This is a genomic window from Pectobacterium atrosepticum (assembly GCF_000740965.1).
GTDB lineage: Bacteria > Pseudomonadota > Gammaproteobacteria > Enterobacterales > Enterobacteriaceae > Pectobacterium > Pectobacterium atrosepticum.
In genome coordinates, this window is sequence record NZ_CP009125.1 from 922,134 (window position 1) to 1,037,476 (window position 115,343).

Here is a 115,343-nt window from a genome sequence, read left to right on the forward strand (position 1 = left end):
TTTTTCGATTTGTAAGGGATGATGTTATTATTTGTAAAAATAATATTAAAAAATCTTTAATGTTATGGGTGTCCGTCTTGGCTAATAAATTATTTCCTTATTGATAATAAGTTGACTATATCTACCATTAACGTTATTCCTCATTAATTAAATGTGCATCTAATCACATTTGATTATTTACAAAACCTTATAATTGTTATCATAGGTGATGATACTCGTCATACTTCAAGTTGCATGTGCGTTGGCTGCGCTTAGTCACCCGAATCACTTACTTGAGTAAGCTCATCGGGATTCCTTCACTTGCCGCCTACCTGAAACTCGAATTATTTAGAGTATATAAATGAGGCAGTTGATGCGTAATATAAAACAATGTTTAGCATAAAGCGTGTGATTTATTATCAGGAACTCATCCGGGTCGGGAGTTTCACCAAGGCGGCGAAAGCGCTGAATATCTCTCAGGCTTTTTTGTCACAGGAGATCGCGCGCCTAGAGATTGAAACGGAAAGAAAACTGATTAACAGAACCACTCGGCAGTTTTCTCTGACGCCATTTGGGCAGATCTTTGCTGACAAAATTCAGGGGATGATTAAAGAACATTATGAGCTGGAACAGTTCGTTAGCAGCTATGAGGAAAGCACGGACGGCGCACTGCTGGTTGGGGTGATCCCAATTTTTAATCGTCTGGCCCACTACAATATGTTTAACCTGTTTCAGAAAGCCTATCCCAATATTGATATCTCTTTTATTGACGGTGTGAGTACCGATTTACTGGAAAGGGTGCGCAACGGCGAGATCCACCTGTCTTTCTCGACGCCTTTCGATGAATACCTGAACGATCCTTTGTTTCATCACACTATTTGCCAGATTGATGACATTGTTGCCGTGATGGCGACGTCGCATCCCTTGGCTGACAATAAGACGCTAAGCCTGCCGCAACTGGTAAAAGAAAAGCTGATCGTTCCGCAGAAAGGGACGGGGGAGCATGCCGCCGTTTCTGAATCCTTCACCAGACAGGGCATCAACCCCAGCTACTTTCGTGAATGCAGCAACATGGACATCATTATGGATCTGGTGATGAACCTATCCGGCGTGGTCTTCCTCTGTTCGTCTGTCGCCAAAAGCCTGACTGCTTACGACGTCGCGGTTATTCCGCTGGAAGAGCAGTTAAAAAGGACTTTCGCCATTAGCTATCTGAAGCGCAGCGTGAACATTCCCATGGTGCGTCTGTTTTTGGATTTTCTGCAAGATTACAGCGAGTCTGTTCGGTAGCGCATTTTATCCCCTCCCTCGATTCATTCAGTTTCCGCTTCCCGCTATTCACACGTTTTAGGTAAATGTTGCAAATGTGAATAAATGTGAGGCGATTCAAATTATCGTCATCAATATACTTGTATGGTAGTCAGCATAAACGAATAGCTATATGCACAGAAGGATAAGTAACGTGAAGATTGTCAGCGCTGAAGTGTTTGTCACCTGCCCGGGGCGGAACTTTGTCACCCTGAAGATTACGACAGATAGCGGATTAACCGGCCTTGGTGATGCGACGCTCAACGGGCGTGAGCTGCCGGTCGCCTCTTACCTCAAAGATCATGTGTGTCCGCAGCTTATCGGCCGTGATGCGCACCAGATCGAAGACATTTGGCAGTATTTCTATAAAGGCGCTTACTGGCGTCGTGGCCCGGTAACCATGTCCGCGATTTCCGCTGTCGATACCGCGCTGTGGGACATCAAGGCTAAAGCAGCCAACATGCCGCTCTACCAATTGCTTGGCGGTGCATCGCGCACGGGTGTGATGGTGTATTGCCACACGACGGGTCACTCGATTGATGAAGTGCTGGATGATTACGCGAAACATCGCGACCTAGGCTATAAAGCGATTCGCGTGCAGTGCGGTGTGCCCGGCATGAAAACCACCTACGGCATGGCCAAAGGAAAAGGGCTGGCGTATGAGCCAGCGACGAAAGGCAGCTTGCCGGAAGAGCAACTGTGGTCCACGGAAAAATACCTCGATTTCACGCCGAAGCTGTTTGAAGCCGTGCGCGACAAATTTGGCTTCAACGAACACATGCTGCACGACATGCACCACCGCCTGACGCCGATTGAAGCGGCGCGTTTTGGTAAAAGCATTGAGGACTATCGCCTATTCTGGATGGAAGACCCGACGCCGGCGGAAAATCAGGAATGCTTCCGTCTAATTCGTCAGCACACCGTCACGCCGATTGCGGTGGGAGAAGTTTTCAACAGCATCTGGGATTGTAAGCAGCTAATCGAAGAACAACTCATCGACTACATCCGCACTACGATTACCCACGCGGGCGGGATTACCGGCATGCGCCGCATCGCCGACTTTGCGTCGCTCTATCAGGTACGCACCGGTTCGCACGGCCCGTCGGATCTGTCGCCTGTTTGCATGGCGGCGGCGCTGCATTTTGACCTCTGGGTGCCAAACTTCGGCGTGCAGGAATATATGGGTTACTCGGAGCAAATGCTGGAAGTGTTCCCACATAGTTGGACATTCGATAACGGTTATATGCACCCAGGCGAAAAGCCAGGTTTAGGCATTGAGTTTGATGAAAAGCTGGCAGCCAAATATCCCTATGACCCCGCGTATTTGCCGGTTGCCCGTCTGGAAGATGGCACGTTGTGGAATTGGTAAGAGTGGAACGGGTAATAAGAGGCCAAAACATGAAAAGTATTGTGATACAGCAGCCAAATTCGCTGGTGATTGAGGAGCGCAGTATTCCGCAACCGGCGGCAGGTGAAGTTCGAGTAAAGGTGAAGCTGGCGGGCATCTGTGGTTCTGACAGCCATATCTATCGCGGACATAACCCTTTCGCTAAGTATCCGCGGGTTATCGGGCATGAATTTTTCGGTGTGATTGAGGCGGTTGGTGACGGTGTGGATGCAGCCCGGTTGGGCGAACGCGTCTCGGTTGATCCGGTGGTGAGTTGCGGCCACTGCTACCCGTGTTCAATCGGCAAGCCGAATGTCTGTACCTCGCTAGTGGTGCTGGGTGTGCATCGTGACGGCGGATTCAGCGAGTACGCCGCCGTATCTGCGAAGAATGCACACGTCATTCCCGATGAGATTCCCGATGAATTTGCCGTGATGGTGGAGCCTTTTACGATTTCCGCCAACGTGACCGCGCAGGTGAAACCGACAGAACAGGATATCGCCCTGATTTATGGCGCAGGGCCGATGGGGTTGACCTCGGTTCAGGTACTGAAAGGCGTGTTCAAAGTGAAGGAAGTGATCGTCGTAGATCGTATTCCCGAACGTCTGGAGATGGCATTACGTAGCGGGGCGGACAGGGTTATCAACAACGCGTCGCTGTCATTAAAAGATGAGCTGGAGACGCTGAATATCAAGCCTACGCTGATTATTGATGCAGCCTGCCATCCGTCTATTTTGCAGGAAGCGATTACGATTGCTTCTCCTGCGGCGCGTATCGCCATCATGGGTTTTTCCAGTGAGCCTTGTCAGATCAGCCAGCAGGGAATCACCAGTAAAGAGATCTCCATCTTCTCATCGCGTTTGAATGCCAATAAATTCCCTATCGTGATTGAGTGGCTGAAAGAGAAACGTATCGATCCGGCAAAGCTGATCACACACCGATTTGATTATCAGCAGGTGGTACAGGCGATTGAGGTCTTTGAAAAAGATCAAAAACGCTGCTGCAAAGTCTTACTGACTTTTAATGAAGCATGACGGGTATTAGCAACAAGGTCCATATAAAAGGGAAACACACTATCGATTACAGAAAACTATAATGATTCCTTTGAAGTAATTATTTCTCTCTTAATCACTCCAGACCATAAATAACGGGCTGGAGTGGATTGCGACACCATGATGAACGGTAATTTTATTTACTGTTATTTATACCCTAAATAATTCGAGTTGCATGACAAAACGTTAACGTTTTGAACAACGCTCTGCGTTGATCCTTTAGGGCAAGGCCCATTTATGGCCTTGTAACGCGGCGACGCAGTGAATCCCCAGGAGCTTACATAAGTAAGTGACTGGGGTGAGCGAGGAAACCAACGCACATGCAGCTTGAAGTATGACGGATATACCATAATTACAAAACGTCGAGAGTATATATATGAATAAGCATAAGATAGCATCTGGACAAGATAAGCCTGCAAGAAGTACCTCTGACTTAGTCAAAGCGGCGGTGTCCGGCTGGCTAGGTACGGCATTAGAATTCATGGATTTCCAGCTGTATTCGCTCGGTGCGGCACTGGTCTTTCATGAAATATTCTTTCCTGAACAATCAGCGGCGATGGCGCTGATTCTGGCAATGGGCACCTATGGCGCAGGCTATATTGCTCGTATTGTTGGTGCCTTTATTTTTGGCCGTATGGGTGACTCCATCGGCAGAAAGAAAGTGCTCTTTATTACCATCACCATGATGGGGATCTGTACCACGTTAATCGGCGTACTGCCGACCTATGCACAGATTGGTATTTTCGCGCCGATCTTGCTGGTGACCTTGCGTATCGTGCAGGGGCTGGGGGCGGGCGCGGAGATTTCCGGTGCAGGCACCATGCTGGCTGAATACGCGCCGAAAGGCAAACGCGGGATTATTTCCTCACTGGTTGCCATGGGCACCAACTGCGGCACGCTCAGCGCTACGGCTATCTGGGCCGTGATGTTTTTCACCCTTGAAAGAGAAGAGTTACTGGCATGGGGCTGGCGTGTACCGTTCCTGGCCAGCGTCGTCGTGATGATATTCGCGATCTGGCTGCGTATGAACCTGAAGGAAAGTCCGGTCTTTGAGAAAGTCAGCAATGATGTCTCCGGTACTGAAGATCCGTCATCTGCTCTGGTGGTTGAGCAAAGCGAGCAAAAATCCATCTTGTCGATGTTCAAAAGCAAAGCGTTTTGGCTGGCAGTCGGGTTGCGTTTCGGTCAGGCGGGAAATTCAGGATTAATTCAGACCTTCCTGGCAGGGTATTTGGTTCAAACGCTGTTGTTCGAGAAGTATATTCCGACAGATGCATTGATGATCAGTTCTATTATAGGTTTTATCACCATTCCATTCTTAGGATGGCTCTCGGATAAAGTCGGTCGTCGCATACCTTATATTATTCTTAATATCTCGGCGATATTGTTAGCCTACCCTATGCTCTCTCTCATCGTTGATAAAGAGAATAGCGTGAATGTCATTATCGTCAGCATTATCATTATTCATAACTTTGCGGTACTGGGATTATTTGCGCTGGAGAATATCACTCTGGCAGAAATGTTCGGCGGACGTAGCCGCTTTACGCAAATGGCGATTGCCAAAGAAACCGGTGGTTTAGTTGCCGTTGGTTTTGGTCCGGTATTAGCGGGTATTTTCTGCAATATGACCGGTTCCTGGTGGCCTATTGTTGTGATGCTGATTGTCTATTCCGTAATTGGTTTATTCGCGGCTATCTGCATGCCGGAAGTCAAAGATCGCGATTTAGATGAATTAGAAGACGCAGCATAACGTTCAGATTGTCATTGTTCGAGTTGCAGGGCGTTGACCTTTCTGCAACTCGAATTATTTAGGGCGTAGACGTATTTTTTGAATCACCTATCAGGGATAACGATGAGTATTAATAAGTTTTCTACTCTTAAACCGCAGGTTGTGGTGCCGCGTTACGACCGCAGCCAGCTAAAAACGCGTATTGCGCATATTGGCTTTGGCGCATTCCACCGAGCGCATCAGGCGGTCTGTGCCGATAAACTGGCAGCAGAGCAAGGCAGCGACTGGGGTTATTGCGAAATTAATCTGATTGGCGGCGAGCAGCAGATCGAGGCCATTCGCCAGCAGGATTTACTGTGGTCGGTTTCCGAAATGGCGGATAGCGGCTGGAATAGTCGGGTCATCGGCGTGGCGACGACTGCGCTGCATGCGGAAGTCGAAGGTATTGAGGCGGTGCTGGAAGCGTTAAGCGCACCGGATATCGCCATCGTGTCGATTACCGTAACGGAGAAAGGCTATTGCCATCATCCCGCTACCGGACAGTTGAATATCGAACATCCGCTGATTTGCCACGATCTGGCGTTACCCGCAGAACCACGCTCCCTGCCCGGTGTGATTCTGGCTGCCATCAAACGCAGACGAGAACGCCAGCTACCGGCATTCAGCGTGATGTCCTGCGATAATATGCCGGAAAACGGACACGTTACGCGCAACGTTATCGTGCAACTGGCTGAACAGCAGGATGTCGGACTGGCGCGTTGGATTGAACAGCACGTCACCTTTCCCTCCACCATGGTGGACCGTATTGTCCCCGCCATTACCGACGAAACGCTGGAGACGATCCAAGGGCAACTGGGCGTCGCCGATCCGGCTGGGGTCGCCTGTGAGCCGTTCTTCCAGTGGGTGATTGAAGATAACTTCGTTAACGGTCGCCCCGCGTGGGAAAAGACTGGCGCGGAGCTGGTACAGGATGTGCTGCCGTTTGAGGAAATGAAGCTGCGCATGCTTAACGGTAGCCACTCGTTTCTGGCGTATCTCGGCTATCTTGCTGGCTATCAGCATATCAGCGAGTGCATGCAGGACAGCGCGCTGGTCGCGGCAGCGCACCATTTGATGCTGCGTGAACAGGCACCGACGCTGCGTACGCAGGGTGTCGATCTTGCCGCCTATGCCGGTGCGTTGCTTGATCGCTATCGTAACCGTGCGTTAAAACATCGTACCTGGCAGATTGCGATGGACGGTTCGCAAAAACTGCCGCAGCGGATGCTGGATTCGATCCGCTGGCATTTGGCGAACGGTAGCCGTTTTGATGCGCTGGCGCTTGGCGTGGCGGGATGGATGCGCTATGTCGGCGGTGTAGATGAGCAAGGGCAACCGATTGAAATCAGCGATCCGCTAAAAGAAACGATCGCTGAAACGGTGCAAAACAGTATGGAAGGGGAAAGCCGTGTCGTTGCATTGCTGGCGCTGACGGCAATTTTCGGTGAGGATTTACCGCAGAATCCCGCTTTTGTGGAAGCTGTGACGCAGCACTATTTATCGCTGTTGGTTAACGGTGTGAAAGGAACGTTGCAGGCGGCAGACTGGTAGGATGAAAAGCGCGGCGGGTTCGGTAACACTGACACTCGCTGCGCTAAGCGTGTATCATAAGCGGTAAATTTCTTGGCTAAGCACAGCGGCATGGATACCTCTTTTCAGATCAACAACAGCGAACCAGTCAACCAGCAAATTTATCGCGTACTGCGCAAAGACATTGTGGAATGCAATATTCCGCCGGGTAAACTGCTGTCTGAAAAAGAAATCTCTGTGCGTTTTGATGTTTCTCGCCAGCCGGTCAGAGAGGCCTTTATCAAGCTGGCCGAGGCCGGACTGGTGCAGATCATGCCCCAGCGCGGCACGTTTGTGATGAAGATCTCTGAGCAGCGCGTGGCGGATGCCCGCTTTATCCGTCAGGCACTGGAATGCGCCATTGTGCGCCGTGCAGCCGAAATGGTGACGGATGAGCAACTCTTGACGCTAGAGCACAACTTACGCCGTCAGGAACTGGCCGCGCAGAATGAACAGGTTCGCGAGTTTCTTAGCCTCGATGACAGCTTCCATCAACTTCTGACGCAGATTGCCAACTGTCCGCTGGCGTGGGAAACCATCGAATCGATCAAAGCGACGATGGACCGCGTGCGTTTTCTCAGCCTGAGTCAGGTTTCACCCCCGCCAAGCCTAATCCAACAGCACTACCTGATTTTTAGCGCCCTGAAAGCGCGCGATCCCGATGCGGCGGAAAAAGCGATCCGTGAGCATTTACAGGAAATGATCTATTCGATCACGCCGATTGCACAGCAGAATAGCGACTGGTTCGAGCACGCCTGAGCGGGTATTGCGATATCCCGATCGCTATAGGTCAGCCGATCGGTAATATCGTAAGCGATGGTGCTAAATACGCCATTTGCTGGGGTTGAACGTTGAGGAAGCGCGCTCTCTGCGAGATGTCCCGAGAAAATAATCGACACAGATTTTGAGAGTGTGATGATCATACTGCACTAAGGTTACTGCCAGACGGGGATAGACCCTTGCTCAGAATATCGAGGAATGCACTGATTCTGGGAATGGTCTGTCTGCTTTTTTGCCATGCAAGATTAATCGGTAGCCCCTCAGTGGTTAGTTCTGGCAGAACTTCTACCAGCGTTCCTTTATCGAGTTGCTGTTTAATCAGCCATGAAGGAAGCTGCGCAATTCCAAGTCCTGCCAAAACGGCGGTGACCTGCCCTTCGCCGTCCCCAATCGCAATCCGCGCCGGAAATGCTTTTCTTTCCGTATCATGAGGCTGCCCCCCAGAGAAATGCCAGGGGGTGGTCATGCTATTATTTTCTGCATAAACGATGCAGGCATGTTGCTCCAGATCTTGCCTGTTCTTTGGTTGGCCATTTTTAAGCAAATAGGAAGGAGATGCGCAAAAAATTTGTTGTTGAACACCTAAATATCGATGCCCTAACGTATTTGACCATATATTAGAACCTCCGATTCTAACGATGATATCAATACCCTCAACCACAGGGTCAACAAAACGGTCGGAGAAGGTAATATGCGGGGTCAGCAGGGGATGTTTTTCAATGAAATTAAGGATAACGGGTAGAACATGCAAGCGTCCGAAGGACGCTGGTAAATCGATCCGCACTTTCCCTCGAGGGTCTGTCGTTTCAGACTGCATCGCAAGTTCCGCTTCTTCCAAATCCGCCAGCACGCTGGTGCAGGTGCGATAAAACGCGACACCGGAATCCGACAGTGACAAGCGTCGCGTCGTTCTATCAAATAACCTGACTTGTAGCCGACTTTCCAGTCTGGCTATCCCTTTACTGACTGCTGAACTGGTTAAATTCATTTTTTCTGCTGCCGCGGTAAAGCTCCCTACATCGGCAACGCAGACAAACAAATCAATCCCCTTTAAACGTTCTGAAGAGTACATCATGAACCTTATTGATGAATTAAATTCCCGTCAATTTGTATTTTATAACGCAAATACGAAATAAATTCACAGTAAACTCACTGATATCAACGCGACTTGATCATCCTTTTTGAAAAAATAGAGGCAGCCATGATGAATACGAAAAAAACAACCATCCTTATTACGGGGGCGACGGGTCAGATCGGCGGAGATACTTTACGTAACCTTTTGACCGATGACTCGATTACTGTTGTTGCAGCAGTAAGATCGCCAGCTAAAGCAAAAGCGTTCGAGGAGAAAGGGATCCGTACCGTGATCCTTGATTTCGACAAAGTTGAAACACTGGCTCCAGCTATGGAAGGGATCGATCGCGCTTTTCTGGTTACTGGATATACCGTGGATATGTTACGTCAGAGCAAAGTATTTCTTGATGAAGCAAAAAACATGGGTATTCGCCATATCGTACATTTGGGAGCCTGTGGCCGTGACGATAGCACTGTGGCACATTGGGTTTGGCATCAATACATAGAGCGCTATATTGAATGGTCCGGTTTCTCTTTTACACATTTACGTCCGGAAACGTTTATGCAGAATCTCCTAAGTTACGATGGCACTAAGGCCATTAAAAATGGAGTAATTCAACAATATACAGGCGATGCACCATTCAGTTGGGTAGATGGCGAAGATGTCGCACTGGCTGCCGCACAGGCTCTTTTACATCCAGATAAACACGGTGGGAAGACTTACCGTTTAGGTTATGACGCCAAATCTTATGGTGAAATAGCCGCGATTATGACTGAGATTCTCGGTCAGCCATTCAGCTATGAAGCCCTTGATCCGACACTGTTTCTTGAAAAAATGCGGGAAGCAGGTGCTGAAATGGCTTATATGCATTGTGTTTACGATAATTTCCGTAGGGTTGCTGCCAGAGATATTCCTGGCGTCGATGATACATTCGATAATTTCCCTAGTATTGTCGGTAAAGAACCCGTTCGCTGGAGAGAATTTATCGAAAGGCACAGAGATGCTTTCGCTTACTAAGCGGTATTAAATCATAAGACCATATTTGTTTTCGGAGATAGGGTTTTTTGATAACCCAGCTCTATTCGAGTACGCCTTAGTGGCTGAATTATGGCTTCCACCTTTGGTGCGATCCTCCGGTGGAGGCCATGCTAAAAGCTATTTCAGCGGCTGCGCCAATTTAATTAACCACAGCTCGTTATCGGCTTCTGGTTTCTGCAACGGTTTGATTTCCAACGTCGTATCGACCGACTTTCCGTCTCGCGTGAGTTTTCCATCGGCAGCGACCTGATAGTCGTCCGCTTTGTCTTTTGCTTTCATGGGAGAGTGCAGCACGGATTGCAGACCAAAGTCGTTGTCGTTGATGATGGCCAGCGTTTGTTTATCTACCAGCGCCAGACCTTCCACTTTCTCCTGCTGCCAGCCGAGCTTACGTAGGTCAACCAACTCCTGCTTGTGCGCCAGCGTAATACCGCGTTTCTCCAACTGAGCGAGATCGTCAAATTCCGGCGATTTACCGTCGGCATCAAATGGCGTCAGGTCGCTTGCTTTGCTTAGATCGACCAGATAGATGCGGTTCTGCATCTGTTTGTCTTTATCCGTACCTTGCTCGACCAGCAGAATGCGCTGATTGTCCAGTGCGACGATATCGCCGATCTTGGCATCCTTCGCTTTCTTATAGCTGTCGATGTTGATGGGATAACCCAGCATGCGGCTGGTTTGGGTTTCCGGATTAAACATCACCAGACGCGTAAACTGCGCTTTGTTTTTACTTTTGCCGTCGATATCCAGCGTACTTTGCACGGCCATGACGATGGTGCCGTCCGGCAGGCGAGTCAGCCCTTCAAAGCCCCGATTCGGCTGACGCCACTTGATGATATTCGGTAAGCCGCTGGCAACCGAGTGCTCATTGCCCGCAGGCGTTGGCCCGAATTTTTGCAGGATCTTGCCGCTGGCATCAGCGTGGATCAGGAACGGGCCGTATTCGTCACACAGCCAGAAGCCGCCTTTGCCATCCGGCGTAATCCCTTCGGTGTCGAGTCCACGCTGGCTGGTGCGGAGCGGTTGCAGGGCGTCATTCAGCGCCACTTCATTGGTGGCGCCAATAAAGTCTGCTGGCAGCGGTAAGCCAGTGATGTTGCCCTCTGCATCGTGCAGCGAGCGAGGGTTTATGGCTTCGGCCGCTTTCGCGCTGACCCGAATGTCCATCATCAGCGGCGCGTAGTCGGGGCTGGCGAAGATCTTGGCGTCTTTCTCGCCGACCAGCGGTGCATCGGCATTTGGGCCACGATCGGTGACGGTGGTGAACATCAGGTCATCACCCTGTTTGCCGGTGAAATAGAGGCCAGAGCCAATGCCGACAGGCAGACCGTTGGGAAAGTTTTTGGCAAATTTGCCCTGATACGGAACATGATCCCCAGCCGGGAAGGTGACGACATAGCGCGTCACTTTTTCTCTTTCGGCCTGGGCGCTGAACGGCAGAAATCCGGCAACCAGCAGTGCTAACAACGTGTGTTTCATGCTATTCCCCATCAAATGTCATTCTGGTGGTGGCTACGGCGCGGTGACCGTGCCGCCTGTCGTGGATGAAGCGGTGTTTTCTTGCTCTTTCTCTTTCACGCCGCCCGGATTGGGCTGCGGGTAATCATAATCAATACGCAGAGGATGCGCGTACGCACTGTTCCACAGTTGTGTATAGAGCAGGTCTACCCGCTGCGCCATCGCTGGGTTCTGAATCACCATCTCTAGATTACGCGAGTTATCCAGATAGCCACCGCTCCAGTTGCTGGTGCCGATCCAGGTTTTCGTGCCGTCGATGGTCATGATCTTACTGTGGATCACGCGGGCAAAAGGGATGAAGCCGCTGCTGACTTGCGGTATCGACACCGTTTTTATCTGGATGTTGGGTAGCAATGCCAGACTTTTCAGGTAGGCGATATTCGGCATTTTGGTGCTCCATTCGGACACCATCAGCTCTACCTGTACGCCGCGTGCGGCGGCGGTGCGAATCGCGTTATCGATAACCGCATAGAACGGGCGCGTTTTATCGGGGCCGTAGGAGAGCGGGACATAATCCATCACCTGAATGCGAACCTGCTGCTGGGCTTCCGCCAGCAGACGAGGGAGTTCTTCTTCTGAATCCATCACGCCAGCGGGATTAAACGCTTTGGGGCTGGCAACCAGATAGTTGCCTGAACGGTCAACGGCATCCGTCGATGCGGGTAGCGGTGGAACGGTTTCTCCGTTGCTCAGTCGCGCCTGTGCCTGCCAGTCTTGTTCAAAAATGGTGCTAATTTGATTCACCACGCGTGGGTCGTCGATCAATAACCCCGTTTCGTGAATGTGCTCCAGCGCTCGCCAATCAAGATTCTGGCTACCCATGTAAGCCTGTTTGCCATCAACCAGCAGGTATTTGGCATGCAGAATCCCGCCGCTCAGGCGTTCAAAGGGAATCACGCGCAGTTCCAGATTCGGGATGGTTTTGAGCTGATCCAGCGTGTCCTGTGTGGAAATTTTTAGCCCTTTTTCTTCGAGCAGCAGACGGATTCGCACGCCGCGTTCTCCGGCGGCACGCAGATGCTGTAAAACGCTATCGAGGCGTGTTCCTGCCTGATTAGCGACATAGAATTGGCCCAGTTCAATCGTGTGCTGGGCGTTATCAAACAGCGATATCCACACCGCATCGCTCGGGCGTAAATCGGGGGTGGTCAGCGTGGTTTCCATCGGGGCGTCATAGACGAGCTCATAGCCGGGAATTTTATAGCCGAGAGCGTTGGAGTCGGCATAGGCTGACGCACTTACAATAAGCAATACGCCTCCTGTCAGCAGCGTGTTGATGCAATGCTTCCAGCGTTGCCCCGGATACGTGAAACCACCACGATTAAGCATAGCGTTTCTCCGCCATCGCTTTCTCTGTCATGGAATTATGTGCCACCGCAGGGCCCGCTTTCTGTTGGCGAGTATGCGGCATTCCGGCACGAATCAGCAGGACTTTCAGCATTTCGTTGATGTGTTCCATCCGGCTTTGCAGAAAATTGTTCCCCAGCAGGCAAACCAGTGCGATGGCGATCCCCAGTCCGGTGGCGTACAGCGCGGTTCCCATTCCGGCAGAAACCTGACTCGGGTCGGAAATTCCGGCGGCGGACAGGGCTTTGAAGGTGTCGATGATCCCCATGATGGTGCCGAGCAGCCCTAGTAACGGTGCTGCGGTAACGACGGTTTCGAGAATCCATAGCCCGCGAGACAGCTGTGGCTTACTTTGCAGATATTGTGCGTCGATCAGGTCGTTAAGCGCATCGCGGTTTTCTGCCTGATGTGACTGCGCCAGAACGGGCGTGACTACTGTGATAGGCAGGCTTGGGCGCTGGGTCAGTGCGTCTGGGAGATCGTGAACGTGGCGAATATCCGCCGTTAGCGCGCGGTCCAGACGTTTGGCCTGCCGGCGTGTATAGGAAAAATAGAGACTGCGCTCGATGATGATCATCAGGGCGATCACCAGTGAGGCGTACATGACGTAGAAAATAATCTCGTGCAGCATATCGGCGTTCATGGCCTGATCCTTCTGTTGTCTTGTTGGGCGTGATTTATGATGACGATGTCCGTCGGGCGGGTGTAATGGGTAGATCGTAAAGACGCTGCAAGTACATCCCTGTAAGCTCGAGCCGCGCAGATATGAATCTCATCCCTGAGATTCACCCTTTCAGGGCCGTCGCAAGCGACGTTCAAAAAACGTTCCTGACGTTTTTGTCCCTGGCGCGGACGCTTTACTCTTCTATCCCATTACCCCCGTTTTGCTCTGTGCTTCGGCTATTAACGAATTAGAACGTGGCTTCCAGTGAGGCGCTGAAGGTGCGTTCTTCCCCGACGTTGTAAAACGGTGTGCCTGCCGATACGCCGTTATACGATCTCGAGTTGAAGCTCACTGAGCGTGCTGAGTCGAGATACTCTTTGTCGAACAGATTGCTGACGCCAACGCGTAAGGTGGCGCTTTTCACGATCTTCTTATCCACTGGCAGATAGACGCCGGCGCTGAGATCGAAAACGGTACGTCCGCCGATCTTCTCGTCATTGGTCATATCGCCGTAGAACGAACCGACATAGCGGCTATTCACGCCGGCGTAGTAAAGGCCGTCGTCATAGCCCAGCCCGAGGTTGAGCATATTTTTCGGTGCATTGGCTGCCTGCTTGCCCGTGGTGGGGAGTTGGCTGCCGCTGGTGGCGAGATTATTTTTCTGCTCGGTATCGGTATAGGTATAAGCGGCGAAGTAGTTGAAGTTGTGAGGCAGCTTGCCGCTCCACTCCAGCTCCAGCCCTTTGTTTTCCACTTTTCCAGCGTTGATCATTTCGTAATCACCGTCGGCGTTACGGCTGGAGATCTGGCGGTCGGTAAAGCGGATAAAGAACAGCGAGGCGCTCAGCAGCATGTCCTCATCCTGGAAGCGCCAGCCGAGTTCCTGATTCCAACTCAGCTCAGGTTTGGTGTTGATAGAATCGCCAACGTTGTATAAGACGTAGTTGGGCGGGGTGCGCATGTTGCGCGTGATGTTATAGAACACCTGATTTTCGGTATTGATGCGGTAAGCCGCGTTAAAGCTGGGCAGGAATTCGTGGTACTTCTTGTTCTTTTTCTCTGCGACGTTATACAGGCTGCCGAGGTTAGTTCCGTCACGTTCTACGTGCTGATAGGCCAAACCGCCGGTGAACGTCCATTCTGGTGAGAAGAACCAAGTGTCCTGTACCCAGATTTTATGCGCTGGCGTGACGGTAAACTGGTTACGACCCTGAACCACTTTTCCGTTAGCGTCGGTGATCTGATTGGCATCGCCGGGTTTGCCGGAGACGTTCACCGGGTTGCCGTCGCTCTGGATTGGAATGAATGGCTGCGTTTGGCGCTGGCGGGCACGCTCGAACCAGTAACCGATATCCAGGCTATGTTCATCGTTAAGATCCCATTTCAGCTTGGTGGTGATACCCGGCCGCCAGGTTTCCGTCCATGAAGGGCGGTAGTAGGTGTTCGAGGTCAGATTACGGAGATCGTAGTTACCCGCGCGGTCCGACGTTGCAGATAACACGCTGGCGCTTCCGCTGCCAAAGCTGCCGCCGTTCGTCGAGAAATAGTAAGGCTGTAAGGTCAACGCCAGATTATCGCGTAGCTGCAATTTCTGGGTGAATGTGACATTCAGCGTTTCAAAGTTATTGCGGTTGAGTTTGTAGGATTGAGAAATCTGTCCACGGCTGTTGTAAACCGGCGTCATGGCGTAATCCATCTTGCGCCCGTTTTGCTCGAACTGCCGTTTGCTCAGCGTTGAATAGTTGATGGTATCTTGCTGATTGTATTTCACAATCAGGTTGCTGCTGTGGCCATTTTCATGTTCGTACAGGCCATTCCACTCGACTTTATCAGCGCGGGAATACCCTGCGCCACGCCATTTGTCGGAATCGGTATACGAGTAAGAAAGCCAACTGCTGAAGCCGTTGTGTTTACCGGTTTCCAGACGCGCAAAGGTCTTGCTGAGGTTGTTACTGCCGAACGTTTGCTTAACGAAGCCGCCAAACTCTTTCGCCGGACGGTGGGAAACCAGCCCGATGTTACCGCCGCTGGCACCGATGTGCGGGCCATCCATTTCTGACGAACCTTGGGTAACGAAAATCTGCTCCAGGTTTTCTGGATCGCCCATCCCGTTCGGGTACACGGCGTAGTCGCCGGAGTCATTGACGGGAATGCCGTCCGATGACAGGCCGACCTGATCCGCACTCATGCCGCGCATGGTATAGCTGACGCCGCTCAAGCCGCTGGCGTCATTGCTGCTGACGTTCAGGCCAGCGGTGTATTTCAGTTTATCAATGGCGTTGCCTGCGGCGGGCATCTTGTCCAGCGCGTCTTTCGTCACGGTCGAACGTGATTTGGCGCTGTCTTCTTGAACCATTAGCCCTGCGCCGAGTGGTTGCCCCTGTACGTTGATGGTGCCGACATTTGTCGCCTCCTCCGCCAGCGCGGAGCCTGCCAATAATGCGCCGACGACGGACAAACATACCCCAGAAAGTTTGAACGGTTTCATTTCATAATCCTAGTATTATCAGTAATATACTGTTGATGTTGTTTTGCTGGTTCACTCTCTTGCTCAGGTGCGAAACGCTATTGCGCCTGATAATCAAACGTGGCTAAAAAGCGTTTTGTGCTTTGTCCTGCAAAGGCATCGGCAGGGAAGGCCCGAACCTGTTTGATGCTCTGTAAGCTGGCCTGTGCCGCGCGGTTAAGCAGCATGTTGGGTGCTTTGCTGTTGATCCCAGAATTGATGACTCGCCCTGTGCGATCGACTTCCAGCCAGACTTCAACACGGCCTTCGGGACGTTCAAGCGATGCCTGTCGCCCAGTCGGGTAACGTTTGGTTTGTTCAAGCTGCGCGCGCAGTGCCTGTGCATAGCTATTTTCCAGCGCGGCGACATTCACCGACGGCGCGGATGGTGCAGCATTCGTCGTCGGTGCCGAGCGTTTGATCGGAACTTCCGGGCGTGGCGCAGTCGGTTTGGCCTGAGCAGGCGTTGGTTTCGGTTTAGTTTCTGCCTTGGGCTTAACCTCTGGTTTAGGCTTCGGCTTCACTTCCGGTTTAGGGGGAATAACCGGCGGTGCTTCTATAATCGGGTCTGGCTCATCAACCGGAATCGGCTCGGGTTCTGGTTTCGGCTGTAGCACGGGTTTCGGCTCTGGGAGCGGTTCGGGCTGGGGAATCGGTTCCGGCTCAGCCAGCGTGAGCGCCATGACCGTTTCGTCGTATTGCTGCTGAACTTTCAGCGGTGGCTGTTGACTGGCGAAGAACAGGCAGGTGGCAAAGACCGGTAACGGCAACCAACTGATGGCGTGGCGTGAGCGATAGAGCGGATACATGTCACGATTTCCGGGTGGCGATAGAAATGGACGAGAAGCCCCCCTGACGCAGGGTATCCATGACGGCGACCAGACGCTCAACCTCGACGCTTTTATCGCTGTTGATAATGATGGTGGTTTGCTGGTCTTGCTGCTGTTGCAGCGTATTGATGAGATCGCTCAGCGCCATCGGCTGCCCGTCCAGCTCAAGTTGATCCTGTGCGCCAAGCGTGATGATCGCTTTTTTCTGCGGCTTGAGTTGCTGTGCACTGCCTGCGGCGGGGAGCTGTGTTTTCAGGCCAAGCGCTGGAATAACGTTCATGCTGATCAGGACAAAGAAGACCAACAGGAACATCATCACATCGATCATAGGAACCAAATCGATATGGGCTTTTTGCTTTTTAGGTTCGTTCCAGTTTCTCATTACTCATTTCCCTACAGGCGCGAATGTCTGAATGTCTAAATGTCTGAACAGGGCAATTCGCGTGGCATCGAAACAAAGCAGCCAATATAGGTAGGGTTTGTTTAAGTTTTTTTACATTTATGTGATTAATTTTTCATATTGATACGTTTTGATGGTAATTTTTTGTCAAAAAATAAGTTTTTTTGATGTTTTTACATCATTTTTTAACAGTGGTGGAATAATTCCGAGAGAAAGGAAAAGCACATTAGGCGGGTGAGAACAGCAGAAAATGAATAGCCAGTGAAGCCATTGGCCGAGTCGTTATACTTTGGTTGGAGAGTTATCCTTTGTCAGGATAGCTATCCTTTTCCGCGCGGTTTCTTGAAGGCGAAAAAGAGTTGCAGCGTGTTGCATAGCACCAGAAAAGCGGTCACGACGAACACCCAGCGGAATCCCATCAGGGCAGACACGCCAGAACCCATCAGCGGCCCCAGCACGTTGCCCAGATACATGAATGACTGGTTATAGCCGAAGATGCGGCCTGTCACTTGTTGGCTGCTGTATTTGACTAATAGCGCCTGCACGGTTGGCATCAGTGCGCCATCGGCAAAGCCCAGCATAAAGCGCAGGATGCCGAGCTGTGTGGGGCTTTGTACCAGCGCCATGACGAGGAATAGCAGTACGCTGATTGCCAGCGCCGCGATCAGGACGCGCTGTGCGCCGATTCGGTCGCCTAAACGGCCAAGGCGTGGTGCCGATAGCAGGGCGGACACGCCGGGAATGGCGGCAATCACGCCGCTGATAAAGGCAATGTTGTTCGTGCCGGGAGCCAAATCGCGGATGAACAGCGTCAGAATGGGGCTGATGGAGCCGTTTGCCATCTGGATCATCATCGTCGTAATGAACAGACAGATGATGAGTGCCGGATAAGGTAGAGAAGCAAAGACGGCTTTCCCGCTTAGCCTATTTTCTTTGGTGACTTTAACCACACTCTCTTTGATAGCGAAAAGCGTAATCAGAAAGCTGGTAAACAGTAGGCCGCCGGTGATGAAAAAGACGATGCGTAACCCAATGTAGTCGGCCATAAAGCCGCCGAATAAGGGACCAAGGATGACGCCAGCAATCTGCCCAGTCGATAGCATGCCCAGCGCCCAGCCGCTTTTTTCACGCGGAACCTGTGAGGCAATCAGCGCCATTGCGTTGGGAATGTACCCGGAGGTCAGCCCCATTAGCGAACGCAGGATGAACAACTGCCACACGTTGGTCGCCAATCCCTGCAACGACATCACGATCGCCATGCCGAGTGCGGCACGCAGCAGCATAAGCTTGCGGCCTTTACGGTCAGCGAGGCTTCCCCACAGTGGTGCAACGATGGCAGAGATCAGAAAAGACGAACTGAAGATCAAACCGGACCACAGGCTTAGAGACTCGTGCGAATTAACACCAAGCTGTTCTATGTACAGTGGCAGGAAGGGCAATATCTGGCTCATGGCCAGCCCGGTGAAAAAGCATCCCAGCCAGGCAGAGAAGAGGTTAAGTTTCCAGGTTTCCATGGGGGTCGGAACGGGCCTTCATCAGCGAATAACCAATGGCGAAACCGCGGTGACTGCGCGTGAAAAAGTGTGCTAACCGGCAGTGAATGGCGCTCAATTAATAACGGGCAGTGACTAAAATTTCGTCTTTCATCATGAGCATAGCATAGCCAGCGGCGTATTGGTCACTGAGGGTAATGATTCGCAACAAAAGAAAATCAGCGCGGGTAGGGGATAGCATAGGTGAGTTTTATTGTGTGACTTGTGTCACAAAAAATTAGCTTTTGCTCAACAGAGGTGTACAATTCACCACCATAAGGCAGGTCACTGCCAGTAAGACAAGATCAACTCCATCGCGTCATTCAAAAGTAAAACCAAGGTGAAAAAAGTGCGTAACTTATTTAAAAAAATGCTGGCGGCTTACCTGAATACCTATAAAAACGTGCCGCCTGGCGCACTGTTCTAGAATCTGTGCTATGCATCGCATAAAACAGGCCGCCAATATGGCGGCCTGTTTATTTATGGGGCTAACTTGTTTTGAGAACCAACGTAACGTGATTCTGAGTCCGTTCCCCTTTTCGTAGTGATACTATTTCGTGCTGTAGACCGGAACCGCCGTTACTTCTGGTACAGCGTCAGTCAGGTAAGCGCCGGCTGCACTGCTTTTGACTTCCTCTTCATCAATAAAACCATAGAACACGCCCTGCGACGCGGAAACGCCGCGAATTTCTGCATCTCCACGCATCTGTGCATTGCCTGACAGCACAATGCCGCGTTCATAGGCTCCTGGCCCCATGAAGACCGTATGCAGTCGCGCGTTATCGCGCACGATAGTATTGCCCTGCATTACTGTCAGGCCGCTGACAACGGCGCGTCCTTCCACCGTTCCGCTCAGAATCGTTGCACGATCTTCAATTCTGGCGTTATCCCTCACCGTACCGCCGATCACGCGAGCATAAGGCCCGACGTATGCAGTAGGGGCGACATTGGCAGAGTTAGACACCCAGCCGCCGCCGTTTGCGTGGCGAGAACCGTTAGCGGTTGGATTCGGTGCGCCGGGTTGACTTCCTTCAGGCCAAACGCCAGTGAAATCAGCCATCCACGGGTAGCGATAAAGAGAGTAGTAAGCCTGATCCCACTTGATTTTCTGCATTTGCGACGGTGTACCCATCACCACCATGTAAATACCGCTATCGTCCTGTCGGATGGTGAAGTTTTTCACCGTGGCAGACGCGCCGCGCTGCAATTCGCTGTAGCGTGAAACGCCATCCGAACCGATAGCGACAATACCCCAGCGCCAGTCGGAATTCGGCTGTGGCATCGTTGCCGGATCGTTTTTCAGCCCAGGGAAGCGGGTAATGGCCGATTTGCTCTGCACCATGCCACGGAATTTAACGGTGATTTTCGTCGCACCACTTTCTGGAATCAGTCGGACGATGTTGTAGCCTAACTGCTGCGGAGCCTGATCGAACGGTACGGAGAAGCGTCGTAGGCTAGCATTGGCACCAGCAACCGGCTCAAGCGCGGTGGTTCTCAGCAGGCGGTCGGCGTTATTCTGGTTGGGTTGGACTGCACCATAACTGCCGTAGGTTGAACGATAAAAACGACCACGATCGAAGCCGTCTGGATCAATGTAATCCCAGTTGACGTTGTGCATCGCCCAGTCACCGAAGGTATCGTTGAATTCAGACTGGCTCCAACCCATGTTAGTACGCAGAACGGACAATGGATCGGCGGTAGACTGTCCGCTTTCGCCCCCTTTCGGCGCTTTTGACCACATGTCGTTGATGGCGCTATAGCCAAAGCGGTTCTTCAGATATTCCATAAACTGCCAGTTGCAGTAACGGTTACGTGTTGAACCCAGATAAATATGTGAATAGTTGACCTGCATTTCTGAACAGTGTGCAGACGTACCGCGGAATTCATCCATCTGGTGCGTCATCCAGTTCGCGTGGGATTCCCAAATCCAGCCAACGTAGTCATCCCCGCCCGCACCCTGGAAGCCGCCAGTTTGCCCTTGTAACGCATGGGTAAATTCATGCGCCAGTCCCCAGTTGTCCTTCAGCGATGCTGGGCCGATCCACATTCCCATGCTGCCACCGCCAGCAATACCGCCGCTGAGTCCAAAAGTGGGATCAATGTGAATATTGGCTTTATATTTTACTGTCTGCTTGCAGTAAGGCTCGGGGTATTGAATTTGGTTAATGAACTTATCCCAAATTTGTTCCAGTTTCTGCCCAGCGGCAACCGCATCATTACGGTTAACGTCGTTATTATTCCAGCGGAAGGCAAAGTGCTCAGTCTGGTATTTTACGGAAGGCATATCGGTGATGGAACTATTTACCTGCCAGTTACCCGCGACGCAAGCTTCAGCGGCATTTGCCGTATTGACCATCAATGCGCCACTTAAAACGAGTAGACAGTTTAGCGGCGTGAGAAGTGTTTTTATTTTTGGCATAAATCCTTTTCCTAGCATGAATATTGCTAATCAGCCTTATTATTTCACGAGAGGGGATTCCTCGTTGATATATAAGACCCCATCCTATATGTCCGTCATATTGCAAACTGCCCGTGCGTTACTGCTACATGCAGTTAGAATTATTCAGGAATTATTTTTGCTTAAGTAAAAAATATCGACCTCTGTAGAAAGGGGTCGATTGGATTATAGATTAATTTTATCTTGTTACCTATTTCATTTTAAATTTTGGTTATGTTCTAGTTTCCTAAAATGAATGTGGTTATTGGTATAAATCTTTATTAGCCAATAAAGCAGACTGGCTGCCAGTAACGAATTAAACGCTGGCACGCCCCATTCAAAGGCTAATCCGACGATGGCACCGGCAATGCTGGCAATAATAGCCGGCCAGCCAATCAGCGGCGTTTGTGCGATATCGGGTAGTTGGCCTTCGGCACGGCTGGTGTCCAGCAGCGTTCTGTGAGTGCGCAAAATATAATAATCAACCAGCATCACGCCGATAATGGGTGGAAACAGCACGCCCAATAGCGTCAGAAAATCGATAAAACGGTCTAGAATACCCGCGACGGATAGCGCGGTGCCGATGAGGCCAATCACCAGCGTTATCGAGACATAGCGTAATTTTTTCCCCGTGACGCCCTCTATGGCATTGGCGATTCCCAAAGAGGAGGAATAAAGGTTGATATCGTTCACCCTCAATGTCGAAAATATAACGGCAATTAGCCCGATGCCACCAGCCGCCTGGGACATGATCGTCACGACATCTGCGGTATTGAGTGCGCGGGCAATAATGATGGCGAGGCCATTCACAATAAACTCCCCGACGATAATCGACAGCATCGTCATCCAGAACACGTGTTTTCCCTTTTGGGAATAACGCGTCATATCTGGAGTAATTAAGCTGGCGACGATGCAACCGCCTACTACCATCGTCGCGCCAGCACTAATGGAAATGACCTCGCCGTTAGGCGCTGAGGCGATCAGTTCAGCAATATTGTGGCCTGAGAGTGTCATTATCGAGATATAGCCGATAACGATAATAAACATGGGTACGGCGATTTTGGCCGTGAAACGTAATGCTCTAAAACCAAAGGCAACCAGTAGCGTTAGCGCAATACCGGACAAGGCGGCAGACCAGCCAAAGCCGAGCTTATCCGCCATCGCAAAGTTAAGCGCTTTGGCGAAAACGGCATTTTGGACGCCGAACCAGCCGATAAGGCTAATGGCGATAACCAACCCAATCAGGACTGAACCCATACGGCCAAAGCCGCACCAGCGTGCGAGCAGGCTTCCCGACATGCCTTCTTTCATTCCCGCATAGCCAAGCCCCACAGTCACTACGCCAAAGATGGCACTGCCAATAAATATGGAGAGGAACGCCTGACTTAGCGTCATTGAATGGCCAAGTACCGCACCTAGCATAAACTGGTCTAGCGCGGTTAACATGCCGATATGCACTAATGCCACGTTTAAGAAAGGCAGCCTGACATTTAGCGGAACGCGGCTGACGGGGTAATCATCTATTTTTTCCATGTAGATATGTTCTCTTATATAAATTGAATGCCTTTCTCGATGAGAGAGTTAGGAATATAACCATCGATTCCCAGATGGCGACAAAACTCCTCAAATTGAGGTAATGAGTGCGCCTCTGCCTTTTGATACATGTTATATATTCTGTTTTCGATTGTTTTGGGTGATACGTTCATTTTTCTTGCGATTTCTTTATTTGAAAAACGCTGTAATATCAGAAATATAATATCCAATTCTGATTGGGTGAAAATGCTGGTAGTTAACTCGGTTTGTAATGTGGTTGGCTTCTTTTGGTCTATGTATATAAGTGGAGACCTTGTATCCAAAGGCCTGGCATTCCACATAGTCCCAATACAAAGCTTATTCTCATCAAAAATGGGGATTTTTTCACTGACGAAGGGGGTCAGCGTTTTCTTTCCATACCAATAGTGTGTTTCGATCACGGTTACGCGCTGTTCACTATTTTCTGTCATCCTGTCATGTTCTTTTAAATCGTCGGAAAGCTCCGCCCAACTGGCAGGAAATTCATCATCAAGTCGTCCTTCAATATCAAAACCCATCGGTGTGTTGGTATAAAGGTAAGCGGCTTTATTCATGTAAACATGGCGTGATGATAAATCTTTAATACCCCATGGTTCATTTAAACACTCCATCATAATAATCAGATTGCGAATATAATCAGTCATGTTTGTTTTTGATGATGGCATCCTGCCCTCCTTAATAGGTCGGGATTAATTCAACGAATTAATTTAGCTAAATAATGTCGAGTATGCTTGTGTGCATACCCCGGCAGGTTCCCATACTCGGTGTATCCCAGTTTTTCGTAGAACCCCTTAGCCTGGAATCCGAATGTATCAACGTAAGCCTGATGGCACCCACGTTTTAATGCTTCATTTTCAGCTTTTTGCATAAGTTTACGGCCAAGACCACTTTTACGATACGCCTCACTGACCCAAAGATATTGAACTTCCAATGCTCCCCACCAGGTTCTGGAAATTAACCCTGCGATAATGTTATTTTCATCATCTTTGAAATTTAAGAAGAGCGGGGAAATATCAACAGACTCGTACTGCTCATTGTGTTTCCAAAGGCTTTCTATTACAAATTCTTCTTCATCTGGCTCTGGTGTGTCAGTAACATTCAAATTCATTACAATAAACCTCATTATTAGCACGCTAAACTATACTTCCAATATGAATATTTCTTTACCATGTTAAAAATATTTAGGCAAGGGTGAATTTCACTCGTTCTTACGTCGCTATATTGCTCTATGATAAGAAACATAATCTGATATTTATTGATTATATGTTGATAAAAAAAGAAATTAAGTCCGTATTTGCCTCGCCAGGGAAAATACCAGACTATTTATAATAAAAATGTATGTTGTGTCGAAAAATATGTTTTTTATGAGTGAGTTACTCTTCGATTCTTCCCCTTGACTGGCTTATCACACAGCTCGGTTTGTGCCAGCGAAATGCATTACCATTTCGCTGGCCCTCCCACCCTTTAATTCCCTCCACATAGCGTATGTTGTGCCATTGCAAAAGGCGACATTGTTATTGTTCTCATTGAATTGTTACGGCTTCTCATGACGCTGTTCTGGTTGAACGTTCGATAGCGCGCTATTTTGCGATTGTCCAGTATGGATCTTTTACCCGCGACACTGGCTGCGCTGTGACCACAGAATCGGTAAATGTTTCTTTTTTAACACTGTCTTGTTAACGATATGGTGATTTGTTCTTTTCTATCTGACTGCATTTCAATGACATTGACCATTTTATTGAAATAACAATAATAATGCGTATAGTTATCATTTTCCTTCCTGTGCAAATGTTGACAAGAAACGCATCAGCATCTCGCCAAAATCATCATTCGTTAACCAAGGATATACCATGTCTTTTGGAGTTACTCGCGCCGGGAAAACGCGCGTTTGTGATTCTTCGCTGGCCGGAGCAAAACCATTCGGAGTTTCTCTTCTCGCCCTGTTGATTTCTGCCTCTTTCCTGCCTACTCAGGCTGTTGCCGAAGAAAATCCCGCCTCAGGCGACACACTTGTCGTCAGCGCTAACGCCAATGCGAATGCAGAGGCCAGCGATCCGCAGGATTACAGCGTGAAAGTCACTAGCGCCGGAACGAAGATGACGCTGACGCCGCGTGATATCCCGCAGTCGGTGAGTGTTATCAGCAAGCAGCGTATCGAAGATCAGAACCTGCAAACCATTGGCGAGGTGATGGCGAACACGACGGGTGTGTCCTCTAAAATTATCGACTCCGAACGTGCGACGTATTTCGCTCGTGGTTTTCGTATCACTAACTATCTGTTTGACGATATTCCGACGGTGGTTAACGAAATCTGGGATTTTGGTGATTCAGGCTCAGACACGGCGATCTATGATCGTATTGAAGTGGTACGCGGTGCGACGGGACTAATGACGGGAACGGGTAACCCTGCTGCTGCGGTGAACATGGTGCGCAAGCATGCGGACAGCCGCGAGTTCAAAGGCTCGGTATCTGGCAGCTACGGTTCATGGGATAAACAACGGATGGTGGCCGATCTGTCTGCGCCGTTGACGGAATCCGGTAACGTGCGCGGGCGCGTAATTGCGGGCTATCAGGATAACGACACCTGGCTCGATCGTTACCATAGTCGCAAGAAATTCCTCTACGGCGTGATTGATGCTGATGTCACCGATTCCACCACGTTGTCGCTTGGCTATGATTATCAGGAACACAACACCGATAGCCCAACTTGGGGTGGTTTGCCAACGTGGTTTACCGATGGCAGCCCCACGAATTTTGGACACAAATTTAACTCCGCGCCGAACTGGAGTTATTCCGATAAAACGTCGAGAAAAGTGTTTGCCGATCTAACTCAACGCTTTGATAACGGCTGGCAGGTGCGTATGAACGGGACGCATGGCGAAACCAACTTCGATTCCAAGCTGATGTATGCCAATGGTTTCCTCGATAAAGATACCGGAATGCTTGTTGATCCGTCTGGCTTCAATACTGGAGCCTATGGTGGATGGAATAAGGGAACCCGTAAAGTTGATGCGATTGACACTTACGCCTCTGGACCGTTCGAGCTATTAGGACGCCAGCATGAGCTGGTGGTAGGCGGCAGCTATAATCGCCAACGTAGCCAGTTCTATAATACGCAATCGACGATCAGCCCGGCAGATATGGGCAATTACTATAACTGGAATGGCAATATTGCCGATCCAGCGTGGGGACCTTGGGCAGATTATGAACATTCAACCACGCGTCAAAAATCGCTCTATGCGTCGGCGCGTTTCTCTCTAGCCGATCCGCTGCATTTGATTGCCGGTGCGCGTTATACCGACTGGAGCATCATTGGTTCGACGGGTGATACCAGCAATAATCGCGTGACGCCTTATGTTGGTCTGGTTTATGACATCAACGATACCTGGTCGACGTATGCCAGCTACACCGATATCTTCCAGCCGCAAACGCAAAAAGATATTAATAAAAAGTATCTGTCTCCTACTACGGGTAAAAACTACGAAACGGGTGTTAAGGGAGACTGGTATAACAGCCGCCTGACTGCCTCGGTATCAATTTTCCGCATTGAGCAGGATAACTTGGGACAATCAACGGGAATCGCGATTCCCGGCGGTGGCGGTGAGTTTGCCTACCGTACAGTTGATGGTGTTGTCAGCAAAGGGATCGAGTTTGAAGTTAATGGCGCGGTGACGGATAACCTGCAAATGACGTTTGGCGGTTCGCGCTATGTGGTTGACGATCAAGATGGTAAGTCGGTCAACCCAGAACAGCCGCGCACGTCGTTCAAGTTGTTTACCCGCTACCAGTTACCAACGCTGCCGGAATTAACCGTTGGCGGCGGCGTGAACTGGCAAAATGGCATCTGGCAGGAGGGTTCCGGCCCGCAAAATACCACGCTGCGTGCCGAGCAAGGCAGCTACGCATTGGTTAACCTGTTTAGCCGCTATCAGGTCACTAAACAGCTGGCGGTACAGGCGAATATCAACAACCTGTTTGATAAAGAGTACAGCGACTACCTTGCGCCTTATGCCGTGTATGGCGCGCCGCGCAGTGTCTCTATGACGGTTAACTATGCCTTTTAAAGATTAAATGCATGTTTTTTTTAAAGTTTAAGTGCATGCATTCTACATCGTAACTCAATGATAATCCCCGCCGACAGTCTCGGCGGGGATTTGATCAACGAACCAGTGAGGGTCGTTTGGCGTTAAATGACCAGTTGGGAATTAAGAATTGCATACCAAGCGCGTCATTACGGTTTTTATCCGGTAGTGACTGATAAAGCCTGTGTGCTTCCTCTACTCGTTTCCTATTCAGGGTAATTCCTAATCCCGGTCCTTCAGGCAAATGTAAGTGTCCTTTGTCAATGCGCGGTGCTTCATGGGTGAGCTGCTGTCCATCCTGCCATATCCAGTGCGTATCAAACGGTGTAATGCGTTCGCCCGGCGCGGCGGCACCTAGATGAGCGACCATGGCGAGCGATATATCGAAATGGTTGTTGGAATGACAACCCGTAATCAATCCCCATTCGTGGCACAACTGCGCTACGGTATTGGCATTACGCATGGTCCAGAAGTGCGGATCGGCCAGCGGGATATCGATAGCATTAAGCTGGAGTGCGTGATTAAGCTGACGCCAATCGTTAGCGATCATATTGGTTGCGACAGGAATGTTGGTGGCGCGTCGGAATTCTGCAAGCGTCTCTCGGCCAGAATAGCCATTCTCCGCGCCGCAGGGATCTTCCAGATAAGGAATTTGACCCTGTAGCTCCCTCCCCAGTCGTATCGATTCATCCAGGGACCAGCTTGCGTTGGGATCTACGGTAACCCGCGAACCTGGGAAGTGTCGCAGCAGTGCTTTTACCGTCTCAACCTCTTTTTCACCGTTATGTACACCGCCCTTGAGTTTGAAATCGTTAAAACCGTAGAGATCGCTAGCGGCTTCCGCCAGACGAATCACGCCGTCGCTGTCCATCGCTGCCTGATGGCGTAGATAAAACCAGTCATGCTTTCCGGTTTCACCGGGCAGGTAATTCATATCGGTTTTGGTGCGATCGGCGATATAAAAAAGATATCCCAGGATGGGAATCGAATCGCGCTGTTTACCGCTGGCCAGAAGTTCCGCGACCTGAAGGTTTAAGAACTGCCCGGTCAGATCCAGCAGCGCAGCTTCTGTCGCGGCTATCGCATTATAAAATTTTTCCGGGTTCATCTGCGGAATATGAATCGCGGTGTTGTCGTTCTGCCCGCTGCTCAGATTACGCTTATCGCTTTTAAACAGCGTACTCAACGTGGTGTTCATTTTGAGTAACTGTGTCCCTTCTATCTGCGGGATGACGTCGTTTAGCAGAGTGAGCGTGCTGGAATGGCAGGGGCATTCTCCCACACCGGTATTCCCCGCGCTGTCTGTCAGTGTCACCAGAATCCGGGTGAAGTAGCAGTTGTGCGCGCCGCCAATATTCAAAAGCATACTGTCATAACCGGCGACCGGAATGACCTCCATTTTTTTAATGATAGGGCTGTCAGACATTGCGATGCTCCATAGGTTTGAGTGAGCTGGGTGGCGTGGCGTGTGTGCTACGCAGTAGTAAGAAAAGACCGGTAACGACGGAGACGCAGGTTAGGGAATAGAGGCCGCCTGTTGTACTGCCGGTTTTTAATTCCAGATAGCCAAATACGGTGGGCGCGACGAAGCCCCCAAGGTTGCCAATGGAGTTGATCAGAGCAATACCCGGCGCGACGATGGACGCAGGCAGATTGCCCTGTGGCATGGGCCAGAAGAAGGTCGCGCTGACCTTTGAACCAATGCAGGCAACGATCATGGCGAAGAAGCCGAACCACGGCGATCCGATTGTTGCCATAAAAGTACCGCAGGCTGCAATGAGCATGGCGACCCCCAGCGCTTTGGGTAAATGCTGGCGATGTTTGTCGCTGAATTTGCCAACCAGGTTGATGGCGATAATGGCACACAGCCAGGGAATAGCGGTAAGCAGGCCGATGCCGAAGCTACTGAACCCCTGAATACGTTGGATAATCTGCGGAAGCCAGAACACCAGCGTGTAACCTGTCATCGTCATGGTAAAGAAGATCGCGCAGTAAAACAGCGTTCTGCGGTCTGTGAGTAAATTCAGTTTCCCCGTGTGCGTTTGCTGCGCATCGCGTTCCATCTCTTCCTGCTGTAGCTGTTGCTCCAATGCGAGCTTCTCTTCTACGCTGAGCCAGCGGGCTTTATCGGGGCTGGATACCAGCACAAAGGCCGCCAGAATCCCTACAAGAATCGAACCGATACCTTCCAGAAACATCACCCATTTCCAGCCCACAATGCCGAGGAAATCATGCATCATCAGGATGCCGCCCGTAATCGGGCCAGAGAAGAGAAACGCCCCCGCACTGGCACTGAGTATTAGCGCTGTTGCCCGGCCACGCCAGGCGTTAGGCACCCAGAGCCGGAAGTAATACAACACGCCGGGGAAGAAGCCCGCTTCGGCTACGCCGAGTAAAAAGCGCAGGACATAAAACTGGGTAGGGCTGGTGACAAAGCCCGTGGCGACTACGACGGCTCCCCAGGTAATCATGATGCGAGTCAGCCATACCCGTGCTCCGTATTTCTTCATCATCAGGTTACTGGGTATTTCAAACAGCGCGTAGCCGATAAAGAAAAGCCCTGCGCCAAGACCAAATGCCGCCGCACTGATGCCGGCATCGGTCTGGAGTTCTGCTTTTATAAATCCGATGTTTGACCTATCTATCTGATTAATAATCAGCATAATGGCCAGCATTGGGATAATACGTTTGAAAAATTTGGCGATAGCTGAGGCGAGATGCGCCTCTCTGGTGTGGGTAGATGATAGGCTTGTTGTCGTTGTCACTTTTTACACCTCTCGTATGTAGGTTACGAAAGTGTTATAGAAAATGAGTGAAAGGTATGACTATGTGCAGATGCCTAGCATACGTTGGGCTACTCCACAGTGATGGCGAAAATGAAGGCGGCCAGCCCAATTAGGAAAAGTGAGGAAATATCACGTCTGGGACGGAGGTCACAGCCTGATGGGGGATGAGAGTTCGACATTGGCGCTTTTTATTCGCTTGCTAAGGTAATGGAAAAAACAGGCTATTCACCCGTCATCATTTTTTGGAATATTTTCACAGGGATTAAGAAATGAAGTGTTTAAACTGCGATAACGATGCGCGTCAAGAGTCTGGTTTGTGTTCAGCGTGTGAAGAGAAAGAACAGCAGAAGATTAACGGTATTCTCTACCTTCCGGCGCTGGGGATTATTCTTTCTGTCATTACGACGCCGTTCTCACTGTATGACATTATCAATGCGATGATTATTCACTTTAAGAACACTGGATTCCTCGGCTATTACGCTTTGGCTCTGGTGTTTTTCCTGCTTGCCATGTTCGCACTGGAAATTTTCGCCGCAATGAGCTTCTTCCGACGTAAAAAACGTACGCGGAATGTCATGGTTGCCTACTATCTTGTTAGCGCGGTGCTGGTGGGGTATATGACATTGCTACCGGCTTACTTGTTTGAGGTTAAGCTCGATACTGGCGATATTCGCGCAATTGTCTCTTCGGTCTTCGGCATTGCCGTCTGGATCCCGTATTTCCTGTTCTCGAAAAGAATTCCGCTGGTATTTAGTCGCTAACACATGCGTTTAGCCGCGTGCCGCCAGTGTGTGGGAAAGCACATGGCGGCACAGATCTTAGCCTCGTTATAAATAGCTCAAGGTGAAGTTCGCCGTTGCCACAAAATCACCGGATTGAATCAGGTCGTCGCGTATCTTTTCGATGCGAGCCGAAAAGGGAATGGCGTTGTCCCCGCTTTGCAGCACAACACTACCCGTGCTGTTGTTGATGCCGACCAGTTTGTTTTCATGATAAATGCCAATCGCGATGCCTTTGGCACCGGATGGGGTGTCCAGCGCCAACCGCTTTGGTAATAACGGCTCTTCTTTTCCTGAAAAGCGGATCGTGGCGTTTTGGTAAGTATCCAGATTGCAGTCCGTAAGGTTAATCGTGAAGTCATGCCAGTCACCGTAACTATTGGCTTTTAAATAGCGATCGGAGACTTCGCTCATGTTCACCACAATGGCTTTGCTCTCCGAACTCACATTGCAGGCGGCGTTGACGACTAAAACGTGAAACGTCACTTCATGGTCGTCCATTGATGATATCTGTTGCGCGATGGACGACCCCGAGGGCAGAGTCAGGATGCCGAGTGTGAAAGCGAGCCATGCGCCGCGTGGTCTGGCTTTTATTACCGTGTTGTCATTTTTTATCATCGTTGCGATCTCGCGTATGAAGACAGATTAATGATAATTAAACCGCAGAATAATATTTTTCTCGGTATCGCCTACCACTGCGGGACCGGAGGCGTAGAGCTTGGCTGTATAACGCCGTTCAAGCATGCCGCTTGATGCCGTCAGGCCGTCAACCAGACCGATGAACTGGTTAAACGTCACGTTATTGCCGCTACGCATATCTTCGATTTTTAATGTGGCACCATTTCCCATATTCATGCCGTCTACCCCGACGAGCGAATTTCCCCGCGAAGAGGCATCGAAGTTGATGTCCAGATCGAATCCCTTACCGCAGTCTTCTCCACCATCGGTCGATACATTGATGTGGAACTCCGTTTGCGCCAGCGCATTCGCTTCCGTACCTGACCATGCTCTAACCGTACCAAAATCGACATAACTATCGGGCGAGACGTTGATCTTCGCCGCACACTGCATAATTTCGATGCCGTGTAGCCCTGACAGGCTTAGACCATAGTTGCTGTCGGGCTTATTGTTGATGCCTCCTTCTCCGTCAATCTGGAAGACGCGCAGTGAATCCACTCCTGCCGTGGTATCGGTGATATTCCCCGTTTTTTGGAGATAGAGTTGCACCGTGACATTGAGCATGGTCGGGTTGGACGGCGGTGATGAACCATTGGGGCCCGGCAAGATCCACTGTCCTGTTGATACGCGAGATGCGGAGGTGCCGCCATTAGTAATCACGCCGAGATCCTGTCCGTTATAGATGATGCCAATCCCAACACCTTGACTGATGACACTGCCTTCAGGATTAGGGTAGAAATAGGACAGCTCACCCTGTGGGCGCACGGATTTATACGCCCAGCAGGCCAGGCTGCGGGCATAGGGTTTTGACGTCCAGAGGCGACTGCCAATAGGCAAGGTTGCTGGGATTTTTAGCGTACCTATATCCTCGTGATCGGCAACGGGGCCGGTCACTGTGCCCAACCGGCATTCCAACGCACTGGCGTTAAACGCCGTTAGGCCGAAAAAGAACGCCGCGCAGAGGGCGACATAGCGATGTTGACGAACGGCTAACCAAGACATGGCGGATATCCCTGTAACTTATTTACGGATTACGGGCTGACACTGGTTTTGTGCGCAGGTAAAAGGCAACTCCAGATGGCCGCCGTAGTCATTCACGTAGTACAGATAGAAGCGATCGACCGCACTGTCATTCACCTCAACCGAGAGGGTTGAGCGTGGCGCGACCATAAAGGCATTCCCCTTCAGCAGGCTGGTAGGGTTGGCGCGCGTCGCTTTGGGCTGTTTCAGGATGCTGCTTACCGTGATGTAGTACGGCGTTGGGTTCTCTACCTGAAAGGTGTTTCCCGTTTTTCTGACGATCAGTTTTTCCTGCCATATTTCGTCTTTGGCTGGCTTTACGCTACGGGGGCGGAAGAACACCTTTATTTCAGACTGAATAGCTATCTGTAGTACGTTAGGTTTTTCCGCTTTGGGGGGGATTTCCCGAACGTTAAGGTAAAACAGCGATTCGCGATCGGTAGGTAATTGGGTGATTTTTTCGGTTTTGACCAGACGGATCAGGCTATATCCTTTTGCTTCGATGCGCTGTAACGGCGGTAGCACCATTAGTGGTGTGCTCACCTTATTGTGGTGCTCGTCTGTCAGCCACGACTGCGCCAGAAACGGGTTCTCCGCGTTTTGATTCATCAACATGATTGTCGCGGATTGCTCATCATCGTTAAAAATAACGCGGGTGCGATCGAGGCTCAGGGCGCTGTAGGCCGATGGCATCAAAAACAGGCAACCGATGATGAATCCTGCTACTCGCCGATAAGATGGGTATTTCATAACGTACTCTCCGGGCTTCTCTATATTTTTCGCGCCGCTTATTTACAGGGAAGCAGCAGCGCATCAAGGTGATTTAAGGTGGCGGGCAGGGTGATGGAACACTGGGTTCTCCCCTCCCAGATGACGGACAGCGTTTCGTCAGGTGATACGCCCGTGATATAGGCTTGTCCACCGTTGGTAACCATGGCGATATCGCGGCCTTTCTGGTTCTTGATCTGGGCGGCGAACGGAGGATATTTGCCATCGGCCAGCGCAATGTGTGCCATGACTTTTGCTCCGCTAACTACGTCGAATTTGCGGTAGCCAATCGCGCCTTCGGTCAGCGTGCCCTGAACCACCGTCGTCATGGCTTCAATATTTTGCGGTAATTTCTGCATATCGATGCGGGTCGACACATCGTAGTAGCTACTGCTACCAGCAATCACGGCCAGGCCATAGCGGTTAGTTTCGACCTGACTGCCAGAGAACGGTACGCCCGCTTGTTCCGTATCGACCATGATGCGAGTGCCGCCCTGATTGCCTTTCGGATGTGCCGCGACGCCGTGGCGGGTTGCGGTAATCCCTCCGCGCAGTGAGCCGTTCAGGTAGGTATAGCGGTCTTGCTGCCAGGCGACGCCCACGGTGGCATCCGTCATCGGTGCCAGATGGGTATAGTTGCCACTCAGGTAGATGTTTTCTTTGCTGTCGTGCCGAGTGCTCAGATTCCAGGTACGACGCGGATCGGCGTTATTGGAATAGGTCAGCGCTTGATTGCTGCCGTCGTTATAGCGTCCCATGCTGTAGCTCAGGCGATCTTTTTCTCCGAGTGGAATAGAAAAACTCAGATACAGGCTGTCATCGGTGCGGCGGTTGAATTCGGTGCGGTAGGCCGATAAGTTCGCAGAAATTCCTTTAAATGCGCCGATATCAAGGTACTTGTTGAGCGAAATTCCGTAGCGATCCTGCTCGGCTTCATTCCAGTAGGTTTGGCGCGTATAGGTAACGTAGGTCGATAGCCCGTTCAGCAGCGAGGATGATTCTTGCGTCGCGAAGTTTTTTGAGAGCGTAATGGTGTAGCGCTCTTTTTCATTGCGATAGCGGTTATCAAGATTCAGCGCATAGAGATACTGCGCCATGCTCATGTAGGTCTTCTCTGAAAAGCGATAGCCGGCAAAACTGATCTGGCTATCGATCGAATTGAAATATTTAGACCAGTTAAGCGAAAACGCATGCCCCATTTGCGACGAGGACGTTGTCGGAAGCGTCGCGCGCGACTGTGTGATATCTGCGGACAGTGCGCCCAGCAGGTAGAGGTTTTTCCCTATACCTGCCGACCAAGACTGGTAGCCATTGGACAAAATGCTGCCGCCGTACACCGACCACGCGTTGGATAATCCCCATGAGGCTTCGGCAGCAGAAAAGGCTGGGCCTTGTAGACGATGGTTGGTGTTCGAGGGTTTACCTGCGGCGAGTTTGTACTGCACGTGTCCGGGGCGCGTTAGGTAAGGCAGGTTGGCCGACTCGGTCTGGAACGTCGTTACCGTACCGTCTTCTTCCGTCACACGGACATCCAACGTCCCGCTGACGCCGTTTTTCATATCCTGAATCGCAAAAGGGCCAGCAGGAACGGTGGTTTCATAGATCAGCCTGCCATTTTGCGTAACGGTCACTGTTGCGTTTGATTTGGCGACGCCGCGAACTTCGGGCGCGTAGCCACGCAACGAAGGGGGAAGCATGTTCTCGTTGTTGGCTAATGACGCGCCGGTAAAGCGATAGCTATCAAACAGATTACTGCTGAAATACATTTCACCCAGCTTGAGATCGGCTGACAGGGTGGGAAGCGGACGATAAGCGTAAAACTGATCCCACGAGAAGCTATCGCGATTCGAGTTGCGCGATTTTTGCAGAAAATAGCGGTAATCGGCACGGTAGCGCCAGGCTCCCTGATTAAATCCGGTCGTGCCGTAGCTACTGAGATAGTGTGATGTGCCTCTGCCATTGGTATCACGGCGTACGTTCCCGACGAGGTTATAATCTAGCAGCGCGCCGTTGATGCCGTGATCCCATTGTTCGGGCGGAATCCAGTTGCGATCGCTGTACACCAGCCAGGCTTGAGGAATGGTAATATTTAGCGTTCCCATGCCTATTTGATTCGATATTTTGACGCCAGCAATTGGCGTCAGATCGACACACGTGCCGTTATTCCATAATTCAACTTGGTCGCGTGCTTCTTTTTTCAGTGCCAGTTTATCGACGAGTTCAGTCGAGAGGCAGGCCGTTGGTCGAGGGCGATGATTACCTTCCGGCAGGTAGCTAATCATCTGCTGCTGTATTTCACGTGCGTTTACTTTTATCGATAAAAGATAGGTGCCAGGCGTGACGTATTCGGGGTCGGAAAAATGGCTAAGATCAATGTCACTACGTTCATCGACATCCAGTACATTAATGTTAAATTCCGTTGCACTGAGCGATGTTGTACTCAAAGAAAAAATAAAAATACCATAGTGAAATAATGCGGGTTGTATTTTTTCTTTGAGTGTAATGTTCTTCATTTCCATAGGAATATATGCTTAAGCAGATGCAGCACTGTGGTGTCCATTCATGTCAAACGACATGTGGAATAAAGAAAGGGTATAGGGGGAGGAGACCTCCCCGTTTGGTTACCGATACCCTGTTGCTAGCGCATAAATATTTTATTGATAAGACACAACAAAATTAGCTGTGCTGGAGAAAGCCCCTGTAGTTATTGTTGGTGATTGACCTTCCTGTGGGGTTGGGAGTTTGGCGACATAAGACGTGAAGGAGAAAATATTATCTCCGTTTGCCAGCGGCGTAGCAGGAACGGCTGGTGTTGTTCCGTCGAATTTAATTTTTTCGCCGATACGTTCTACGGCAATACCTGCACCGGTTGCACTGCCGTTTAATGCCAGCAGCTCATTATTGGTGCCTGATGCCGCGCCGCCGGAGAAAACAATTTTGGCGCTGGTTGCGGTATCCAGACTGCAATCTTTTAATGTGATATCAAACGGCTTAATTTCTGAGGTGCCGCCGTTTTCCAGCACGGTTTTGCTGATTTCGCCAAACTCAATAGTTTGATGCAGATCTTGCTGAGAAACTGAGCAGGGCGTATCAATAATTTTTCCTTTAAACGTCACCGATCCATTATGTGAATCTGCGGCATAGGCACCGACAGAAAATATCACGGAGATGAGGGATGCCAAGGTGATTATTGATGGTTTCATATTATGCTCTCTCTGTTGGTTACTCTATTTAAAAGATGATCGCTACGCATGAGTGCTCACCGTATTCATACATAACGGATAAAACCTTCTCTATTGATTGACTGACGGCTTACCACCTTTCATGTGGTGGATATATTTCCCAGCCTGTCCAGTTGATTGCTCTGGAACGAGGTGAATAGTAATGATGGTTGATTTTATGGTCAAATATATTGCTTTAAATATATTTATTTAGTCTATGTGTTTTAAATTTACAATTATTTAGGTTTTTATTCTGTTGTGTGTTTTCTTATTTTTGGTTTTATTCAAGGGTGGAATATCATTTTTAGATATAAATCATGTTAATTCAATACGTTATTTTAGGATCTGTTTTCTGTTCCATGATAGTGTGAAATGGTTGTTTTTTTATAAAAATAATGAAATGTCTTTTTGTTTAGACAGTGACTAAATGAAAGTTAAATAATCTTTGACAATAAATGGGTAAGTTTTTATCCTTGCCGAAGATAGCATCGATAAGACTATGTATATAATCGATTTTACTTTTATAGATAACCTATTTTTGTTTTGTTGCAGCGATTTTTCAGACTATTCCGTAGGTTTTATGATCATAAGAAAGCGTATCTATAATCTTATTGTAACAAATGAATAGTGCCTCTAATCTTGATGGAAAAAGGTCGAATGGTTTATTTGATTAATGATTTAATCATTTTCAACGAGGGAGAGGGGACACTGGCATGGATAGAACGTGAAAATGAAGCAACCTCTGTGAATTTTCCTATTTCACGATTGCTCTGCTTATTAATAGAGAATCAAGGGGTAACGCTAAGCCGTGATTTTTTGTTAACGGAGGCACTGGAAAAGCATGCGCTTTGTCCTTCTCTTAATAATCTCAACAATTACCTCTCTCTACTAAGGAAGGTATTGCGCGAGTTTGACCTTTCAGATTCGATAGTGACTATTCCTAAAATGGGTATTGTCTTTAACGCTGAAAGTATTGTTTTGCATCTTAAGAAGGATATGGGAGAGGAAGAGAAAGAAAAGTTAAATCAGGAGGCTGAAGATGAATTTGGAGAAAATTTCTATGAAGAAAAAAAGCCATTTTCTATAGAACATCATGCTATTCCTGAACCAGTAAGAAAGCAGCAATACATCAAGTTCCTTCTTATCTGGGCAGCGATAGTCGGGGTTTTCCTGCTCGTGCTGGCGAACGTAAACCGTTTCTCGTACCGACACCTTGCCGACGTGAAGATGAAAGGGAAATGCGATCTTTTTTATTTATATGACAGCGTTGGCTATCCTCTCCCTACCGACTATGAAAATCTGTGTTTAGATAACACATTGTTCTTCCTGTCGAAAAAAATCGTTATATCTGAAATGCTGGATAAGAAGTGTGAAATCGTTATTTCCTGCAAAAAAGATGGGAAGAGATGTGTAACTTATGTTAATAATTAAAGTCAGGAAGAAGATTTTTTGCACCATGGTGGTGCTTTTTATTTCATTCTCTCTGGGGATCGTTTTTTATTTAAAAAGCAATTTATACAGAAAACCGCTGATATGTCAGGCGGAGGTGAAGATTAAATCAGAAGAGCCGCGCGTCAGAAAGGAATATGACATCTATTTTTATCTTAATAAACAAAATAGGGCGCTGGTTTTGGTCAACGGCTTTTACATTGGTGAAAATGACGTACCGCTGACGATCCGGCGCACGTTCAGTTTTGATTCTGTTTGGGAGGAGAACCGGCTGGTGGTGAACAATATCGCGATGAATAAGAATGTTAATGATAATTCACCCGATGAGGCGATCCCTATCCTGGCTGAAAATGATGTCATTCAGTTTGAAATGCTGACGAAGCATGTTTATCTGATTAGCACCGTTCAATCAAAGATGGCATGCAACATCCGCGATTAATGTGTGTTGGAATAGCGCGTGTACACATTAATCGTTGTACGCTATGTGCTGCTTATGCACTTCACAACACACGTTGTATAAAATCATCAATATCTTCAATTGCTTGCTGAAAATCGTCAGGCGCTGGGTTAATAATCAGATGGTCAGAATAGCCGTTTAGCAGTGCGTCCAACTGGCGGGAGACTCGCTGGGTATCGGCACTTTTAAAGGCTCCGGACGCAACGCCTGATGCAATAATGTTTTCCAGTAAGGCAGACCACTTCTCTGTCATCACATGGGCGAGCGCTGCGTAAGCAGTATTGTGAATCGCCAATTGCCATAGCGATCCATAAAGATTCCAGATGACGTCAGTGGTATCTGGCAGATAATTTTTCACCAACCCGTGCAGTTTCTCTTTCGGTGCTAGTGTGGCGATTTCTGCCGCGACGTCTTCCAAATCTTTCTGCATAAACACCGTTAACGCCTCAATCGACAGCGTCTGCCAGTCAGGAAAGTAGTGATAAAGATGGCTGCGCGAAATGCCGACGTGCTCTGCCAGTTCGCGCGTTGTCACTTTCTCTATGCCTTTCTCAATAAATAGCTCGATTGCGCCATCAAGGATTTTGTCTTTTAGCGCTTTCGTCGTCTCTTTCATTACTGTCCCCGTGTTGACTTTGAGCAAGTGCTCAAATACAATTTTTGTTCTTGAGCGACCGCTCAAGTATAACTCTGTTAGATAGTATTCTCATGCAAACCCATAATATCAGCGAACCGGTCAAGGTATCGCATAGTGCTGCTGTCACCCTTAAAAAACTGGGAAAGCTGCATGGCAAAAAACTGATTCTCACGCTGCTGTTAGTCGTGGCGGAGAATGTGACTTATCTGCTCTATCCTCTGATGGCGGGCTTCGCCATTAACGCGATTATGAATGCTCAGCCTTGGCATGCGATATTGTATGCATTGATGGTTTTTATTATGTGGGCGATTGGCGCAGCGCGACGGAGTGTGGATACCCGCACGTTCGCCCGTATTTACGCTGCACTGGCGGTGCCGGTTATTCTGGTGCAGAGAAAAGAAAACCACAGCCACTCGACCATTGCGGCGCGAGTGGCGCTGTCACGCGAGTTCGTAGATTTTTTTGAAATCCACCTCCCAGTGCTGATCACGTCGCTGGCGTCGATCATCGGCGCGGCCGTGATGCTGCTGGTGATTGAATCCTGGGCGGGCGTTGCCTGCATCGTCATTCTGCTGTTTTTTGCCCTGTTCTTGCCAAGTTACACGCGGAAAAATGAAGTCCTGTTCGGCAAATTAAATAACCGTCTGGAAAAGGAAGTTGGCTTTGTCAGCAGTGCGACGGCGGCTTCATTGGCCAAACATTATCACGTGCTGGCTGGGCTGCGTATTCGCCTGTCGGATCGTGAGGCACTGGGTTACTTATCTATTGGTGCAGCGGCTGCCGTGCTGTTTTCGCTGACGATCCTATATATGACGCTTAACGGCGGAACGAACGCGGGACATATCTATTCGGTAATGACCTATATGTGGATGTTTGCCATGAGTCTTGACGACATGCCCGGATTGTTAGAAAAATATTCGCAGCTAAAAGATATCGGGAAGCGCGTGGATACGGGCGTGGTATGAGTGTTTCCTACGTGCGGTCTAAGTTCGATAATTCGTCTGTTTTTCCTTTAAATAAGAAACCCAGCGCTGCGGCTGGGTTTCTCAATCCGTGCTCAAAGCTTCTCTCTACACTCGTTCTTTCAATGGCAATGTCGTCATGCAGGTCTGGCTGTCGTCATAGGTTGCAAACGGTGAGCTTGCGATGCGTCCCTGATAAGTAACATTAATCGTGCCTTCAATATTGCGCGGTAACCAGACGCCAACAAAACCGTTCTGGTGACTACTTAGGGTTTTCTGCACGATAACGTTACCAGCTTTATCCGTGATTTTTACGTCAAACGCTGTATTGGCGAGTTCGCCCTGACACCCAGACAAACTGTGGTTAAAGCAGGGATGCGTTTGTTGAATATAAGGGGCGAATGAGAGATAGAATTTATTTCCCAGAGGATAGCTATATTGCTGTTGCCCATCTGATAATTTCAGTTCTTTGCTGGTAATGGCAGCGCTGTAGGGCAGAGGTCTTGCCTGCGGCGATTGATCGATAACATCGACGATCTGCTCGACGGTTTTTCCCGCCAGTCCTTGCTTGGCTAGAAAAGCGTTGGCGTCAGTCGTCGCTGCAAAACCTGAGCCGCTTAATGTCAGACCGAGTAGTACCGCCATCATCTTTATCTTCATCATTACTTCCCCTCAATAGAGTCATTATCTTGGAATCACATGCTATGACGTTACACCTTCCCCCTACGGGAAGGTCAAAAGGTGGGGTGTATAGAAAGGTAAATTAATGTATTTACTGGTTTTTTATTGATTTCGATCAATTTTAAACCATGGTGAACTGCGGTGATATCAGCGTCATTATTGATGCGGGCCATGAGTCAGGGGTTTTCACTAGCGCTGACCCGCGCAAATAAGCATTAATGCTGGAGCGTTTCCCACAGCAGCTTAATGAGTAGCGTCACCGCCAATATGAGAAATAGGCGACGAATCCAGTAATTCCCGCCTTTTAACGCTAGCTGAGTACCTGCAATTGAACCGAAAATGGCTGCGATACCAAGCGGTAGCGCAAGCCCGTAATTAATCAGTCCAGCTGGAATCAGGAAAATGAGCGTGGCGGAGTTGGTGCCGAAATTGACAACCTTGGCGCAGGCTGTTGCCCGTAGAAAATCAAAATGGAAAAAACGAACGAAAAGGAAGAGTAAAAAGCTGCCCGTTCCTGGCCCAATGAAGCCGTCATAAAATCCAATTATAAGCCCAAGAGCGGCACCTTTGATGAGGTCGCTTTGTGTTGGCTCCCTACTGGTATCCTGGCTTCCAAAGCTGGGGCGAAACCATGTGTAAGCTACCATGATCGCCAATACCACAATAATTACCGGGCGCATCCAAGAGGAAGGCATGAAATCCAACATACGGATTCCAATGTAGGCACCGGTGATAGCTGAGAGGACCGTTGGAAGCATGAGTCGCCACGGTAAGCGCAATCGGGCTGCGAACTGCCGTATGGACATTAAGTGCCCCATAACGGAAGAGAACTTATCGATCCCCATAATTTGGGCTGGTGTGAAATGGGGAAGCGTGCTGTAAAACATCGGCATACTGATGAGTCCACCGCCACCAACGGCGGCATTAATGGCACCTGCAATGAATGCGATTGGAATGAGGATAAATAGCTCGGGCGCCATGATAAGTCCTTTGTTGGGAGGTAACCGCTTTGGATGAATTCAGCACAGGCGACGTCAGGCGCGATGAATCATGCGGCTATACATTGCCGAGAAAGGCATAAATGATATTGCTGCCAGTCGCGGCATATGTGTGGTGGTGCAGCGGCTGCCATCTTAATTTGGACTGAAATATGTGTCTAATATATATCTAAGGAGGTATTGATTCACTTGGGGCTATAAATGGAGTTCCGTCACCTTCTTTATAAGCGGGTTTTATCCCTGAAGTGGCATAAAGTCTACTTTACGGCGTGCCACAGTCACGCTGTTATTATGATTTTAGCGCCCAGCGCTGCACCTTTTCACCATAGAAATAATCACATGGAATAGCTCATCCTTAGCCTGTTGTTCCGTAATAATTCCTTTAACCGCGGCATAAGATAATCCTTCCGCGGAGCCGATCATCGCCCGTAGCGCAGCGTCATGAGGTGGTTGGTCTGCACAGAATGGAGCAAAAAGAGCGCGGCATTTCTCTGTGAAAATGGCATCGTACTCTTGCCTGATGTGTTCAAGCTCGGGAGTGCCGGTGAGTGCAGCCATGACGTTGGGCATTTCACGTCCCTGAAGCAGCACGCAATCAATGTATGAGGTGGCAATCACCGCTGCCAGCTTGTCAAGCACAGGTTCTGTTTTACGGATAATGCCATCCATAATCGCCGTCTGGCGAGCATCATATTCCTTGTAAAGTGCAGCTAACAGCCCCGAACGGTTAGTAAAGTGATCATAAACCACTGGTTTCGTTACGCCAGCCTGTTCTGCCAGATGCCCTAGCGTCAGCGCCTCCGTACCTTCCTCCCGAATAATCTGCCAGGCGGCTTGTATCAGTTGTACATGGCGCTCTTCTCTTGATAAACGCTGTCGTGCCTGCGGTTTGGACATTGTCGATATTATCCTGTTGACATTCTTATATACCAAAAGTAACTTACTGATGGTAGGTTACTGTTAGTATATAAGACTATATCTGACGTCGTTTTATGGCAATAGGGAGTACCCAGAATGCATGCATTACTTGTCGTTTCTCATCCTGTTAATACCTCACTCACCCATAGTGTCGCTACCTCCATTGCGGAAGGGATTGTTGGAGTAAACCCGAAAAATACGTTTGAAATCGCAGATCTTACCCAGGAAGGCTTTAATCCGGTGTTTTCTGTGGCAGATATGGCGGCTTTTCAGTGTACAGGTGCAACATCGCCTGATGTTATTGCGCAACAGTCTCGTATTGATAACGCAGATGCGCTGGTACTGGTGTTCCCGATTTATTGGTGGTCCATGCCTGGGCTGTTGAAAGGCTGGATTGACCGCGTTTTTGCAAACGGCTGGGCCTATGAAGAAACGGCTGATGGGCATGTGATAAAGAAACTGGGGCATTTACCGGTGCACCTTGTGGCTCTTGGGGCTGCCAACCAGAGAACATTTGCAAAGCGTGGCTACGCGGATGCCTTTCATGCGCAGATCACACATGGGATTTTTGACTACTGCGGTGCACCAGTCTTGACGTCGGAAATGCTGTTGATGCCGGAGCTGGGAACACCGGAGGCATGTATCGATGCCGCACGTCATATTGGTGAGAAAGTTTTCCGATAATCGCTGTTATTGATCTATCCTCGCTATGAAATTAGATAATAAAGGGAAAGATATAAATTCCGCTGAGAATATAAGAAGAGACGTCGCCAAGATTATTGATGAATGCACTTTTCCAATCCGTTATATGCCAGAATGGCACGCGATACAGGACATTGAAAGATATGGAAGGTATTCTGAGGCTAAGCGGATTTATCGTCGTTGACACAAAGAAAATCTCAACCGGCCATACGGTCGTTGAAATTAGATTAAACGCTACGCGGCAGGGTTGAGTGGCGTAAACGACTCGTTTTCTTACGTTTTCCTTATCGGCATCCTCATGAATACTGTTATTAAAAACATGTTATTAAAAACAGTATTGACACTGTATTTAAAATCCGTAAATTGGTTAGCAACAGCGGTAAAGTTTCAGATTGCTGTTATAGTAAAGATAACGAGTACGTTCTTTAATAAGTATTTTTGCGATAAAGGCCACGAAGTATTTTTGTATGGGTAATCGATGTTGAGAAAATTTAATATTCTCACTTGATGATGCTTAAGGCCACGTAGTCAGTATCTACAATCGCAAAATGGGACGAAAGCGCGATGATGTAAGGCTATGATTTAATCTTTATTGTTTGCGATTGAGCGATAATTGAGTCATTCGTAAAATGTCGCAACGAGAGTAAGGCCACGCATCAAAGAGTATATATCGCGATGGGGGATGTACCTGTACCAGCTATACCTTTGAATGTCTCGTAAGGTTGGTTGGGGGTTTAAACCAGTAAATATATGGGAGGTCTGTTAGTTTTTAGTACCCAATATTGTCTGTTATAAACGTGTACATTTGAAGCAGTACCAATAGTAGTAAGACTATTAAGTCAATTAATGTTAAATATTAAGTCTGTAGTACCTTAAAAGCCCTGACTAACACAGTCAGGGCTTTTATCATTTTTACATCTAATTATCAGAATATCCCTTGTTCGGCAGACTGAACGTTAATCCCCTATACTTTCATCCTGTGAAAGGAGACTGTTGAAACCATTAGCAAATGTTCGACCAACTCACCTGAGGTAACCTCTATAGCAATTTATAAAAGAAGGTTGTGCCATCGAGAGTACCGGCGGAGCTGCGAGCAAACTGTGGGATTTGCCCCGCTTCCTGATAGCCTGATTTACGATACAAAATGGATGCCGTGTCATTGGTGCGGGTATCAAGGACGAGTAGGGTGCGCCGATTGGCCTGTGCCTGGCGTTCTACTTCTGCCATTAACTGCTGAGCAATGCCGCGCTGACGAAATGCCGTATGCACCATTAGTTTTTCTACTTCAGCACGGTGGTTGCCATTTTTCTTTGGACAATAGCTGATCTGCACTGCGCCCGTGATGCGCTCCGCTTCACGCGCTACCAATAACGTACGATCGCCTTCAGCCAGATCGGCAGCGACCGCCTGCCAATAACGTTTTGCTTCACCGGCTTCCAGTGGCGCAAGAAAACCGATGGACGCCCCACTTTCCACACAATCATTCAGTAAGACAACTAACTCATCAAGGCTTTCTGACAGAGTACTCAATTGCTCAATTTTCATTATATTCTTGTCTCTCAAGGTACAACTCTGGGATTAAGAAACCAGCCTCTACCCTGACATTTTCATCTCGGCTCTTGCCAAAATAAACTCTGGTGCCACGCTGGACCCAGTAACTCAGACGGTGTGAGGTATCCATTCTGTTTTAAAGCTTCGGAAGAAGTGTTCCATTGGGCTGTTATCCCAGCAGTTATTTATCTTCACTCATCTTTTGCAAAACTGCCGTTTAGTCTTTTCAGCACCTCGCTGATTCCTCTGCTGACAATCCGATCCTCCCGCATTACCGTCGCGAGGGTCCGGTACAGAAAGGGCACCATGGAATACACGCTGAGCCCCTGTCTTTCTCCCATGCTTCTAACGGACATGCGGGGAACGATGCTGTAGCCCAAACCGGCACGAACCATCCTTTTAATGGCTTCAATACTGCCAAGCTCCATCACAGGACTGGCAACATGCCCGGCATAACGGAACCACTCATCAATCAGGGCGCGGGTCCCGCTTCCGGGTTCAAAGATAATCAGCGGCAGTGACAAAAGGTCGTCCGGAGACAGCGGCTTAGTACTCTGCCCTAAGGTATCTTTTTCCATGATGATGACAAACTCATCCGTACCCAGAGGGTTAACGCTCAGGCATTTACCTGCTGCCGGCAGTGTTACCAGACCAATATCTATACGATTTTCTTCCACGCCTCGCACAATATCTGAAGTATTGCCAGTGCGTACGTCCACTTTCAACAGAGGATGCGTCTGTCGTAACTGCTGCAGTAAGGGTGGCAGAAGATGAATGCAGGCCGTTGCGCCGGTACCGACAGTGACGGTGCCGGTTATATCGTCTGAATGCAGGGACACTGATTCAACCGCCGCACTTACCACTGCATCAATTTTCATACAGTGCTCAGATAGAGTCATTCCAGCAGGCGTTGGCCTTATTCCCCGGCTGGTTCTCTCAATAAGACGGGCCTGAAATACCTGCTCCAACTGTCTTATCTGCAGGCTGACGGCTGGCTGTGACAGTCCGAGAGCTTCTGCTGCCCCGGAGAAACTGCCCCGGCTGATGACCATCCTGAAGGTAGTAAGGTGAGCAAGGTTCAGGGTTGCCATATCAAAGTTTTCCTTATACCGCAGATAAGCCCCGTGGCCTGTCTGAAAATATTAATTCGAGTTAGTCTCTGTTTATGAAAGTAAAAGGAACTGTACCAATGGAAATAACTGAAGCAGATGAACGACATATTCCTGCTATCCAGCAGATTTATGCTTATCACGTATTACATGGCACCGCCACTTTTGAAACCGAACCGCCGGATGCGGTTGAAATGGCAATTCGCTTGAAAAAAGTGCTTGCAGCAGGGTTGCCCTGGTTTGTCGTGGTTGATGAAGGACAGGTCCGGGGATACTGCTACCTGTCTTTTTACCGGGAACGGTTTGCCTACCGCTTCACCCTGGAAGACTCTATATATATTGACCCCACGTTTCAAGGGCGGGGTATCGGCAAACGGCTGTTGTCCCGTGCAGTAATGTGGGCTGAAGCCCGTGGCTTTCGTCAGCTCGTAGCCGTGGTGGGTAACAGTGAGAATACAGCCTCCCTTGCCCTGCATCGTGCCGCGGGCTTCAGCATCACTGGCACACTCACGTCCGTAGGGTTCAAACACGGGCGCTGGCTCGATACGGTCATCCTGCAGCGTACGCTCGGACAGGGTGATACCACGCTTCCAGAGTACAACGATTGACAGGCGGACATCTGACTGGCCGCACCGTTTTCTGCACTGGGATGACGCAGCTTATCAACTGGGGGATCACGTTCTACATGCCGGGTGTCTTCGGAACCGCCATCATGGCTGAAACGGGCTGGTCTCCTGTTGTAATATTTTCCGGCCTGACTGTTGCCATGCTGGTTATGGGACTGGTTTCACCGCTAACTGGGCCCGTTATGGCACGTACCGGCGGACGAGCATTGATGATGGCGGGTACTCTCGCCATTGCCGTCGGGTGTTTTCTGATGGCTTTTATCCATTCAACAGCCGCGTGGATTACGATCTGGATCCTGATGGGAGCTGGTATGCGGCTTGCCCTGTACGACGCCGCGTTTGCCCTGCTTGTGGAAACCGCAGGTGCAGATGCACGTCGGGCAGTCTCTCTGGTCACTCTGTTGGGGGGCCTCGCTTCAGCTGTGTTCTGGCCTGCAGGCGCTGCCCTGTTGCACGTCACTGACTGGCGGCATGCCGTTATCGTTTACGGCTGTGCAGGGCTGGTGAGTTTGCTTTTTCTGACTGCCGTTCCGGCAGGCCATCGGGTAAAACCTCCCGCTGCTGGCCGGTCTGGTTTTCCGGCATCGGGGACAGCAGAGAATCGAAAAGCATTTATTAGCGGCCTGTGGTATGCTGCCTTGATTGCGCTGCTCAGCTTTGTCTCCACCGGCGTATCCACGCATTTACCCCAGATACTGGCCGCTTATGGCATGCCCGCCCTGGCTGGCATGCTCTGGGGCGTGGGACAGGTGGGTGCCCGCCTGCTGGACGTGATTTCTGGCGCACGAATCTCCGCGCTACGTCTTAATCTTATTATCGGCATCCTGCTGCCGATCTGCTTTCTGGTCGGTCTTGCGGGCAATATTACCCCAGTCGCTACAGTCTTCTTTGTTCTGGCTTACGGGGCCGTGAACGGGCTTTGTACTGTCGTAAAGGCCCTACTTCCTCTTATGCTATTTGATCCGCAGCGGTACGCCCGCAAAACAGGCTTACTGCTGTCACCGGGTTTTTTCCTCGCGGCGCTGGCCCCGTCTGCGTATGCCATGCTGTTGGAGCAGTACGGTGTACACGGCACGCTGCTTGTTTCCACCATCTTGACCTTGTTCATTACGGCAATTTCTGTGGTGCTCTGGAGACGCCATTCCGGCTCTGCTGCACAGAACTAGATGGATAAATTCTACGATGTCTAACCTTCTTTCTCCGTTCTCAACTTTAGCGATAAACGATTGAGAGCGATCCAGCGCTAGGTTTCCTCTCGTGATCCCTCTGGCAATGCGTGCTTCACGTAATGCCTTGATAACGATCTGATATTCATCAGAGTAAACAGAAGCCATCGATTCAATCCCATAGCTAATTTTTTTAACAAGACATTCGCCGAAAGGTGAAAGGCTAATTGCCTATGCATTGGGAAAGCAGCCGGAGGAGATCTGGCCGTCGCGCTATCAGGGCATAAACCCAGATCATGGGGAAGGGGAGGCGGCATAGCCCTCTCGTAGAGAATCGCACGAGGTTCGATAGAAAGTCCGGTTCCCCGAGCTGTTGTCAAAACCCGTGGGTTGACCCATATTTTTATAGATGGATCAGAATGATGTGGCTCATACGATAAAGAAATGTCCAGTTCGTGTCTTTGGTTCGGTTCCCTATGGTACTAATATCCAGAGAGTATGACGGAGGATAACATCATGCCAGCAACGAACAGCGTTTCAGTTAAACGCGAAACACTAAATTTACGTATCAAGCCTGCTGAACGCGATCTTATTGATCGAGCTGCGAAGGCCAAAGGGAAAAATCGCACTGATTTTGTCCTCGAAGCTGCTCGCGCGGCCGCAGAGGAAGCGTTGATCGATCAGCGCATTATCATGGCAGATCCTGATGCCTATCAGGAATTCCTTGTTCGCTTGGATCAAGCTCCTTCGCCGAATGCCGCACTGCGTAAAACCATGCAAACACCTGCACCGTGGGAGCAGAAAAAATGATTTCCACGCCCTGAACCACTCCACACCGAACATGCACTTTCCTCGTTCTGTTGTGGTGTAGTTATCTATGGACAACTGGCTGAAACAACGGGCGATGAAAAATCAGATATCTGGCGCATCAAGGACTTTCGTTAGTTGCGATGGCCCAAAAGTGTTGGCGTATTACTCGCTTGCTTCCAGTGCCGTGGCAACGAATGCCGCCCCCGGACGCTTTCGCCGCAATATGCCCGATCCGATACCGGCGGTGGTGCTGGGTCGTCTGGCGGTAGATAAATCATTACATGGTCAGGGTGTTGGCCGTGCTTTGGTACGTGATGCTGGGCTAAGAGTGATTCAGGTCGCTGATACTATCGGCATTCGCGGGATGTTGGTTCATGCGCTGTCTGATGAAGCGCGGGAATTTTACCTGCGGGTGGAGTTTGAGCCTTCGCCAATTGATCCGATGATGTTGATGGTGACGTTGGGGGATTTAGTCAGTAGTATTTAATTTCAGGATGTTATTATATTGCTCTCAGTCTATACCGCATTAGTTTTAAGTCGAACTTATTACTACACAAGTATTAAAATACTAAGAAAAATCATGCTTAAGGCCAATCTTTACCTTTAAAAGACCTTCTTTATAAACTTCATTAGCTAGATATTATTGTAGTTACGATATTTTTAGCTGCCATTTTTTGAAAAGTCAATGTTATCTACGAAACTACATTGTCCACTTGTTTTTTATCATAATGATTGATAGAAATTAAACTGAGTGTTTCCATCCAAACTTCGAAAAGTTCAGATTGATAAAAAGTAAACGTTCTTGATGTAAATTTAAATTACACGTGAAAAGGAGATATCATGTCTGATAGTGAAATAATAACATCGATAAACTCATTTGATAGTTGGTTATTAGAACGGCCTAAATGGCTTCAAACTGCAGCTAGTAAAATAATTCATAAGAAAGCTAAGTTGGATGATGCTGAAATAAACGAAATGGTGGAGCTCTGCATTGCTGAAGTGTTGAATTCTAAAAATGATAAATTGCAACAATATACCCCAGGATTACTTTCTCAGGCCACAGTTAACGCCGCATTACGGTTAGTGAAACTAACCAACGTACAAGGTGTTAACGCGTTAAGTTCTCCCGGAGCTCTCGATTTTGGAAATAATCAACTGACAGTGGTTTATGGTTCGAATGGTGCAGGTAAATCAGGTTATGCTCGCCTAATTAAAAATATTTGCGGATCAAGAAATCGTGAGCATGTCTTGAGTAATGTTTTTTCCGAAACTAACATAGACATGAAAGCTTCTGCTCATTACAGTATTGATGGTGGAAATGTTATTGAAATTCAATGGACGCCGGCTTCAGGGCCTTGTAGGCCGTTAAAAAACATTCAAATTTTCGATTCCAGCACTGCATCTTCATATATATCGAATAAAAACCCTGCAACATATGAACCCGGGAAAATTAGATTTATACGTACATTGATAGAACTGTGCGATGATGTTACTCAACGGATAAATAATCAAAAGAATAAATTAACTGATCAAAGGCCTAGAATTCCAGATTTACTTAAAAATACGACTACTGCATATTGGAATAATAAAATATCGGCAAGAACTACTCAGAAAGAGATTGATGAACGCTGCATTTATAGTGATGAGATGGACCGCGAAAGAGTTACAGGAGAAGCAAATCTTTTACAGGCTAATATTCCTGATAGAATCAAAGCTATACAGCTAACAAGACAATCTTTGAAGCAAATCACGACATTTATTTACAGTATAAAGAGCTCTTATAGTGATGATGCCTTATCCTCAATAATTTCTTGTAATCTTGATTCTTCTAAAAAAAGAAAAGCAGCAAATGAAGCTTCTCAAAAACTTTTCAGCAATGCACCACTCGAAGGTGTTGGTCAGGAAACTTGGCTAGCTCTATGGCAACATGCCAGAAATTATTCAAACAATGTTGCATATAGAAATTTTCAGTTTCCCCATACAGAAAGTAATTCCCGGTGTGTCCTTTGTCAGCAAGAATTGAACAGTGAGGCTAAGGTTCGCTTAAACTCATTTGAGTCATATATAAAAGATAGTTTAGAAAAAAGTGCAAAACAGGCTGAGGCATTACTTATAAATTTATATGGTAAGCTTATTTCTCTACCTGATGATAATGATTGGAATTCTAGGTTACACACATTAAAATTACCTGAGGATAGTAGTGTTAACATAATCAGCGTAATTAGAGAGAGAAAGAGGTTGTTACTAGAGGTTGACTCGGTTGAAAAATTACCTCACGTCAATTGGGATTTGATTGATAAAGCTCTCACTGAAATTGATGCTGCACTAAATCTTGAAGAGAAAGCATTGCAGCAACTACAGACAGATCATGGAAGGCAAGCATTAATCACAAGGATTGATGAGCTAAAGTCAATTCAATGGCTGAGTCAAAATAAAAAACATATAGTTGATGAGGTTGAAAGACTAAAAAAAGTAGCCATTTTGACCAAAGCATTAGGACTGGCACGAACTAATCAGTTGTCATCCAAAAGTAATAGTCTTTCTCAAATGTTAATCAGCGAAGGTTATAAAGAAAGATTTTCGGAGGAATTAATTAAATTAGGTGGGAAAAGATTAAAGGTCAGGCCTAGAGAAAATAAAAAAGGAAAAGGTGAGACTACTTTTGATATAGAAATAATTGATGCAGTGCATTCAGTTTCTCCATCACTAATTCTAAGTGAAGGGGAGTCCAGAATAGTCGCATTAGCAGCTTTCTTGGCGGATATGACTGGTGAGCAATACGTTACTCCTTTTGTTTTTGATGATCCAATATCTTCACTTGATCAAGACTATGAAGAACGAGTTATAAAAAGGCTCATTGAGCTTTCTGAAGAACGTCAAGTCATTATTTTTACTCATCGATTATCGCTTGTTGCTTTAGTTGAAGATGAAATTAAAAAACGAAAAATCGGTAATTTAGGAAAACCTATAGTGCATGAAGTTCTTACGTTACAGAGCTTTGCTGGGCGTATAGGAATGCATGTTCCTGGTAATATAAGAAATCAACAGCCTAAAAAAGCATTAAACATGCTGTTAAATGATGCTTTACCTAAAGTGAAAAGGGCTTATGATAAAGGTGAAGTAGATGCTTTTGATATTGAAATAAAAAGTTTATGTAGTAATTTTAGGATAATAGTTGAGCGTTGTGTTGAAATTATACTTCTTTCTGAAGTTGTGGTTAGGTTTAGAAGGAGTGTAATGACGGGAAATAAATTAATGTCATTAACTAATATTAGTGATTCAGACTGTCAGTATCTTGAAAATCTGATGTCACGATACTCCGTCTTTGAGCATTCTCAACCAGATGAGCTTCCAGATACCTTACCAGAGGTTGATATTCTTGAAAATGATCTAAATGGTTTGATTAAATGGATTGATGAGTTCGAGTCCCGTAAGAAAAATCAATAGTAATACCTAGAGAGATGAAATAAATCCCATCTCTCTTTTTTATTCTTAATTAAATTATTTGTGTGTTATCTAAGCTGAAAATACTCTTTTTATTGCTGATAAATTTGCTTTCTTTGAATTGTAAGCACCCAGGCAATCAGGGTAAAATTATCAGTATACTCATGGTGCCATGGTGCTGGCTCAACATAAATGCATTGAATTCCCGCTCAAATCCCCAAAACATAAGATTGATAGTATCCTTAATCTCATCCGCATAGTCGCCAAGATCCGCGATAGCCTCACAAATCATCTCAACAGGAACCGCTCGACAACTCAGTCGTCATCAATCGATAATCTTCGCCGTCGATGCGGATCAGAGGGAGCAATGTTTTATTCACTTTCTCAGGCAGGTGATGAGACTCGATAGACTGAATCGTTTGTATTGATAAGCAATGAATTACACGATCACCAGTTCCTGTTTTCATCAGCAAAAGAACCATTCTGGGTAATAAATCTGGCGACGTCTTCCATCCCTTCACGGTTTTCCTTCTTCCACACCTCAGTTTTGATGCGGTGGTCTTCTTTGTCTATGACGTCATTCGTCAGACCAGAAATAGGTATCCAAGTAGCATTGGGGGTCTGCTTATCGTCTTTGTTCACGGCAATACTAATCCAGCGTTTCATTGCCGTGTTCCTCTTTAACTAAGTGCTTTATATTTTGCAGGGATCTTAGCAATAATGCTGGCGGGGTCCAGAGAAAGTAAACGGGCGATATGGATAAATTCTACGATGTCTAACCTTCTTTCCCCGTTCTCAACCTTGGCGATAAACGACTGAGGACGATCCAGCGCTAGCGCCAGGTTTACCTGCGTGATCCCTTTGGCAATGCGCGCTTCACGTAATGCCTTGATAACGATTTGATATTCATCAGAGTAAACAGAAGCCATCGATTCAATCCCATAAAATTTGGGATCAAATATCAGTCGCCTACTGTTTTATCCCAAAATGGGATAAATAAAAATTTGTGTTGCTTACTTAATGCTATTTGTCTGTATTTTATGCACTATTCTTTCTAAAACAGTGGAAGCGTCTACAGATAGCAGGTGAGCGATGTGGACAAATTCAACAACATCCAGCCTACGTTCCCCATTCTCGATTTTGGCGACAAAAGACTGAGGTCGACCTAAAGCGTTCGCCAAATTTTCTTGGGTCATGCCTTTTTCGATTCTGGCCTCTCGCAGTATTTTTATAACTGATTGATATTCATTTGAATAAATCGATGCCATTTTGGTGACCTTGATAGATATCCCAAAATCGAATATCAATCATTTTCTTTTTTATCCCAAAATGGGATAATTGGAGCAATTCATCATAGGGAGCGGTAGATAAATGGATAAGTACGATTGGCATCCGGCAGACATTATTGCTGGCTTAAGAAAGAAAGGAACAACGTTGGCGGCGGTATCAAGAGCATCAGGATTAGCGTCTTCAACACTCGCTAACGCATTAACAAGACATTGGCCCAAAGGCGAAAGGTTAATTGCCTGCGCATTGGGAAAGCAGCCGGAGGAGATCTGGCCGTCACGCTATCAAGGCATGAACCCGGATCATGGGGAAGGGGAGGCGGGATAGCACTCTCGTAGAAGAATCGAACGTCGTTCGATGGATAGTCCACACGCCAGAAACGAAAAACCCCCGCCAAAGGCGAGGGTTAAGAATAAGTGGTGCCCGGACTCGGAATCGAACCAAGGACACGAGGATTTTCAATCACCGTGTTGAGATATCTGCACATTCTACCGAGTGTGCAAAATGAAAATTTTACCCGTAATTTCGACAAAGGGCGGCGAAGGTAAGTCTACTCAAGCTGCTAATCTTGCTGGTTTTTTTGCTGATGCAGGGTTAAAGACTTTGCTTATCGATGGCGACTATTCGCAACCTACAGCCAGCAGTATTTATGCGCTGGAGCATGAGGCTCCGTTTGGATTGTTTGAACTGTTAATGCAGACAACAGATTTAAACCAGCCAGAGAGCATAATTTCTCGAACAGCCATACCCAATCTTGATCTCATCATTTCCAACGATCCTGATGATCGCCTTCCCACAGCAATGCTTCATGCCCCTGATGGACGCATGCGTCTCAAGAACATCCTTCAGCATCAAAGTTTCCAGAGTTACGACGTCATCATGATTGACTCGAAAGGGGCTGCCGGTGTGATGGTTGAACTCGTTGTTCTGGCTGCAACAGAAAATGTTGTTGGCGTGATTAAACCCATACTTCCTGATGTTCGGGAATTCATGCGCGGAACGGTGCGTCTAATGTCCCGCTTACTTGCGTTGCAGGCATACGGAATTCAGATCCCTGATATCAAAATTTTGGCCAACTGTGTTGAGAACACATCATTGGATCGTAAGACCTTGGAAGAGTTGGGCAATATCGTTTCTGAGAAGAAATACCTTCAATCCGAAAGCATCAATATTTCCATACTTGAAACAAAAATTGACCAGCTCGAAGTCTATAAGCGTGGTCATGCCTTTGGTCAACCAGTCCACCGTCTTGAGTATGTAACCGATCGCAAAAGCGCTGCGGCTGCAGTAACCATGCATAGTCTCGCTTGCGAGCTATTCCCGCATTGGAAAGATAAGTTTGATTCCGTGTTACGGAATCAAACTGGTGCAGGGGAGGTAGCCAGTGTTTAATCTTCAGTCACTACTATGCCGGAATGGCATCAGTCAGCGTGCTTTTCGACCAAGCATCCATTCCAGTGAACGGATCATCCAATCGGTCGAGCTGCTTTTCGATATCCCATTGCTTGGCACTCCAGTCAGGATCGGCTGCAAAAGCAGTCCAATAGTCGGTCAGCGCCAGCGACATATCTTTATCGGACATGCTTTGAATAATTTCCGGCGTCCACTGATGCTGCTTAATCAGCGCATATTTCAATGCTTCTCGCGGGGAACTGGGGCTGAATTGCTGATGCCAGCTATGCGTCAGACGAAGCCATTCGCCCAGCCACAACAAGCGGTAGGACATCTGAATCAGTTCTGCGCCGGGATATTCCGAATACTTTTCTGCTGCCTGACGGTAAAAAAATTTACAGCGTTTTTCAAAAGCATCAATGTCGGACTGTGTTTGTTTATTTGTATTCATGTTTTTTCCTTTCATGTTTCCGTGAATATGACATCGCTGGCATGTGCTTCTGATCGCGGTCGTCAAACTTATCGATCAGAAAACGTGCATCCAGTGAAAGGGAGTATATCCCTGGCAATTGTCAGTCCGACGCCCTTTTCAGAAGTTTACATAACCTCATTAAAAACAATGTTATTACATTACTTTAATGTAGTTTTAGCTCGTGGCTATGCTGTGGAGGGAAAGCAATGAAGACTCTCCATCGAGCATTCTGCTCCTGCAATCATTGGCGCTATAAAGACGTTGATGAACAGACCGTTTTTTTTGAAACATTTCACACTGAACATGCCGGAGAGCGTTTACGGTCGCTCTTGGCGAACACGTGGGGCGTTCCTGAGTCCTCAGTCATTGTTTACAACGTTTTTCCTGAACGGGAACTGTCTCTCCTCTCATTGGATGACTCATCCTCTGATGACAAGATGCTGTTTGAAACTGGTTGGGATCGAGATGCCAAACGTCCCTGCTATTTGGATGATTTTCCGTTAATGCTGGTTTCTCCCAGAACATATAAGCGTCTGGTGAAAGCATTCATGAGCATTAGCCAGATTGGCTGTGGCGGAAAGGAGGCTGCGCATGGCTAACTCTCAGATGCAATTTCTTCCTTCTTCTTTGGAGGCAGAGCAATCAGTCATCGGGGCATTAATGCTTGAGAACAACCGCTGGGACGATGTGGTTGAACGGATTGTTGTTGGCGATTTTTATAACAGGGCACATCAGCAGATATTTAAGGCTATGCAACGGTTGGTCGAGAGCGGTCAACCTATCGACCTCATAACGCTGTCTGAATCAATCGAAAAAGCCCCTGATAACCTGTTTGAGTCAATTGGCGGATTTGCTTACCTCGCCGAGTTGGCTAAAAACACGCCGAGTGCAGCGAATACGAATGCCTATGCTGAAATTGTCAGAGACAGGAGCCAGGCTCGTCAGTTGGTGGCATTGGGTAAGAAAATCAGCGCTGATGCCATGTCCACGGCACATGGACGAATAAAAATTTCAGATATCGCGGAACAGGCTGAACAGACACTTTTCGACATATCGGAACAGCGCGAAGCCAAAAGTGAAATACCACTCCAACAGGGATTGACGCTGGTTGTCAATCGGCTAGAACGCAACTATGCCGTACCCGACGGAATAACGGGAACGCCTACGGGATATATCGAACTGGATAAAGAAACGTGCGGTCTTCAGGAAGCGGACCTGATTATTCTTGCTGCGCGTCCTTCCATGGGTAAAACATCGTTAGGGCTAAATTTCGCTGAAAATGCGTTTGGGCGTGTATCTGATAAACCCGTATTCATATTTAGTCTGGAGATGCCAGCAGACCAGTTACTCATGCGTATGGCCGCATCTATTGCACATGTGAGTGTCCAGGCCATGCGCAGCGGCCAATTGAATGATGAAGATTGGGCGCGAATATCAGATGCATTGGGCGTCATGAAATCCTGGGGCGATCGTCTGGTAATTGATGATAACAGTGATTTAACCCCATCTTTATTACGTTCTCGTCTACGCCGTTTTATTCGTAAATACGGTCAACCTTGTTTAGTCATGGTTGATTACTTACAGCTAATGAGCTCTCCAGGTTCTGAAAACCGCACTCAGGAAATATCGGTAATCTCTCGTTCTCTAAAGGCCATTGCCAAGCATTTTAATGTTCCTTTGCTTGCGTTATCTCAGCTAAATCGTGCGTCACAAACTCGGGCCGATAAGCGACCAACACTCTCTGATCTTAGAGATGGTGGTTCTCTGGAACAGGATGCGGACATGATCATGTTTATCCACCGTGAAGAAGTTTATGACTCGAATACTCCGGATAAAGGGTTGGCAGAAATCATCATTGGTAAACAACGTCAGGGGCCTGTGGGTACGGTAAAACTTGCCTTTGATGCGCAATATACGCGTTTTAGAGAATGGAATTTAGGCTATGGAGAGAAATACTAATGAATAAAAAAATAGCCTCGTTGCAGCTCGGGAACGCGATGCTGCAAGGAAGTCGGGAACCAGCAACAGCTCAAATTTCCGCGTTGCCAGTTAATGAAATGCCAATGGTACTGACGTTGGATCAGATGGGTCCTCATCCAGATAACCCGCGTACCAAGCGTAATCCCAAATATAATGAGATTAAAGAATCCATCCGTCACCGGGGCTTAGACACCGTACTCAAAGTAACGCGTGATCCGAACGTACCTGATATTTATGTCTTCAGTGATGGTGGTAATACACGCTATGAAATCCTGAGCGAACTGTGGGAAGAAACGCAGGAAGAACGCTTCTTTCGTCATACCGTTATTTTCAAACCGTGGCCCGGCCGTCTCCAGTGTGTCATTGGCCATCTTGCTGAGAATGAGGTCCGTGGCGAATTGACCTTTATAGAAAAAGCTTTCGGTATCCAGAAAGCCCGCGGCATTTACGAGGAACAACTCGGCAAATCCGTATCATTGCGTGAGTTGGCAACGTTGCTGACGGAAGCTGGGTTACCTATAGATAATTCGAGTATTAGCCGGATGGACAACACAATTGCCTTTCTGTATCCATATATACCTAACTTATTGGAGTCAGGATTAGGAAGGTCTCAAATACAAAGTCTTTTATCTTTAAGGCATGATGCGGAAAAAATTTGGTCAGAATATGTTTTAACAGTTTCAACTGAATTGTCTTTTGAAGATGTTTTTGGCGGATGCTGCAAAAAATTTGATTCTCCGGATGACTGGTCACTAGAAATGTTCCGGGACGAGTTTATCGGTGACTTGGTCAGTGCTTTACCGCACCCGTCTCTTAACTACGATCGCTGGGTGATGGAATTAGATCCGAAGGTGCGTAATCAGCGCAAGCTTTTTGGTGAAACCGAGCCATTACCCGCGTTCGTCCATGAACCCTCTCTTGAAGCCATAAATAAAGACAAAGGCGATGATGCTGATGGTTCAAAATCCACAACACCATCGTCCTTAAAGGCTGGAAATAATGATGATAAACAACATTTTTCAGCACCAGCTTCAACATCTGCTGCTCCCCCGTTAAACAATCAAAGTGATGAACATCGTCAGCATATTGATGAAGACGATGAGCATCATGATGATGAGAATGCAGAGGACTGGGAATTTCAGGGCAATGACAATACCTTCTCCCATAACGACAACCAAGGCAATCTTTCTGGGTTGGCAAATCGCCAGAGTGAAGACTCAGATAGTCAGACGACATTTTCTTCACCTTCGGGTGGGCATTCTACCCAACAACTGGCCTCTTCTTCTGTACTTTCTTTTGCTAACGGAGGTCTGGAGCCAGTCTCTGATATCTGGCAGATCTCTGCGTTCCAGGATGACATCGAACATTTACAGGATAGCGCGTATCGACTGGCATTTGAGCTGGCTGAGGCTATGGGCTATCCCAATGAGATCGTGGAAGCGAAAGAGCCTTTTGAGGCTGGTTATATTGCATCAAGATCCAAAGCGCCATTCATTCTCTTTCTCAATGGACTAACTGGCCAGCAAAGCGATGAACCATTCAACATGTTCAGCTTTTGCCTAAATGTTATTGGCTCTGCAAACAAAGGGGACTCACCCGTTCTCGACGATGCCTACACCGTAAAAATGTTACGCCTGATTAGAGTATTGCGTCGTTTACGTGAACATCAGCGACAGATCGCCATGGAACAAGCTGAGCAGTAAAGGATGGGGAAATTACGTTTAGAAAGCGGCACCTATTATGAGGTACTGCTTAATGCACTATCCAGTGCCATAAAAGAGAAAGAGCGTCAGATACAGGATGCATATACGGATGATGTCAGAATATTAGATCGGCGCGGTGAAATACTCAGCCAGCATGATGAATGTGACATTTTCTTAAAAACTGCGAATGAATGCACGCCGTTAATAGATGATTTTCGGCGTATTCATATGTATTTGTCGTGTAAGTATTTAGATAACGAAAAAAGAAATAAATAATATTTTACACATGGAGCAAAACTTATGAGTGAAAATTCACTACAAATAGCAAATGCATCTCAGTCAGCAAATAATCTTTTGACTCAATTAGTGATGGACTTAAAGAGTGGTTACATACGCCGCTGTGAGTCTCTCGGATTAAAGCAAGAGGAAATGCAACTACTGCAAAGTCTGACGATTGAAGACTTGCACTATATTTCCAATAGTTCTGTTTCTGTATTGCAGTTCAACATTCACCACGAGAATTTTTACCGCTTAGTTCAGCATGCCCGCCGTGAACAAATGCGTACACAACGTATTGATCGTGCGTTATCGCTGGGGGGGTCTATTGAACTTATGCAACACATGTTTGGGTTATCCAGTCTTGAAGTCGCCAATCGGCGGCGCATTGCTGGCATTGACGTGCGCCCAGGACGAGGTGTTGTCTTGAGTGAAGAAGAAAGTACAACACTTTGGCAGCGTTGGCAGCTCGCTACTGTAGAGAATGTCGACAGTGGCGAGGGGTTGGATGTCATGATGTTAGCCGCAGAACAGATGGATGTGTCGTTGACTGCTGTTTGGCACGCCGTTCGGTCGTGGAGTCAAACGCATCGCATGAATATTTCCGCTGAATCAGCAAAAAAAACGATATCACGGTGAGGATAATAATGCGTTCTCGTTTATGCGAAATCATGCCTGGATTATATGCTCCGGCAACAATTCCAAAATCACATTATCACAAAGCTAAAAGTCAAATTCGACGCTTTCGAGATGGAGAGAGAAATTATACTCGGCTGACTGAAAAAAATACTAAGTATCTAAAAATTGACATCGGTCCATTTTGGCGATTATTGAGCCGAAATCACGGTGATTCGTGGGAATTAATGAATCACGAACGATATAACAAAGAAATTCGCAAATAATATAGGTGATTCATGGCTAAATCGGAATGTTAAAAATGAGTCAATAAATGATGACTAATCAGTGTCTTTATACTGCATCTAACTATTTGGATGCAGAAACAAGTGCATTGATGTTTTTCATCGCGAGCCAGCAGACGGATAAGAAACCGTCAGCGATAAGGATAATAATGATATGAATCTGCCGGCAGACAGCCTGATAGCTTACTCCGTTGAGAAGATGAACCTCCGGTTAGCTGAGCGAATACCCGGTGATGACGCGGGACAGCTGCGTAGCGGGCTGCTTTATATGGGGAACGTACATGATGCATACCCCAGACGCTTACTGTTAGACACTCAGCTATCTCCTCTTGATAAGATGGCCTGGATGATGATCCGTTTGTATGCCCAGCAAAATGAGGGCGCAATTTTTCCCACCTATGATGAATTACAACTTCAACTGGCTTCCCCACATAAAGGCGGAGCATCCCGGGAAACCATTAGCCGCGTACTGCTGATGCTGAGGATCACTGGTTGGTTAAGTTTGTGCAAACGCGTTCGCGATGAAAAGGGACGTGTCCGCGGGAACATTTATGCTCAGCATGATGAACCCCTTTCATTTCGTGATGCGGAGATTCTCGATCCGGGCTGGCTGGACACGGTTGCTGAAGCGTGCAGGAATAAAAACAAAACTATCAGCCAGACAGCATGGGAAGTTCTGAACGAGATCAAAAATGATACAACGATGCGACATCGTCATAGTCGTATTGCGCTTATTGAAAGTCGCCTTGGTTCCGTCCAAACACCACAACAAATGGCAGCCAGACAGAGTGTTCGTCACCTCAGTTCGGAATCCGAACTAAGACAAAAGTCACACAGTTCGGATACAAATCCACTGAGTTCGGTATCCGAATTCAGTCATCCAGAAGGGGATGAATCACCTAGTTCGGAATCCGAACTCAGTGGTATTTCAAGGGGTTGTCACTCAGTTCGGAATCCGAACCGTTACGTACGTAGTAATACACACTGTGTAAAAAGAAATACGTACGTACTGCCAGGCGCCTTTGAGCAATTGCTGTCACTTGATGACCGTAGCATGGCGACAGAACAACTTCAGGCACTGACCAGTGAACAAGCCGAACAGGTGCTGCAATCCCTGAAAAGAGCACTTTCTGACGGAGGGCTAAATAATCCAATTGGCTGGCTACTGGCCGTATTAAAACGGGCCCGTGACGGAAAACTCTTTACCCAAAGAGCGTCTAAACCGCCTGTTCAGGCCCAAACTTCTACGGCGGTAAGTGATGCTATGTCTAAGCCAGCTGTGAAAATTTCTGATAAAGCGCATGTTCAGAGTGTACTGGCTGAGATACGACGGAAGTGTGCGGCTGGATGATTGTTGAGTTGGTTAAAAAATAGGCGCTGCTGCGCCGCGCAGCAGCGATTAAAAAATAACCAATCAGTGAGTTCAGGTACAAAATGGCGTGATTTTGGATGATGACGTTTAGTCGGTTAAAAAACAGTCACTGTTGCCCCGGGCAACAGTGACTGAAAAGTGACCACTTTGTGGATTCAGGCACTGGAATGGCGTGATTTTGGGTGGTGAACGTTGTTTGGTTAAAAAATAACCACACCATCCTGTTTGTTTCATTTGTGGATATTTATAGATCTGTAAAACTGGTTTGGAATTGAGCTGGTTACTCCTTTGCCCTGAATATTTCTAACCCATATCAGAAATACTTTAGGTCAGCACAAGGAGTTAGCGATGTCAGAGTTAGATCATGGTGTGAATAATGACACACATCAGGAACCCGCTTCATCAGAGCCAGTCACTTCATCTTCTGCCACTCAACCTGTCCGTGAGAGAGAATCCCGTTCCGGCGCATTGAAATCATCTTTGACCCTTGAACTCCATACCCATTACGCGATTCGATTATGGGATGGTCGCAGAAAGGAAGATGCAGGCGAGGATTTGGCAAAAAAACAAAAAGAGCGCCCCCGATTTTTTACGATCTTTAGTATGCCTCAGGTTATTGCTGTTGCTGGCGTGGCAAACAATGATTCGTCAGTTGACAACCCGTATGCGGATGCATTGTTAGTTAAGTTGGAAAATGCTCTGGGTGTATCGAGCCAAAAAATACAGTCTGATGTTGACGAACTATCCGGGATTTTAAAAGCGATCCCTCAAACGCTTTCATTAACCGATGTGCGCTCTGTTTCTCCGTTAAATATTGGCGTGTATAGCCGTTCGCCTCTTGGCTACCGTTGTGTATGGTTATTGGTTGGATATGACCAGCTTGCAATGAGGGTGTTTCAGGCCTTTCACTACGGATTAATTTCCAGGGCGCAGAGGGATAAATACCTCGACAATAATGGTTATGCAGTAAGACGAATTTATCATTTGGTGCAGGGTTATAGATCATTCAATGTTACTCGAAGCGACATTTTATCTAAAACACCCGTTGGTATTAAAGCGATAGAGCGTTTCGGCGAACCAGATCCCGATATTATGTCTGGCCACGTTCGCTCATCATTCTCATCACCGTTGCGTGGGGGAGAATGATGCGACTTTTTCTTTGTGAAAAGCCGAGCCAGGGGCGAGATATCGCCCGTTTTATCGGTGCAACTCAACGAGGGAAAGGTTTTTTATCAGGCACCGGAACTGTCGTAACTTGGGCGTTTGGGCATCTTCTGGAAGTCGCCTCACCTGAAGAATACGGTGCTCAGTTCGGCAAACCCTGGCGTATGGATGTTCTACCTATTCTGCCAACAGAGTGGAAAATGGTTGTTAAGCAAAGTTCTGCTGATCAATTCGCTGTAATTAGTCGATTACTGAAACAGGCAGATGAAGTTGTTATTGCGACAGATGCCGATAGAGAAGGAGAAGTACTGGCGAGAGAGCTATTGGATTATTGTCATTTTACTGGGAATGTAAAACGTCTGTGGCTTAGTGCTCTTGACGATGCCAGCATCCGAAAGGGATTAGATAACCTTCTCCCAGGCGAGAAAACAGTTCGTCTTTATTATGCTGGCATGGGGCGTAGCAAGGCTGACTGGCTGATTGGTATGAATTTAACTCGAATATATACCCTTAAAGCTTCAGAACAAGGTATCGATGAGCTGTTGTCTATAGGACGAGTTCAAACCCCAACACTGGCGCTTGTTGTCCAGAGAGATAGCGATATTGAGAATTTCTCTCCTAAGCCCTACTGGCAGGTGTTTGCTGATATTGAAAAAGCCGGAATGACCTTTAGAGCTCAATGGGTACCAGCTGCTGGATATTGCGATGATGAAAAGCGCTGTATTCAGCATAATGCAGCCCTTGCAGTGGAGCAGCTCTGCAAGCAAACAGCAACAACATCTGTCGTTGATGTGTTACTTAAGAGAGAAAAAACGCCAGCGCCGTTATGCTTTAGCTTGAGCGTGTTGCAGAAAGCCTGTTCTGATAAATGGGGAATGATCGCCCAGAAGGTATTAGAAATCGCTCAGTCACTTTATGAGGTTCACAAAGCGACGACTTATCCCAGAACTGATTGTGGATACTTGCCTGAGTCCATGAAAGGGGAGGTGAGCGATGTGCTTTCCGCTATTTTACAGTCAGATCCTGCCGCCACATCACTTATTAAAGATGCTGATCGTTCTTTTGTTTCCCGTATCTGGAATGACAAAAAAATTTCTGCTCACCATGCAATTATTCCTACGAAACAACCCTTCGATATAAGCAAATTATCAGATGATGAGTTGAATGTTTATCAACTCATTCGTCTGCATTATTTTGCTCAGTTTTTTCCTCTCCATGAGTCCGATGTTACAGATGTTACATTTAATTTAGGTGGGCAACTATTTAAAACTCGAGGTAGGGTGAGTGTCGTTATTGGATGGAAGAAACTCTTTTTCAATGATAAAGAGCCCGATATTCAATCTGATGAAAATGGAAGTCAAGGGAGCCTTCCTGTTTTACATAACGGTGATATTTGTAATGTATTGGATTGTGAAGTTAAAGCCCAACAGACTAAACCGCCATCTCGATTTACTGATGGCACATTGATTGATGCAATGAAGAATTCAGCTAGTTTTATTAGTGATCCGACATTAAAGAAAATTTTACGTGATAATGCGGGGCTGGGTACCGAGGCTACTCGTGCAAATATATTAGATGTACTATTTAAGCGTAATTACCTAAAACGGCGTGAAAAGTTCATTTATTCAACGCAGCTGGCCAGAGAGCTAATCTCTCAATTACCAGAGGCTCTAACTAATCCAGGCATGACAGCGCTTTGGGAACAGGCATTGGATGATGTTGCTGAAGGACGCATGTCGTTGGATGCATTTTTACAAAAGCAAAAAGAATGGACATTAAGATTAGTAGATAGGGGGCGTCAACAAGCGATTAAGTTGACGGCACCAGTCTCTCCATTGTGTCCCCAGTGTGGTGGGATAATGAGAAAAAGAAACAGTGATAATGGTGTGTTTTGGGGGTGTGTGAAGTACCCGCTCTGTAAAGGGATCATTAGCGAAGGGACAAAAGGTAAGAGGGGTAAGAAAAATCTGAAAACTAAGAATAAACCAGCTACCTGACATTTGACATATTTGATAATGTAATGTCGCTTTGATGCACTTTGTACCTCGAAGGCTACGAGGTAGTGTGATGTTCTTACGGGGAACTGATCGCTACCAGCCCAACAGATGGCTACCGCACACTCAGTCGATCTGTAAGACGCATACCCTCCGTGAAAAGCGCGTCGGGAAATTTCCCCGGAGCTACGTTGAAGACCTCAGGGATATGGTACACCCTGTTAGACGGTGTCGGATAAAACCGACACCGTTTTAATTTTCGCAGAGTAGTAAATGGTTTTTCCGTTAATTTTCATTCAATAACGACTACTCTGCATTGGCTTTTTGGCCATGGCGAGAACAGTCCGAGCCAGACGTACCCAGCGTCGAACAGGGGCGAATAGGCATTCGATTGCCGCTGAACCAGTAGCATTGGTCAGGCGTTCTTACAAACTGTTGTTGTTCCTCCACGGCATCCATTTCGGGTGCCGTTTTTATTTTCACTGACGCGTAAACAATTTAGGTTTGACGATATTGCTCAGTGATTTAAAAATGACCGTGCTTACTCGTCATCTCTGATGACCACCAATGATCTATCAGTCTGTGAAGATCGCCTTCGGGTGACTGAATCACTTTTCCAAAGCCTGCAAGGAAAAGGGCGTGATTAAGAAACGCGGCAAATTTGCCATCCTTTGAGAGCAAATGTCATCAGGTAATTTAAACGCCTCTACGAGCGTGGTGATGAAGGTTCCGCTTAACTAACCAGACAAGTCAGGATAACAGCTGATCCTGACCCTTGACGGGAAATACAATTCCCTCAAGGGGAATGTATTTTTCGTCGAATAAATTAACATTCCATGGAGAAATACATTATGTCTGCAAATAACAACAACCAAGCTCAAAACAATTCTCAAACTGGTAAATCAGAATATTTTAATCTTCTGATTAATGGATTGGGATATGTCAGTAATATTCGTCACGTTACTGGCACATCAGGACAATTCCTGAGTTGTGTCATTAATGCTTTAAGTGGTCCGGCAGATAAAGCGAACTATGTTCGTTTTGATGTCACTGTGGCTGGTAAAGAGGCGACTGACCTGATCGCACGCTGCCAAAAGGCGTCAGATGAGGATCAGAAAGTTCTTATCGGATTCACACTGAGCAATCTCTCTGCTGAGATTTTTACATTAAAATCCGGTGACCATGCCGGTGAACAGCGTGTTAGCCAGAAGGCCCGATTGATTAAGGTTGACTGGATTAAGATAGGCCAAGAACAGGTCTATAAAGCTGAAAAATCTGACTCCGTGCCTCCTCAGAATAATGGTACCGCTGCGGCTAAATCCTATGCGAATAATTCATTCTGATAACTGGTACTCATTATAAACACCTCGCTTGCGGGGTGTTTTTCAATGTAAAAGGAGACAAATTATGGCTTCACGCGGTGTTAACAAAGTTATCTTAGTTGGCCATCTCGGTCAGGATCCTGAAATTCGCTATATGCCGAATGGTGGTGCAGTTGCCAACATGACATTAGCGACCTCTGAAACCTGGCGGGATAAGCAAAGTGGTGAACAGAAAGAGAAGACCGAATGGCACCGTGTGGTGATTTTCGGGAAACTCGCTGAAGTCGCTGGCGAATATCTTCGCAAAGGCTCTCAGGTTTACATTGAAGGTTCATTACAAACGCGTAAATGGGCTGATCAGGCTGGGGTAGAACGCTATACGACTGAAGTTGTCGTTAACGTTGGCGGCACATTGCAGATGCTAGGCTCTCGTCCTAACGCTGGAAGTAACAACCAAAGTGCAGCCAGTACTGCATGGGGAAAACCTCAGCAGCCAGTTGCACCGGCGCAGAGTGGTCCCCCTCAGTCTCAACGTTCAGCAGGCAATGAACCGCCGATGGATTTTGACGATGATATCCCGTTCCTTGGGTTTGGTTATGGCGTATGTCGCAAGGCAATCTACGCCGTTTCGTAAACACTAGCACCAGTCTTTGACTGGTGCTTTTTTACATGACAGACTTAGTAAAACACTTACTTTGTCTGTGATCCTTCGGGGGTAAAATGACTACTCATATTCGATACGAGACTGATGTCGTCGCCTGGGCTAATGAACAGGCGGAACTTTTACGCTCCGGTAAGTTTTCAGAGATCGACTGCGAGAATATCGCGGAGGAGATTGCAGACGTGGGTAAGAGCGAACAACGGGAGCTGGCAAGCCGCATGGCTGTCTTGATTGCTCACCTGCTGAAATGGAAATATCAACCGGAACGTCGTGGTTCGAGCTGGGAAAAGACGGTCAAAGCGCAGCGTAAAGATGTTGCGTATGCGTTGAAAGAGTCTCCCAGTTTGAAAACCAAGCTGAATGACCCTGATTGGTATGATGTTATCTGGTCTAAAGCAGTTGCCATCGCTACGGATGAAACACAGCTTGAAAACTTGCCGGATGAACAAATCTGGACAGTAGAAGAGGTGTTGTACGCCGAGTTCTGGCCAAATTAACCATCCCATGTGGCAATGGGCAGCTAACGCTGGCTTCGGTCAGCGTTTTTCTTTTCTGGGCTCGTTTTTAGTTTAGCGTTGTCCTGTTTGGGCTTGTCGGCAGAATAACCACCTGATTGAGATTACTCTTAAACGGTGGAGACTGATGACAAGACCTTTGCGGCACCCTCGAAATACGCCAACGCTGGCATGCCTTTCTGCTGCAGCAATGTTGGTAGCTGGATGTGCTCAACAGACAACAACGTCTTCAGTTTCCCGTCAGAATGTGTCTCCCAGAGTGAACGACATTTATCAAAATCGTTCACCTGAGGTTGTGCGCTATGATCGCTATACTCTGGTCAGCACCCGCCCTGCGGATTCACAACGCGATCCACTCAATCAAATGATCGACATCACGATGCCCCCGCAACTGGTGCGTAGCGTCGGGGATGGATTTCGGTATTTGTTGTTAGAGTCTGGTTATTCGCTATGCCCTTCGTCTTCATCAATGTTTTCTGAACTACTTGGGCGTCCGCTGCCAGGCGTACAACGCAATATTGGCCCGGTTCGTCTCAGTGAAGCGTTGCAGATAGTTGCCGGTCCTGCATGGCGACTGCGTGTCGATGATGTGAATCGGGAGATCTGTTTTGTGCTTCGCGATGAATACCGTTCATTTGCGCCAGCCGCCTCCGTTGCATTGTCTACCGCACCTGTTAAATCGGCCATTTCAACGACGCCGAAGACTTCCGGAACTCCCTTTACGGGCTCAGGGGCGCAGACGACAACGCGCATGTTAAAACCGGGCAGTCAACCCTTGCCTGTTCCTACGTTGATGACACCGTCGCCAGTTGCGACAGGCAGTAAGCCTTTAGTCGCGGGTGCAACGACCCCTGTATCTGCGAACACGTCGGTATCTTCTGCTGTTATACCGATGCCTTCTGTTGCTGCCCAAATGCTCCCGTTGTCTGGGCAACCATCACCGGTCAAATCTTCAGTTATTCCAGCTCCGGCTGCAAAATCCACCTTGGCACCGACTACAGCCTTACTACCGGCTCCTGTTGCGCAGTCGCCGAAAAAAGAGGAAACGACAAAGCTGCTTTCGACGCCGTCTAAAACGATCCCTGCAACCGTTTCTCCGGTGGTATCAACGCCAGTAGTTTCTCCGTCTTTGGCTTCGGAACCTAAGCCCATCCCTGTCATTATCCCGGTCTGGAAAGCAGAACCGGGTATTACATTACGTGAGTTTTTGACACGTCAGGCATCCACTGTTGAGTGTCCATACGGCGGAAAATGGACTGTTGTTTGGCCCGTTAATGTTGACTACCCCATTTCTGCTCGCTTAGTCATCCATGGCAGTTTTGATGCACTACTAGAGCGCATTTTCTTTTTGTATGGCCCAGGAAAGGTTGATACGCCGCTCTACGGTCGTGCTAATCGCAGCCAATGCGTTGTTGCTGTCTCTGATAAACCTGGAGAGAAGTAATGCAGGGCATGTTGGTGTTAATGGCGTTTTTAGTCCTGATCGGCGGGTATCAAGGGGCTCGCTCTGCCGGTGACGCGTTGAGTGATTCGGTCATCGAAACCTCCACTGCGCGCCACATGCTGCAGACGGCCAACACGCTTGGCAGGTTGAAGGCTCAGGGGATAAACGTTTTGTCTTTATGTCCCGGGAACCGCCCCTCAAATCTACTTTCGATTCCTGGATTGGAAGATAACCCAGACATTTACTGTACCGAACATAACGGACGGGTTGTTGTGTGGGCAAAAGAAAAACCGGTTATGGCCAAGGTGTTACGTGAATTATCCCGTGACTCGCGGCTTCTGGCTCGTATCAGCGACGGCCGAGTGAATACTCTGGTTGACCCTGCCCCTTGGTCAGTTCCATTGCCTGCCAGTGTCACGGAAGGCTCGTTGGTATACATCAACTAAGAGAAGACGGACGATGTCACAATTTACTCCTCATTTTACTTACCGGAACGTTGCGTTGGCATTGCTCGTCTCTACGGTCCTGAATGGTTGTGCTACCAAAGGATTTCGTGATGCGGATGATCAAGCTGAGCGGGATATCCGGACAGCTGAGCAGTTGCATGGATTATCTCTCAAGCAGCCTTCCTCACCTTCACTGGTCTGGGTCGATGAGCCCTGGGTTAATCCCCGTCCTATTCGTGTCAGCGCTCGCGCGCAACAGGTTAAGTTGCCGCCATGCAGCCTGACATTGATTATTGATGGCAGCTTGTCTTTGTATGAAGTAGGGCAGCGTATTACCCGCAGTTGTGGGTTCCCTGTCGTGATAACGCCTGATGCCATGAGCGCGCTGTCCGGTCCAGCATCACAGGGAGGCGTAGGGGCGACTCGCGCTATCCAGGGGGCGCTTCCTCGTCCAGATGAAGGTGGGCGTCCCGCACTTGGTAGTATTGGCGGCGTAACGTCTACTCAATCATTTTCACCGAATATCGGTGCAGGGCTGATTACGGATATTAGTTGGGAAGGGGAGCCGCTAGGCGGGGCGTTGGATCAGATTACCTCTCGCTTGGGACTTAACTGGAAATTCGAAAACAGTCAGGTGGTGCTGTATTACCTGGATACGCGAACTTACCGTCTCAAGGTTCTCAATGCCGAAACGGCGATGAACTCTAACTTAACGGGAACCAGCAGTTCGACAGCCGGTGGTGATAGCAGCTCGGTCAGTGGCAGCCAAAATTCCGGACAAAGCACGAGCGTCAAGCTGGAAAGCAAAATTCATAATGATATCGGTCAGTCCATCAAATCGATGGTCAGCTCATCCGGAAGCTGGCATCTGTCTGGTTCAACGGGCGAACTGGTTGTGACAGATGTTCCCCAGGTATTGGATAGAGTCGAGAGTTATATCGACAGCCTGAATGTGCGTATGAATCGGATGGTCAAGTTGATGGTGAGCGTCTATTCGGTTCAGCGTAAGGGCTCCAGCCAGACATCACTGGACTGGTCTGTCGTGGGTAAGCGTCTCGATCGCTTTGGCTTAACGTTGGCGGGTACGCCAACGGCAACTACCGCTGTTTCATCTGCGGGTATCAATGTTGTTGATGGGAAATTTGCAGGAACAACGGCGTTATTCCGAGCGCTAGAGACGCAAGGCAAGGTGTCTGTTGTGATGGCGCATGAGGCGACGACCACCAATCTGGTCCCCGCACCGTTTCAGATCGCAGGACAAATGGTTTACCTGAGAAACCAGAAGACAACGGTATCTGAGAACTATGCCACAACCGATATGGAGCCAGGAAGTATCACTACAGGGACGCAAATGACGCTGTTACCGGATATTCGCGATGAAGGGGATATTCAACTGCAATTTAACTTCAGCCACTCCGATCCGGCACAATTACGCCGTGAATCGTCTGAAGACGGCAGAACTAAAATGGAGATGCCGTATACCACCGTACGTAGCTTAAGTGAGCGGGTTAACCTGAAACCAGGTCAGACCTTGATCGTCAGTGGCTATAACTCCCGTAATCTGACTGCCTCTCGCGAAGGGGCATTTGATCCTGACGTCACTGTCGCCGGCGGTGGTAAATCCAGTGAGACGGATGACGTTACGCTGATTATCGCTGTTACGCCCGTGCTGATGTGAGGACGATAACGTGATTACTGTACCTCATGAAAATGGTGGGTTAATTGCGGGATTACGCTGGGAACCGATGTCTGAAAAGGCTTCCCGGCGATTTGGACGCGATGTGTTATCTCTGAAGCTAAACCCCATGCGCGGGCTCAATAAAGGGGCCGATATTCATTCTGGTGCGCCAGCGGTCACGGGCGCTTGCCCATGGAGGCCTGGGCGGTTGTGGTCACTTGCCGCACTGGCGACGAGTTGGACAGGGGAGAATGGGTATGGTGTTGTCCAGCTCGGTGACGACGAATTCGTTTTTTTAGCGACCATCAGTGGCATTCCGGCACTTAACGGCGACATCTGCGGTACGCGCGACGATATGCTCGCTATCACCAGTGAATTTATTGCGCTCACTCCAATACCAGATACGGGATGGAATGTCGCCTCCACACCTGAGGCACCGGCGGTACCTGCTGATATCCTGCCGTCGCGACGTCGCGACTGGCCTGCGCGTTATCGACTGACGTGTCCTGCCAGAATGCGGCGGACCTTATTGATTAGCGTGCCGGTGCTGCTTGTGGTCGGCATTGCGGGGATGTGGGGTGTGCAGTACTGGCAGAACTGGTCTGCCCGTCAGGCCGAGGCGGCAAAAGCAAAGCTGGCCGCTATGGCAGTAGGGGATAGCGAGTTTTCTCAAAAAGAAAAACGTGTTTTGCCCCATCCGTGGGCGATGCAGCCATCGGCTCAGGCGTTGCTAACGGTCTGCGAACGTAAGTTGGACGCACTTCCCCTGAAATTGGGTTTTTGGCCGTTGTCCTCTGCCGACTGCCGGGCAGATGGTGTCATGACGACATGGGTACGGGAAAAAGACAGCCGATTGGCGACGGTCAACCGTCTGATCCAGGCTGTGCAGTATCTTCCTGGCTCTCCGGCTGTTTTTATCGATGAGAGCGGGGATACCGCGCAGATTGCATTTTCCTATCCCGCGCTTCCGGGCGGTGGTGACGATCGCGTGATTGACAGCGAACCACTGCGTCGGCGGTTGCTGAGCTTCTTTCAGTCTCGGGGTATCCAACCCTCACTTCAGAGTGTTCCTCCAACATCAACCCCGCTGGATGATCAGGTTGTATGGATCCAGGACTGGAGCACATTTGCTTTTTCTCATACCTCTCGTTTAGCCCCCTCATTCCAGCTTGCAGGATTATCTGCCGTGGGACTCCGTTTGACGCGCATCGGATTGAAGGTTGAGGGGCGGGAGCGGTCACTGACCTGGTCATGGGATGGTACGGCATACAGTCGTGCTCAGGCCCAGGGCAGCGTTGCATCAGAAGGAAATGCACCATGATGAAAGTTTTTTCCCTATTTCCGTTGCTGTTTACGGCATCGGTATTGGCTTCTGATGTGACTGAAATCAGTCCCGTTCCTTCTGGAGGCGTCCTTGTTTCTGATGAGCCAACCGTCGAGACGCTAAGAGCCGTTGAGCTGGAAATTGATTTGATAAAAACACAGCAGGCGAAACAGGATGCGCAGAACGCCCTGGCGGAAAGCCGGCTGAAAGGACAAACGCTGAAGAATCGGCCCGATATTTCAGCCATATCTGGTGTTGGGCTGGGTACAGCGAACAAAGGCGCTGGGGTAAGCCTGGCTATTACGGCCGCGCGTTTGAAAGAGATATGGAGTGAAAACAGGAAACTCCGCGCGGCTGCTGAGTTTAACGGTCGCCGTATCGTACTTCAGCCAGGAGATACCTGGCCTGGTAGTGAACATCGCGTGAAAAGCATTACGTCACGTGGTGTTGAACTTAGCAACGGACAGGTAATCCAGACGGGGGTAGCACAATAATGAAGATGGATGTTCACCAGTCAGCCGATGCAGATTTAGCCTGTCGCGTGCCTGGGCAGTACCGCGAGGATATTGCACTCACGCGTCTTGATAACGAGTCTGTGAGTGTACGTGTTAACCGAGAAATTCGTGAAGAACCGACGTTCGTCAGCTGGTTTGCCGGGCTGCGTCGTGCCGGATTGAAGCCATTACCGCCTGAGTTTGTGATGAAAAGCGAACTCGGTCAGGGGGGGCTGGCGAATACGCATGACGTGGAAGTGGGGATCAGTGGGGCACAGCGCGATGTGCGTCGGATGTTTCGCGACGTCATATCGATGAGCGCCTCTGATATCCATGTACACCTTGACCGTCGCCAGGGAAGCAGGATCCGTACCCGGATCAATGGGCTGTTGTACACCATCCGTGAACCGGATTTTGAAGAAGGCGGGACATTGTTGTCGACCATGATGGAAAGCATGTGCGACACCAAATCTCAGGGATATAACCCGCGGGTTGCTCAGGATGGGCGCGTCAAACCGGAGTTTCTGGCAGACATGAACCTGTATGCTGCGCGCTACAGCCATCGCCCAACCGATGACGGTGGCGTTTTTGCGGTGATGCGCCTAATTGAAGACGATCGCGGACGTATCAGAACGCTGCAAAGCTTAGGCTATCAGCCGGAGCATGAAGCGGCGCTGGAAGAAATTGAATTGACATCACAGGGGTTGATTGGCCTGTGCGGGACTACTGGCTCCGGTAAATCGACAACGCAGAGGGTCCTCGCTGGTCGATGGCTGGCCAGAAATAACGGGCAGGTCAGCCTCCAGACCCAGGAAGCGCCGATAGAGGGACTGATTTTTGGCGCAGTGCAGTGTGCTGTAAACACTGACAACCTCAGTCTGCATCAGGCGGGGGAAGCCTGGGCGGGTAGTGTTGTGATGTCCCTGCGTCTTGATCCGGATGGAATTTATACTGGAGAGGCTCGTGATTATGCGTCAGCGTACGCCGCTCTGGAAACGTCTATCAGCGGTCATCCCGGCTGGTTTGGGCTCCACTGTACCTATCCGCTGGATGCATTGACCCGTATGCGTAACTGGGGGATTGATGCACGTGAGCTGGCGAATCCGACCTATTTTCGGGGGTTGATTGCCCAGACGCTGGTGAATACGATTTGTCCGTCCTGCTCATTACCGTGGTCTGAAGCTCTTGAACTACAGATGATCCCTCTCCCGCATCAGACGCTGGCCAGGCGCATGTTTAATGCGGATGAGCTTAGTCAGTTACGGTTTCGTAATCCCGACGGCTGTGAACATTGTACGAAGCAATTGCTGGGAACCGCGATTAACCAGGGGATCGGTGGGCGAACCCTGGTTGCAGAAATCGTACGCCCCGATCGTCACATCATGAAAAGCTGGCTGGATGAGGGGAGTTTTGTGGCTCGTCGGCGCTGGATTCAGGCAGGCGGATTTAGCCGTGGACAGCATTTACGGCGGCTGCTGCTGGCTGGCCAAACTGATCTGGTGATGGCCACAGAGCACCTAGATCCGGATGAAGATCGCGACTTTATGGAGTGCGCTTAGCCATGGTGACATTGCTGATAGCTATCTTCTGTTTGTTGCTGGTTTTAGCGGTTTTGCTGTTTTTATCCGTGACCTGGGCACCAATGATGCGCCGGACGTTTTGGCTGACAGAACGAATTAAGTTTTGGCAGATGGTGCGTACATTCTGGCGTATGGGTATGCCGCAGGCAGAAGTTTTCGACATCATGCGGGATATTTACAGTGATAACGGGAAGCGGCGTAATCGCGGCAGCCTGCTTTGCCAGCAACTGAGTGATGCGGTCAGCAAACGTACGTTTGCTGAGATGAACTTACCTGGCCCACGTGATCAGATAGCCACACCAGAAGACGTTCTGGCGGCATGGTGTTCACCACTGGAGGCGGTGCTTTTTCGGGTGGGGAATGCCTCGGGCAATATGTCTGAATCGTTGGCCCAATCCATTAGTTTGCTGAAATATATTCAGCAAATACGCAGTGCCATGGTTCCAGCATTAGGCCAAATGGGATTGGTCATGTGCTCTATACCAGGGATCCTCTACGGCGTATCGCAACATCTGTTGCCCGCAATGTCCAAGCTGATCCCCGAGGAGCGCTGGACGTTACATATCATCATATTGAATAGCGTCAGTCGTGGGATGCAGGAGCACGGGGCCGTTCTATGTTTTGTCATCGGCATTATCACTTTCAGCATTATTCGCAATCTTCCGAAGCGTGGGGGGGTTATCCGTCGCCATTTTTTCGAATTCATTCCGCCCTGGTCAATCTACGCCACACTGCAAGGCGCGCTATTTATGCTCAGCGCCGGCTCATTGCTGAAAGCGGGCATGCTCTCACTGGAAGTCCTGAATACGCTTAGCAAGCATGCTTCACCGTGGCTGGTCGCACGCCTCGATGCGGCAGCTTTTCGTGTGCGCAGCGGTCGCAATTTGGGGTCGGCACTCTATGAGAGTGGCTATAACTTTCCGTCCAGAGAAAGTGCCATTTTTCTCAGTCGTGCAGGTGCCAGTCGCGATATTGCCGATGTACTCAATGACTGGGGGCAGGAGCAGATGCCCGTTGCACTAGAGCGGATCCGGTCACTGAGTAACTGGCTGACCTTTGGTCTGGGCGGCATCATTGGTGCTTTTCTGATTTACGTCATGTTTGCCGTAGTGGGGCTGACGATGACATTAAGTTCTCAGGGGTTCTGACCTGTATTACGACATCCCGTTTTTTTAATACTAATTATTCTCAAGAGGTTATTGAATGGAAACGTCTCTGGCTACAACTCGCCGCAAACGCGGCATTGCACCGTGGCTCATCGCCCACTATCGCCCTGCACGGGGCGGCAATTTGAAAGATGCCATTATCGCGTTAGTGGTCGCTGCTGCTGTCGTTATTCTTGTCTTTCAACTGGGTTCTTATTTATGGGGGTTGTATCAGAATAGTGCGACCCAAACGGAAGTGACCACAATGCTGGAGCAGTCTCGCAAGCTGAAGAGCAGGGCGGGGTATACCGGGGCGTCAATGGCAACGTTACGTGCAGTTAATGGTATTCCTACATCGGTCGATCGCACGGGTGATATTTATTACAACCGCTACGGCGGAACGTATTCTCTGGCTCCTGCCAGGACAAACGGCTCGGCATTTAATAACTCGGTTTCGCTGACATTAACGGGTGTGTCTGAAGGAGGGTGTGGCGATCTATCGCAGATGTTCCTGAACGCCGGGGAGTCTATCTATTCTGTCACTATTGGCAGCACAGCGATGGTGACGGCCAATGTCACCACAGGCACATCAACGGCAGCGACGATGATCGGTACGCAATGCGATGGTGGCGATAAAACCGTCATTATTACCACGTCTCGTTAATTAATCATGGCCAATATGTTGCTGCTTATCACGGCTATCTTGCTGGCTTATTTCCCGGGCAACAGCGTTGCTCAGGGAAAATCCCCGGCAAAATATACGGTGCAACCCTGGGTGGCCTGCATTAATGCTGCGAGTGTGAAATATTTCATCGACACATTGCTGATTGAAGCGGTGATGGAACAGGAAAGTAGCTTTAATCCGCACGCTGTTAATCGGAGTAACTCGGATGGCAGTGCGGATTACGGTCTGATGATGGTGAACTCAGGCAATATCCCGAAGCTGATTCGAGAAGGCATTATCTCGACAGAGCAGGATCTTCTGGATAAGCCGTGCCTGAATATTCAGATTGGTACCCGATTGTTGGCATCCCATTTTCAGGTCTGCGGCATAACCTGGAACTGTTTAGGGAGCTATAACGCCGGGTTCGGTGATAAGCGTCATCGACTTCGTGAAAATTATGCTGACATCATCTGGAAACGCTACGAACGGCTGTTGCGTGAACGTCGGGGTATTGTACTGAAATGACGCTGACGCTATTTCTTTCTTTGGCCCCTTTGCTCTTTGTTGGATTAGCCATAGTCGCTTGGCTGGCATGTCAGCATGTGCGCTGGTTTGCTCGTTTTTTGGCACTACCGCCCGCGCCGGTACTGAATGGGATGACTCTGTTGTTTATCGTTATCCCATTCTGGTTGGTCAGTCTGGCATCACTCTATGTTCATGGTGCCAATCCCTTTCCTCTACTGATGCTGGCTGGGCTGCTTGCGTGTGCAGTAGCTGACGTGGAACGAGAATGGTTACCGGACAGCTATACCGTGCCGCTGTTTTTTTTCTCTCTGTATTATTCACCGTTGCCGGCCTACATCATTCAACCGGTGATGTTGATGTCTGCCATGGTCGTGGTAGCAACGCTCATCACTGTTGTTATTCGACCGTCGCTGGCCCCCCTTCTACCCGGACGGGGAGACATCATGCTGTGGCTGGTTTTGAGTGCCTGGGCAGGGGTCGCTGGAAGCGTGATCCTGTTTATGTCCCTGACTGCCGGTGCGCTGACGATGCAACTGACTGCGCGTGATCATACGCCGCTTGGCCCCTGGATTGCCGGATGTGGTGCTCTAATTATTCCCTTCACGACGGATATCCAGCGATTAATGGATCGCTTTATGTTTACGCTCTGGCACTGATAGAGGTGGCCTTATGTTTTCGATAATCACGTCATTACAGGGGCAATTGCGACGCGGCATATTGCGTCAGCCTGCTCGCGGTAGCTTAATCAAAGATTCAATCATCGGTGTGATGGTTTTTATTGCGTTGATTGGCCTGGTCACGCAGGTGATCAGCAATTATGTGACAGAGTTGCATTACCAGACCGTTGCCCGTCATGCCAGTAAAGTATCCCAGGCTGCTGGGAAGTATGTGTCTGATAAACATGATGCCTATTTATGTCAGTTGGCCCCTGCCACCTGTACGGCGGGGATATCCACACCATTACCGCAGCCGTTCACTGCTCAGACATTGATTGATGCGGGATACCTTGATGAAGGTATGGGCACAACAACGATGGACAGGCAGACCTATCGTTTCGGGGTGAGAGCGCGGATGGTGAATGGTTCAACAAAACCGGCACTGGAAGCGTTGATGGTCACCGCGGGTGGCGAAGCGTTGGACGAAGGTGGTATTCGTCGAGTTGCTCAGCTCATCGATGGGATGGGCGGTTTTATCAGCGATCCAAGCCTGACTGAGTTGGGTGGACAGGCGAGTACGGCGTATGGCGCCGAATTATCCTGGTCCCTTCCCGTCACCCCGTTTGGGTTAACTGCAGAACCTGGACATATTGCAGTGGCCATCAATGGCGGCCTGGTTGGTGGTTTGGATAAAGAAAGCGATCGCCTTTATCGCTTCAGTAGTGATGCTCATCCGGAATATAACCAGATGAACACCGCTATCGATATGAATAGTAATAACATCAATAATGCTGAACAGGTAAATGCGAATGAGGTGAATGCTGCGAGATTTGTGGCATTGGAGAGTAATGGTTTTTTTGGCTGGCGTAATGGGAACGATATTCAAGCCTGGCTGAAATGGAATAACGATAAACAGAAAGTCGAGCTGAAGAACGCTGGCTTGAATGTCGAAGGAGACATTACTTCAGAAAAAAGCGTTAGTGCTGCCGATGATGTCAGTGCTGGTAAGTTGGTTGTCGCTGACCAATTTTTGTACCAAAAGACCGTTGTTGTTTCCGGCGATTCCTGTGATGCGGTGACGCTGGGACTGGCATCTATCAGCGATACAACTGGCCTGATAGGCCATGATAGTACTGGCGCGATACTTACTTGGCAAACTGATTATTCACACATTACAACTGACTGAAAACAGTTATTGTCGCCATTAGAGTTCGTCACCCATTGTGTTGTATTTAAAGGATAGGAGCTATCTGGAGAGTTCTTCCCCTGACCATACCAACCTAATATCCATCCTCCGGCACCGACTGTTTTTCCCGTTGGACAAGTGGCAACTGACCTGGTAGTCGAAGAACAAGTTGTGTTTCCGACCACGATTGTTTTGTCCGTTATTTTTATGCCAGTCCACGCACCGGATTGGCAATTAGGCAAACTGCGGTATTGTCTTTCCCTTTAAATTTAGGGACGGACATTTCTGATGAAAAAACGTATAAAAAAGATACTGCTAAGTAAGGCGCTGGATAAGTATTTTTCTGCCGTGTCGCGGCATAAAAGAGGTCAGTTACAGGAGTTTTATCGAATAAATGTTATCAAAAGGTCATCGCTTGCTGACAGGTACATGGATGAGGTCTCATCAGTCGATATTGCTAGCTACAGGGATGATAGGCTGGCCCAGATTAATCCTCGAACAAAAAAAGCTATCAGCGGCAATACCGTTCGTCTTGAAATGGCGTTGCTCTCGGCATTGTATAATTTGGCTAAAGTTGAATGGGGAACATGTACAACTAATCCCGTTGAGAATGTAAGAAAACCAACGGTTTCTTCGGGGAGGACGCGCAGGTTAGCTTCTCAGGAAGAACGGAAAATAATGCGTTATTTTAAAGGTAAAAACCCTGAATTATTGGCAATATTTCGTTTGGCTGTTGAGACTGCAATGAGGCAGGGCGAGATATTGTCATTACGTTGGGAGCATATAGACCTTCGACTCGGTATTGCTCACCTGCCATTAACGAAAAACGGCTCTGCACGTGATGTACCATTGTCTTCGAAAGCACGCGAGGTACTGAAAGATATTAGTGAGCTTGTTCGGCACGAATGCGGGAGTGTTTTTTCCTATACTTCAAGCGGTTTTAAAAGCGCGTGGCGTATTGCATTGCAGTCCATGTCTATTGAAAATCTCCATTTTCACGATCTTAGGCATGAAGCTATCAGTCGCTTGTTCGAGTTGGACACGTTGAACGTTATGGAAATCGCAGCAATATCAGGGCATAAATCCATGAATATGCTAAAACGGTATACTCATCTCAGGGCGACTCATCTTGTCGGTAAACTCGATGCACGTAAGAAACAGGCACAGAAACTAATTTCGATTTTCATACCGTACCCAGCGGATATCGAAGTTCATGATAGTGGGAGGGTAACAATGACATTTTCTGATTTTGATGATTTGGCGGTAACCGCCCCAACATATGATGATGCGTTAAGAGTAGCATCTGTTGAATTACTCAGATTTCAAGCGATAGCTGCAAAGAATGGCGAAAGGCTCCCTCCTCCTGGTCATATATCTGTCAATATGAGTGAACGCATACTGATCAACCCACTCTAAATCTGAAGAGGCGATATTGAGTTAAATATCGCCATTTCTTTAAGCAGTTTGCATGCTTTGGGTACTTATTCCCCCATGTGGCCACTTATGATTTTTGTATTTTTGTTTGTCGTATTTATTGTTCTGTACTGCCCCATTTACTTTTTTATATGTCTGCTTGTGCCATTCAAAGGATTTTCTGTCTCATATATGAAGCATAGGAGAAGACGGTATGCAGTGGTTCATGTTTCATTGTTTTCTAGAATTGGGCACCTCAACAAAAATCAGTTGAAAAAATTTAATACTGCATTCGTCTCTACATTAGACGCGGCTCTTCAAAACAAAAGAGAATCAGTCATTTTTCGCTCTCATTTGATGAGAACCTCTCAGGTGCAGTTAGCTGAGAATGTCTTATCTAAGTGTGGTCGCCGTTACCGAGTATCGACTGTGGCGTTATCAAGAGTGGAGCGGGTAGGGATTATATGCCAGACATTTTTACAAGAATGGCGACTGGTAACGATCCCTCATAGAGGGGTAATGATTGTAGTTATGGCGCGATAACTTTTAGTTGGGATGGTTAATTTACCGTGGATTGAATAAGTACATTACTTTAATGTGATCGATACATTAGATCGAACCGATCGATTTATTTTGTTGTACACGATTAATTATGTTGTTTAATCTCGTTTGTACATTAAAGCGAATTACTCAATTACATTGAAATGATTTTTACGTGGAGTCGTAGTGAATGAATCCTACATATACTGCGTTAATTGCACTGTTGCGTTCAGGTGAGAAGGCATTCCCTGAAGATGATGGTAAATATGATGGTAGTAATAGCCAGTTTTCGGTAAGAATCAAGCCTGAAAGCAGAGCGTTTCTTGATATGCATGCTGAACGTATGGGGGTCTCTAAGTCAACACTCTACGGCATTATTCTCGAGGGGGTGCTTTCTGAAGCCCGAACATCAACGGCTGATAAAATGATGGGAGTTTATGAGCGTTTTTGTTTGTTAATGGATGCATTCGGGTTAAGTGCTCTGCAGCAAGCTCAACTATTAGCACCATTTGGTATTAGCCAGGGGGCATTATCCAGTGCTGAGCGAACACTGGATTTGTTGAATCCCCAGGTGCTACATCAGTTGGCTTTATGGTTTGAAATCGATGTGCAATGGCTGCTTTGTGAAAAAAACTATCCGATGTCGAATAACTACTTTTTTGACAATGACTTTTTGAATCATGATGTTTTGAGTGATGACATTGAGGTGGCCTATTTTCGTGCGGTGGGTAACTATGAAGTAACTTTAGCTTTTACAAAAGAATGGAAAGATATTCAGGGCATCATTAGGATCCCAATCATTAAGGTTTATCGTGTCTTGAAAGAATGGGAGGTTGATTGTCGGCCCGGAGAAAAAACAAAAAGTACTAGGTATCTAACTTATTCGCAGAGACAAGTGGAATCCTTGACTTTTGGTTCCGTATTTCCAGTTATGATTGTTGATAAATATCAAGTTGAATATCAAAAGCATCAAGATTGGCGAGTGGGTTAGTTTATAAAATATTTTAATAATTAATGATGTGCCAGCATCAGGGAACCTTTTGTTAAAAAATAATAAGTGAATGTTGTGCCAGCGCCAGGGAATATTAAAAAACATAATCATAAATACTTTTATTTAATATATAGGAAATAACGAATGAAACCTTCATTAATCACACGCAGTTTTATTATTGCGGGGATCAGTGCAGTTGCTGCTTCAGCTAACGCTGCAGGAACATGGACTGAAGCTCGTAACGACGCGATGGGTGGAACGGGAGTTGCGTCTTCACACTACAGTGCAGCGGCGTTGGTTAACCCTGCATTGCTGACAAAATTCGATAAATCTGATGATTTCAGCCTGATTTTACCTGCCGTGGGTGCTCAGGTCTCCGATCCGGATAATCTGCAGGATGGTGTCGATCGTATCGACAACGACTGGAAATCGTTTGAACGTGCTGTCAACGCAGGGGGGGATACCAGCCTGTCGGCTGCCAAATTACGCGCATCACTGCAAGACTTGTCTGGTAGTCATGCGAAAGCGCATGCCGGCGCGTCAACGGTCGCGGCAGTTCCTAACAGCGTTCTGCCATTTGCAGTTGTTGCAAAGGGATGGGGAACAGCTACAGTCAAGACCAATGTGACAGATAGCGACCTCCAATGGCTTGATGGGGTGTCAAACGGTACAGCCAACGGCTCTGACCTGAGTTCATTAACGTCATCTGCTAATGGCCGTGCAGCTGTCGTTGCAGACGTAGGCGTTGCGATGGCACGTGAATTCAACGTCGGTGGGTTCGCATTCTCAGCAGGCATTACACCGAAAGTGCAGCGCGTCTATACATTCAATTACAACGTTGCGATCAATAACTACGACAGTTCGGATTTCCGTAGTAGCGATTATCGTAACGATAAAACGGGCGCCAACGTAGATGTGGGTTTTGCAACCAACCTGAGTGATAACTGGATTGTTGGTCTTGTCGGTCAGAACCTGGTTGCTCGCAGTATCGAGACGAAAGAAGTCAACGGCGTCAAAGATACGTTCAAAATTAAGCCTCAGGCAACGCTGGGAACCGCATACAGCAACGGTTTCTTTACTACAGCTCTCGATGTCGATCTGACTCCTGCTAGCCGTTTTAACTCCGACAAAGATAGCCAATTCGTTAGTGTAGGTGGCGAGTTGAATGCCTGGAAATGGGCGCAACTGCGGGCAGGCTATCGTACTGATATTCATGACAGCGATAACTCTTATTTCACTGCTGGCATTGGCTTGTCCCCGTTTGATGTTGTGCATCTTGATATCACCGGCATGGCAGGAACAGACAGAACGTATGGTGCAGTCGCGCAACTGACGTTTACATTCTGATGCTGAATAAGGGGCTATTTGCAAATAGCCCCTTATCTATCGATAACAGATTGGGGAGAGTAATTGATGAGCGACATCGCTGAAATGACAAAAGAACACGTTCTGGCTCGCATTATTATACTTAACAGTTTTCAACGAATGATTAGGCCTTCCAGTAAATTGGAACAAGGCCAATTCGTTGTGACCGGTCCTAATTTTCAGGGGGATGATATGCATGTCGGATATTGTGTCCAGGTGCGTAAGGGCGTTGGTCAATTTGGCTCTGACATAGTTTTTCTGCGCCATTCCAGTGGTTCTTTAGTTGCCCATGAGAATCAGTGTTACCGCGCTATGAATGCCGAACAAGAGGGGCTTGCACGCTCAGTATTTGAGGTTTTGCCAGAGGATGAGGAGTATGAACTCGGCTATAGCGATTGTGATAAAGTCCACGAAATCGGTTTTGTTATAGAACATTCAAATTCTCTCGGCACACCTGATGTACCGTTTGTCGTTGCAATTAAAAAACACAATGATTGAATGAACTCCATATGTATCTGTATGGGAACAGCATTAAAAATCACAGAGAGTACAGGAACGAAGTGAATGATAGGCATCATACTACTTAGTATTATTACTGCTGCTATTTATTTCTGGATCGAAAACGGTGGGGGTCGGCGTTTCCATATCAGATTAGGGAGATTTTTTGAGCAAAATGCATTTTATCTTGGCATGGTGATTATTGCATTTTATTTTGTTATATCTTTGTTTTTTAATCATTCCGAGAATGATTTTTATTTAATAAAAGGTTTGGATTCTATTGTTGAAATTCTTATTAACTGCTTGTTCTGGCTTGGTGTGCTGGCCATTACTATCGGTTTTTTGATGCGAAAAAAACCCAATTAAAATTAGTTATCACTATAACTAGTGTTGAGTAATAAAAATGAATAGCGAAGAAGATAAATACATAGAGAAAATTCAAAAACTCCTCCATTTAGCAAAACGTAGTACGAATGAGCATGAAGCGGCTAATGCTATTAGCCAGGCTCAAAACCTAATGCATAAATTTGGCCTGAGCGAGTTGGACATCGATCTGAAGTCGATTAAGGAATTTCAGAGTGAGTATTGCCCGTCTGATGCGAACAAACTCCCTGAATACGTGGTCAGTTTGGCCAATATGCTGTGTTATGCATTTGGTGTGTATTGTTATTACACCTGGACGCGGAACCATCGACGTTCTGTTGCATTCTACGGTCCGACAGAACGACCGCAGATTGCTGCATATGGGTTCGATGTATTGAGTGTCCAGTTAGTTAAAGCCCGTAGTGAGTTTATTGCCTCACAAAACAAACGCATCAAACGCAGTACTAAAACCAATCGCGCAGATCAATTTTGTGCAGGTTGGGTAAGTGGCGCCTGGAATACTATCAGCCGGTTTGCTGTTGAACCAGAAGAGCGACAGCTAATGTCTCTGTATTACAAGCAAATTTCCGAGGGGTTTGGCAAATTGGAAAACCGGGAAGCGAAAAGTTGTCGTGGTGATGATGATGCATATCACGCCGGCTATCACTCAGGTAAAGATGCTCGGCTGCACCAGGCAGTAAATGGGACATCAGTAGAGAAAATTGGAAGGTAACTCAATAGTCTTAAATCTGGGTAAATTGGCACTAAAAAGCTTCAGCTTCATGCGTTACAATTTGTCGATATTTTCAGTGTAGATAAGGATAGCCTGGATGCTCAAAACACCTCTTGTGATCGGCTCGATTTTACTGACTTCCCAATTTCCAGCCAACGCTGATGTAAACTGGCACGTCGGTGATTTTGTTCGTCAGACACAACGCTGGGATGAAGGCTCAAACCAATTTTTGTCTGGAGCCGCTGAAGGTGAAGGAGAGGGTTGCTGGCAAATTACCGCCACAACACCAGAACGTATCGCTCTGAAGCTGATCAGCGGGCATTTTAAGCCATGGTGGTCTGATAAACCCATAGCGATAGGTGAGTCAGATGAGTGGTTTGATAGCGGAATATATAAAGAAGCCAATCCCAATATGCCCCCGTTGTCTGAGATAAAAGCGACATTCTCAACGGTCGCCTCCTGCAAGCCTTAGTTTAAATTTCCCAATCTCAATATTCAGTTGTTTGTCGTCTCTTGTGCCCGGTTTTTGCAAAGTAATGGTGAAAACCGTTAACCAAAGGCAAGGATTTGAGGCATGACAACTGAGTCCTCCGTTACAGACACCGTACTTCCCCCTTTATCTGAAGCTCAAGAAGCCGATCCATTCGCTGAAGAGGTCGATGCACATTACGCAAAGACTTCCTCCGCTGATGTTGCTGCACGACGTATGGGGCTCTTCGAACGAGGGGAGTCTACCGATAAAGGTAACCAATCTTCGCGGCTGTCATGGCTCTTTAAAAGCCTGCTTGTTGTTTTATTTTTTGTTCCGTTAGCCGTTTCTGTCGTGCTGTTTCTAATCGTCCAACAGCAGAGTGTCCAGTTGGACTCGCTGGATGCCGCATTTCGGCATGGTCAGCTTCAGCAACTGCCGACAGAGATACAAGAATTGAAAATTAAAGTTGGCGAGCTTCGAAGTGAATTTATCACTGTGCAGGAGTTCGATACGTTCCGCCAGTCTCAGCAGAGTCTGGCTCGCACACTGGATGAAAAGCTGAATCAGTACATTAAAAACGCGGAAGGGCAATCAGCTATACCTGAACGCCTGGTACTCCTTGAACAGCGAATTAATGGTCTCCAGGGAACAGCAGATGCGCATGATAAACGTATTTCCTCTTTAGCCTCTGACTGGCAAAACAGATTTGAAAAGTTAGCGCCTCAGAAGGCTACCCCTGCAAAAAAGTCTCAACGGGTGACTAAACCCGTACCTGCCCCTTTTGCATTAACCAGTATTGAACATCGGGGAGGGCAGCAATATGCCGTCATTATCCCCCATTCAGCAGGTAATCGCTGGTCAGATCTACGAATGCTAACGCCTGGTGAGTCTGTTAATGGCTGGACGTTAGCCAGTATTGACGGAAATCAGGCGCGTTTTTTGGTTAATGGGAAATCTCAAATTCTCACATTGCAGTAAGGAACCGTTATGAGATTGAAAGCAATGGCGATGGTGCTTGCTTTGGCAGGAACGGCACACGCCTCAGTTAATACCAGTATTCATGTTACACCTGAAGCGAACTCACAAACCCGAGCTGTTGATCAGGGATTATCCCGCCTTCAGTCAACGCAATGGGGTCTTACTGATGACGAGTGGGCGCGATATCAGGACATGATTCGAGGGAAAACCGGTATTCAATCCCCCGGGTTGGATCCGTTAACCACGCTAGGTATTGAAGCTCGCAGTGATGCAGAACGGCGGCAGCTAGCAGAGAAGTGGGTTAAAGAAGAATACCAGCGAACTGAAAAGATCCTGAAGTTTCAACGTGAGGTTGACGCTGCTTGGGAACGTATTTATCCGAATGCATTGCCCGTCAATATGGGTAACGCGGGTGGTATTGCGCATGATAATGGCGGCAGATTGGCACTATTTATGAAGGCTAACGATTGCGGAAATTGCAATACGCGCCTTGCTGCTGTTCTTGCTGATAATCGCCCAGTTGATATCTACCTAGTTGATAGTGGCGGGGATGATAACAAACTGCGTGAATGGGCCAGAGAGCGCAATATCCCTGCCGAGCGGGTACGGAGCCGTCAGATCACATTGAACCATGATGGTGGTCGCTGGATTCGGTTTGGCAATGGCTTGATGCCAGTATTGTTGCAACAGGGAGAAGATGGATGGCGCGTTGCGGCATTCTGATGCTGATTATATTCAGTATTTTCTCTGCCAGTGTTAGTGCGTCACGACAGTCAGTGCCTGACGGGTATCAGCGTGTTGCGTATTTACATCAGGTTCCGCCTGAGCTGTTCTATGCACAATCATTACAGGAGTCTAGCCGCAAGCTGCCTCATGGCGTTCGTCCCTGGCCCTGGAGCATTAATGTCCAGGGGAGGAGCTATCAATATGACAGCCGACTGGAAGCCTGGCAGGCACTACAACGTTTTTTGAAGACGGTTCCACATAAAAATATTGATGTCGGATTAGGGCAGGTTAACTGGGGTTGGAACGGTCGTCGTTTTGCAAACTCCTGGGAGGCGTTTGAACCCTATACCAATCTGAATGTTTCGGCTCAAATCCTACGTGAATGCTACGAGAGAAAGCCGGACAGTTGGTTGCGTGCGGTTGGTTGTTACCACCATCCGGCCGGTGGTGCCCCAGCGGCAAGATACATTTCTGCGGTACAGCACAAGCTAGCCATGATTGAATCTTCGACAGCAGCTTCCCCCCTTCCTGAGATTGCTCATGCTACTCAACTTGTCTGGATCGAACCCCGGAGCGTCAAATAAATGAAAATTATTTCTGTATCTGCGCTGTGTGTGCTGGCAATCCCATTCTTTGTTCATGCGGAGCTGAATGTTGTCGCTGATCTGGGGGGGAAAGATGCCGCGCCTTTCTTTGAGAGTATTAATCGCCAGGGCAACGTCGGTAGCAATAATACTGAAAGCAGTACCTGGCAAGGCCAGCCGGGAGAAGGCGCTATGCTGCCGATTGTGACATCAGAACTGACCATTGGTATTGAAACGCCCAGATCTCTTAATTTGCCCGGCATTGGTGCGTTATTTCTCATTGGAGACGATCCGGCGTCGCGTTCCTGGCTACAGATGAATGCTGCAAAACTGAGTCAAATGCATGCAGTTGGCTTAATCGTCAATGTAACGGATATTGCTGCGGTTCAGTCCCTGCGCTCACTGGTTCCTGATGTGCAGATGGCTCCTGCGTCAGGCAGTGAGTTAGCTCGTCGATTACAATTGCGGCATTATCCCGTGCTGATCACGGAGACCTCTGTATCTTCAGAGGTACAACCATGATCCCACAGCGTCCATATCTGACTGAGATCGCAGAACCTGCCTTGAGTGTTGTGCCTATTCTTTTTTTCATTCTTACTGTTGCCGTTATAAGCATGTTATTCCGCTGGCGTGGCAAAGCCAGCGAGCGTCGCCACCGTCGTTATCGTAAAACTGCCGAACGCTTGTTAAAAAGACTCCCCACTTTGGCAGGCGATGCGCAGCGTTTTTCTTATCTCCGCCGTGTTAATCCGTATGTGTTTGAAGAACTACTTTTGCTGGCAATGGAGCGTCAGGGGCTAAAGGTGATTCGCAATGCATCATATAGCGGCGACGGTGGATTGGACGGGCAAGTCTTTATTAAAGGGCTGCGTTGGCTAATCCAGGCAAAACGTTACAGCAGAGCGATAGACCCCGCGCATGTCGAGGAATTCTCGGCATTACTGATACAACATCGGTGTTGCGGACTATTTATTCATACCGGACGAACCGGAGCTAAAAGCAAGCAGCACGCAAGTTCAAGTCATAACAATACGTTTCCCCTTTATATCATCAGCGGTCAACAATTACTTGCTTTGTTGGCTGGTAATCCAAATTGGATAAACTTAAAAGGTAGTGAATATGAAAGTATCTATTAATTATGGATATATCATGTCGTTTGCAAAAGACCTCAGCACCATGCTTTATCGAATGCTAATTATGTGGCCGAGCCTTATTGTCGGATCATTATTGTTTTTATTTTTTTTTATAGGAGCATTGAAAGGGGATGTTGAGCGTATTTATCTGAATGTTTTATCGTCTCAGGCACAGGCCTATCAAACAGCCCCATCTGGATATATGAATATACGAGACTGTGTCGAATTACCTATTGAGCTGGAGGGGGGGTATTTCGGTCAGTGTGTTAATAAATCAGTGGCATTATCAGAAATCGCTCATCGGGATCTTAAAAACGTTAATAGCTTTTATTGTTTTCTCGTTCTTATCTCAATGTGTATTGAGGGAGTTTATCGTTTCTGGCTATCCCATAAGATGAGTAAAGGAGTATATGGATATGGTCACGGAGGAGCTGTTTCAGCAAAGCAGCGCTGGGATGAGTGATATATGAGCGATCGTTATGTCATTGAGGCATTGCTGCGGCCCGCTGTTGAACTGAACACTGCCGTAGTTTCGGCTACAGCAGCATTTGTCTGTGTGCAGGCACCATGGGCGATTGCGTTGGCCCCTTCAGTCAGTTATGTGACGGCCGGTGGGTTCGCTGTTCTGGCCATGGTACGAACCCGCCAGGGAATGAAGGTACTGCGTTACCGTCGTAATTTACGACGCCTACCACGTTACGTGATGAGTAGTAAGCAGATCCCTGTAAGTAAACGGCGGTTGTTTATCGGTAAGGGATTTATGTGGACGCAGAAACACACCCAACGGCTGCGTGACACGTTACGTCCGGAGGTCGAGCGTTATATTCAGCCGCCAACCCTGTATCAGGCCGCCCGTAAACTAGAGAATGCAGCAGAGCATAACTTGCCCTGGCTCACGAAACTACTGAGCGTAGATTCTCCTCTGAACCCAGTGCGCCCATTACCGCCCGTCGGTGGAAAGCCGGTACTACATGGTATTGAGCCTGATGAGGTTGATGTCACTATGCCACTGGCCGATCGCCCCGGTCATACCATCGTATTGGGTACGACTCGTGTTGGAAAAACACGGTTGGCCGAACTGTTTATTACCCAGGATATCCGCCGTGGTGATGTGACGATTGTCTTCGATCCAAAGGGTGACCCTGATTTATTACGTCGAGTCTGGGCTGAAGCGCACCGTGCCGGGCGAGGTGATTCGCTCTACATCTTCCATCTGGGTTGGCCCGAAATATCAGCTCGTTATAACGCCGTTGGACGGTTTGGGCGTGTCTCTGAAGTGGCGTCGCGTATCTCTGGGCAATTGGCGGGGGAAGGGAACAGTGCTGCATTTAAAGAGTTTGCGTGGCGTTTCGTAAATATTGTAGCCAGAGCACTGGTTGCATTGGGTGAGCGGCCTGACTACACGCTAATTATGCGTTACGTCAATAATATTGCGGACCTGTATCTACGCTATGCTGAGAAAATCATTGAAGAGGAACTACCCGAGCTACAACTGCAGATACGCAATAACTTAGGGGTATTCACTGATGAAGATGTTCCCCGAAATATGCAGGGCCAGCCTAATAGCGTTGGCATTTGGGCAATAGAGGTTGCGTTAAGCTCAGAGGCCGGTAAGAAACTCTATGATCCGATTTTGGATGGCTTGCGCTCTGCGGTTCGCTATGACAGAACTTATTTCGACAAAATTGTTGCCTCTTTATTACCATTATTGGAGAAACTGACGACGGGTAAAACGGCGTCCCTGTTGTCGCCGGACTATCTGGATATGGATGACTCACGCCCCATTTTTGATTGGGAACAAATTGTTCGCAAACGAGGTGTTGTGTATATCGGTCTGGACGCCCTTACAGACAGTGAAGTTGCTACGGCAGTGGGGAACAGCATGTTTGCCGATCTGGTTAGCGTGGCTGGCCATATTTATAAACATGGTATTAATGCTGGACTGCCACAGCAGAAAGAAGAAAAAGCCGTCATTAACCTGCATTGCGATGAGTTCAATGAGCTAATGGGTGATGAATTCATTCCGTTGATCAACAAAGGCGGTGGTGCTGGCGTTCAAGTGACCGCCTATACGCAAACTTCATCAGATATCGAGGCGCGTATCGGGAATGCTGCGAAAACGGCTCAGGTCATTGGTAACTTCAATACACTGATCATGCTGCGTGTCCGGGACAACAAAACTGCAGAATTGCTCACGACACAGCTGCCGCAGGTTGAGATCTACAGTAAAACGTTGGTTTCTGGTCACTCGGATACGGCTAATGTTGAGACTGGACAGGATTTTACATCCAGTACTCAGGATCGTGTTGGTACGATAAAAACCCCGTTGATTGAGCCGTCTGATGTCGTCAGCCTGCCTAAAGGCCAGGCGTTCGCCCTGCTTGAAGGTGGTCAGTTGTGGAAAATCAGGATGCCGCTGCCGACCAATGATATTGATGATGCGATGATGCCAGCAAACTTGCAGGCTGTGGCGACAGAAATGCGCCGTAACTATCATTCCAGTGAGGGATGGTGGAGCGGGCGTTCACTTACTGCTGCAGATCGGCAAGTGGGAGGTGAGTAGTATGGCTGAACCTGCACGTAATCCTCCCCCACAAAAACCAGAGCGACCACATGGATTGCTTTATCACGTGTTGTGGGGCTGGCCATGGAAGTTGATTGGCATTGTTCTCGGCTCGTTATTGCTGAGCCTGCTGATTGAGTACGTGGGCATTGCATTCTTCTGGCCTACAGAAGGGGCGGCACACAGTCAGCAGGTGATGAACACTGAACTGGGCTATTTATCGTCAGAATTCAAGCGTAGTCTGTTGTTTTCCGAGCCCTCTGTCACCGTAATCCATTGGATCAACACCGGCTATCACTGGGCGTTTATCAACAGTGGCTTTATGGATTGGGTTAGTAACCAATATCAGATGCAGGCAAAAAGTCATAGTGAGCTAGGGCGTAGCTTAAACGCCTGGAGTGGTTGGCTGGCACAATCATTGCGGGAATATTTGCTGGCTACTGTATATGTCACGGTAGTTACCTTGGTTAGGGTCACCATCCTGTTTCTCTCGATACCCTTGTTTGCGATGGTGGTAATTGTGGCCATTGTCGAAGGGCTGGGGCGGCGTGACCTGCGGCGCTTTGGTGCAGGCTATGAATCCAGTTTTCTCTATCACCATGCCAAACGCTTGGTTAAACCTGCGTTTTATGTACCCGCTATGCTGTATTTGTCCTGGCCTATGGCGGTCTACCCTAACTTATTATTATTGCCGGCAGCGTTGCTATTTGGTACTGCGATTACAGTAACAACGGCCACATTTAAAAAATATCTTTGATTTTATAGGGGGATAGACGGTAATGAGTGATGAATCCTGTGATGCGACTGTCGCAGCTATTCAGTTTGCGTTGGAGCTGGATGCGGACGAATGCAAGATGTTCCTGCGATACTGGAATGAAGGTGAATTCGATATTCTGCGGGAAGAATGGGTAGGTATTCCTGATGAGGTATTTATTGGCGCAGATCCTCTTTTTCAGAAGATGAGTGTCTCTTAATTGAGCTGGACGAAGGCATACAAAACTTGCTTTTGTGTGCCTTCGTCAGCAGGCAAGCCGCTTGCGGCGCGTCAGTGCCTATAGAATGTGCAGAGAATCCCTATGAATATTACATCGAGAATCAAGGTCGAGTGTACGGCTCTATTTTATGAACCCATAAAACAAACCTATCAATCCTATTAAAAGACTGACTATTGAGATTCTTTGCTCACGTTTTGCTTTTCGTTGATTTGATAAATATATCTCATTCAACGACTTAGATAATTGTAGAATACCAGCATGATCAGTGTCTGTCTTTTTTTGCAAATGTAATAGCTGCAATTTAATGTTTTCAGGAAGATCAGCGAAAGGATCATTCTCTTGATGCCAAACGATAAGGTTTCTGATTTTTTCTAACGGCTCATCAGGACAATCTTTTTCGTTAAGATAGTCACTGAGAATAAGATTAAGCACGCTAGATATTTTTTCCCGTTTTACAACCCATCGTTCAGCTAAAAGATAAATATCTTCATTTTTCATTATCCCTGCATTGATTGCCTTCTTGATAGTCTCCTTACACTTGCGTCTTTTGATGGATTGAAATATGTCGTTTAGCATAAATGATAGTAAGGCTATATATGCTACAGATAAAAGTGGAATGGCTAATGATGCATAAAATGCCGAATTGTTAATAGAATCCATGTAAGTTCCTGTTGCATGAGTGTGTAGGTATATTTTCCATCATAAATTTTAGACATCGCAAATAGAGTTTATCGCTGACCAACCCTCCCTGATTCCTCATCCTATGCACACTGTCAACTTACTGTGAGGTGTGCATGTTTTCTCCCTCAGTTTGGCTTGCTTGTTTTTTGGGTGCTTCATTGCTGTTTACTCATGCGGCAAATGCATCAGAGAAAGACGAACTGGCCAGCTCGCAACGCCTACTCGATCAGGTCCAGGCCTCGCTGGAACGTGCTCGCGTTGTTGCTGCGCAATCTGACCCCGCCGATCGTGCCCGATACCATTTTGACTATCAACGTATTACTGCGGATTTGAATGCCATTAGAGCAGGTATTGATACCTATCTGGCGCCATCCCGGGCGCAGCCGCGTGAAGCCAGTTCCATTGCGGGAAACTACCGGCGGGAGCAGCCCTGATATGTCTATGACTGCTGCACAATCCTCAGCCTTTAAATCTGCATCTGGTTTGGATCCCCAAATACTCAGCCTCATCTGTATCGGCTTTCTGCTGGCCTCGCTGTTTCTGTGGGCTGCCTGGGCATTGGGTGATGTCTGGAATGGATGGGCTAACGAGAAAGTCAGAGATGCAGCGATGGGCAGATTTGCATTAAGGACAGCGATCTTGTTGGTCATCAGCATTTGGATGTTTGCCAGCTAATTTTTTCTACACAGAGGAGTTTCTCCATGTTTCTGTTTCGCCGTTTTATCTCGTTCTTATTTTACATTGGCGTGTTATGCCAATCCGCATTTGCTGCTTTGCCTGGCGTTGAGGCTCCACAATCCAGTGGAGGTTCAGGAATCATGGGGCAGTTCAAGGGGTATCTGCAGGATGGCATTGTTCTGGGAGGACTGCTGGTCGCGGCCATTATGTTTATTAATGTTGCGATTGCTGCCGGACATACATTTGCTGAAGTTCGTAATGAACGTGCAACCTGGACAAAATTTGGCGCTATCGTCGTCGTAGGAGCAATCCTGCTTGTCATCATCATCTGGTTGCTGGGCAAATCTGCCAACATCATTTTGTAAGGTGACGGCATGCGGACCATTCCTTTTTTACCCGATCGCCTGAATGCCGAACCCGTGGTGTTTCGAGGGTTTACCACGCCAGAGTTGGGGCTTGCTGCGTTGTTTGGGACTCTTGCCGGCCTCCTGTGGTCCATATTTCTTATTCCTCTTGCTGGATGGGTCATTATCCCTACAGGGATGCTATTGACCCCTTTATTGGTGGTTGGCTTCGGTGGCAACTGGATAGCACGAATTAAACGCGGTAAGCCTGAGAACTACATCTGGCAAAAGTTGGGAGAAAAGAAACGGCGATTTGGGTTGGGGGAGGGGACGTTGATTATTCACTCTCAGGGATGGTCATTACGCCGTAGCCAATCTAAGGGACGATCATGAGCATTTATCGTAACGCGGTGAGAAATCGCGACCAGCATATTCTGACATTACGCATTGCCTGTGGCGTTCTGGTTGTCCTGCTACTGGTCACGATACTCGGCTGGATGCGGGCACCTAGCAATTTGACGGTTCACAATCCTCCAGATCTCCGGGCTGGTAGTACCAAGCCCTGGTGGGAAGTGCCGGCACCGACAGTCTATAGCTTTGCGTTTTACATTTTCCAGCAACTGAACGCCTGGCCAAAAAATGGTGAACAGGACTATCCCAGCAAAATTTTTAGCCTATCCCCGTACCTGACGCCATCTTGCCTGGATTTTCTGAATGCAGACGCGAAAAAACGCTCATTGGGTAATGAGTTACTGGACCGCGTTCGTGTGGTTTACGAGATACCCGGGCGTGGGTACAGCGCGGAGAGTGTAGATGTTATCAGCCGTGATAACTGGGTTGTCCGTCTGGATCTGGTGACTGATGAGTATTATCACACCGAACCTGTCAAACGCGTACTGGTGCGTTACCCGCTAAAAGTCGTTCGCTGGGCTGGGGATGCTGAACGTAACCCGTTTGGCCTGGCACTGGATTGTTATGACGCTATGCCACAGCGTTTGGAAATTTCACATCAGCCTCAGCCAGAGAAAAAGGGGATTATGCAGTGAAAGTGAAACCTTCCACAGCACGATGGTTTTTTCATCGCGGGTTACTGGTATTTCTCATGACCGTATCGTGGCATGCCGCTGCTGACGAATTAATTAAATGGGAGCGGATCCCGCTGCAAATTCCACTAAAAATTGGGCAAGAACGCGTTATTTTTGCTGATAAAAATGTTCGTGTTGGCTTCCCGCCGGCACTGAATGACAAGTTACGCGTACAATCGACCGGTGGCGCAGTTTATCTCAAAGCGGACAGTGCATTTCCTCAAACGCGGTTGCAGTTACAGGATTTGGAAAGCGGCGAGATTATTCTGCTCGACGTGACTGCGTCATTGAATGGCCCGACGGAGCCTATCCGCCTGGTGTACAGCGGTGATGTGACCTCGGTTGATAATAGCGACCGTCCAGCCAAATCATCTGAGCGTAGTAGCTCATCCTCTGCTTCGGAAACGAAGCCAGACGCGAAAGCGCCTAAGACTCCCCGCTATAACGCACCCTTGCCCGTCGTTCTGACCCGTTTTGCCGCACAAACACTCTACGGTCCTTTACGTGCGGTAGAGCCAGTGAGTGGTATTCATCCCGTTAATCCTCGGCTATCTGGGAAGATCACGACGTTATACCCCTCTGAACCGTTTGATATTACCACGCTGTCAGCCTGGGGCGTTGGGGCGCGCTCCGTTGTAGCCCTGCGTATTCGCAATACATCAAGTCGAAAGGTCGTTCTCGATCCCCGGATTCTTCAGGGGCAGTTTGTTTCTGCCACGTTCCAGCATCGTTGGGTCGGGCCAATAGGCACACCAGAAGACACGACAACATTGTATCTGGTAACCGATAGCCGTCCGGAACTGGCATTTTTCGCAGAGCCGGTCGCCAAAATGAGTTCGGCATCAGGTAAGGCCAGTAAGAAGGAGCGTGCTCATGCAAATTAAGTCCAATACGCTGGTCAAAGTGATTGTGCCATCGGTACTGGCCATCGGTGCATTGATTGGCGTAAAGAGTTGCCAGAGTCCGGATCAGGCGCAGAGTACTGCTGATACCGCTAAGACGACGCTGGGATTATCTCAGGATGAACTTAAAGCGTTAGGCGTCGCCGGCGATACGCCAGAGGATACGTTACGTACGGTTGTTGGCTCGTTGAACCAGGTACGCAGTGATTTGGGCAAGCTCAGCCAACAAAATGAGGACCTGAAAAAACAAAATGATGTGTTGACCCGACGTAGTACCGATGTATCCGGACAAGTGAATGAGGCCGTTTCAGGTGTGCAACAGTCCTACGACACGCAACAAAAGCGCTTACAGGATGAGCAGTTACGGATACAGAATAAAATCCAGGAACTGACCGATAAACTGGCTAATACGATGAGTAATCCCGGTGGCCATATTAGCGGAGGGAGTAACTACCTGGGATCCTCAGGGCACGGTGATATCCCTCTGGGGTTAGGGTTGGACGGCATGGGAAGTGGTACCACTGGCACCCAGTCACAAGGTGCAGATGGCCTGATATGGGTACAACCAAAAGACCAGAAGCCAACGGATCCTAATAAGACTTCCAGTGCTGGCATGCCAGCGCTCCCTCAGTTTCCTACCTCCTTTCTTAACGACAATGAGCTAACGCGCCAGAAAGCGGCGTATGAGCAACAGGTGAAAGGGTACTCGAACGAAAAAAATGAGGTTACAGCAGAGCCCGTTTACACCTTACCAGAAAATTCCACGCTGATCGGCAGCCGGGCAATGACGGCGCTGTTGGGGCGCGTTCCGATTAACGGCACGGTGACTGACCCCTATCCCTTCAAGGTACTCATTGGTAAAGACAACCTGACCGCAAATGGCGTTGACTTACCTGATGTTGAAGGTGCGATCGTATCAGGTACTGCCAGTGGTGACTGGACGTTGTCGTGCGTTCGTGGCCAGGTCAATAGTATTACGTTTGTGTTTTCCGATGGTACCGTTCGCACATTGCCGCGTGCCAACGCCAACAGCAATGGCAGTAGTAGCGGCAATGATCAAGGTGCAAGTGGCGCTAATGGTGGTATTGGCTGGATTTCTGATGAAGCGGGGATCCCGTGCATCAGTGGCGAGCGAAAATCTAACGCATCTACCTATCTGCCCACCATTTTTGCCCTCTCTGCTGGATCTGGGGCAGCCAGCGCGTTGAGCCAGAATCAGCAAACGACGCAAGCAAATGGTTACGGTGGGATGACGTCCTCACTCACGGGAGACGCAGGGCAGGCCGTCCTTGGCAAAGCGCTGGCCGGTGGCCTGAATGAGACGACTGACTGGGTGAAACAGCGCTACGGGCAGACATTTGATGCGATTTATGTCCCGCCTGGCATGCGATTAGCCGTGCATATTACGAAGCAACTGGCGATTGATTACGAAGATAAAGGTCGCAAGGTTCGGTATGACTTCTCGTTGCCGGCTGATGGTGGCAGTCAACGTGGTTTAGATTAAGGAGGCGAAATGGAAGACGTTCACGCCTGCTGGGAAAATATCTGGATCTTTAGCACGGCGTCCGCAACCGACAGGCTCCGGATTGATATTCATTATTGTCAATCCGATTCTGAATTATTGGCCAAAAGCCTGGCTGAATCAGCACAAGCCTCGCTTTACTGGGTTAACAATGCTTTGTTTCTTGATGTCGGTAGCCATTGTATTCCGGTGCTGGAAGGCTGTTTTCTTGTCAGACAACTACCGCCCGCATCACTCAAACGCTTTGAACTGGCCTGTTTTCTGGAAAAACAGACCGATCCTTTCCTGATGGCTATCGAACAGGGTCATCTTAATGACTGGCACACCGTACGGATGACGGTTGCCGAATTATCCCGTCACCCGATGTGTCGGTCATTTTCACTCATTGCCGGTCATTTTCACTTATTCCGACGTTCTGGAGAACAACATGCCTAAATACCAGATTATGGCCACGCTGCTGGTCATCGCGCTCTTGAGCGGATGCTCGACCTCAAAAGAAGAAATGCTGCCGGCTGGAGAACACTCCATGTTGGAGTTATGGAATGGCGCAGATGGAGAAGGAACTACTCGACGTTCTGCTCAGGCCCGAGAGGCATTACGCCGACCGCTGAGTACCGGGGAGAACCAGGCGTCTTTACATGACGATCGGAGCTACAGTCGCACTCAGGAGAGTGAAATCAGCCAACAGTTCCCCCGTCTGCCGAATCCAGACATGGTGATATACATTTTCCCTCATTTGACGGAGGGCAGTACACCCGTTCCCGGGTACAGCACGGTCTTTCCGTTCTATAGCCAGACTCAGTATGCGATGCCGGGTGAACGCGTGGAGGCGCTGTAATGTTCTCACTATTTAATAAAAAGCGCCTATCCCGCTCTCGGGAAATTCGTGTACCTGATGACGCAATCGGCAGTCTTGCTGAAGGTATTTCAATTCAGGTTGCCGGACGAGCATCACTGCAACGTCCCGGGAAGATGACGATCCAGGATGAGGTAAAGCTCAATCATGCTAATCCCTCAATCATCGATTACCTGCCGTGGGCAGAGTTCTTAGACAGTGATAAATGCCTGTTGTTGGATGATGGCATTTCTGTCGGAGCGGTATATGAAGTCTCTCCCGTTGCGACAGAAGGACGTACGGAAGCGCGCCTGGAACAAATCCGCGATACGGTCGAGGATGCGATACAGGACAGCTTTGAAGAACTGGATGAAAACCCCTGGGTTGTGCAGTTCTTTTGTCAGGATGAGAACAATGTCGATACTTATGTCGATCGCCTGAGGGGCTATGTCAAACCCCATGCGCAGGGCACACCGTTCTCGGAAGCCTGGCTGAAAGAGACCGAGCGACATTTACGGGGGATTGCCCGTTCTGAAGGACTGTTTACTGACACCAAAATTACTGGCCAGCCCTGGCGCGGTCAGCAGCGTCGTACGCGCATGGTGATATACCGCTGGATTGGTAAAAACAACCGAGACCCGATGCCGCCGATCGCTATGCTCAACCAGGTATGTGAACGTGTGACCAGTGCATTGTCTGGTGCTGGGGTAATGTGTGTGCGACAGAATGGCCATCAGGTACATGGCTGGTTGCTGCGTCATTTTAATCCGTCGCCGGAATGGGTGGATAAAGACACGTTATATCGTCAGGCAGCCTATTTTGACCGACGCGATACACCTGATGGCACCATGCCGGTACTCAATGATTTTACGGAAACGCTATGGTTCAACCCGCCACGTTCGGACGTGGAGAACGGCGTATGGTGGTTTGATAATCAGGCGCATTGTGCGTTGCCGGTCGAGAAATTACGGCGCCCGCCAAAACCCGGAGCGATTACAGGGGAAATGCTCCGGGGGGAGAAGATCAATGCGTTAATGGACCTCTTTCCGGAGGGCAGCACCCTGTGTATGACCATTGTGGTACAGCCACAAGATAAGCTGGAAGCCGATTTTACCCGACTAGCGAAGAATGCCGTAGGGGAGAACACCGAGTCTGGCCGTGTTCGCCAGGATGTCAAAACCGTCAAAGAGTATCTGGGTAACCGGCATAAGCTGTACCGTGCTGGGCTGACGTTTTTGCTGCGCGCTGATGATGTGGAAACGCTCAATCATAAATGCGTAGAGCTGACGACGGTGTTGCTAGGTGCTGGCTTGCAGCCAGTGCGGCCGGAGTATGACGTTGCACCACTGAACACCTATTTGCGGGCATTACCTATGTGTTTTAACCCGGAGACGGATAAGAAACACTGGTATACACGGCTAACGTGGGTACAGCATCTGGCAGGGTTATTGCCTGTAACGGGCCGAGAAACCGGTACGGGTAATCCCGGGATCAGCTTTTTCAATCGCGGGGGCGACGTATTTTCATTCGATCCGTTGAATAAAGGCGATCGCAGCCAAAATGCACATAAGCTGATATTTGGACCGACCGGTGCCGGGAAGTCGGCAACGATGTGCGCGATGTTATCGCAGGTGATGGCTATCCACAGACCCCGACTGTTTATTGCTGAAGCCGGCAACTCATTTGGGTTATTGGCCGATTACTTTGAAAGTCTGGGGCTGACGGTGAATAAGGTCAGTATCAAACCGGATAGTGGATTGAGTCTTCCGTTGTTTGGTGATGCTTATCAGTTATTGAACAGTGATGTTCCTCTAGCCATTGATGCCGATGCATTGCCTGAGTTGGATGCGGACAGCGAAGATCCAGACGACGAGAAAGAAGATAATAAAGAAAAACAAAAACGAGATATTTTGGGGGAAATGGAGATTTCAGCCCGCATGATGATTACTGGCGGGGATACGAAAGAAGAGGCTGAGCTGAAGCGCGCCGATAGGGCGATGATCCGTGAAGCCTTAATTATGGCGGCTAAAGCTGCCTATGCGGCTTCAGAACAAATGCTACCTTCTCATTTGCAACGTGCATTACTCAATATTTCCATGGATACCGAACGTAATGAACAGCGTCGGACTAAAGCCGCAGAGATGGCCGAATCGTTAAGCATGTTCACACAAGAGGGGAGTTTTGAAGCGGAACTATTTAACCGTGAGGGGCAGCTCTGGCCAGAAGCTGATGTGACGCTGATTGACCTGGGCTATTTTGCGCGTGAAGGGTATGAAGCGCAGATGGCGCTGACGATGGTGTCACTGACTAACACCGTTAACAATATTGCTGAACGCGACCAGTACAAGAAGCGAGACATCGTATTTGCCATCGATGAGGCACACATTGCAACCGTGAATCCGCTTCTGGCGCCATATATGACCAAGATCGTCAAAATGTGGCGAAAACTGGGTGCCTGGCTCTGGCTGGCAACGCAGAACCTGGAGGATTTCCCTGACGCTGCCGGCAAAATGCTTAACATGGCTGAATGGTGGCTATGTTTGGTTATGCCGAAGAAAGAGGTCGATGATATCAGCCGCTTCAAGTCCCTGACCGATGAACAGAAATCGGTGTTGATGTCGGCCAGCAAGCTGGATAAATGCTACACCGAGGGCGTCGTATTATCGAAGAACGTCCAGGCATTGTTCCGTGCCGTTCCCCCCAGTTTGTATTTGGCGCTCGGTATGACAGAAAAAGAAGAAAAAGTGGAACGACGTCGTTTGATGAATGAATTCCATTGTTCGGAGCTGGAAGCGGCAATGCGGGTCGCCACAGCATTAGATAACGCCCGTGGTTTGGTTGAGCAGGAGAAAGCTGCAGTATGATGACATTGAAATACCCTACGCCGACTATCCAAACGGAGAGTGGCCATTTTCCCATGCTTTTTAGTCTGAAACCGCAAGGCGAGGCAGGGATCTCCCTGAAAAACGATAGCGAACTGCAACAATTGCGTGATGCTATTCGTCAGCGTTTACCCATGCAATGCAATGTAACATGCCACCCTCACCGGGTTGGCACCCGAGGCGCTGTAGCGCTGCATTTTGATGGTGGGCATGGTATCGGTCCCTGCGTTGATATCCTGATTTCTGTTGCCGGCATAACGAGTTGGCCAGAACCGGATGATTACGATCATCCCCGCTGGTACATTTCTGTTCCAGATGCTGTTGATGTGGTTTATTTGGTTCTGTATCTGAAAGAGATAGCTGCAGGCAGTATCGACGCTATCAGCGCTGATGTTTTACGTTCGTATGATGAGTCAAATCAATAGCAAAATTACATAGTGGATTGACAAAGATTAGGGGCAACACCGCAGAGGTTAATAACAAGCAAACTAGGGTGCCAGCAATGTGCTGGCACTATAGATTTCAGTTACGTTTTGCTTTGTTCATTCATTGCGAGTAAGAAAAATGCGACAACAAAGCTGGTGTAATACCAAATTGTTTTTAGTGGAACAATCGATTCAAGCGTCCCGTTAGAAAAAACACCAACAAAACCAAAAGTCAGAAATGCTAGCACTGCCAATGGTATTACAGAATTGTGTATATACACCTGAGCATATATTAATCCCAGATATAGAATCATACTGAAGAATGAGGCGGCTAAAATTTTACCAAAAAAAATAAAGAAAAACTTTATGTACTTTAATTTATCCGAGTCTTCAAGGGAAATGCTCAATACATAGACATCAAGATCCAGTGAAAAGTTTGTTTGATAAATATAACAAGCACATATTAATGGTAATACGATTATTTTACATAAATCTTTTAGGTTATTAATATCAGATATTTTTGGTAATACGTCCATTTTCCCCTCTAGTTAGCCTGCAAATAGGCATAATGACAATTTTATTTTCTTTTTCCCAAAAAGAGTTTATCGCTGTTTATCTGACCATGCTACTGCATGCTGATGGTTGTTGATCAACCCACAGACAAGGAGTATGGCTATGTGCAGCAAAATAGCCGTTTTTCTTTTTTTACTCTCACCTGCGCCATTACTGGCCAATCCCGTTGTTTATACCGACCAGCAACATCCTCCTACCAATCTTACCCCCGAGACTCAGATAGTCTGGCTGGATGCTCCGGAACGGTTGCAGCGTTCCGTGTTTGGCGAGTTTCCCGCATCGATGGAACAAGCGACAGTACAAGCTCAGGTTGTTATGCGCTCCCCGAAGTGGCAACAGCATGAGAATGACCTGCAAACGGCCTATCGTGGTGTGGTGCATGCATGGGAAATTGGCGTGCGCAAATATCCTGCTGTTGTTTTTGACGATCGCGACGTGGTGTACGGTACTGCTGATGTTGCCATGGCTATCGCATATAAAATGCAAGAAGGGGGTAGCCATGAGTAAATGGCGAACCCGACTCCGTCCACTTGCTGTTGGCATTATGCTTACGACGGCATGTGAGCCTGCCGCTATTGCTGCCGTTAATACCGCGCAGATTGTTGCCAGCGCTATTTCGCCTGGATGTATCAGTTGGCGTGTCAGTGGCATTTGTTACTGGCTGTTCTGCACGAATTTCGGTTGCACCATACGAACGTCCGTCAAGGTGTCCCACTTTATTCCCGATGCGGTCGTGTCCACATATATGGCTCCAGGAGGTAACCCCTGGTCAGAAATGTCTCCAGTAAGCCAAGGTGCGGGAGGGTTGGAAAGTACGATTACCAGTGGATTAACTGGAGTTACTGCCGGTGGTGGTAACGCAGCAGACATTAAGGATCCTGGACGAAGAAAATCCAACATCAAATTTAAGTATGCGGATGCGATAGGTCACCCAGCCTCGACACTTATCGGTGGACAAATTCCCGGTTATTCCTGCGACAGTGTCGCCACACCGCTCATGCCGTATTTTCTGAGCACGCTAGATTCTCTCGCCTGGCGAACGGGAATTCCTGAATCACTGTATCCAGAGGCACTCATTCCCGGCCAGCGTGAAGTCGGTAGCATGGCATCAGGAAATATGTGGGGGAATGTTTATCCCCGCTCTGGATTTATCCAGCATACCGATGACGATAAAGCGTCAGCCGTAGTCGCCCAGCGCGTGGCGGACATTATTACGCGTTCTGGCCAACTGCACGTCTATCAGCCCCTGACAGGCTCCCGCCGTGATGGGTACTGGCCCCCCGAACCTGTCGTGGAAAACACCAACAATCACAAGTGGCAGCGTTTGTCTCCACAGCTAACGTCCTCATGCGCCGTATTCCCTGATGGTGACCACATGTCAGCTGAAAATGGCAATGCAGCCTATGCCCTTTGGCAGCCCTACAGTTGCTGCCAACGTCGTGGTCAGCGGTTGTTATCTGCCACTAATTTTTAAGGAATAACGATGAACATGAAATTTTGCGTGTTGGCTATTGGTCTGCAATGGGTTACGCCGTGCGTTCTGGCCGATCAGTTCAACGTCAATTTACCCCAGGCGAACAGCGGAGCGCTGGGGTATGGGGCTGATGTCAGTGGTGCTGTGTCAGATAAACTCTTTTATACGCTCGGTGGCGGTTCTGTGATTTCGCAGCCGGCAACGCGTATCAGTATGCAGAAGCTGGGTGTTGATCTCGGTTGGAGTTCTGATTTGCAGTGTGGCAATTTTGACCTGAAAACGACGGTCGGCAATCAGTTGAATGGCGTGACATCCGGATACAAAAACCTGATGGGGGAAGTCATTCAGGGGGCGACCGGTGCGGTCTCCAGTTTACCTGGTGCCATTATTCAACGAGCGAGCCCGGGACTCTATGACATGCTGACTAACGGTGTTCTCCAGGCAAATGTCGCATTTGATAAGGCCATGTTTAACTGCCAAAACATGACTAAACGGATGATGGATTTTTCGGATTCCAGCAAATGGACGCAATCCGCACAGGCAGATGAATACAAGCAACTGGTTAATAGCGGAAAAGCGGACGCCATTCAAACGGATAACGACTCCCAAAAACTGACTGGCAATAACGGCCAAAATTGGATTGGTGGTCAGCGACGTGGCGGTAAAGGGCAGCCAGCTATTCGCCCAACACACGATTTGGCCGCAGCCGGTTATAACATGATGAATAGCCAGCCGGCGTTGAGTACATCTTCCGTCAGTACCAGCAATTGCACTGGCTCAGTCTGTCAGAAATTCCCTAACTCGGAGGAAGCCGCAAAAGCTGTCGTCCAGGTGCTTGGCGATCGCTCGATGCGGACGTGTAAGGTTGCCACTGACTGCACCAGTGGGGATGAAGGCCAACAACCCGGAACTACTCAGGCGGGAACCGGGTTTGCCCCCATGTTGGAAGAGGCAACGAAAGCCAATCTTGAACAACTGGTGAAAATGGTTAATGGGGCAGAGAAACCTACCGCGGCGAACCTGGGCAAATTGAAAGCTGGGAGCCTGACTATCACCAGTGGTGTTATCCGGGCATTACAACGTGATCCAGATAACGCTGCATTGACTGGTCGGTTGGCCAGCGAACTGGCGATGGCGGATACGGTCGAGACGGCCTTACTGATGCGACGCATGCTGATGACCGGAATGTCTGAGCCAAATGCTGCCGCTCAGGAGGCTGCGGTTGATGAGGGAACTCGTCGTATTGAATCGCTCGATCGGGAAATTAATGCGCTAAAGAATGAGATGGAACTCAAACGCGAGCTGGCACGTAACTCGGTACTGACCATCATTGAGCGGGAAAATAGCCGCGTAGAAACCAATCCGCAGAAGCAAATCCAGGACAACACGGATATGCGCGTCAATCAGATGACTACCCCTGTTCAGGGTAAATAATTATGCCTGAATCTAAAAAGATACAGTCTCAGCCTGTTTTTAAACGGCTACGACAGGCAACCAGAGTGTTGCTACTCCTGTTGCCACTTGGCGTTGGATCTATGCTTATTGCGTTTCTGATAGCGAATATCGGTGTGTCATATCCAGATGAATTCTTAGCCCTTCGTAGTTGGATGCAGCGAACGAGCATTGGCTGGTTGGTCTGGCGGTTGATGCTGTATAGCGTACTGGGATGGGGGTTCTGGAAAATCTGGCATGCCCCTAGATGTAAGCCGGAATATAAAGCCCCGCTGAGACGGATGGCCATCGTGAGTGTGATGTTTTTACTGGCGTGTGAATACGCTATGTATATCGACACAGGAATGACGCGATGACCACAAACAGCTATTTCGAGTATTTTCTGACGCTACTGGGTTGGGTCATTAATAATGGCCTGTGGAACATCCTGATTGGTACCGGACTATTTGCTGCACCTTTGGCCTTTAAAATAGTTGGTATTTGGATGAAGGTCCGAGAAGAAGGAGAGGACGAAGGAAACAAAGGAATGCTATCGCTACCCCGCATCGAAAACGCACTGTACGGTGGGTTCTTTGTGATGTTGGCCTGCTGCGTTCCGTTGATTAATTTGAGCCTGAGTACCATGCAGTACGATACGTCTCGAGCGAAAACGTGTGGAACCTGGACACCATTGTCTCCGGATGAAAGTGGGTATTCGAGCGTAGTGTCCAGCCTTAATGATCAGACTGCTGCGGTACCCTTTTGGTGGGCCGTTGTACACCGCCTGTCAAAAGGGGTAACACAGGCTGCCGTCGCGACCATTCCTTGTCGCCCGGATTTGCGCCAGGTTCGTTTTGAGGTGCAGAGAACCAATATCAGCAATCCGGCGTTGGCTGAAGAGCTTCAGGACTTTACCAACGACTGTTATGCGCTCGCGTTATATACGTGGAAACAGCAAGATCAGGGAGCCACAACGGATAAGGATGTGCTGAAGGACATTGAATGGTTAGGCAGTTCAACGTTTCGTTCCCGTTATTATGGTGAACTGAACTCAAAAATGCCGCGGTCAAATTTTCCCTGGAGCGATGCCAGGGACAGTGGGCGGCCGAATACGGGGCGGGGGGGGTATCCTACATGTAATGAATGGTGGTCCACAGCGGATACCGGTTTGCAGGATAGGGTAGTCAATCAAGCTGACCCAGGCATGTGGCTGCGTCTTTCTGCCGCACTGAAAATGATGGGGAAAAGCACGGCTGACTACAAAGAAGCAGTGATCAGGCGACTGGTGAGTCCTCAGAGCCTAAATATCTCTCAGGGAGGGCAGGTTTATGCGGGCTACGGAGGTAATGCGGACTTCACCACGATGAATACCGTCAATCGGTTTGGTGCTATTGCCGGCGGCGCGTTGGGAAGCCTGGGAGCATTTCCGGCATTTGATGCGATGCGCCAGGCGCTACCAATGGTTCAGGCTATTTTATTGATGGCTATCTACGTCATGTTGCCGCTGATCCTTGCGTTTGGTGTCTATGAATTCAAGGTCGTGATTACCCTAACGTTCGTGATATTCGCGCTGAATTTCCTGACGTTCTGGTGGGAACTGGCTCGGTGGCTCGACAGTTGGCTACTTGAAGCACTGTACAGCTCGGATACCCACAGCAGATTTAATCTGGCAGGGTTTCAAAACACCTCTGACGACCTGGTCATGACTTTTGTGATGGGAACAATGTTCATTGTTCTGCCGGCAGTATGGGTAGGATCATTATCGTGGGCAGGGCGGGATATCGGGGCTGCGTTATCCAACGCAATAGGTAGTGGAGTAAAAGATGCTAGAGTTTCAGCAAGTAGTGCTGGTGATGCTGCTAGTGGGGCAATAAAACAAGCGGCTACAAATAGGTTATCAAAATAAGTATTGCAGATTAAATAGCCTTAACAGGCTATTTAATCATCGCTGTCTCTGTAGTATTTGTTTGGATTCTCTTTATAGCTACCGCATTCGTGCGAGTCGTAAGAGTCATAGCTGCCTGATTGATAATTGGTGACGTAAACTGGTGTTCCGTCTCCTAACCCTTTTTTAGGGCTAATCAAGAAAACAGCCCAAAGTAAAAGGAACATACCACCAAGAATAAATCCACCAAACAGAATAGCGGCAATGGATAAGGTTAAAAATGCAGTAACAGGAATATGACCAAGCCACTTCGGCATATTATGACGACCAGCGGCAGCTACACACGTTGCATCCCACTGTTTCAGTCTGTTCTTTGTGCTTTTCCAGATACCTGCCGCCTTGATTCCACGCTGATAGGCTTGGTTCTTTGCTGTGCTTTGCATCTGAATATCCTTCTCAATGGAACATCTCATGGTTACATTTTAGTCTAGTAAAGGGCGCAAATCCATCAAATTAAAAGGGATTACACACCGTTTCGCTAGAGAAATCTGCCGCTACAAGACCGAATTTAAATGAATCTATTTTTCATATGCCCAATATGTTCGCCAGTGTGATTTCGACATCAGCCATGACCTGAGGTGACACCGTATCAATATATTTCGCGCTTCTTGCCTGAAAATCAAGAGAGTTCAGTTGGTGGCAAAGAATCACTCCAGTCACTTTGCCTTTCTCTGTATCACCACCGCCGATATAAACGACGATGTTTTTTTCGCGCAAGGACCCTGCGCCTGATGTTATCGCGGCACAGGCTGTAACGCCGGTTTCTTTGTTCACGGTATCAACCGATATTACGAGGAAGTAATGCGGCCCAGCAATCTCTCTACCAGCAATTGGATCTGGATTGACTAACCAAATTTCACCTCTTTTTGGCATCCGAGCCATCAAAAAATCTCCTGTCCTGCAGGCTTCAGTTGCTGAAATGGCTGTGTTGCTTCCCTTAAGATCCTGATATCCCGAGTACTTAAATCAGACACCAGTTCTTCAGGAGACATCCTGCGTTTGCGTGGCTTTACTGTCTGCGGCATGATTTTCAGTGCACCATTATCCTGGACAAGAACTACGTCTTCGCCTTCTTTCCAGTTCATCGCGAGGGCGATTTCTTTAGGAATAGTTACGATGATGGCCCTGCCCTGCTTACGCAGACGGGCGCTTTTGCCTATCGATTTTTCAACTGTAATATTCATTACACTCTCCATTGGTGCAACCGTGATAACACCAATATAGCGCAGAAAATGCTCTACCGAAAGCCCGAATAGAGAGTCAGGTGGATATCTTACATCTGTAGAAGATGGGCATGTAGGTTACATATCACACTGATAATCCGGTGTGTTTTAGTGATGGTTGTACATAACACATGGATCTTACTGACCATTCATTCGATCGCAAAACTTAATTTAGCACGATAGATAGAGGTAGCCTGCTGATTCTGCCTGATGCCACACCGGATTATCAGTATGGCAAATGAGCGAGTAACGGAAGGGTTGGTACGAGATACGTTAAGGGGGCTTGGTTACTATGGAGCAGACAACGGGATCAGCATTGAAGAGCAAAAGTCTGAAATATCCAGAGTTAAAACTTTGTTATCTAAAGCAAGTAAAAATGCAAAAGGGAACGCAGGATACCCTGAATTTATTATTTCTAACCTGAAAGATACGGCATTTCTCATTGTCTTCGAGTGTAAACATGATGTGAGAAAGCACGAAAGCCAGACTGGAAATAAACCTGTTGAATTCGCTGTAGATGGTGTCTTGCACTATGCCAAACATCTGGCAAAGGACTACACCGTTGTTGCTGTCGCCGTCAGTGGTGAAACAGCCAGCTCGATGAAAATCTCCAGCTTCTTGGTTCCTGCAGGAACGACAGAAACGAAAATTCTTACCAATGAATCAGGTGCTCCAGTGATGGAGCTGCTTCCGTTTGATGATTATTACCGATTGGCTTCTTTTGACCCCGATGTTGCGAAAAAACGCCATGCTGATCTGCTTGCCTTCTCCCGTGAGCTTCATGAACTCATATGGGCTAAAGCTAAAGTTTCCGAAGAAGATAAGCCTTTGTTGGTCAGTGGAACGTTAATCGCACTAATGAATGTCACGTTCATGAAGACATTTGACAGCCTGCCTGCAGGGGAGTTGCAAGATGCCTGGTTGGGGGCGATTAAAAAAGAACTGGATAAGGCAGAGATCCCCCAGGCGAAAAAAGACACGATGTTGCAGCCGTACACCTCTATAGCAGTACACCCCAATCTGGGTCGTCCTGACAGTAGAACGGCAAAAGAGCATCCTGGAGGCGTGTTTAAAGAGATTATTCGGAGAATTTGTGAAAATGTCTGGCCGTATATCAACATTTATCATGATTTTGATGTTGTTGGCCAGTTTTATGGCGAGTTCTTAAAGTACACCGCTGGTGATAAAAAAGCACTCGGTATCGTACTGACACCTGGGCATATCTCAGAATTGTTCTCTTTGCTGGCAAATGTCGGGCCTGAGTCGCGGGTCCTGGATATATGTGCCGGCACGGGCGGTTTTCTGATTTCAGCCATGCAACACATGCTTAAAAAGGCGGTGACAGAAGCGCAACGCCAGGATATTCGTCGTAATAGACTGATAGGAATAGAAAACAGTCCAAAAATGTTTGCTCTGGCTGCTTCCAATATGATCCTCCGTGGTGATGGCAAAGCCAACCTGCACCAGGCCAGTTGTTTTGATGATGCGATAATTCGCTCAGTAAAAGGCATGAAGCCTAATGTTGGAATGCTAAACCCACCTTATGCGCAATCGAAAAGTGATGCGGAACTCCATGAGCTGTATTTTGTGAAGCAGATGCTGAATTGCCTTCAGCCTGGCTCTATCGGTATTGCTATTGTTCCAATGTCTTGTGCCATTTCTCCTAATCCGGTAAGAGAAGAATTACTGAAACATCATACCCTCGATGCCGTAATGTCGATGCCGCCAGAATTGTTTAATTCAGTGGGAGTTGTTACTTGCATTATGGTGTGGATTGCAGGCCAGCCTCATGAATATTCAGATCGGAAAACCTGGTTTGGCTATTGGCGAGATGATGGCTTTGTTAAAACCAAACATAAAGGGCGAATTGATATTAATCATCGTTGGCCTGATATTCGTGACCGTTGGGTTGCAATGTATCGTAATCGTGAAATACACCCTGGCGAAAGTGCAACATATAAAGTGTCATCAACTGATGAATGGTGTGCTGAAGCTTATATCGAAACAGATTATACCCTTTTGACTAAAGAAATATTTGAGCAAGATATTAAAAGATTTTTGCTTTTTAATTTAATGCTTGATGTGCAAGGTAGTCCTGAGATTGGTCGGGGAGACGATGATGAAGCTTGATGAATTATTTCATGTCCGTAACGGTATTGTTAGCTCTGGGCTAAATATACAGTCAGGGCCTTTCTTTGGATCAATACCCTATTTGCGCCCTGCCAATACCCAGCAACGCACAATCTCCGGATGGATATCAAAATCGGATGTTGAAGGAAAAAATATTTATCCTGAGGGGAGTTTGTTTGTTTCAACTAATGGTGAGGGGAGTCATACATATTCTTATGTATCTTCATTCGAGTTTGCATGTAATAGTGATGTTTCAATACTTATACCTAAAATAGATATGGGTCTTAGAGATAAAATATTCTATGCACGATGCATAACAATGAATCGCTACCTGTTTTCATATGGAAGGAAGCCTAAAGGAAAACGGTTGAAAGAAATTGAAATTCCTAATGCAGTACCAGATTGGGTGAAAGATATAAATACGAATGAAACCTTAAGTGTTTTAGATGATTTTAAAAATAACACTGAGTTTCCCTTTAATGAAAAGTCAGAGAGAAAATTGGATTTTGTTCCTGTTAATAGTTTATTTGATGTGCGTTATGGACATTCTCTTGAGTTAAATAGACTTGATTTATTGAGTCGACGTGATGGTGGTATTCCATTTGTATCGAGGAAGATGGGGGGGAATGGTATATCCTCTTACGTGGCACCAATTGACTCTATACCGCCTGCACCTGCAGGAGAATTAACATGCGCTTTAAGTGGTAATGGTGTGTTATCTACCTTTTATCAGGAAACCCCATTTTATACGGGTTTTCATGTGGCTTGTCTTCGGCCGCTATTTGAAATGTCTCGCGAGGAGTTATTATATTATTGTTCATGTATATGGCAAAATCGCAATAAATTTAGTTATGGACGGCAGGCTAACCGAACACTTAAAGATCTATTAGTGCCATCACGGGACTCAGTTCCTCACTGGGTTTACGGGGCATTATCTCGGATAACTGAACAGGTTATAAGTAGTTCAGCTCGTTAAATTGTATTAAGAGCATTATTAATATGTTATCCACATATCCACGGACAAATAAGCCAGTGAGTCAGCGCCCACCAAAGGCGCTGGCGAACGGGAGCGGTCGGCGAGTGTCGAGCCGACTTTGTCAGTGGATATGTGGGTAACTATTTGACGATCCCGAATTGCGTTGTTAATATCGATTTCGCTGTACCATCGTCCACTCGGACGATCACCAATGATCTTTCAGTCTGTGAGGATCGCCTTCGGGTGACTGAATCACTTTTCCAGAGCCTGTAAGGAAAAGGGCGTGATTAAGAAGCGCGGTAAATCTGCCATCCTTTGAGAGCAGATGTCACCAGGTAGTTTAAACGCCGCTACGAGCGTGGTGATGAAGGTTCCGCTTATACACTCAAATACTGGCTCGTCTTATCGAGAGCAGATCGATAGCTTCAGCAACAATTTGATGTTGTTCGGAGTTTTCTGTTTTACGCACAATTCAAGATACGAATACGTCTAGAGCGACGTCCGACCTTTGCACGCACGTATAAGGCCATTTGGTACATTTGGCCGCTTACGGGAGTCGCAATGAAAGGCCGAAGCTGCGCGGCGTCACTTGTGTATGAGCAACGCGAATACCAAGTGACGCGCGCAGCGCGTATACGGTCAGAGCTTACGCACTGCCCGATAGACGATTCTTCTACCATCTGACCAACACGTAGTAACGGTTTTAATACGTATAAAGACGTTTTACTAGCCGTTTAATGGTCGTTCATTTAACAAACAGTCCGAATGTATGAAAGACATCATCATGAAGACATTTCTATTAGATAGAGGAGGTAATCAGCACGACATCGATGGCGACGTCAGCAACAACTGGCGTGTGGAGGTAGACTGACGAAAGTCAGCCCGGCGTAAGCCGCGAATGGGTAACACCCAGGGTGCCTTGCAACAATTCAACATTTCGCCCCCGATGCACAGATGTCTGCTGAGACGCAGGATGCGCAAAATTAAACCGTGTCGTCGGGGATGAAGTGCCTATTTTAGCTCTCTTTCAAAAGGGAGTCGGTGAGTTATGTATTCCGTTCACACGGACGGAATACATAACTCACTTCATTGGATCTGGAGGACTCATATGGCTAAGTTAAATAAGAATCTTGTGACGTTAGCGCGGGACGGTAGTGGCAGTTTTAAAACACTCAATGACCGTATGAAAATAGCCGATCGTTTTGCGGAAAGGTTAAAACGCTTGAATGTGCAGATTAGGGATGCAAAGAATATTAAGCCTCGTCATATTGAAATGTATATCAGAAGCCGTCAGGAAGAGAAAATTTCAATCAGGACATTGCAAAATGAAATGTCAGCAATACGATCCATTTTGCGTGCAGCGGGTAAGACCATTATGGCCAAACCAGAGCATGAGAGTTTGAGTAATAGAGCGTTAGGAATCTTTGGTGCAAGTCGTGACGGTTCAAAGGTTGCTATTCCAGACAGTATATATCAAAGCATTTTAGAAAAAGTAAGTGCGGCCGATAAAGGCGCAGGTGCAGCAATGGAATTATCCCGTCTTCTTGGTTTACGGACTGAGGAAACCATTCAGTCAGTTAAATCCCTTAAAACATGGCAGAAGGCGTTGCAAAATGGTGATGAGAAAGTTCGCATTGTTTTTGGTACTAAAGGAGGGCGGCCAAGAGATACCACCATTATTGAAAGGGACAGGTTAATCAGTGCAGTGAATAATGCAATACATGTTGCGAGCGAAAATAACGGTCGATTGATTAATCGTCCTGCTTTGCATTTAGCAATTGAACAGTATCGTAATATCGTTAGGGATGCAGGGCTTGTCGGAAAATATGCACCTCATAGCCTTAGGTATGCCTATACCCAAGATGCAACAAAGCTACATCTTAAAAATGGATTTAGTAAAGAAGAGGCTGACGCATTAGTCTCTATGGATTTAGGTCACGGTGATGGGCGAGGCCGTTATGTTGCTCGTGTTTATAATAAAGTTGATCCCTCGCAGTGATAAAGGATCAAGATGGTTGTTTGACCATTTCATTGTAAATCGCTGAAGCAACCAATCTTCCTTGTTCTGTTAACGCATATGACAATTTCAATCCTTCATCTCTGTATTGTTCAAAAAAACCATTTTTATGTAGAGTATGGCAGGACGTTCTTAAGTGATTTGAGTATAATGATGTACTGCGGCTTTTATTTATCATTGAGAATAGCGCAGTCACGGTTACAAAATGTTGATGACCTTTTTTTTGTTCAATTGCATACAGTAGAAATAAGACATCACGTTGGTTTTTTGAAATACGCATACTACCTCCCTCTTGTTCGTATCGGATACGATTAAATATTCTTCTTGCAAACGGTTCAATGTTTTATTCGTATCTGATACGAATAATTTAATGATGCAGAGATAGCTGAGAATATATTGAATTTAATTCCATCTTTGAGTATGTTGAAAAGGCTAACTTGTCGTCTCTGACGACCACCAATGATCTTTCAGTCTGTGAGGATCGCCTTCGGGTGACTGAATCACTTTTCCAAAGCCTGCAAGGAAAAGGGCGTGATTAAGAAGCGCGGTAAATCTGCCATCCTTTGAGAGCAGATGTCACCAGGTAGTTTGAACGCCGCTACGAGCGTGGTGATGAAGGTTCCGCTTAACTACCAATCAATCCCTCCGGGAAGCTACTTCCCGATGGCAGGGATGTGGTTTTCCAAATATTTTATTTTGGAGCAACCACTATGAACTCTTCTACTGCATATCGTGACGGATACTGGGCAGGTCAATTGTTGCTTTCACTGAAGAAAAAAGTGAAGACACGGCAGCATGTTTACAAGACCTACAGCTCCCTTCAGCTTTTACTCATCTGGACTAGTGTTGTCGCCGTTTGCTGCTTTTTGTATCTGAGCCGACTTGGTGGTTTCCAACATAAGCCTCAGCAAGATGAACCGATGGGTACCATCGTCGAACCTGTTACGGTTTCGACAGAACAGGTGTATCCGAAAGACTCTTTCTAAAACTTTAAGCAGGCAACCCAACGGGAAAATATCTTCCCGCCTGGGTGAGATGTTCTCCCGTTTCTATCAGGAGAACATCATGCAAATGGTCTTACGTCGTACGATTAATTTCACTGAACGTCTGTCTGTGTTGCTGAAGAAAAACACTCAGCAGTGCAATGACGGATTTATCGGCGAATGGATACCGAATCGCTCCGGGCATATGAACTTCCGGGCGCGAGTTTCTCGAAGTAATTCCGGATGGAGTTATCAGGTAGAAAGTCGTACCGGTTGGTTAGGCTCAAAATCTTACCGATTTGACGCTCATACTTGTCCCGATAATTCGTTTCCACAACGTCGCCAGGCAATCAAGGCTGCACAATTGTTAGCAAAACAGTTAGCAACGCTGCGTTATCGCTTCCAGTGACGTAACTCATACCCACACGGGGATTTATCCCCATGTGGAGATAAATCCCTTTTCGTTTTGAACCGAAAAAAGGATTTATCGATGCATGATTTCAATACGAAACCTTTCGTCTCGCGCTTGGCTAGTCTTCGGAGGGACGACGAATTTCTACAGCGTTCCACAACAGACCTAATCAGGATTGTCTCTGACATTGAATCTGTACTGATGGAAGCGACTGCGCTCATGCGTCTTGGTATCGATACGATTGACTGGGATGATTTGGCGCTGATGACACTTAACCAAAAAAAGATAGCGTGGGTTGCACGGCAGGTCGGTGAAATTATTGGCCTGAATCTGTTGCCTCCGGTGTTTATCGAAAAATACCTCACAGAGGTTCTCAATCCCAGTCTTTCTGTTGATGCCATTTTCTGGCAGCGCTATTTCAATAAGGGGCTGAAAGATGCAGCGAAAGTGCATGAGAGCCCGAACGCCAGTATCTGGCTGATTGATTACTACCTTTACGCGCTCAGTTTAGATATTGAACGCAACTGGTATGACGGCCGGACGTTCTACTGACTGGCCGCCATATCGTTACTCAAACTATGCGGGATTTATCCCGTTGGGGATAAATCCTTTTTCAAATTGAAGAGAGGATTTATCCGTTATGAATACTTTACTTAATCGTCTTGCTCGTAATCGTCATTCTGTCGTTGACCTGCTGTGTGTGATTTCTGACATAGAGGGAAAATTGATGGAGATTGATGCATTCGAGACACTTCGAATCAACTGCTCACCTGATGATGATGGTTTTACAGACAATGATTATCAGATTTTCGAAATCGCGCACTGTCTTGGCGAAACCTTTGGACTGAATTTTATCCCTGAGAATTACAGTCATTATTTTAATGATGTGATCTTATTAGGGAAAAAAATTGGTCAGGGATTTTGGGACAAACCCTTTCAGAATGGTGTTCTGGAAGGTAAGCATTCCTGCCGGGAATTCTCTTCTTGCCCGGAGGAATGCGGCGATTTTGATAGCTACATTAAGTGGCTCAGTCGAGTCCATTGAAATTGAATGCAACTGATGCATTTAAGGTTTGATGCATTGATAGCCTGTTTTACGTCAATTATCGACCTACGATAATTTTATCTTTCCCCCAGTGGCAATGCTTTCCGCCACCAGGGGGAAAGCATTCGCCCGTAAAAGGTCTTTTATGAGCGAATTAACCCCCCCCCTCACGCGAGCGTTTATACCGAGCGTGAAGCACGAGTCATCAATATGGCATTGGCGCTTCTTGAACGTAAGGTCAGAAAACGGGAAGCCATGACGTCTCCTGAGGACGTTAAAGCGTACTTGCGTTTCAAGCTGGAGCATATTGAACGAGAAGTTTTTGTCGCGATGTTCCTGAATAATCAAAATCGATTAATTGCCTGTGAATTCCTTTTCGCCGGAACAATTAACAGTGTTGAGGTTCATCCACATGAGGTTGTCCGACGTGCCGTTCTATTGAATGCGGCTGCGGTCATTTTTGCCCATAACCATCCGTCGGGGAATGCTGAACCCAGCAATGCCGATCGACAAATCACCGAGAAACTGACTAACGCACTCTCTTTGATTGAAGTGCGGGTACTGGATCACATCATTGTTGGCCACGGCGAAATCGTATCATTTGCCGAACGTGGCTGGTT

The 115,343-nt window shown here is 47.9% G+C and carries 118 protein-coding genes and 3 pseudogenes (1 of these 121 only partly in view); 85 read left to right on the top strand and 36 right to left on the bottom strand.

Going from position 1 to position 115,343, the window contains the following annotated elements:
* The first annotated feature begins 369 nt into the window (after positions 1-369).
* The 6 genes from GZ59_RS04115 (at position 370) to GZ59_RS04140 (ending at position 7,822) form a co-directional block, all read left to right on the top strand.
* A complete protein-coding gene (locus GZ59_RS04115) occupies positions 370-1,269 on the top strand; it encodes a LysR family transcriptional regulator (RefSeq protein WP_011092518.1) in 900 nt (299 codons plus the stop codon).
* A gap of 172 nt (positions 1,270-1,441) precedes the next feature.
* Positions 1,442-2,656 carry a D-mannonate dehydratase ManD gene (gene manD / locus GZ59_RS04120; protein WP_039290354.1) on the top strand — a complete coding sequence of 405 codons (1,215 nt, stop codon included), beginning with the start codon at positions 1,442-1,444 and terminating at the stop codon, positions 2,654-2,656.
* Between the two features lie 29 nt (positions 2,657-2,685).
* Positions 2,686-3,708 (top strand): Zn-dependent oxidoreductase, encoded by a 1,023-nt coding sequence (locus GZ59_RS04125; RefSeq protein WP_011092520.1) that lies wholly within the window; start codon positions 2,686-2,688, stop codon positions 3,706-3,708.
* Between the two features lie 394 nt (positions 3,709-4,102).
* Entirely contained in the window at positions 4,103-5,476 is a 1,374-nt protein-coding gene (locus GZ59_RS04130; protein WP_011092521.1) for an MFS transporter, read from the top strand.
* A 102-nt stretch (positions 5,477-5,578) separates the two neighbouring features.
* Positions 5,579-7,045 carry a mannitol dehydrogenase family protein gene (locus GZ59_RS04135; protein ID WP_011092522.1) on the top strand — a complete coding sequence of 489 codons (1,467 nt, stop codon included), beginning with the start codon at positions 5,579-5,581 and terminating at the stop codon, positions 7,043-7,045.
* A 90-nt stretch (positions 7,046-7,135) separates the two neighbouring features.
* Entirely contained in the window at positions 7,136-7,822 is a 687-nt protein-coding gene (locus tag GZ59_RS04140; RefSeq protein ID WP_011092523.1) for a GntR family transcriptional regulator, read from the top strand.
* A gap of 160 nt (positions 7,823-7,982) precedes the next feature.
* Here the strand turns inward: GZ59_RS04140 and GZ59_RS04145 are convergent, their stop codons facing one another.
* Positions 7,983-8,918, bottom strand: a complete 936-nt coding sequence (locus tag GZ59_RS04145; RefSeq protein ID WP_226302335.1) for a LysR family transcriptional regulator — start codon at positions 8,916-8,918, stop codon at positions 7,983-7,985.
* A gap of 126 nt (positions 8,919-9,044) precedes the next feature.
* On the opposite strand from GZ59_RS04145, the gene GZ59_RS04150 reads away from it, so the two are divergent.
* Positions 9,045-9,935, top strand: coding sequence for an SDR family oxidoreductase (locus tag GZ59_RS04150; protein ID WP_011092525.1), 891 nt, complete (start codon positions 9,045-9,047; stop codon positions 9,933-9,935).
* Positions 9,936-10,073: 138 nt separating this feature from the next.
* On the opposite strand, the gene GZ59_RS04155 is transcribed toward GZ59_RS04150, so the two are convergent.
* From GZ59_RS04155 to GZ59_RS04185, 7 genes are all read right to left on the bottom strand, one after another.
* Positions 10,074-11,435 (bottom strand): esterase-like activity of phytase family protein, encoded by a 1,362-nt coding sequence (locus tag GZ59_RS04155; protein WP_011092526.1) that lies wholly within the window; start codon positions 11,433-11,435, stop codon positions 10,074-10,076.
* A gap of 33 nt (positions 11,436-11,468) precedes the next feature.
* Entirely contained in the window at positions 11,469-12,803 is a 1,335-nt protein-coding gene (locus GZ59_RS04160) for a phospholipase D-like domain-containing protein (protein WP_011092527.1), read from the bottom strand.
* On the bottom strand, positions 12,796-13,464 hold the full coding sequence (locus GZ59_RS04165; protein ID WP_011092528.1) for a MotA/TolQ/ExbB proton channel family protein: 669 nt from the start codon (positions 13,462-13,464) through the stop codon (positions 12,796-12,798). The genes GZ59_RS04160 and GZ59_RS04165 overlap by 8 nt, the downstream gene beginning before the upstream one ends.
* A gap of 268 nt (positions 13,465-13,732) precedes the next feature.
* On the bottom strand, positions 13,733-15,973 hold the full coding sequence (locus GZ59_RS04170) for a TonB-dependent receptor family protein (RefSeq protein WP_011092529.1): 2,241 nt from the start codon (positions 15,971-15,973) through the stop codon (positions 13,733-13,735).
* Positions 15,974-16,050: 77 nt separating this feature from the next.
* The gene (locus GZ59_RS04175) at positions 16,051-16,800 is read right to left on the bottom strand and encodes an energy transducer TonB (protein WP_011092530.1); all 750 of its coding nucleotides are present in this window, start codon (positions 16,798-16,800) and stop codon (positions 16,051-16,053) included.
* Between the two features lies 1 nt (position 16,801).
* Positions 16,802-17,203 (bottom strand): ExbD/TolR family protein, encoded by a 402-nt coding sequence (locus GZ59_RS04180; RefSeq protein ID WP_011092531.1) that lies wholly within the window; start codon positions 17,201-17,203, stop codon positions 16,802-16,804.
* 338 nt (positions 17,204-17,541) lie between these two features.
* A complete protein-coding gene (locus GZ59_RS04185; RefSeq protein ID WP_011092532.1) occupies positions 17,542-18,735 on the bottom strand; it encodes a multidrug efflux MFS transporter in 1,194 nt (397 codons plus the stop codon).
* A 367-nt stretch (positions 18,736-19,102) separates the two neighbouring features.
* Here GZ59_RS04185 and azuC point away from each other — a divergent pair, with 367 nt between their 5' ends.
* The gene (azuC, locus tag GZ59_RS24035; RefSeq protein WP_223254637.1) at positions 19,103-19,180 is read left to right on the top strand and encodes a stress response protein AzuC; all 78 of its coding nucleotides are present in this window, start codon (positions 19,103-19,105) and stop codon (positions 19,178-19,180) included.
* Positions 19,181-19,303: 123 nt separating this feature from the next.
* On the opposite strand, the gene GZ59_RS04190 is transcribed toward azuC, so the two are convergent.
* From GZ59_RS04190 to GZ59_RS04205, 4 genes are all read right to left on the bottom strand, one after another.
* Positions 19,304-21,172, bottom strand: coding sequence for an Svx/AvrXca family virulence/avirulence protein (locus GZ59_RS04190; RefSeq protein ID WP_011092533.1), 1,869 nt, complete (start codon positions 21,170-21,172; stop codon positions 19,304-19,306).
* A gap of 234 nt (positions 21,173-21,406) precedes the next feature.
* The gene (locus GZ59_RS04195) at positions 21,407-22,723 is read right to left on the bottom strand and encodes a cytosine permease (RefSeq protein ID WP_011092534.1); all 1,317 of its coding nucleotides are present in this window, start codon (positions 22,721-22,723) and stop codon (positions 21,407-21,409) included.
* A gap of 14 nt (positions 22,724-22,737) precedes the next feature.
* The gene (locus tag GZ59_RS04200; RefSeq protein WP_011092535.1) at positions 22,738-23,427 is read right to left on the bottom strand and encodes a helix-turn-helix transcriptional regulator; all 690 of its coding nucleotides are present in this window, start codon (positions 23,425-23,427) and stop codon (positions 22,738-22,740) included.
* A 29-nt stretch (positions 23,428-23,456) separates the two neighbouring features.
* Positions 23,457-23,870, bottom strand: coding sequence for a GNAT family N-acetyltransferase (locus GZ59_RS04205; RefSeq protein ID WP_011092536.1), 414 nt, complete (start codon positions 23,868-23,870; stop codon positions 23,457-23,459).
* A gap of 742 nt (positions 23,871-24,612) precedes the next feature.
* On the opposite strand from GZ59_RS04205, the gene fhuE reads away from it, so the two are divergent.
* The gene (gene fhuE / locus GZ59_RS04210; protein ID WP_039290367.1) at positions 24,613-26,826 is read left to right on the top strand and encodes a ferric-rhodotorulic acid/ferric-coprogen receptor FhuE; all 2,214 of its coding nucleotides are present in this window, start codon (positions 24,613-24,615) and stop codon (positions 26,824-26,826) included.
* Positions 26,827-26,920: 94 nt separating this feature from the next.
* On the opposite strand, the gene GZ59_RS04215 is transcribed toward fhuE, so the two are convergent.
* Together GZ59_RS04215 and GZ59_RS04220 are read right to left on the bottom strand one after the other, a co-directional pair.
* Positions 26,921-28,270 carry a glucarate dehydratase family protein gene (locus tag GZ59_RS04215; RefSeq protein WP_039290370.1) on the bottom strand — a complete coding sequence of 450 codons (1,350 nt, stop codon included), beginning with the start codon at positions 28,268-28,270 and terminating at the stop codon, positions 26,921-26,923.
* Entirely contained in the window at positions 28,263-29,609 is a 1,347-nt protein-coding gene (locus tag GZ59_RS04220) for an MFS transporter (protein WP_011092539.1), read from the bottom strand. The genes GZ59_RS04215 and GZ59_RS04220 overlap by 8 nt, the downstream gene beginning before the upstream one ends.
* A gap of 290 nt (positions 29,610-29,899) precedes the next feature.
* Here GZ59_RS04220 and GZ59_RS04225 point away from each other — a divergent pair, with 290 nt between their 5' ends.
* Positions 29,900-30,391: a DUF2569 domain-containing protein gene (locus tag GZ59_RS04225; RefSeq protein WP_011092540.1), complete on the top strand. Its 492-nt coding sequence runs from the start codon at positions 29,900-29,902 to the stop codon at positions 30,389-30,391.
* Between the two features lie 66 nt (positions 30,392-30,457).
* Here GZ59_RS04225 and GZ59_RS04230 read toward each other — a convergent pair whose 3' ends face one another.
* The 5 genes from GZ59_RS04230 to GZ59_RS04250 form a co-directional block, all read right to left on the bottom strand.
* Positions 30,458-31,027, bottom strand: a complete 570-nt coding sequence (locus GZ59_RS04230) for a fimbrial protein (RefSeq protein WP_011092541.1) — start codon at positions 31,025-31,027, stop codon at positions 30,458-30,460.
* A 27-nt stretch (positions 31,028-31,054) separates the two neighbouring features.
* On the bottom strand, positions 31,055-32,089 hold the full coding sequence (locus GZ59_RS04235; protein ID WP_039290374.1) for a hypothetical protein: 1,035 nt from the start codon (positions 32,087-32,089) through the stop codon (positions 31,055-31,057).
* Between the two features lie 18 nt (positions 32,090-32,107).
* Positions 32,108-32,857, bottom strand: coding sequence for a fimbrial biogenesis chaperone (locus tag GZ59_RS04240; RefSeq protein WP_011092543.1), 750 nt, complete (start codon positions 32,855-32,857; stop codon positions 32,108-32,110).
* Positions 32,858-32,895: 38 nt separating this feature from the next.
* Positions 32,896-35,394 (bottom strand): fimbria/pilus outer membrane usher protein, encoded by a 2,499-nt coding sequence (locus tag GZ59_RS04245; RefSeq protein WP_039290377.1) that lies wholly within the window; start codon positions 35,392-35,394, stop codon positions 32,896-32,898.
* 135 nt (positions 35,395-35,529) lie between these two features.
* Positions 35,530-36,078: a fimbrial protein gene (locus tag GZ59_RS04250; RefSeq protein WP_011092545.1), complete on the bottom strand. Its 549-nt coding sequence runs from the start codon at positions 36,076-36,078 to the stop codon at positions 35,530-35,532.
* Between the two features lie 675 nt (positions 36,079-36,753).
* On the opposite strand from GZ59_RS04250, the gene GZ59_RS04255 reads away from it, so the two are divergent.
* Positions 36,754-37,527, top strand: coding sequence for a winged helix-turn-helix domain-containing protein (locus GZ59_RS04255; RefSeq protein ID WP_039290380.1), 774 nt, complete (start codon positions 36,754-36,756; stop codon positions 37,525-37,527).
* Positions 37,528-37,642: 115 nt separating this feature from the next.
* Positions 37,643-37,984 carry a FidL gene (locus GZ59_RS04260; RefSeq protein ID WP_226302337.1) on the top strand — a complete coding sequence of 114 codons (342 nt, stop codon included), beginning with the start codon at positions 37,643-37,645 and terminating at the stop codon, positions 37,982-37,984.
* 61 nt (positions 37,985-38,045) lie between these two features.
* On the opposite strand, the gene GZ59_RS04265 is transcribed toward GZ59_RS04260, so the two are convergent.
* Entirely contained in the window at positions 38,046-38,618 is a 573-nt protein-coding gene (locus GZ59_RS04265; protein WP_011092548.1) for a TetR/AcrR family transcriptional regulator, read from the bottom strand.
* Positions 38,619-38,710: 92 nt separating this feature from the next.
* Between GZ59_RS04265 and GZ59_RS04270 the strand changes: the two genes are divergently transcribed.
* Positions 38,711-39,604: an ABC transporter six-transmembrane domain-containing protein gene (locus GZ59_RS04270; protein WP_011092549.1), complete on the top strand. Its 894-nt coding sequence runs from the start codon at positions 38,711-38,713 to the stop codon at positions 39,602-39,604.
* Positions 39,605-39,709: 105 nt separating this feature from the next.
* On the opposite strand, the gene cueP is transcribed toward GZ59_RS04270, so the two are convergent.
* From cueP to GZ59_RS04285, 3 genes are all read right to left on the bottom strand, one after another.
* Positions 39,710-40,246 (bottom strand): copper-binding periplasmic metallochaperone CueP, encoded by a 537-nt coding sequence (gene cueP, locus GZ59_RS04275; protein ID WP_373365831.1) that lies wholly within the window; start codon positions 40,244-40,246, stop codon positions 39,710-39,712.
* A gap of 251 nt (positions 40,247-40,497) precedes the next feature.
* Positions 40,498-41,262 carry a sulfite exporter TauE/SafE family protein gene (locus tag GZ59_RS04280; protein ID WP_011092551.1) on the bottom strand — a complete coding sequence of 255 codons (765 nt, stop codon included), beginning with the start codon at positions 41,260-41,262 and terminating at the stop codon, positions 40,498-40,500.
* Between the two features lie 315 nt (positions 41,263-41,577).
* On the bottom strand, positions 41,578-42,177 hold the full coding sequence (locus GZ59_RS04285) for a TetR/AcrR family transcriptional regulator (protein ID WP_011092552.1): 600 nt from the start codon (positions 42,175-42,177) through the stop codon (positions 41,578-41,580).
* Between the two features lie 117 nt (positions 42,178-42,294).
* Here GZ59_RS04285 and GZ59_RS04290 point away from each other — a divergent pair, with 117 nt between their 5' ends.
* The gene (locus GZ59_RS04290) at positions 42,295-42,882 is read left to right on the top strand and encodes an NAD(P)H-dependent oxidoreductase (protein ID WP_011092553.1); all 588 of its coding nucleotides are present in this window, start codon (positions 42,295-42,297) and stop codon (positions 42,880-42,882) included.
* A gap of 1,056 nt (positions 42,883-43,938) precedes the next feature.
* Here the strand turns inward: GZ59_RS04290 and GZ59_RS04295 are convergent.
* Complete coding sequence (locus GZ59_RS04295) at positions 43,939-44,445, bottom strand: GNAT family N-acetyltransferase (protein ID WP_011092556.1); 507 nt, start codon at positions 44,443-44,445, stop codon at positions 43,939-43,941.
* A 197-nt stretch (positions 44,446-44,642) separates the two neighbouring features.
* Positions 44,643-45,542: a LysR family transcriptional regulator gene (locus GZ59_RS04300; RefSeq protein ID WP_011092557.1), complete on the bottom strand. Its 900-nt coding sequence runs from the start codon at positions 45,540-45,542 to the stop codon at positions 44,643-44,645.
* Between the two features lie 98 nt (positions 45,543-45,640).
* Here GZ59_RS04300 and GZ59_RS04305 point away from each other — a divergent pair, with 98 nt between their 5' ends.
* Positions 45,641-46,168, top strand: a complete 528-nt coding sequence (locus GZ59_RS04305) for a GNAT family N-acetyltransferase (RefSeq protein WP_011092558.1) — start codon at positions 45,641-45,643, stop codon at positions 46,166-46,168.
* A complete protein-coding gene (locus tag GZ59_RS04310; protein ID WP_011092559.1) occupies positions 46,165-47,352 on the top strand; it encodes an MFS transporter in 1,188 nt (395 codons plus the stop codon). Before GZ59_RS04305 ends, GZ59_RS04310 begins: the two co-directional genes overlap by 4 nt.
* Here GZ59_RS04310 and GZ59_RS23810 read toward each other — a convergent pair.
* Positions 47,350-47,520 (bottom strand): annotated as a pseudogene (locus GZ59_RS23810) (helix-turn-helix domain-containing protein); the annotation flags it as partial. The gene GZ59_RS04310 and the pseudogene GZ59_RS23810 overlap by 3 nt on opposite strands.
* Before the next feature lie 25 nt (positions 47,521-47,545).
* On the opposite strand from GZ59_RS23810, the pseudogene GZ59_RS22615 reads away from it, so the two are divergent.
* The 4 genes and pseudogenes from GZ59_RS22615 to GZ59_RS04325 all read left to right on the top strand — a co-directional run.
* Positions 47,546-47,671 (top strand): annotated as a pseudogene (locus GZ59_RS22615) (helix-turn-helix domain-containing protein); the annotation flags it as partial.
* 197 nt (positions 47,672-47,868) lie between these two features.
* Positions 47,869-48,162: a type II toxin-antitoxin system TacA family antitoxin gene (locus GZ59_RS04315; RefSeq protein ID WP_011092560.1), complete on the top strand. Its 294-nt coding sequence runs from the start codon at positions 47,869-47,871 to the stop codon at positions 48,160-48,162.
* Positions 48,159-48,649 (top strand): annotated as a pseudogene (locus GZ59_RS04320) (GNAT family N-acetyltransferase). The gene GZ59_RS04315 and the pseudogene GZ59_RS04320 overlap by 4 nt, the downstream one beginning before the upstream one ends.
* A 353-nt stretch (positions 48,650-49,002) precedes the next feature.
* A complete protein-coding gene (locus GZ59_RS04325) occupies positions 49,003-51,609 on the top strand; it encodes an AAA family ATPase (RefSeq protein WP_011092562.1) in 2,607 nt (868 codons plus the stop codon).
* Between the two features lie 444 nt (positions 51,610-52,053).
* On the opposite strand, the gene ccdA is transcribed toward GZ59_RS04325, so the two are convergent.
* From ccdA to GZ59_RS04345, 3 genes are all read right to left on the bottom strand, one after another.
* Complete coding sequence (gene ccdA / locus GZ59_RS04335) at positions 52,054-52,272, bottom strand: type II toxin-antitoxin system antitoxin CcdA (protein ID WP_011092563.1); 219 nt, start codon at positions 52,270-52,272, stop codon at positions 52,054-52,056.
* A gap of 14 nt (positions 52,273-52,286) precedes the next feature.
* Positions 52,287-52,535 (bottom strand): helix-turn-helix domain-containing protein, encoded by a 249-nt coding sequence (locus GZ59_RS04340; RefSeq protein ID WP_011092564.1) that lies wholly within the window; start codon positions 52,533-52,535, stop codon positions 52,287-52,289.
* Positions 52,536-52,619: 84 nt separating this feature from the next.
* The gene (locus GZ59_RS04345) at positions 52,620-52,874 is read right to left on the bottom strand and encodes a helix-turn-helix domain-containing protein (protein ID WP_011092565.1); all 255 of its coding nucleotides are present in this window, start codon (positions 52,872-52,874) and stop codon (positions 52,620-52,622) included.
* Between the two features lie 103 nt (positions 52,875-52,977).
* Between GZ59_RS04345 and GZ59_RS22620 the strand changes: the two genes are divergently transcribed.
* Positions 52,978-53,220: a helix-turn-helix domain-containing protein gene (locus GZ59_RS22620; RefSeq protein ID WP_011092566.1), complete on the top strand. Its 243-nt coding sequence runs from the start codon at positions 52,978-52,980 to the stop codon at positions 53,218-53,220.
* A gap of 177 nt (positions 53,221-53,397) precedes the next feature.
* A complete protein-coding gene (locus GZ59_RS04350; protein WP_011092136.1) occupies positions 53,398-54,285 on the top strand; it encodes a ParA family protein in 888 nt (295 codons plus the stop codon).
* Positions 54,286-54,298: 13 nt separating this feature from the next.
* On the opposite strand, the gene GZ59_RS22405 is transcribed toward GZ59_RS04350, so the two are convergent.
* The gene (locus GZ59_RS22405) at positions 54,299-54,736 is read right to left on the bottom strand and encodes a hypothetical protein (RefSeq protein WP_051122321.1); all 438 of its coding nucleotides are present in this window, start codon (positions 54,734-54,736) and stop codon (positions 54,299-54,301) included.
* A gap of 227 nt (positions 54,737-54,963) precedes the next feature.
* On the opposite strand from GZ59_RS22405, the gene GZ59_RS04360 reads away from it, so the two are divergent.
* The 39 genes from GZ59_RS04360 (at position 54,964) to GZ59_RS04545 (ending at position 91,139) form a co-directional block, all read left to right on the top strand.
* Entirely contained in the window at positions 54,964-55,356 is a 393-nt protein-coding gene (locus tag GZ59_RS04360; RefSeq protein ID WP_011092138.1) for a hypothetical protein, read from the top strand.
* On the top strand, positions 55,349-56,716 hold the full coding sequence (dnaB-PI, locus tag GZ59_RS04365) for an SPI-7-type island replicative DNA helicase (protein ID WP_048018345.1): 1,368 nt from the start codon (positions 55,349-55,351) through the stop codon (positions 56,714-56,716). The genes GZ59_RS04360 and dnaB-PI overlap by 8 nt, the downstream gene beginning before the upstream one ends.
* Entirely contained in the window at positions 56,716-58,440 is a 1,725-nt protein-coding gene (locus GZ59_RS04370; RefSeq protein ID WP_039290390.1) for a ParB family protein, read from the top strand. The genes dnaB-PI and GZ59_RS04370 overlap by 1 nt, the downstream gene beginning before the upstream one ends.
* Before the next feature lie 3 nt (positions 58,441-58,443).
* Positions 58,444-58,716, top strand: coding sequence for a hypothetical protein (locus GZ59_RS04375; protein ID WP_011092141.1), 273 nt, complete (start codon positions 58,444-58,446; stop codon positions 58,714-58,716).
* Positions 58,717-58,740: 24 nt separating this feature from the next.
* Positions 58,741-59,355, top strand: coding sequence for a DUF2857 domain-containing protein (locus GZ59_RS04380; protein ID WP_011092142.1), 615 nt, complete (start codon positions 58,741-58,743; stop codon positions 59,353-59,355).
* An 8-nt stretch (positions 59,356-59,363) separates the two neighbouring features.
* A complete protein-coding gene (locus GZ59_RS23815) occupies positions 59,364-59,618 on the top strand; it encodes a ParE family toxin-like protein (RefSeq protein WP_011092143.1) in 255 nt (84 codons plus the stop codon).
* A 172-nt stretch (positions 59,619-59,790) separates the two neighbouring features.
* A complete protein-coding gene (locus tag GZ59_RS04385) occupies positions 59,791-60,987 on the top strand; it encodes an STY4528 family pathogenicity island replication protein (RefSeq protein WP_011092144.1) in 1,197 nt (398 codons plus the stop codon).
* A 369-nt stretch (positions 60,988-61,356) separates the two neighbouring features.
* A complete protein-coding gene (locus tag GZ59_RS04390; protein WP_039290394.1) occupies positions 61,357-62,154 on the top strand; it encodes a PFL_4669 family integrating conjugative element protein in 798 nt (265 codons plus the stop codon).
* Complete coding sequence (locus GZ59_RS04395; RefSeq protein ID WP_039290396.1) at positions 62,154-64,169, top strand: DNA topoisomerase III; 2,016 nt, start codon at positions 62,154-62,156, stop codon at positions 64,167-64,169. Before GZ59_RS04390 ends, GZ59_RS04395 begins: the two co-directional genes overlap by 1 nt.
* Before the next feature lie 848 nt (positions 64,170-65,017).
* Positions 65,018-65,509, top strand: a complete 492-nt coding sequence (locus GZ59_RS04400) for an STY4534 family ICE replication protein (protein ID WP_011092149.1) — start codon at positions 65,018-65,020, stop codon at positions 65,507-65,509.
* A 64-nt stretch (positions 65,510-65,573) separates the two neighbouring features.
* Positions 65,574-66,122 carry a single-stranded DNA-binding protein gene (locus tag GZ59_RS04405; protein WP_039290400.1) on the top strand — a complete coding sequence of 183 codons (549 nt, stop codon included), beginning with the start codon at positions 65,574-65,576 and terminating at the stop codon, positions 66,120-66,122.
* Between the two features lie 86 nt (positions 66,123-66,208).
* Complete coding sequence (locus GZ59_RS04410) at positions 66,209-66,646, top strand: DUF29 domain-containing protein (protein WP_011092150.1); 438 nt, start codon at positions 66,209-66,211, stop codon at positions 66,644-66,646.
* 145 nt (positions 66,647-66,791) lie between these two features.
* Entirely contained in the window at positions 66,792-68,108 is a 1,317-nt protein-coding gene (gene pilL2 / locus GZ59_RS04415) for a PFGI-1 class ICE element type IV pilus protein PilL2 (RefSeq protein ID WP_011092151.1), read from the top strand.
* Positions 68,108-68,554, top strand: coding sequence for a type IV pilus biogenesis protein PilM (locus GZ59_RS04420; protein ID WP_039290403.1), 447 nt, complete (start codon positions 68,108-68,110; stop codon positions 68,552-68,554). The genes pilL2 and GZ59_RS04420 overlap by 1 nt, the downstream gene beginning before the upstream one ends.
* Positions 68,555-68,567: 13 nt before the next feature.
* On the top strand, positions 68,568-70,232 hold the full coding sequence (gene pilN, locus GZ59_RS04425; RefSeq protein ID WP_039290406.1) for a PilN family type IVB pilus formation outer membrane protein: 1,665 nt from the start codon (positions 68,568-68,570) through the stop codon (positions 70,230-70,232).
* Between the two features lie 10 nt (positions 70,233-70,242).
* On the top strand, positions 70,243-71,553 hold the full coding sequence (pilO2, locus tag GZ59_RS04430) for a type 4b pilus protein PilO2 (RefSeq protein ID WP_039290410.1): 1,311 nt from the start codon (positions 70,243-70,245) through the stop codon (positions 71,551-71,553).
* Entirely contained in the window at positions 71,550-72,050 is a 501-nt protein-coding gene (gene pilP, locus GZ59_RS04435; protein ID WP_103791577.1) for a type IV pilus biogenesis protein PilP, read from the top strand. The genes pilO2 and pilP overlap by 4 nt, the downstream gene beginning before the upstream one ends.
* On the top strand, positions 72,050-73,609 hold the full coding sequence (locus GZ59_RS04440) for an ATPase, T2SS/T4P/T4SS family (RefSeq protein ID WP_039290412.1): 1,560 nt from the start codon (positions 72,050-72,052) through the stop codon (positions 73,607-73,609). The genes pilP and GZ59_RS04440 overlap by 1 nt, the downstream gene beginning before the upstream one ends.
* Positions 73,610-73,611: 2 nt before the next feature.
* A complete protein-coding gene (locus GZ59_RS04445; protein ID WP_223250549.1) occupies positions 73,612-74,778 on the top strand; it encodes a type II secretion system F family protein in 1,167 nt (388 codons plus the stop codon).
* Positions 74,779-74,833: 55 nt separating this feature from the next.
* A complete protein-coding gene (locus tag GZ59_RS04450) occupies positions 74,834-75,439 on the top strand; it encodes a type 4 pilus major pilin (RefSeq protein ID WP_011092158.1) in 606 nt (201 codons plus the stop codon).
* A gap of 6 nt (positions 75,440-75,445) precedes the next feature.
* On the top strand, positions 75,446-75,964 hold the full coding sequence (locus GZ59_RS04455; protein ID WP_011092159.1) for a lytic transglycosylase domain-containing protein: 519 nt from the start codon (positions 75,446-75,448) through the stop codon (positions 75,962-75,964).
* The gene (locus GZ59_RS04460) at positions 75,961-76,620 is read left to right on the top strand and encodes a prepilin peptidase (protein WP_011092160.1); all 660 of its coding nucleotides are present in this window, start codon (positions 75,961-75,963) and stop codon (positions 76,618-76,620) included. The genes GZ59_RS04455 and GZ59_RS04460 overlap by 4 nt, the downstream gene beginning before the upstream one ends.
* Positions 76,621-76,633: 13 nt before the next feature.
* Positions 76,634-77,806, top strand: coding sequence for a shufflon system plasmid conjugative transfer pilus tip adhesin PilV (gene pilV / locus GZ59_RS04465; RefSeq protein WP_230491465.1), 1,173 nt, complete (start codon positions 76,634-76,636; stop codon positions 77,804-77,806).
* A 288-nt stretch (positions 77,807-78,094) separates the two neighbouring features.
* The gene (locus GZ59_RS04470; protein ID WP_011092164.1) at positions 78,095-79,222 is read left to right on the top strand and encodes a site-specific integrase; all 1,128 of its coding nucleotides are present in this window, start codon (positions 78,095-78,097) and stop codon (positions 79,220-79,222) included.
* 727 nt (positions 79,223-79,949) lie between these two features.
* Positions 79,950-80,750 (top strand): hypothetical protein, encoded by an 801-nt coding sequence (locus tag GZ59_RS04475; protein ID WP_039290416.1) that lies wholly within the window; start codon positions 79,950-79,952, stop codon positions 80,748-80,750.
* Between the two features lie 144 nt (positions 80,751-80,894).
* The gene (locus GZ59_RS04480) at positions 80,895-82,097 is read left to right on the top strand and encodes a conjugal transfer protein TraF (RefSeq protein ID WP_039290419.1); all 1,203 of its coding nucleotides are present in this window, start codon (positions 80,895-80,897) and stop codon (positions 82,095-82,097) included.
* Positions 82,098-82,163: 66 nt separating this feature from the next.
* A complete protein-coding gene (locus tag GZ59_RS04485; protein WP_011092168.1) occupies positions 82,164-82,613 on the top strand; it encodes a hypothetical protein in 450 nt (149 codons plus the stop codon).
* A gap of 66 nt (positions 82,614-82,679) precedes the next feature.
* Complete coding sequence (locus GZ59_RS04490; RefSeq protein WP_011092169.1) at positions 82,680-82,979, top strand: hypothetical protein; 300 nt, start codon at positions 82,680-82,682, stop codon at positions 82,977-82,979.
* A gap of 37 nt (positions 82,980-83,016) precedes the next feature.
* Positions 83,017-83,709, top strand: a complete 693-nt coding sequence (locus GZ59_RS04495) for a DUF2786 domain-containing protein (RefSeq protein WP_011092170.1) — start codon at positions 83,017-83,019, stop codon at positions 83,707-83,709.
* 97 nt (positions 83,710-83,806) lie between these two features.
* A complete protein-coding gene (locus GZ59_RS04500; protein ID WP_011092171.1) occupies positions 83,807-84,181 on the top strand; it encodes a hypothetical protein in 375 nt (124 codons plus the stop codon).
* A 102-nt stretch (positions 84,182-84,283) separates the two neighbouring features.
* Positions 84,284-85,159: a hypothetical protein gene (locus GZ59_RS22410; protein ID WP_011092172.1), complete on the top strand. Its 876-nt coding sequence runs from the start codon at positions 84,284-84,286 to the stop codon at positions 85,157-85,159.
* 9 nt (positions 85,160-85,168) lie between these two features.
* Entirely contained in the window at positions 85,169-85,882 is a 714-nt protein-coding gene (locus tag GZ59_RS04510; protein ID WP_011092173.1) for a TIGR03759 family integrating conjugative element protein, read from the top strand.
* A complete protein-coding gene (locus GZ59_RS04515) occupies positions 85,882-86,469 on the top strand; it encodes a lysozyme family protein (RefSeq protein ID WP_011092174.1) in 588 nt (195 codons plus the stop codon). Before GZ59_RS04510 ends, GZ59_RS04515 begins: the two co-directional genes overlap by 1 nt.
* Complete coding sequence (locus tag GZ59_RS04520; protein ID WP_011092175.1) at positions 86,470-86,991, top strand: integrating conjugative element protein; 522 nt, start codon at positions 86,470-86,472, stop codon at positions 86,989-86,991. It begins immediately after the preceding gene.
* The gene (locus tag GZ59_RS04525) at positions 86,988-87,605 is read left to right on the top strand and encodes a restriction endonuclease (RefSeq protein ID WP_011092176.1); all 618 of its coding nucleotides are present in this window, start codon (positions 86,988-86,990) and stop codon (positions 87,603-87,605) included. The genes GZ59_RS04520 and GZ59_RS04525 overlap by 4 nt, the downstream gene beginning before the upstream one ends.
* Positions 87,589-88,065 (top strand): hypothetical protein, encoded by a 477-nt coding sequence (locus GZ59_RS04530; protein ID WP_039290425.1) that lies wholly within the window; start codon positions 87,589-87,591, stop codon positions 88,063-88,065. Before GZ59_RS04525 ends, GZ59_RS04530 begins: the two co-directional genes overlap by 17 nt.
* 3 nt (positions 88,066-88,068) lie before the next feature.
* On the top strand, positions 88,069-90,165 hold the full coding sequence (gene traD / locus GZ59_RS04535; protein WP_011092178.1) for a type IV conjugative transfer system coupling protein TraD: 2,097 nt from the start codon (positions 88,069-88,071) through the stop codon (positions 90,163-90,165).
* A 1-nt stretch (position 90,166) separates the two neighbouring features.
* Positions 90,167-90,922, top strand: coding sequence for a TIGR03747 family integrating conjugative element membrane protein (locus GZ59_RS04540; RefSeq protein WP_011092179.1), 756 nt, complete (start codon positions 90,167-90,169; stop codon positions 90,920-90,922).
* Positions 90,923-90,944: 22 nt separating this feature from the next.
* Complete coding sequence (locus GZ59_RS04545; RefSeq protein WP_011092180.1) at positions 90,945-91,139, top strand: hypothetical protein; 195 nt, start codon at positions 90,945-90,947, stop codon at positions 91,137-91,139.
* A gap of 141 nt (positions 91,140-91,280) precedes the next feature.
* Here GZ59_RS04545 and GZ59_RS04550 read toward each other — a convergent pair whose 3' ends face one another.
* Positions 91,281-91,820, bottom strand: coding sequence for a hypothetical protein (locus tag GZ59_RS04550; RefSeq protein ID WP_011092181.1), 540 nt, complete (start codon positions 91,818-91,820; stop codon positions 91,281-91,283).
* Positions 91,821-91,954: 134 nt separating this feature from the next.
* Here GZ59_RS04550 and GZ59_RS04555 point away from each other — a divergent pair, with 134 nt between their 5' ends.
* The 11 genes from GZ59_RS04555 to GZ59_RS04605 are packed head-to-tail and all read left to right on the top strand — an operon-like array spanning position 91,955 to position 100,514.
* Positions 91,955-92,275 carry an integrative conjugative element protein, RAQPRD family gene (locus GZ59_RS04555; RefSeq protein WP_039290430.1) on the top strand — a complete coding sequence of 107 codons (321 nt, stop codon included), beginning with the start codon at positions 91,955-91,957 and terminating at the stop codon, positions 92,273-92,275.
* A 1-nt stretch (position 92,276) separates the two neighbouring features.
* Positions 92,277-92,516, top strand: a complete 240-nt coding sequence (locus GZ59_RS04560; RefSeq protein WP_011092183.1) for a TIGR03758 family integrating conjugative element protein — start codon at positions 92,277-92,279, stop codon at positions 92,514-92,516.
* Between the two features lie 26 nt (positions 92,517-92,542).
* Entirely contained in the window at positions 92,543-92,884 is a 342-nt protein-coding gene (locus GZ59_RS04565) for a TIGR03745 family integrating conjugative element membrane protein (RefSeq protein WP_011092184.1), read from the top strand.
* Between the two features lie 9 nt (positions 92,885-92,893).
* Positions 92,894-93,256 carry a TIGR03750 family conjugal transfer protein gene (locus GZ59_RS04570; protein ID WP_039290433.1) on the top strand — a complete coding sequence of 121 codons (363 nt, stop codon included), beginning with the start codon at positions 92,894-92,896 and terminating at the stop codon, positions 93,254-93,256.
* On the top strand, positions 93,253-93,909 hold the full coding sequence (locus tag GZ59_RS04575; RefSeq protein WP_039290437.1) for a PFL_4703 family integrating conjugative element protein: 657 nt from the start codon (positions 93,253-93,255) through the stop codon (positions 93,907-93,909). The genes GZ59_RS04570 and GZ59_RS04575 overlap by 4 nt, the downstream gene beginning before the upstream one ends.
* 56 nt (positions 93,910-93,965) lie before the next feature.
* Positions 93,966-94,832, top strand: a complete 867-nt coding sequence (locus tag GZ59_RS04580; protein WP_235213963.1) for a TIGR03749 family integrating conjugative element protein — start codon at positions 93,966-93,968, stop codon at positions 94,830-94,832.
* Entirely contained in the window at positions 94,822-96,354 is a 1,533-nt protein-coding gene (locus tag GZ59_RS04585) for a TIGR03752 family integrating conjugative element protein (RefSeq protein ID WP_011092188.1), read from the top strand. The genes GZ59_RS04580 and GZ59_RS04585 overlap by 11 nt, the downstream gene beginning before the upstream one ends.
* A 9-nt stretch (positions 96,355-96,363) precedes the next feature.
* Complete coding sequence (locus GZ59_RS04590; RefSeq protein WP_039290443.1) at positions 96,364-96,807, top strand: hypothetical protein; 444 nt, start codon at positions 96,364-96,366, stop codon at positions 96,805-96,807.
* Complete coding sequence (locus GZ59_RS04595) at positions 96,800-97,210, top strand: TIGR03751 family conjugal transfer lipoprotein (protein ID WP_011092190.1); 411 nt, start codon at positions 96,800-96,802, stop codon at positions 97,208-97,210. Before GZ59_RS04590 ends, GZ59_RS04595 begins: the two co-directional genes overlap by 8 nt.
* Entirely contained in the window at positions 97,210-100,071 is a 2,862-nt protein-coding gene (locus GZ59_RS04600) for a conjugative transfer ATPase (protein WP_011092191.1), read from the top strand. The genes GZ59_RS04595 and GZ59_RS04600 overlap by 1 nt, the downstream gene beginning before the upstream one ends.
* Positions 100,068-100,514 carry a hypothetical protein gene (locus tag GZ59_RS04605; RefSeq protein ID WP_011092192.1) on the top strand — a complete coding sequence of 149 codons (447 nt, stop codon included), beginning with the start codon at positions 100,068-100,070 and terminating at the stop codon, positions 100,512-100,514. Before GZ59_RS04600 ends, GZ59_RS04605 begins: the two co-directional genes overlap by 4 nt.
* 101 nt (positions 100,515-100,615) lie before the next feature.
* On the opposite strand, the gene GZ59_RS04610 is transcribed toward GZ59_RS04605, so the two are convergent.
* Positions 100,616-101,050 carry a hypothetical protein gene (locus tag GZ59_RS04610; protein WP_011092193.1) on the bottom strand — a complete coding sequence of 145 codons (435 nt, stop codon included), beginning with the start codon at positions 101,048-101,050 and terminating at the stop codon, positions 100,616-100,618.
* A gap of 139 nt (positions 101,051-101,189) precedes the next feature.
* Between GZ59_RS04610 and GZ59_RS04615 the strand changes: the two genes are divergently transcribed.
* Genes GZ59_RS04615 through GZ59_RS04635 form a run of 5 tightly spaced genes read left to right on the top strand, consistent with a single transcriptional unit; the run spans position 101,190 to position 105,898 of the window.
* Entirely contained in the window at positions 101,190-101,594 is a 405-nt protein-coding gene (locus tag GZ59_RS04615) for a TIGR03757 family integrating conjugative element protein (RefSeq protein ID WP_011092194.1), read from the top strand.
* Entirely contained in the window at positions 101,587-102,561 is a 975-nt protein-coding gene (locus GZ59_RS04620) for a TIGR03756 family integrating conjugative element protein (protein ID WP_011092195.1), read from the top strand. Before GZ59_RS04615 ends, GZ59_RS04620 begins: the two co-directional genes overlap by 8 nt.
* Before the next feature lie 9 nt (positions 102,562-102,570).
* The gene (locus tag GZ59_RS04625; protein WP_011092196.1) at positions 102,571-103,995 is read left to right on the top strand and encodes an integrating conjugative element protein; all 1,425 of its coding nucleotides are present in this window, start codon (positions 102,571-102,573) and stop codon (positions 103,993-103,995) included.
* A 2-nt stretch (positions 103,996-103,997) separates the two neighbouring features.
* On the top strand, positions 103,998-104,369 hold the full coding sequence (locus GZ59_RS04630; RefSeq protein WP_011092197.1) for a hypothetical protein: 372 nt from the start codon (positions 103,998-104,000) through the stop codon (positions 104,367-104,369).
* Positions 104,366-105,898: a conjugal transfer protein TraG N-terminal domain-containing protein gene (locus tag GZ59_RS04635; protein ID WP_011092198.1), complete on the top strand. Its 1,533-nt coding sequence runs from the start codon at positions 104,366-104,368 to the stop codon at positions 105,896-105,898. The genes GZ59_RS04630 and GZ59_RS04635 overlap by 4 nt, the downstream gene beginning before the upstream one ends.
* Positions 105,899-105,930: 32 nt before the next feature.
* On the opposite strand, the gene GZ59_RS22415 is transcribed toward GZ59_RS04635, so the two are convergent.
* From GZ59_RS22415 to GZ59_RS04650, 3 genes are all read right to left on the bottom strand, one after another.
* On the bottom strand, positions 105,931-106,320 hold the full coding sequence (locus GZ59_RS22415) for a hypothetical protein (RefSeq protein ID WP_011092199.1): 390 nt from the start codon (positions 106,318-106,320) through the stop codon (positions 105,931-105,933).
* 142 nt (positions 106,321-106,462) lie between these two features.
* The gene (locus GZ59_RS04645; protein ID WP_100675184.1) at positions 106,463-106,819 is read right to left on the bottom strand and encodes a type II toxin-antitoxin system PemK/MazF family toxin; all 357 of its coding nucleotides are present in this window, start codon (positions 106,817-106,819) and stop codon (positions 106,463-106,465) included.
* Positions 106,819-107,121: an AbrB/MazE/SpoVT family DNA-binding domain-containing protein gene (locus tag GZ59_RS04650; RefSeq protein ID WP_011092201.1), complete on the bottom strand. Its 303-nt coding sequence runs from the start codon at positions 107,119-107,121 to the stop codon at positions 106,819-106,821. The genes GZ59_RS04645 and GZ59_RS04650 overlap by 1 nt, the downstream gene beginning before the upstream one ends.
* Positions 107,122-107,391: 270 nt before the next feature.
* Between GZ59_RS04650 and GZ59_RS04655 the strand changes: the two genes are divergently transcribed.
* The 3 genes from GZ59_RS04655 (at position 107,392) to GZ59_RS04660 (ending at position 112,265) form a co-directional block, all read left to right on the top strand.
* A complete protein-coding gene (locus GZ59_RS04655) occupies positions 107,392-109,290 on the top strand; it encodes an HsdM family class I SAM-dependent methyltransferase (protein ID WP_039290449.1) in 1,899 nt (632 codons plus the stop codon).
* Positions 109,277-110,266: a restriction endonuclease subunit S gene (locus GZ59_RS22635; protein ID WP_071598520.1), complete on the top strand. Its 990-nt coding sequence runs from the start codon at positions 109,277-109,279 to the stop codon at positions 110,264-110,266. Before GZ59_RS04655 ends, GZ59_RS22635 begins: the two co-directional genes overlap by 14 nt.
* A gap of 1,108 nt (positions 110,267-111,374) precedes the next feature.
* Positions 111,375-112,265: an integrase domain-containing protein gene (locus GZ59_RS04660; RefSeq protein WP_011092206.1), complete on the top strand. Its 891-nt coding sequence runs from the start codon at positions 111,375-111,377 to the stop codon at positions 112,263-112,265.
* A gap of 7 nt (positions 112,266-112,272) precedes the next feature.
* On the opposite strand, the gene GZ59_RS23410 is transcribed toward GZ59_RS04660, so the two are convergent.
* Complete coding sequence (locus GZ59_RS23410; protein ID WP_011092207.1) at positions 112,273-112,563, bottom strand: hypothetical protein; 291 nt, start codon at positions 112,561-112,563, stop codon at positions 112,273-112,275.
* 430 nt (positions 112,564-112,993) lie between these two features.
* Here GZ59_RS23410 and GZ59_RS04665 point away from each other — a divergent pair, with 430 nt between their 5' ends.
* The 5 genes from GZ59_RS04665 to radC all read left to right on the top strand — a co-directional run.
* Positions 112,994-113,269 carry a hypothetical protein gene (locus GZ59_RS04665; protein ID WP_039290452.1) on the top strand — a complete coding sequence of 92 codons (276 nt, stop codon included), beginning with the start codon at positions 112,994-112,996 and terminating at the stop codon, positions 113,267-113,269.
* A gap of 79 nt (positions 113,270-113,348) precedes the next feature.
* Positions 113,349-113,675 carry a hypothetical protein gene (locus GZ59_RS04670; protein ID WP_039290454.1) on the top strand — a complete coding sequence of 109 codons (327 nt, stop codon included), beginning with the start codon at positions 113,349-113,351 and terminating at the stop codon, positions 113,673-113,675.
* Between the two features lie 204 nt (positions 113,676-113,879).
* Entirely contained in the window at positions 113,880-114,230 is a 351-nt protein-coding gene (locus GZ59_RS04675) for a hypothetical protein (protein WP_230587091.1), read from the top strand.
* An 88-nt stretch (positions 114,231-114,318) separates the two neighbouring features.
* Positions 114,319-114,723 carry a hypothetical protein gene (locus GZ59_RS04680; RefSeq protein WP_011092211.1) on the top strand — a complete coding sequence of 135 codons (405 nt, stop codon included), beginning with the start codon at positions 114,319-114,321 and terminating at the stop codon, positions 114,721-114,723.
* 210 nt (positions 114,724-114,933) lie between these two features.
* On the top strand, positions 114,934-115,343 hold the 5' portion of the coding sequence (gene radC / locus GZ59_RS04685; RefSeq protein WP_011092212.1) for a RadC family protein. Its footprint extends 4 nt past the window's final position; only the first 410 of its 414 coding nucleotides appear in the window; its start codon is at positions 114,934-114,936; its stop codon lies beyond the right edge, outside the window.

Coding starts and splice junctions, on each gene's coding strand:
- GZ59_RS04490 (WP_011092169.1), top strand. CDS start 82,680: ATGATAGGCATCATACTACTTAGTATTATTACTGCTGCTATTTATTTC.
- pilN (WP_039290406.1), top strand. CDS start 68,568: ATGTCACAATTTACTCCTCATTTTACTTACCGGAACGTTGCGTTGGCA.
- GZ59_RS04675 (WP_230587091.1), top strand. CDS start 113,880: ATGGAAGCGACTGCGCTCATGCGTCTTGGTATCGATACGATTGACTGG.
- GZ59_RS04165 (WP_011092528.1), bottom strand. CDS start 13,464: ATGAACGCCGATATGCTGCACGAGATTATTTTCTACGTCATGTACGCC.
- GZ59_RS04455 (WP_011092159.1), top strand. CDS start 75,446: ATGGCCAATATGTTGCTGCTTATCACGGCTATCTTGCTGGCTTATTTC.
- GZ59_RS04450 (WP_011092158.1), top strand. CDS start 74,834: ATGGAAACGTCTCTGGCTACAACTCGCCGCAAACGCGGCATTGCACCG.
- GZ59_RS22620 (WP_011092566.1), top strand. CDS start 52,978: ATGGATAAGTACGATTGGCATCCGGCAGACATTATTGCTGGCTTAAGA.
- GZ59_RS04235 (WP_039290374.1), bottom strand. CDS start 32,089: ATGTCTTGGTTAGCCGTTCGTCAACATCGCTATGTCGCCCTCTGCGCG.
- GZ59_RS04280 (WP_011092551.1), bottom strand. CDS start 41,262: ATGGCGCCCGAGCTATTTATCCTCATTCCAATCGCATTCATTGCAGGT.
- GZ59_RS04290 (WP_011092553.1), top strand. CDS start 42,295: ATGCATGCATTACTTGTCGTTTCTCATCCTGTTAATACCTCACTCACC.
- GZ59_RS04230 (WP_011092541.1), bottom strand. CDS start 31,027: ATGATAAAAAATGACAACACGGTAATAAAAGCCAGACCACGCGGCGCA.
- GZ59_RS04125 (WP_011092520.1), top strand. CDS start 2,686: ATGAAAAGTATTGTGATACAGCAGCCAAATTCGCTGGTGATTGAGGAG.
- GZ59_RS04255 (WP_039290380.1), top strand. CDS start 36,754: ATGGTTTATTTGATTAATGATTTAATCATTTTCAACGAGGGAGAGGGG.
- GZ59_RS04145 (WP_226302335.1), bottom strand. CDS start 8,918: ATGATGTACTCTTCAGAACGTTTAAAGGGGATTGATTTGTTTGTCTGC.
- GZ59_RS04180 (WP_011092531.1), bottom strand. CDS start 17,203: ATGAGAAACTGGAACGAACCTAAAAAGCAAAAAGCCCATATCGATTTG.
- GZ59_RS04560 (WP_011092183.1), top strand. CDS start 92,277: ATGTCTATGACTGCTGCACAATCCTCAGCCTTTAAATCTGCATCTGGT.
- GZ59_RS04185 (WP_011092532.1), bottom strand. CDS start 18,735: ATGGAAACCTGGAAACTTAACCTCTTCTCTGCCTGGCTGGGATGCTTT.
- GZ59_RS04530 (WP_039290425.1), top strand. CDS start 87,589: ATGAAAGTATCTATTAATTATGGATATATCATGTCGTTTGCAAAAGAC.
- GZ59_RS04395 (WP_039290396.1), top strand. CDS start 62,154: ATGCGACTTTTTCTTTGTGAAAAGCCGAGCCAGGGGCGAGATATCGCC.
- traD (WP_011092178.1), top strand. CDS start 88,069: ATGAGCGATCGTTATGTCATTGAGGCATTGCTGCGGCCCGCTGTTGAA.
- GZ59_RS04390 (WP_039290394.1), top strand. CDS start 61,357: ATGTCAGAGTTAGATCATGGTGTGAATAATGACACACATCAGGAACCC.
- GZ59_RS04565 (WP_011092184.1), top strand. CDS start 92,543: ATGTTTCTGTTTCGCCGTTTTATCTCGTTCTTATTTTACATTGGCGTG.
- GZ59_RS04295 (WP_011092556.1), bottom strand. CDS start 44,445: ATGAAAATTGAGCAATTGAGTACTCTGTCAGAAAGCCTTGATGAGTTA.
- pilL2 (WP_011092151.1), top strand. CDS start 66,792: ATGACAAGACCTTTGCGGCACCCTCGAAATACGCCAACGCTGGCATGC.
- GZ59_RS04315 (WP_011092560.1), top strand. CDS start 47,869: ATGCCAGCAACGAACAGCGTTTCAGTTAAACGCGAAACACTAAATTTA.
- GZ59_RS04405 (WP_039290400.1), top strand. CDS start 65,574: ATGGCTTCACGCGGTGTTAACAAAGTTATCTTAGTTGGCCATCTCGGT.
- GZ59_RS04205 (WP_011092536.1), bottom strand. CDS start 23,870: ATGAATTTGAATGTTACTGACACACCAGAGCCAGATGAAGAAGAATTT.
- GZ59_RS04350 (WP_011092136.1), top strand. CDS start 53,398: ATGAAAATTTTACCCGTAATTTCGACAAAGGGCGGCGAAGGTAAGTCT.
- GZ59_RS04625 (WP_011092196.1), top strand. CDS start 102,571: ATGAACATGAAATTTTGCGTGTTGGCTATTGGTCTGCAATGGGTTACG.
- GZ59_RS04540 (WP_011092179.1), top strand. CDS start 90,167: ATGGCTGAACCTGCACGTAATCCTCCCCCACAAAAACCAGAGCGACCA.
- GZ59_RS04595 (WP_011092190.1), top strand. CDS start 96,800: ATGCCTAAATACCAGATTATGGCCACGCTGCTGGTCATCGCGCTCTTG.
- GZ59_RS04480 (WP_039290419.1), top strand. CDS start 80,895: ATGAAACCTTCATTAATCACACGCAGTTTTATTATTGCGGGGATCAGT.
- pilP (WP_103791577.1), top strand. CDS start 71,550: ATGATGAAAGTTTTTTCCCTATTTCCGTTGCTGTTTACGGCATCGGTA.
- GZ59_RS04130 (WP_011092521.1), top strand. CDS start 4,103: ATGAATAAGCATAAGATAGCATCTGGACAAGATAAGCCTGCAAGAAGT.
- GZ59_RS04680 (WP_011092211.1), top strand. CDS start 114,319: ATGAATACTTTACTTAATCGTCTTGCTCGTAATCGTCATTCTGTCGTT.
- GZ59_RS04340 (WP_011092564.1), bottom strand. CDS start 52,535: ATGGCTTCTGTTTACTCTGATGAATATCAAATCGTTATCAAGGCATTA.
- GZ59_RS04630 (WP_011092197.1), top strand. CDS start 103,998: ATGCCTGAATCTAAAAAGATACAGTCTCAGCCTGTTTTTAAACGGCTA.
- GZ59_RS04215 (WP_039290370.1), bottom strand. CDS start 28,270: ATGTCTGACAGCCCTATCATTAAAAAAATGGAGGTCATTCCGGTCGCC.
- GZ59_RS04500 (WP_011092171.1), top strand. CDS start 83,807: ATGCTCAAAACACCTCTTGTGATCGGCTCGATTTTACTGACTTCCCAA.
- GZ59_RS04475 (WP_039290416.1), top strand. CDS start 79,950: ATGAATCCTACATATACTGCGTTAATTGCACTGTTGCGTTCAGGTGAG.
- GZ59_RS04370 (WP_039290390.1), top strand. CDS start 56,716: ATGAATAAAAAAATAGCCTCGTTGCAGCTCGGGAACGCGATGCTGCAA.
- GZ59_RS04550 (WP_011092181.1), bottom strand. CDS start 91,820: ATGGATTCTATTAACAATTCGGCATTTTATGCATCATTAGCCATTCCA.
- GZ59_RS04325 (WP_011092562.1), top strand. CDS start 49,003: ATGTCTGATAGTGAAATAATAACATCGATAAACTCATTTGATAGTTGG.
- GZ59_RS04115 (WP_011092518.1), top strand. CDS start 370: ATGTTTAGCATAAAGCGTGTGATTTATTATCAGGAACTCATCCGGGTC.
- GZ59_RS04520 (WP_011092175.1), top strand. CDS start 86,470: ATGAAAATTATTTCTGTATCTGCGCTGTGTGTGCTGGCAATCCCATTC.
- GZ59_RS04150 (WP_011092525.1), top strand. CDS start 9,045: ATGATGAATACGAAAAAAACAACCATCCTTATTACGGGGGCGACGGGT.
- GZ59_RS04575 (WP_039290437.1), top strand. CDS start 93,253: ATGAGCATTTATCGTAACGCGGTGAGAAATCGCGACCAGCATATTCTG.
- GZ59_RS04660 (WP_011092206.1), top strand. CDS start 111,375: ATGGCTAAGTTAAATAAGAATCTTGTGACGTTAGCGCGGGACGGTAGT.
- GZ59_RS04250 (WP_011092545.1), bottom strand. CDS start 36,078: ATGAAACCATCAATAATCACCTTGGCATCCCTCATCTCCGTGATATTT.
- GZ59_RS04635 (WP_011092198.1), top strand. CDS start 104,366: ATGACCACAAACAGCTATTTCGAGTATTTTCTGACGCTACTGGGTTGG.
- GZ59_RS04515 (WP_011092174.1), top strand. CDS start 85,882: ATGCTGATTATATTCAGTATTTTCTCTGCCAGTGTTAGTGCGTCACGA.
- GZ59_RS04270 (WP_011092549.1), top strand. CDS start 38,711: ATGCAAACCCATAATATCAGCGAACCGGTCAAGGTATCGCATAGTGCT.
- GZ59_RS04300 (WP_011092557.1), bottom strand. CDS start 45,542: ATGGCAACCCTGAACCTTGCTCACCTTACTACCTTCAGGATGGTCATC.
- GZ59_RS22405 (WP_051122321.1), bottom strand. CDS start 54,736: ATGAATACAAATAAACAAACACAGTCCGACATTGATGCTTTTGAAAAA.
- GZ59_RS04510 (WP_011092173.1), top strand. CDS start 85,169: ATGAGATTGAAAGCAATGGCGATGGTGCTTGCTTTGGCAGGAACGGCA.
- GZ59_RS04580 (WP_235213963.1), top strand. CDS start 93,966: ATGACCGTATCGTGGCATGCCGCTGCTGACGAATTAATTAAATGGGAG.
- GZ59_RS04620 (WP_011092195.1), top strand. CDS start 101,587: ATGAGTAAATGGCGAACCCGACTCCGTCCACTTGCTGTTGGCATTATG.
- GZ59_RS04420 (WP_039290403.1), top strand. CDS start 68,108: ATGCAGGGCATGTTGGTGTTAATGGCGTTTTTAGTCCTGATCGGCGGG.
- GZ59_RS04525 (WP_011092176.1), top strand. CDS start 86,988: ATGATCCCACAGCGTCCATATCTGACTGAGATCGCAGAACCTGCCTTG.
- GZ59_RS04225 (WP_011092540.1), top strand. CDS start 29,900: ATGAAGTGTTTAAACTGCGATAACGATGCGCGTCAAGAGTCTGGTTTG.
- GZ59_RS04400 (WP_011092149.1), top strand. CDS start 65,018: ATGTCTGCAAATAACAACAACCAAGCTCAAAACAATTCTCAAACTGGT.
- GZ59_RS04305 (WP_011092558.1), top strand. CDS start 45,641: ATGGAAATAACTGAAGCAGATGAACGACATATTCCTGCTATCCAGCAG.
- GZ59_RS04590 (WP_039290443.1), top strand. CDS start 96,364: ATGGAAGACGTTCACGCCTGCTGGGAAAATATCTGGATCTTTAGCACG.
- GZ59_RS23815 (WP_011092143.1), top strand. CDS start 59,364: ATGCGTTCTCGTTTATGCGAAATCATGCCTGGATTATATGCTCCGGCA.
- GZ59_RS04655 (WP_039290449.1), top strand. CDS start 107,392: ATGGCAAATGAGCGAGTAACGGAAGGGTTGGTACGAGATACGTTAAGG.
- GZ59_RS04385 (WP_011092144.1), top strand. CDS start 59,791: ATGAATCTGCCGGCAGACAGCCTGATAGCTTACTCCGTTGAGAAGATG.
- GZ59_RS22415 (WP_011092199.1), bottom strand. CDS start 106,320: ATGCAAAGCACAGCAAAGAACCAAGCCTATCAGCGTGGAATCAAGGCG.
- GZ59_RS04440 (WP_039290412.1), top strand. CDS start 72,050: ATGAAGATGGATGTTCACCAGTCAGCCGATGCAGATTTAGCCTGTCGC.
- GZ59_RS04645 (WP_100675184.1), bottom strand. CDS start 106,819: ATGGCTCGGATGCCAAAAAGAGGTGAAATTTGGTTAGTCAATCCAGAT.
- GZ59_RS04245 (WP_039290377.1), bottom strand. CDS start 35,394: ATGGAAATGAAGAACATTACACTCAAAGAAAAAATACAACCCGCATTA.
- GZ59_RS04610 (WP_011092193.1), bottom strand. CDS start 101,050: ATGGACGTATTACCAAAAATATCTGATATTAATAACCTAAAAGATTTA.
- GZ59_RS04555 (WP_039290430.1), top strand. CDS start 91,955: ATGTTTTCTCCCTCAGTTTGGCTTGCTTGTTTTTTGGGTGCTTCATTG.
- GZ59_RS04190 (WP_011092533.1), bottom strand. CDS start 21,172: ATGCCAAAAATAAAAACACTTCTCACGCCGCTAAACTGTCTACTCGTT.
- GZ59_RS04285 (WP_011092552.1), bottom strand. CDS start 42,177: ATGTCCAAACCGCAGGCACGACAGCGTTTATCAAGAGAAGAGCGCCAT.
- GZ59_RS04600 (WP_011092191.1), top strand. CDS start 97,210: ATGTTCTCACTATTTAATAAAAAGCGCCTATCCCGCTCTCGGGAAATT.
- GZ59_RS23410 (WP_011092207.1), bottom strand. CDS start 112,563: ATGCGTATTTCAAAAAACCAACGTGATGTCTTATTTCTACTGTATGCA.
- GZ59_RS04470 (WP_011092164.1), top strand. CDS start 78,095: ATGAAAAAACGTATAAAAAAGATACTGCTAAGTAAGGCGCTGGATAAG.
- GZ59_RS22635 (WP_071598520.1), top strand. CDS start 109,277: ATGATGAAGCTTGATGAATTATTTCATGTCCGTAACGGTATTGTTAGC.
- GZ59_RS04445 (WP_223250549.1), top strand. CDS start 73,612: ATGGTGACATTGCTGATAGCTATCTTCTGTTTGTTGCTGGTTTTAGCG.
- GZ59_RS04345 (WP_011092565.1), bottom strand. CDS start 52,874: ATGGCATCGATTTATTCAAATGAATATCAATCAGTTATAAAAATACTG.
- GZ59_RS04375 (WP_011092141.1), top strand. CDS start 58,444: ATGGGGAAATTACGTTTAGAAAGCGGCACCTATTATGAGGTACTGCTT.
- GZ59_RS04460 (WP_011092160.1), top strand. CDS start 75,961: ATGACGCTGACGCTATTTCTTTCTTTGGCCCCTTTGCTCTTTGTTGGA.
- GZ59_RS04410 (WP_011092150.1), top strand. CDS start 66,209: ATGACTACTCATATTCGATACGAGACTGATGTCGTCGCCTGGGCTAAT.
- pilV (WP_230491465.1), top strand. CDS start 76,634: ATGTTTTCGATAATCACGTCATTACAGGGGCAATTGCGACGCGGCATA.
- GZ59_RS04175 (WP_011092530.1), bottom strand. CDS start 16,800: ATGTATCCGCTCTATCGCTCACGCCACGCCATCAGTTGGTTGCCGTTA.
- dnaB-PI (WP_048018345.1), top strand. CDS start 55,349: ATGGCTAACTCTCAGATGCAATTTCTTCCTTCTTCTTTGGAGGCAGAG.
- GZ59_RS04570 (WP_039290433.1), top strand. CDS start 92,894: ATGCGGACCATTCCTTTTTTACCCGATCGCCTGAATGCCGAACCCGTG.
- cueP (WP_373365831.1), bottom strand. CDS start 40,246: ATGGCGGTACTACTCGGTCTGACATTAAGCGGCTCAGGTTTTGCAGCG.
- GZ59_RS04140 (WP_011092523.1), top strand. CDS start 7,136: ATGGATACCTCTTTTCAGATCAACAACAGCGAACCAGTCAACCAGCAA.
- fhuE (WP_039290367.1), top strand. CDS start 24,613: ATGTCTTTTGGAGTTACTCGCGCCGGGAAAACGCGCGTTTGTGATTCT.
- GZ59_RS04495 (WP_011092170.1), top strand. CDS start 83,017: ATGAATAGCGAAGAAGATAAATACATAGAGAAAATTCAAAAACTCCTC.
- GZ59_RS04265 (WP_011092548.1), bottom strand. CDS start 38,618: ATGAAAGAGACGACGAAAGCGCTAAAAGACAAAATCCTTGATGGCGCA.
- GZ59_RS04670 (WP_039290454.1), top strand. CDS start 113,349: ATGCAAATGGTCTTACGTCGTACGATTAATTTCACTGAACGTCTGTCT.
- GZ59_RS04240 (WP_011092543.1), bottom strand. CDS start 32,857: ATGAAATACCCATCTTATCGGCGAGTAGCAGGATTCATCATCGGTTGC.
- GZ59_RS04135 (WP_011092522.1), top strand. CDS start 5,579: ATGAGTATTAATAAGTTTTCTACTCTTAAACCGCAGGTTGTGGTGCCG.
- GZ59_RS04665 (WP_039290452.1), top strand. CDS start 112,994: ATGAACTCTTCTACTGCATATCGTGACGGATACTGGGCAGGTCAATTG.
- GZ59_RS04545 (WP_011092180.1), top strand. CDS start 90,945: ATGAGTGATGAATCCTGTGATGCGACTGTCGCAGCTATTCAGTTTGCG.
- GZ59_RS04485 (WP_011092168.1), top strand. CDS start 82,164: ATGAGCGACATCGCTGAAATGACAAAAGAACACGTTCTGGCTCGCATT.
- GZ59_RS04160 (WP_011092527.1), bottom strand. CDS start 12,803: ATGCTTAATCGTGGTGGTTTCACGTATCCGGGGCAACGCTGGAAGCAT.
- GZ59_RS04200 (WP_011092535.1), bottom strand. CDS start 23,427: ATGCCATCATCAAAAACAAACATGACTGATTATATTCGCAATCTGATT.
- GZ59_RS04615 (WP_011092194.1), top strand. CDS start 101,190: ATGTGCAGCAAAATAGCCGTTTTTCTTTTTTTACTCTCACCTGCGCCA.
- GZ59_RS04195 (WP_011092534.1), bottom strand. CDS start 22,723: ATGGAAAAAATAGATGATTACCCCGTCAGCCGCGTTCCGCTAAATGTC.
- GZ59_RS22410 (WP_011092172.1), top strand. CDS start 84,284: ATGACAACTGAGTCCTCCGTTACAGACACCGTACTTCCCCCTTTATCT.
- GZ59_RS04380 (WP_011092142.1), top strand. CDS start 58,741: ATGAGTGAAAATTCACTACAAATAGCAAATGCATCTCAGTCAGCAAAT.
- GZ59_RS04170 (WP_011092529.1), bottom strand. CDS start 15,973: ATGAAACCGTTCAAACTTTCTGGGGTATGTTTGTCCGTCGTCGGCGCA.
- GZ59_RS04155 (WP_011092526.1), bottom strand. CDS start 11,435: ATGAAACACACGTTGTTAGCACTGCTGGTTGCCGGATTTCTGCCGTTC.
- ccdA (WP_011092563.1), bottom strand. CDS start 52,272: ATGAAACGCTGGATTAGTATTGCCGTGAACAAAGACGATAAGCAGACC.
- GZ59_RS04605 (WP_011092192.1), top strand. CDS start 100,068: ATGATGACATTGAAATACCCTACGCCGACTATCCAAACGGAGAGTGGC.
- GZ59_RS04360 (WP_011092138.1), top strand. CDS start 54,964: ATGAAGACTCTCCATCGAGCATTCTGCTCCTGCAATCATTGGCGCTAT.
- GZ59_RS04650 (WP_011092201.1), bottom strand. CDS start 107,121: ATGAATATTACAGTTGAAAAATCGATAGGCAAAAGCGCCCGTCTGCGT.
- GZ59_RS04585 (WP_011092188.1), top strand. CDS start 94,822: ATGCAAATTAAGTCCAATACGCTGGTCAAAGTGATTGTGCCATCGGTA.